This window comes from Pseudonocardia benzenivorans CB1190 (assembly GCF_000196675.2).
GTDB classification, from domain to species: Bacteria; Actinomycetota; Actinomycetes; order Mycobacteriales; family Pseudonocardiaceae; genus Pseudonocardia; species Pseudonocardia benzenivorans.
Genome location: NC_015312.1, coordinates 2108657 through 2222531, shown reverse-complemented (window position 1 = coordinate 2222531; position 113875 = coordinate 2108657). Strand labels below are relative to the sequence as shown.

Annotated in this window: 109 protein-coding genes, 4 tRNA genes, 1 pseudogene and 1 riboswitch (2 of these 115 cut by a window edge); of the genes and pseudogenes, 40 read left to right on the top strand and 74 right to left on the bottom strand. The window is 74.2% G+C overall.

Annotation, left to right across the window (positions count from 1 at the left end; genetic code table 11):
• The 5 genes in view from eutJ to PSED_RS10605 are tightly spaced (at most 17 nt apart) and all read left to right on the top strand, a layout consistent with a single transcriptional unit that may run on beyond the window.
• A protein-coding gene (eutJ, locus tag PSED_RS10625) for an ethanolamine utilization protein EutJ (protein WP_013674243.1) crosses the window boundary here: on the top strand, positions 1–747 show its 3' portion. The gene continues 120 nt to the left of window position 1, outside the view; 747 of the gene's 867 nt are visible here — the last part of the coding sequence; its start codon lies off the left edge, out of view; it ends in the stop codon at positions 745–747.
• Entirely contained in the window at positions 744–1385 is a 642-nt protein-coding gene (locus tag PSED_RS10620; RefSeq protein ID WP_013674242.1) for a BMC domain-containing protein, read from the top strand. Before eutJ ends, PSED_RS10620 begins: the two co-directional genes overlap by 4 nt.
• Positions 1382–2674 (top strand): malate dehydrogenase, encoded by a 1293-nt coding sequence (locus PSED_RS10615; RefSeq protein WP_013674241.1) that lies wholly within the window; start codon positions 1382–1384, stop codon positions 2672–2674. Before PSED_RS10620 ends, PSED_RS10615 begins: the two co-directional genes overlap by 4 nt.
• The gene (locus PSED_RS10610; RefSeq protein ID WP_013674240.1) at positions 2671–3705 is read left to right on the top strand and encodes an alcohol dehydrogenase catalytic domain-containing protein; all 1035 of its coding nucleotides are present in this window, start codon (positions 2671–2673) and stop codon (positions 3703–3705) included. Before PSED_RS10615 ends, PSED_RS10610 begins: the two co-directional genes overlap by 4 nt.
• 17 nt (positions 3706–3722) lie before the next feature.
• A complete protein-coding gene (locus PSED_RS10605; RefSeq protein ID WP_013674239.1) occupies positions 3723–5891 on the top strand; it encodes a helix-turn-helix domain-containing protein in 2169 nt (722 codons plus the stop codon).
• 7 nt (positions 5892–5898) lie between these two features.
• Here PSED_RS10605 and PSED_RS10600 read toward each other — a convergent pair whose 3' ends face one another.
• The gene (locus PSED_RS10600) at positions 5899–6192 is read right to left on the bottom strand and encodes a BMC domain-containing protein (RefSeq protein ID WP_013674238.1); all 294 of its coding nucleotides are present in this window, start codon (positions 6190–6192) and stop codon (positions 5899–5901) included.
• 184 nt (positions 6193–6376) lie between these two features.
• On the opposite strand from PSED_RS10600, the gene PSED_RS10595 reads away from it, so the two are divergent.
• Positions 6377–8245: a helix-turn-helix domain-containing protein gene (locus tag PSED_RS10595; protein WP_013674237.1), complete on the top strand. Its 1869-nt coding sequence runs from the start codon at positions 6377–6379 to the stop codon at positions 8243–8245.
• Between the two features lie 69 nt (positions 8246–8314).
• A complete protein-coding gene (locus PSED_RS10590) occupies positions 8315–8821 on the top strand; it encodes a GNAT family N-acetyltransferase (protein ID WP_041760926.1) in 507 nt (168 codons plus the stop codon).
• On the opposite strand, the gene PSED_RS10585 is transcribed toward PSED_RS10590, so the two are convergent.
• From PSED_RS10585 to PSED_RS10510, 16 genes are all read right to left on the bottom strand, one after another.
• Positions 8794–10770 (bottom strand): flavin-containing monooxygenase, encoded by a 1977-nt coding sequence (locus PSED_RS10585; RefSeq protein WP_013674235.1) that lies wholly within the window; start codon positions 10768–10770, stop codon positions 8794–8796. The genes PSED_RS10590 and PSED_RS10585 overlap by 28 nt on opposite strands.
• A 99-nt stretch (positions 10771–10869) precedes the next feature.
• Positions 10870–11460: a TetR/AcrR family transcriptional regulator gene (locus tag PSED_RS10580; protein ID WP_233899384.1), complete on the bottom strand. Its 591-nt coding sequence runs from the start codon at positions 11458–11460 to the stop codon at positions 10870–10872.
• A gap of 63 nt (positions 11461–11523) precedes the next feature.
• On the bottom strand, positions 11524–13074 hold the full coding sequence (locus tag PSED_RS10575; RefSeq protein ID WP_013674233.1) for an AMP-binding protein: 1551 nt from the start codon (positions 13072–13074) through the stop codon (positions 11524–11526).
• Positions 13075–13102: 28 nt separating this feature from the next.
• Positions 13103–13363 carry a lipoyl domain-containing protein gene (locus PSED_RS10570; RefSeq protein ID WP_013674232.1) on the bottom strand — a complete coding sequence of 87 codons (261 nt, stop codon included), beginning with the start codon at positions 13361–13363 and terminating at the stop codon, positions 13103–13105.
• The gene (locus tag PSED_RS10565) at positions 13360–14346 is read right to left on the bottom strand and encodes an alpha-ketoacid dehydrogenase subunit beta (protein ID WP_013674231.1); all 987 of its coding nucleotides are present in this window, start codon (positions 14344–14346) and stop codon (positions 13360–13362) included. The genes PSED_RS10570 and PSED_RS10565 overlap by 4 nt, the downstream gene beginning before the upstream one ends.
• Positions 14346–15311, bottom strand: coding sequence for a thiamine pyrophosphate-dependent dehydrogenase E1 component subunit alpha (locus PSED_RS10560; protein ID WP_013674230.1), 966 nt, complete (start codon positions 15309–15311; stop codon positions 14346–14348). Before PSED_RS10560 ends, PSED_RS10565 begins: the two co-directional genes overlap by 1 nt.
• Positions 15308–15757, bottom strand: a complete 450-nt coding sequence (locus PSED_RS10555; protein ID WP_013674229.1) for a MaoC/PaaZ C-terminal domain-containing protein — start codon at positions 15755–15757, stop codon at positions 15308–15310. Before PSED_RS10555 ends, PSED_RS10560 begins: the two co-directional genes overlap by 4 nt.
• The gene (locus PSED_RS10550; RefSeq protein WP_013674228.1) at positions 15754–16260 is read right to left on the bottom strand and encodes an FAS1-like dehydratase domain-containing protein; all 507 of its coding nucleotides are present in this window, start codon (positions 16258–16260) and stop codon (positions 15754–15756) included. Before PSED_RS10550 ends, PSED_RS10555 begins: the two co-directional genes overlap by 4 nt.
• A complete protein-coding gene (locus tag PSED_RS10545; RefSeq protein ID WP_013674227.1) occupies positions 16257–17594 on the bottom strand; it encodes an MmgE/PrpD family protein in 1338 nt (445 codons plus the stop codon). The genes PSED_RS10550 and PSED_RS10545 overlap by 4 nt, the downstream gene beginning before the upstream one ends.
• Positions 17595–17610: 16 nt before the next feature.
• Positions 17611–18663 carry a zinc-binding dehydrogenase gene (locus PSED_RS10540; protein WP_013674226.1) on the bottom strand — a complete coding sequence of 351 codons (1053 nt, stop codon included), beginning with the start codon at positions 18661–18663 and terminating at the stop codon, positions 17611–17613.
• Positions 18660–19475, bottom strand: a complete 816-nt coding sequence (locus PSED_RS10535; protein ID WP_013674225.1) for an enoyl-CoA hydratase/isomerase family protein — start codon at positions 19473–19475, stop codon at positions 18660–18662. The genes PSED_RS10540 and PSED_RS10535 overlap by 4 nt, the downstream gene beginning before the upstream one ends.
• Positions 19472–20338, bottom strand: a complete 867-nt coding sequence (locus PSED_RS10530; RefSeq protein ID WP_013674224.1) for a branched-chain amino acid ABC transporter permease — start codon at positions 20336–20338, stop codon at positions 19472–19474. The genes PSED_RS10535 and PSED_RS10530 overlap by 4 nt, the downstream gene beginning before the upstream one ends.
• A 3-nt stretch (positions 20339–20341) precedes the next feature.
• The gene (locus tag PSED_RS10525; protein WP_013674223.1) at positions 20342–21049 is read right to left on the bottom strand and encodes an ABC transporter ATP-binding protein; all 708 of its coding nucleotides are present in this window, start codon (positions 21047–21049) and stop codon (positions 20342–20344) included.
• Positions 21046–21816 carry an ABC transporter ATP-binding protein gene (locus tag PSED_RS10520; protein ID WP_013674222.1) on the bottom strand — a complete coding sequence of 257 codons (771 nt, stop codon included), beginning with the start codon at positions 21814–21816 and terminating at the stop codon, positions 21046–21048. The genes PSED_RS10525 and PSED_RS10520 overlap by 4 nt, the downstream gene beginning before the upstream one ends.
• Positions 21813–22868 carry a branched-chain amino acid ABC transporter permease gene (locus tag PSED_RS10515; RefSeq protein ID WP_013674221.1) on the bottom strand — a complete coding sequence of 352 codons (1056 nt, stop codon included), beginning with the start codon at positions 22866–22868 and terminating at the stop codon, positions 21813–21815. The genes PSED_RS10520 and PSED_RS10515 overlap by 4 nt, the downstream gene beginning before the upstream one ends.
• Positions 22869–22989: 121 nt before the next feature.
• Positions 22990–24150, bottom strand: a complete 1161-nt coding sequence (locus tag PSED_RS10510) for an ABC transporter substrate-binding protein (protein ID WP_013674220.1) — start codon at positions 24148–24150, stop codon at positions 22990–22992.
• A 221-nt stretch (positions 24151–24371) separates the two neighbouring features.
• Here PSED_RS10510 and PSED_RS10505 point away from each other — a divergent pair, with 221 nt between their 5' ends.
• Both PSED_RS10505 and PSED_RS10500 read left to right on the top strand, forming a co-directional pair.
• Entirely contained in the window at positions 24372–25115 is a 744-nt protein-coding gene (locus tag PSED_RS10505; RefSeq protein WP_013674219.1) for an enoyl-CoA hydratase/isomerase family protein, read from the top strand.
• Positions 25112–25789, top strand: coding sequence for an enoyl-CoA hydratase/isomerase family protein (locus PSED_RS10500; protein WP_013674218.1), 678 nt, complete (start codon positions 25112–25114; stop codon positions 25787–25789). The genes PSED_RS10505 and PSED_RS10500 overlap by 4 nt, the downstream gene beginning before the upstream one ends.
• A gap of 221 nt (positions 25790–26010) precedes the next feature.
• On the opposite strand, the gene PSED_RS10495 is transcribed toward PSED_RS10500, so the two are convergent.
• Positions 26011–27597 (bottom strand): AMP-binding protein, encoded by a 1587-nt coding sequence (locus PSED_RS10495; RefSeq protein ID WP_013674217.1) that lies wholly within the window; start codon positions 27595–27597, stop codon positions 26011–26013.
• Positions 27598–27847: 250 nt separating this feature from the next.
• The gene (locus PSED_RS10490; RefSeq protein ID WP_013674216.1) at positions 27848–28474 is read right to left on the bottom strand and encodes a TetR/AcrR family transcriptional regulator; all 627 of its coding nucleotides are present in this window, start codon (positions 28472–28474) and stop codon (positions 27848–27850) included.
• A gap of 151 nt (positions 28475–28625) precedes the next feature.
• Here PSED_RS10490 and PSED_RS10485 point away from each other — a divergent pair, with 151 nt between their 5' ends.
• From PSED_RS10485 to PSED_RS10470, 4 genes are read left to right on the top strand one after another with little or no spacing between them, the layout of a single operon-like run.
• On the top strand, positions 28626–29702 hold the full coding sequence (locus PSED_RS10485; RefSeq protein ID WP_013674215.1) for a LacI family DNA-binding transcriptional regulator: 1077 nt from the start codon (positions 28626–28628) through the stop codon (positions 29700–29702).
• A complete protein-coding gene (locus PSED_RS10480) occupies positions 29699–30907 on the top strand; it encodes a CaiB/BaiF CoA transferase family protein (RefSeq protein WP_013674214.1) in 1209 nt (402 codons plus the stop codon). The genes PSED_RS10485 and PSED_RS10480 overlap by 4 nt, the downstream gene beginning before the upstream one ends.
• Before the next feature lie 54 nt (positions 30908–30961).
• Positions 30962–31894 carry an HpcH/HpaI aldolase/citrate lyase family protein gene (locus PSED_RS10475; RefSeq protein WP_013674213.1) on the top strand — a complete coding sequence of 311 codons (933 nt, stop codon included), beginning with the start codon at positions 30962–30964 and terminating at the stop codon, positions 31892–31894.
• Complete coding sequence (locus PSED_RS10470) at positions 31891–33219, top strand: LLM class flavin-dependent oxidoreductase (RefSeq protein ID WP_013674212.1); 1329 nt, start codon at positions 31891–31893, stop codon at positions 33217–33219. The genes PSED_RS10475 and PSED_RS10470 overlap by 4 nt, the downstream gene beginning before the upstream one ends.
• Here PSED_RS10470 and PSED_RS35630 read toward each other — a convergent pair.
• Together PSED_RS35630 and PSED_RS10465 are read right to left on the bottom strand one after the other, a co-directional pair.
• A complete protein-coding gene (locus PSED_RS35630) occupies positions 33164–33376 on the bottom strand; it encodes a DUF2752 domain-containing protein (RefSeq protein ID WP_407692848.1) in 213 nt (70 codons plus the stop codon). The genes PSED_RS10470 and PSED_RS35630 overlap by 56 nt on opposite strands.
• 86 nt (positions 33377–33462) lie before the next feature.
• Entirely contained in the window at positions 33463–33846 is a 384-nt protein-coding gene (locus PSED_RS10465; RefSeq protein ID WP_143770424.1) for a hypothetical protein, read from the bottom strand.
• Positions 33847–33998: 152 nt separating this feature from the next.
• Between PSED_RS10465 and ku the strand changes: the two genes are divergently transcribed.
• Both ku and PSED_RS10455 read left to right on the top strand, forming a co-directional pair.
• Positions 33999–35009: a non-homologous end joining protein Ku gene (gene ku / locus PSED_RS10460; RefSeq protein WP_013674210.1), complete on the top strand. Its 1011-nt coding sequence runs from the start codon at positions 33999–34001 to the stop codon at positions 35007–35009.
• Positions 35010–35161: 152 nt separating this feature from the next.
• On the top strand, positions 35162–36178 hold the full coding sequence (locus PSED_RS10455; protein ID WP_013674209.1) for a Dyp-type peroxidase: 1017 nt from the start codon (positions 35162–35164) through the stop codon (positions 36176–36178).
• Between the two features lie 46 nt (positions 36179–36224).
• On the opposite strand, the gene PSED_RS10450 is transcribed toward PSED_RS10455, so the two are convergent.
• Both PSED_RS10450 and PSED_RS10445 read right to left on the bottom strand, forming a co-directional pair.
• Positions 36225–37895: a CocE/NonD family hydrolase gene (locus PSED_RS10450; RefSeq protein ID WP_013674208.1), complete on the bottom strand. Its 1671-nt coding sequence runs from the start codon at positions 37893–37895 to the stop codon at positions 36225–36227.
• 123 nt (positions 37896–38018) lie between these two features.
• A complete protein-coding gene (locus tag PSED_RS10445; RefSeq protein ID WP_013674207.1) occupies positions 38019–39428 on the bottom strand; it encodes an MFS transporter in 1410 nt (469 codons plus the stop codon).
• Positions 39429–39841: 413 nt separating this feature from the next.
• Here PSED_RS10445 and PSED_RS10440 point away from each other — a divergent pair, with 413 nt between their 5' ends.
• A complete protein-coding gene (locus PSED_RS10440; protein ID WP_041759486.1) occupies positions 39842–40648 on the top strand; it encodes a DUF1707 domain-containing protein in 807 nt (268 codons plus the stop codon).
• A gap of 6 nt (positions 40649–40654) precedes the next feature.
• Here the strand turns inward: PSED_RS10440 and PSED_RS10435 are convergent, their stop codons facing one another.
• Entirely contained in the window at positions 40655–40975 is a 321-nt protein-coding gene (locus tag PSED_RS10435; protein ID WP_013674205.1) for a cupin domain-containing protein, read from the bottom strand.
• A gap of 63 nt (positions 40976–41038) precedes the next feature.
• Here PSED_RS10435 and PSED_RS10430 point away from each other — a divergent pair, with 63 nt between their 5' ends.
• On the top strand, positions 41039–41659 hold the full coding sequence (locus tag PSED_RS10430) for a TetR family transcriptional regulator (protein WP_233899383.1): 621 nt from the start codon (positions 41039–41041) through the stop codon (positions 41657–41659).
• Positions 41660–41672: 13 nt separating this feature from the next.
• Here PSED_RS10430 and PSED_RS10425 read toward each other — a convergent pair whose 3' ends face one another.
• A complete protein-coding gene (locus tag PSED_RS10425; protein ID WP_202946363.1) occupies positions 41673–42626 on the bottom strand; it encodes a hypothetical protein in 954 nt (317 codons plus the stop codon).
• 225 nt (positions 42627–42851) lie between these two features.
• Here PSED_RS10425 and gad (PSED_RS10420) point away from each other — a divergent pair, with 225 nt between their 5' ends.
• Positions 42852–44252 (top strand): glutamate decarboxylase, encoded by a 1401-nt coding sequence (gene gad, locus PSED_RS10420; protein ID WP_013674202.1) that lies wholly within the window; start codon positions 42852–42854, stop codon positions 44250–44252.
• Between the two features lie 134 nt (positions 44253–44386).
• On the opposite strand, the gene PSED_RS10415 is transcribed toward gad (PSED_RS10420), so the two are convergent.
• On the bottom strand, positions 44387–45259 hold the full coding sequence (locus tag PSED_RS10415; protein ID WP_013674201.1) for an MIP/aquaporin family protein: 873 nt from the start codon (positions 45257–45259) through the stop codon (positions 44387–44389).
• Between the two features lie 303 nt (positions 45260–45562).
• Here PSED_RS10415 and PSED_RS10410 point away from each other — a divergent pair, with 303 nt between their 5' ends.
• From PSED_RS10410 to PSED_RS10400, 3 genes are all read left to right on the top strand, one after another.
• Positions 45563–45937: an ArsR/SmtB family transcription factor gene (locus tag PSED_RS10410; protein WP_143770422.1), complete on the top strand. Its 375-nt coding sequence runs from the start codon at positions 45563–45565 to the stop codon at positions 45935–45937.
• The gene (locus PSED_RS10405) at positions 45924–46475 is read left to right on the top strand and encodes an SRPBCC family protein (protein ID WP_013674199.1); all 552 of its coding nucleotides are present in this window, start codon (positions 45924–45926) and stop codon (positions 46473–46475) included. Before PSED_RS10410 ends, PSED_RS10405 begins: the two co-directional genes overlap by 14 nt.
• 83 nt (positions 46476–46558) lie before the next feature.
• Positions 46559–47290, top strand: a complete 732-nt coding sequence (locus PSED_RS10400; RefSeq protein ID WP_013674198.1) for an FprA family A-type flavoprotein — start codon at positions 46559–46561, stop codon at positions 47288–47290.
• Positions 47291–47519: 229 nt separating this feature from the next.
• On the opposite strand, the gene PSED_RS10395 is transcribed toward PSED_RS10400, so the two are convergent.
• The 4 genes from PSED_RS10395 to PSED_RS10380 all read right to left on the bottom strand — a co-directional run bounded on the left by PSED_RS10395 (position 47520) and on the right by PSED_RS10380 (position 49665).
• A tRNA-Val gene (locus PSED_RS10395) sits at positions 47520–47591 on the bottom strand.
• Between the two features lie 21 nt (positions 47592–47612).
• Positions 47613–47981, bottom strand: coding sequence for a TIGR02611 family protein (locus PSED_RS10390; RefSeq protein WP_086002800.1), 369 nt, complete (start codon positions 47979–47981; stop codon positions 47613–47615).
• A gap of 59 nt (positions 47982–48040) precedes the next feature.
• Positions 48041–48982: an anti-sigma factor domain-containing protein gene (locus tag PSED_RS10385; protein WP_143770421.1), complete on the bottom strand. Its 942-nt coding sequence runs from the start codon at positions 48980–48982 to the stop codon at positions 48041–48043.
• A gap of 26 nt (positions 48983–49008) precedes the next feature.
• Positions 49009–49665: an RNA polymerase sigma factor gene (locus tag PSED_RS10380; RefSeq protein WP_013674196.1), complete on the bottom strand. Its 657-nt coding sequence runs from the start codon at positions 49663–49665 to the stop codon at positions 49009–49011.
• Positions 49666–49907: 242 nt separating this feature from the next.
• Between PSED_RS10380 and PSED_RS10375 the strand changes: the two genes are divergently transcribed.
• From PSED_RS10375 to PSED_RS10360, 4 genes are all read left to right on the top strand, one after another.
• The gene (locus PSED_RS10375) at positions 49908–50327 is read left to right on the top strand and encodes an SsgA family sporulation/cell division regulator (RefSeq protein WP_013674195.1); all 420 of its coding nucleotides are present in this window, start codon (positions 49908–49910) and stop codon (positions 50325–50327) included.
• 102 nt (positions 50328–50429) lie between these two features.
• Positions 50430–50502: transfer RNA gene (locus PSED_RS10370), tRNA-Gly, on the top strand.
• A 66-nt stretch (positions 50503–50568) separates the two neighbouring features.
• Positions 50569–50640: transfer RNA gene (locus PSED_RS10365), tRNA-Cys, on the top strand.
• Position 50641: 1 nt separating this feature from the next.
• Positions 50642–50716, top strand: a tRNA-Val gene (locus tag PSED_RS10360).
• A gap of 110 nt (positions 50717–50826) precedes the next feature.
• Here the strand turns inward: PSED_RS10360 and PSED_RS10355 are convergent.
• The 3 genes from PSED_RS10355 to PSED_RS10350 form a co-directional block, all read right to left on the bottom strand.
• Complete coding sequence (locus PSED_RS10355) at positions 50827–51054, bottom strand: hypothetical protein (protein ID WP_049803363.1); 228 nt, start codon at positions 51052–51054, stop codon at positions 50827–50829.
• Positions 51055–51141: 87 nt separating this feature from the next.
• The gene (locus PSED_RS35280; RefSeq protein WP_267939119.1) at positions 51142–51273 is read right to left on the bottom strand and encodes a hypothetical protein; all 132 of its coding nucleotides are present in this window, start codon (positions 51271–51273) and stop codon (positions 51142–51144) included.
• A 20-nt stretch (positions 51274–51293) separates the two neighbouring features.
• Positions 51294–51902, bottom strand: coding sequence for a dihydrofolate reductase family protein (locus PSED_RS10350; protein ID WP_013674194.1), 609 nt, complete (start codon positions 51900–51902; stop codon positions 51294–51296).
• 279 nt (positions 51903–52181) lie between these two features.
• Between PSED_RS10350 and PSED_RS10345 the strand changes: the two genes are divergently transcribed.
• On the top strand, positions 52182–53402 hold the full coding sequence (locus tag PSED_RS10345; protein WP_041759484.1) for a serine hydrolase domain-containing protein: 1221 nt from the start codon (positions 52182–52184) through the stop codon (positions 53400–53402).
• A 149-nt stretch (positions 53403–53551) separates the two neighbouring features.
• On the opposite strand, the gene PSED_RS10340 is transcribed toward PSED_RS10345, so the two are convergent.
• Positions 53552–54937 carry a chloride channel protein gene (locus tag PSED_RS10340; protein ID WP_013674192.1) on the bottom strand — a complete coding sequence of 462 codons (1386 nt, stop codon included), beginning with the start codon at positions 54935–54937 and terminating at the stop codon, positions 53552–53554.
• 181 nt (positions 54938–55118) lie between these two features.
• Here PSED_RS10340 and PSED_RS10335 point away from each other — a divergent pair, with 181 nt between their 5' ends.
• Together PSED_RS10335 and PSED_RS10330 are read left to right on the top strand one after the other, a co-directional pair.
• On the top strand, positions 55119–56147 hold the full coding sequence (locus PSED_RS10335) for an ABC transporter substrate-binding protein (RefSeq protein ID WP_013674191.1): 1029 nt from the start codon (positions 55119–55121) through the stop codon (positions 56145–56147).
• 71 nt (positions 56148–56218) lie between these two features.
• A complete protein-coding gene (locus PSED_RS10330) occupies positions 56219–56470 on the top strand; it encodes a type B 50S ribosomal protein L31 (RefSeq protein WP_013674190.1) in 252 nt (83 codons plus the stop codon).
• 43 nt (positions 56471–56513) lie between these two features.
• Here PSED_RS10330 and PSED_RS10325 read toward each other — a convergent pair whose 3' ends face one another.
• Positions 56514–57407, bottom strand: a complete 894-nt coding sequence (locus PSED_RS10325; RefSeq protein WP_013674189.1) for a metallophosphoesterase family protein — start codon at positions 57405–57407, stop codon at positions 56514–56516.
• Positions 57408–57545: 138 nt separating this feature from the next.
• On the opposite strand from PSED_RS10325, the gene PSED_RS10320 reads away from it, so the two are divergent.
• From PSED_RS10320 to PSED_RS10310, 3 genes are read left to right on the top strand one after another with little or no spacing between them, the layout of a single operon-like run.
• Entirely contained in the window at positions 57546–58871 is a 1326-nt protein-coding gene (locus PSED_RS10320) for a cytochrome P450 (protein WP_013674188.1), read from the top strand.
• A gap of 45 nt (positions 58872–58916) precedes the next feature.
• Entirely contained in the window at positions 58917–59819 is a 903-nt protein-coding gene (locus PSED_RS10315) for a hypothetical protein (protein WP_013674187.1), read from the top strand.
• Between the two features lie 57 nt (positions 59820–59876).
• The gene (locus PSED_RS10310; RefSeq protein WP_202946362.1) at positions 59877–60671 is read left to right on the top strand and encodes a polysaccharide deacetylase family protein; all 795 of its coding nucleotides are present in this window, start codon (positions 59877–59879) and stop codon (positions 60669–60671) included.
• Here the strand turns inward: PSED_RS10310 and PSED_RS10305 are convergent.
• Positions 60658–61884 carry a DUF2332 domain-containing protein gene (locus PSED_RS10305; RefSeq protein WP_049803362.1) on the bottom strand — a complete coding sequence of 409 codons (1227 nt, stop codon included), beginning with the start codon at positions 61882–61884 and terminating at the stop codon, positions 60658–60660. The two genes, PSED_RS10310 and PSED_RS10305, sit on opposite strands and share 14 nt — an antisense overlap.
• A gap of 63 nt (positions 61885–61947) precedes the next feature.
• Here PSED_RS10305 and gad (PSED_RS10300) point away from each other — a divergent pair, with 63 nt between their 5' ends.
• Positions 61948–63369, top strand: coding sequence for a glutamate decarboxylase (gene gad, locus PSED_RS10300; protein ID WP_013674184.1), 1422 nt, complete (start codon positions 61948–61950; stop codon positions 63367–63369).
• An 80-nt stretch (positions 63370–63449) separates the two neighbouring features.
• On the opposite strand, the gene PSED_RS10295 is transcribed toward gad (PSED_RS10300), so the two are convergent.
• The 5 genes from PSED_RS10295 to PSED_RS10275 form a co-directional block, all read right to left on the bottom strand.
• Complete coding sequence (locus PSED_RS10295) at positions 63450–64064, bottom strand: DUF6069 family protein (protein WP_013674183.1); 615 nt, start codon at positions 64062–64064, stop codon at positions 63450–63452.
• A gap of 157 nt (positions 64065–64221) precedes the next feature.
• Positions 64222–65286: a phosphotransferase family protein gene (locus PSED_RS10290; RefSeq protein ID WP_013674182.1), complete on the bottom strand. Its 1065-nt coding sequence runs from the start codon at positions 65284–65286 to the stop codon at positions 64222–64224.
• A 46-nt stretch (positions 65287–65332) separates the two neighbouring features.
• Positions 65333–65755: a DUF3037 domain-containing protein gene (locus PSED_RS10285; protein WP_013674181.1), complete on the bottom strand. Its 423-nt coding sequence runs from the start codon at positions 65753–65755 to the stop codon at positions 65333–65335.
• A gap of 5 nt (positions 65756–65760) precedes the next feature.
• Entirely contained in the window at positions 65761–66600 is an 840-nt protein-coding gene (locus PSED_RS10280) for a HipA family kinase (protein ID WP_013674180.1), read from the bottom strand.
• A 111-nt stretch (positions 66601–66711) separates the two neighbouring features.
• Positions 66712–67530 (bottom strand): DoxX family protein, encoded by an 819-nt coding sequence (locus tag PSED_RS10275; protein WP_013674179.1) that lies wholly within the window; start codon positions 67528–67530, stop codon positions 66712–66714.
• 724 nt (positions 67531–68254) lie between these two features.
• Here PSED_RS10275 and pgi point away from each other — a divergent pair.
• Together pgi and PSED_RS10265 are read left to right on the top strand one after the other, a co-directional pair.
• The gene (pgi, locus tag PSED_RS10270; protein ID WP_013674177.1) at positions 68255–69919 is read left to right on the top strand and encodes a glucose-6-phosphate isomerase; all 1665 of its coding nucleotides are present in this window, start codon (positions 68255–68257) and stop codon (positions 69917–69919) included.
• 43 nt (positions 69920–69962) lie between these two features.
• Positions 69963–70784: a phosphatase PAP2 family protein gene (locus PSED_RS10265; RefSeq protein WP_013674176.1), complete on the top strand. Its 822-nt coding sequence runs from the start codon at positions 69963–69965 to the stop codon at positions 70782–70784.
• A gap of 121 nt (positions 70785–70905) precedes the next feature.
• Here the strand turns inward: PSED_RS10265 and PSED_RS10260 are convergent, their stop codons facing one another.
• Positions 70906–71712, bottom strand: a complete 807-nt coding sequence (locus tag PSED_RS10260) for an Fpg/Nei family DNA glycosylase (RefSeq protein ID WP_013674175.1) — start codon at positions 71710–71712, stop codon at positions 70906–70908.
• Positions 71713–71775: 63 nt separating this feature from the next.
• On the opposite strand from PSED_RS10260, the gene PSED_RS10255 reads away from it, so the two are divergent.
• Positions 71776–72594 (top strand): ABC transporter ATP-binding protein, encoded by an 819-nt coding sequence (locus tag PSED_RS10255; protein ID WP_013674174.1) that lies wholly within the window; start codon positions 71776–71778, stop codon positions 72592–72594.
• Between the two features lie 96 nt (positions 72595–72690).
• Positions 72691–74496, top strand: a complete 1806-nt coding sequence (locus PSED_RS10250; RefSeq protein ID WP_013674173.1) for an NHL domain-containing thioredoxin family protein — start codon at positions 72691–72693, stop codon at positions 74494–74496.
• Positions 74497–74518: 22 nt separating this feature from the next.
• Here the strand turns inward: PSED_RS10250 and PSED_RS10245 are convergent, their stop codons facing one another.
• A complete protein-coding gene (locus PSED_RS10245; protein ID WP_013674172.1) occupies positions 74519–75274 on the bottom strand; it encodes an alpha/beta fold hydrolase in 756 nt (251 codons plus the stop codon).
• A 205-nt stretch (positions 75275–75479) separates the two neighbouring features.
• Here PSED_RS10245 and rpsT point away from each other — a divergent pair, with 205 nt between their 5' ends.
• Positions 75480–75755: a 30S ribosomal protein S20 gene (rpsT, locus tag PSED_RS10240; protein ID WP_013674171.1), complete on the top strand. Its 276-nt coding sequence runs from the start codon at positions 75480–75482 to the stop codon at positions 75753–75755.
• Positions 75756–76603: 848 nt separating this feature from the next.
• On the opposite strand, the gene holA is transcribed toward rpsT, so the two are convergent.
• On the bottom strand, positions 76604–77590 hold the full coding sequence (gene holA, locus PSED_RS10235) for a DNA polymerase III subunit delta (RefSeq protein ID WP_041760892.1): 987 nt from the start codon (positions 77588–77590) through the stop codon (positions 76604–76606).
• Positions 77591–77719: 129 nt separating this feature from the next.
• Positions 77720–77840: riboswitch (SAM riboswitch) on the top strand.
• Between the two features lie 9 nt (positions 77841–77849).
• On the opposite strand from holA, the gene thrC reads away from it, so the two are divergent.
• Positions 77850–79115 carry a threonine synthase gene (thrC, locus tag PSED_RS10230; RefSeq protein WP_013674169.1) on the top strand — a complete coding sequence of 422 codons (1266 nt, stop codon included), beginning with the start codon at positions 77850–77852 and terminating at the stop codon, positions 79113–79115.
• 168 nt (positions 79116–79283) lie between these two features.
• Here the strand turns inward: thrC and PSED_RS10225 are convergent.
• From PSED_RS10225 to PSED_RS10180, 10 genes and pseudogenes are all read right to left on the bottom strand, one after another.
• Positions 79284–81206 (bottom strand): annotated as a pseudogene (locus PSED_RS10225) (DNA internalization-related competence protein ComEC/Rec2); the annotation flags it as partial.
• 344 nt (positions 81207–81550) lie between these two features.
• Entirely contained in the window at positions 81551–82465 is a 915-nt protein-coding gene (locus tag PSED_RS10220; RefSeq protein WP_233899377.1) for a ComEA family DNA-binding protein, read from the bottom strand.
• Positions 82466–82761: 296 nt separating this feature from the next.
• The gene (locus tag PSED_RS10215; RefSeq protein WP_013674167.1) at positions 82762–83685 is read right to left on the bottom strand and encodes a DegV family protein; all 924 of its coding nucleotides are present in this window, start codon (positions 83683–83685) and stop codon (positions 82762–82764) included.
• An 11-nt stretch (positions 83686–83696) separates the two neighbouring features.
• Positions 83697–84476 (bottom strand): diglucosylglycerate octanoyltransferase, encoded by a 780-nt coding sequence (octT, locus tag PSED_RS10210; RefSeq protein ID WP_013674166.1) that lies wholly within the window; start codon positions 84474–84476, stop codon positions 83697–83699.
• Positions 84473–85099 (bottom strand): histidine phosphatase family protein, encoded by a 627-nt coding sequence (locus PSED_RS10205; RefSeq protein ID WP_013674165.1) that lies wholly within the window; start codon positions 85097–85099, stop codon positions 84473–84475. The genes octT and PSED_RS10205 overlap by 4 nt, the downstream gene beginning before the upstream one ends.
• Entirely contained in the window at positions 85096–85518 is a 423-nt protein-coding gene (gene rsfS / locus PSED_RS10200; protein WP_013674164.1) for a ribosome silencing factor, read from the bottom strand. The genes PSED_RS10205 and rsfS overlap by 4 nt, the downstream gene beginning before the upstream one ends.
• Before the next feature lie 75 nt (positions 85519–85593).
• Complete coding sequence (gene nadD, locus PSED_RS10195) at positions 85594–86196, bottom strand: nicotinate-nucleotide adenylyltransferase (RefSeq protein ID WP_013674163.1); 603 nt, start codon at positions 86194–86196, stop codon at positions 85594–85596.
• Between the two features lie 29 nt (positions 86197–86225).
• Complete coding sequence (locus tag PSED_RS10190) at positions 86226–86843, bottom strand: alpha-ketoglutarate-dependent dioxygenase AlkB (protein WP_013674162.1); 618 nt, start codon at positions 86841–86843, stop codon at positions 86226–86228.
• Positions 86844–86871: 28 nt separating this feature from the next.
• Complete coding sequence (locus tag PSED_RS10185) at positions 86872–87435, bottom strand: TetR/AcrR family transcriptional regulator (RefSeq protein ID WP_013674161.1); 564 nt, start codon at positions 87433–87435, stop codon at positions 86872–86874.
• A gap of 97 nt (positions 87436–87532) precedes the next feature.
• A complete protein-coding gene (locus tag PSED_RS10180) occupies positions 87533–87898 on the bottom strand; it encodes an SPW repeat domain-containing protein (protein ID WP_041759476.1) in 366 nt (121 codons plus the stop codon).
• A 199-nt stretch (positions 87899–88097) separates the two neighbouring features.
• Here PSED_RS10180 and PSED_RS10175 point away from each other — a divergent pair, with 199 nt between their 5' ends.
• Complete coding sequence (locus PSED_RS10175; RefSeq protein WP_013674159.1) at positions 88098–88769, top strand: hemerythrin domain-containing protein; 672 nt, start codon at positions 88098–88100, stop codon at positions 88767–88769.
• A gap of 10 nt (positions 88770–88779) precedes the next feature.
• On the opposite strand, the gene PSED_RS10170 is transcribed toward PSED_RS10175, so the two are convergent.
• The 6 genes from PSED_RS10170 to PSED_RS10145 form a co-directional block, all read right to left on the bottom strand.
• Positions 88780–92103, bottom strand: coding sequence for an AfsR/SARP family transcriptional regulator (locus tag PSED_RS10170; protein ID WP_013674158.1), 3324 nt, complete (start codon positions 92101–92103; stop codon positions 88780–88782).
• Between the two features lie 63 nt (positions 92104–92166).
• A complete protein-coding gene (locus PSED_RS10165; RefSeq protein WP_013674157.1) occupies positions 92167–92520 on the bottom strand; it encodes a hypothetical protein in 354 nt (117 codons plus the stop codon).
• A gap of 106 nt (positions 92521–92626) precedes the next feature.
• On the bottom strand, positions 92627–92929 hold the full coding sequence (locus PSED_RS10160; protein ID WP_013674156.1) for an SRPBCC domain-containing protein: 303 nt from the start codon (positions 92927–92929) through the stop codon (positions 92627–92629).
• A complete protein-coding gene (locus tag PSED_RS10155) occupies positions 92922–93242 on the bottom strand; it encodes an ArsR/SmtB family transcription factor (protein ID WP_013674155.1) in 321 nt (106 codons plus the stop codon). The genes PSED_RS10160 and PSED_RS10155 overlap by 8 nt, the downstream gene beginning before the upstream one ends.
• A 168-nt stretch (positions 93243–93410) precedes the next feature.
• Positions 93411–94829 carry a vWA domain-containing protein gene (locus PSED_RS10150; protein WP_013674154.1) on the bottom strand — a complete coding sequence of 473 codons (1419 nt, stop codon included), beginning with the start codon at positions 94827–94829 and terminating at the stop codon, positions 93411–93413.
• Positions 94829–95713, bottom strand: coding sequence for an AAA family ATPase (locus PSED_RS10145; protein WP_013674153.1), 885 nt, complete (start codon positions 95711–95713; stop codon positions 94829–94831). Before PSED_RS10145 ends, PSED_RS10150 begins: the two co-directional genes overlap by 1 nt.
• Before the next feature lie 127 nt (positions 95714–95840).
• On the opposite strand from PSED_RS10145, the gene PSED_RS10140 reads away from it, so the two are divergent.
• Positions 95841–97946 carry a RecQ family ATP-dependent DNA helicase gene (locus PSED_RS10140; protein WP_013674152.1) on the top strand — a complete coding sequence of 702 codons (2106 nt, stop codon included), beginning with the start codon at positions 95841–95843 and terminating at the stop codon, positions 97944–97946.
• A 4-nt stretch (positions 97947–97950) separates the two neighbouring features.
• Here the strand turns inward: PSED_RS10140 and PSED_RS10135 are convergent, their stop codons facing one another.
• The 14 genes from PSED_RS10135 to PSED_RS10070 all read right to left on the bottom strand — a co-directional run.
• Positions 97951–99201 carry a methyltransferase domain-containing protein gene (locus PSED_RS10135; RefSeq protein ID WP_013674151.1) on the bottom strand — a complete coding sequence of 417 codons (1251 nt, stop codon included), beginning with the start codon at positions 99199–99201 and terminating at the stop codon, positions 97951–97953.
• 159 nt (positions 99202–99360) lie between these two features.
• Positions 99361–100509 carry a glutamate 5-kinase gene (gene proB, locus PSED_RS10130; protein ID WP_013674150.1) on the bottom strand — a complete coding sequence of 383 codons (1149 nt, stop codon included), beginning with the start codon at positions 100507–100509 and terminating at the stop codon, positions 99361–99363.
• Positions 100506–102080 carry a GTPase ObgE gene (obgE, locus tag PSED_RS10125; protein ID WP_083845425.1) on the bottom strand — a complete coding sequence of 525 codons (1575 nt, stop codon included), beginning with the start codon at positions 102078–102080 and terminating at the stop codon, positions 100506–100508. Before obgE ends, proB begins: the two co-directional genes overlap by 4 nt.
• A gap of 82 nt (positions 102081–102162) precedes the next feature.
• Positions 102163–102420 (bottom strand): 50S ribosomal protein L27, encoded by a 258-nt coding sequence (rpmA, locus tag PSED_RS10120; protein ID WP_013674148.1) that lies wholly within the window; start codon positions 102418–102420, stop codon positions 102163–102165.
• A 12-nt stretch (positions 102421–102432) separates the two neighbouring features.
• Positions 102433–102741 carry a 50S ribosomal protein L21 gene (gene rplU, locus PSED_RS10115; protein ID WP_013674147.1) on the bottom strand — a complete coding sequence of 103 codons (309 nt, stop codon included), beginning with the start codon at positions 102739–102741 and terminating at the stop codon, positions 102433–102435.
• A gap of 141 nt (positions 102742–102882) precedes the next feature.
• Positions 102883–106485, bottom strand: a complete 3603-nt coding sequence (locus PSED_RS10110) for a translation initiation factor IF-2 N-terminal domain-containing protein (RefSeq protein WP_013674146.1) — start codon at positions 106483–106485, stop codon at positions 102883–102885.
• 179 nt (positions 106486–106664) lie between these two features.
• Positions 106665–107435: a TIGR03936 family radical SAM-associated protein gene (locus PSED_RS10105; protein ID WP_013674145.1), complete on the bottom strand. Its 771-nt coding sequence runs from the start codon at positions 107433–107435 to the stop codon at positions 106665–106667.
• Between the two features lie 27 nt (positions 107436–107462).
• Positions 107463–108017, bottom strand: a complete 555-nt coding sequence (locus PSED_RS10100; RefSeq protein ID WP_013674144.1) for a GNAT family N-acetyltransferase — start codon at positions 108015–108017, stop codon at positions 107463–107465.
• A complete protein-coding gene (locus tag PSED_RS10095) occupies positions 108010–109965 on the bottom strand; it encodes a TIGR03960 family B12-binding radical SAM protein (protein WP_013674143.1) in 1956 nt (651 codons plus the stop codon). Before PSED_RS10095 ends, PSED_RS10100 begins: the two co-directional genes overlap by 8 nt.
• A gap of 168 nt (positions 109966–110133) precedes the next feature.
• Positions 110134–111012 (bottom strand): 4-hydroxy-tetrahydrodipicolinate synthase, encoded by an 879-nt coding sequence (dapA, locus tag PSED_RS10090; protein WP_013674142.1) that lies wholly within the window; start codon positions 111010–111012, stop codon positions 110134–110136.
• A gap of 85 nt (positions 111013–111097) precedes the next feature.
• Positions 111098–111889 (bottom strand): tryptophan-rich sensory protein, encoded by a 792-nt coding sequence (locus PSED_RS10085; protein WP_013674141.1) that lies wholly within the window; start codon positions 111887–111889, stop codon positions 111098–111100.
• A 126-nt stretch (positions 111890–112015) separates the two neighbouring features.
• A complete protein-coding gene (locus PSED_RS10080) occupies positions 112016–112366 on the bottom strand; it encodes a cupin domain-containing protein (RefSeq protein ID WP_013674140.1) in 351 nt (116 codons plus the stop codon).
• A 105-nt stretch (positions 112367–112471) separates the two neighbouring features.
• Complete coding sequence (locus PSED_RS10075; protein ID WP_013674139.1) at positions 112472–113305, bottom strand: ABC transporter permease; 834 nt, start codon at positions 113303–113305, stop codon at positions 112472–112474.
• A protein-coding gene (locus PSED_RS10070) for an ABC transporter permease (RefSeq protein ID WP_013674138.1) crosses the window boundary here: on the bottom strand, positions 113302–113875 show its 3' portion. It continues 263 nt past the right edge of the window; the window shows 574 of its 837 coding nt (coding positions 264–837); the start codon falls outside the window, past its right edge; the stop codon is at positions 113302–113304. The genes PSED_RS10075 and PSED_RS10070 overlap by 4 nt, the downstream gene beginning before the upstream one ends.

Genomic DNA, 113875 nt, shown 5'->3' with positions numbered 1-113875 from the left:
ACGGCGTTGCGGGTCGGCGTCGACCTCGGCACGGCGACCTGCGTGCTCGTCGTCCTCGCGACCGGCCCCGACGGCCGGGATCGGCCGGTGTGGGTCGACGGCAGGCCGTCGGGGGCGCTGGCCGACGGGGTCGTCGTCGACTTCGCCCGGGCCGTCGCCACGGTCCGCGACCTGCGCGATGCCGCTCGCGTCGCGCTGCGCACCGAGCTGCCGGCGGCCGCGACCGCCCATCCCCCGTGCGTCCCGGCCGCCGACGCCCGCGCCTGCACGTTCGTGTGCGAGGCGGCCGGGTTCGACGAGGTGGCGCTCGTCGACGAGGTCGGCGCCGCCCAGCGGACGCTGGGCCTGCGCGACGGGGTCGTCGTCGACGTGGGCGGCGGGTCGACCGGCGTCGGCGTCTACCGCGCCGGCGAGCTCGTGGCGCTCGACGACCGGCCGGGGGGCGGCCACCATCTCGACCTCGTGCTCGCCGGCGCGCTCGGCCTCGCGCTGGAGGACGCCGAGCCGTACAAGCGCGCCCATCCCGGCGAGGCGTTGCCCGTGCTCGTGCCGGGTTTGCAGCGGATCGCGGAGAACGTGCGCGCGCTGACCGCCGGGCACGAGGACCTCCCGCTGCACCTCGCGGGCGGCGCACTGATGATCCCCGGCGCGGGCGACGTGCTGGCCGGCTACCTGGAGCGAACCGTCGTGACGTACCCGCACGCGCTGCTGATCACCCCGGTCGGGATCGCGAGGTCGGCACCGTGACCCCGCAGAACCCGGCGCCGACGCTGCGCACCTACGCGTTCGTCGACCGCATGCAGCCGCAGTGCGCCGCACACATCGCCGCCACCAGCCCCGGCGACGTCCCGCTCGCGGGCATGGCCGAGCTGTACATCGAGATGGCCCCCGGCAACGAGGTGTTCCGGGCCGCCGACATCGCGCTCAAGGCGGCAGGCGTGCGGCCGGCGCTGCAGATCATCGAGCGCGAGTTCGGGCTGCTGGAGATCCACTCCGAGCAGCAGGCGGAGGTGCTCGCGTCGGGGCAGGCGGTGCTCGACGAGCTGGGGCTGACCGAGGCCGACCGGATCCGCCCGACGATCGCGTCGACGCAGTTCATCACGAACGTCCACCCCTACCAGGCGCAGCTGCTCAACAAGTGGCGCAAGGGATCCATGCTGATGCCCGGGCAGAGCCTGTTCGTCATGGAGGTCGCTCCGGCCGCCTACATCTCGGTCGCGGCGAACGAGGCGGAGAAGGCCGCGTCGATCACCGTGATCGAGCTGCGCGCGGTGGGCCGGTTCGGCCGGATGTTCCTGTCGGGCACCGAGAGCGAGGTGCAGACCGCGCGGGACGCGGCCGTCGCCGCGCTCGAGGGCATGCACGGCCGGGAGGACCGGCGATGACGGTGTGGGGTGCGGCGGCCGTCGACGAGGCGGTCGCGGGCGGGGCCGGGGTCGTGCACGTCGGGACCCGCGACGTCGTCACCCCGCTGGCCCGGGAACGGGCCCGGGAGCTGGGCGTGGAGATCGTGGTCGGCTCCCCTGCACCGCCGTCGGCCGCCGCACGAGGCGCGCGACCCGCGGCGCCCGCCCAGGTCCGTCCGCTCCCCGACCCAGCCGCGGTGTCGGCCCGGCTCGGTTCCGCGCCGCGGCCGGTGCGCCCGCCCTCCGGGGCGCTCTACCGCCGCGGCGCCCCGATCGGCCGGTCCTCCCGTCGCTCGTCGGCCCCTCCTGGCCGCGGTGCGCCGGGCGGGCGGGTCGGGCGGGTCGTCGTGGTGGGGGCCGGGAACGTCGGCATGATCGCCGCGATGCGGCTCGCCGACGCCGACGCGTTCGACGAGGTCGTGCTCGTCGACATCGACGAGGGCCGCGCGACCGGGATCGCGCTGGACCTCACCCACACCGCCGCACTGAGCGGGTTCACCACCCGCGTCCGCGGGGTCGGCACGGTCGAGGAGGCGGGCCGGGCCGACTACGTCGTCCTCACCGCCGGACGCCCCCGCACGCCGGGGATGAGCCGCTCGGACCTCATCGCGACGAACGCGGAGATCGTCGGCGACATCGCGTCCCGGCTCGCGCGGACCTCCCCCGACGCGGTGCTCGTCGTCGTGACCAACCCGCTGGACGAGATGACCCAGCACGCGTGGGTGTCGTCGGGGTTCCCGGCGCAGCGGGTCGTCGGCATGGCCGGGGTGCTCGACACCGCACGGTTCCAGGCGCTGGCGTCCCTGGCCGGGGCCGGACCCGCCGAGGTCGTCGGCGCGTGGGCGCTGGGCAGCCACGGCGAGGAGATGGTCGTCCCGTTGTCGCAGGCCACCGCGGATGGCCGGCCGATTCTGGAGCGGGTCGGCCCGGCCGACCTCGACGCGACCGTCGACCGGACGCGGGGTTCGGGCGCGGAGGTCGTCGGGCTGCTGCGGTCGGGCAGCGCGTTCATGGCCCCCGGCACGTCGGCGGCCCGGATGGTGCTGGCCATGGTCGCCGACCGCGGCGAGGTCATGCCCGCCGCGGTCCTGGCCGACGGCAGCTACGGCATCCGGGACGTCTACGTCGGCCTGCCCGCCCGCCTCGGCCGCGGCGGCGTGCAGGGCATCGTCGAGCTCGACCTGCGTCCCGCCGAGCTCGCCGCCCTGCGGGAGGCGGCCGAACGCATCCGGGAGCGGCTCGGCGCGTTGGCGGCGACCCCGACATGAAGGCCGTGCTCTTCGCCGGGGACGGGACGGTGCGCGTCGAGTCGGTCGCGGAGCCGATCGTCGTCGATCCCGGCGACGCGATCGTGCGGGTGCGCCGGGCCGCGGTGTGCGGCACCGACCTGCACGCCGTCGCGCACGGCGAGCACCTGCCCCGCGGCAGCGTGCTGGGCCACGAGTTCGTCGGAGAGGTCGTCGGGACGGGACCGGCGGTGCAGGGCCACACGGTCGGGGACCTCGTCGTCGGCGCGGACTTCACCGCGTGCGGGACGTGCTGGTGGTGCCGCCGCGGCGACCACTGGGAGTGCCCGCAGCGGCGGTTCTTCGGCACCGGCTCCGCCTACGGCCCGCCGCTGGCCGGGAGCCAGGCCGAGTTCGTCCGCGTCCCGTTCGCCGACACGGTGCTGCGCCCGGTGCCGGCCGGGATCGGGCTCGACGCGGCCGTGTTCCTCGGCGACACCCTCGCCACCGGCTACGCGGCGGTCCGCCGCGCGGGGCTCACCCCCGGCGACACGGTCGTCGTGCTCGGGGGCGGGCCGGTCGGCCAGCTGACCAGCCTGGCGGCGCAGGCGTGCGGCGCGGGGACGGTGGTCGTCGTCGAACCGGTCGACGCCCGCCGCGAGCTCGCCGCCCGCGAGGGCGCCGTCGTCGCAGACCCGGCCGGGGCTCGCGCGACCGTGGCCGGGCTGACCGACGGCCGCGGCGCCGACGCGGTGATCGACGCCGTCGGCGGCCCGCGCGGCCTCGACACGGCGTTCACGCTGGTCAGACGGCGCGGCACCATCGTGTCCGTCGGCGTGCACACCGAGCCCGAGTTCGCGCTGCCCGTCGCCAGGGCCTTCGCCGACGAGCTCACGCTGCGGTTCGCGATCGGCGACCTCATGCGCGACGGCGAGGCGCTCGTCGCGCTCGTGGCGTCCGGTGTGCTGGACCCGACGGTCGTCGCGACGCAGACGGTCCCGCTCGACGACGTCCCCGACGCGTACCGGGCGATGGCCGCGCGACGTACGCTCAAGTCCCTGATCGCGACCTGACGGGGCCGGGGGGTGAGATGACACCAGCCGAATCCCGGCGGCTCACCGTCGCCGGCCCGCCGGGCCTCGCCACCCTGCTGGAGTCGCTGCCCGCGGACCTCGCCGCCGCGGCGGGAGAGGTCGCCGCGCGCGCGTCGCTACTGGTCGGGACGGCGGTCAGCGTCGCCTGGTGGTCCGACACCGGCTGGACCGCGCTCGCCGGACCCGGGACGGGGATCGCGGGCCTGCCGCGGGGCGGTCCGTCGCCGTGCGCGCCCGTCGAGCGCCGCGGGCTGGTCATCCCGGCCGGGGCGGCCGTCGCGCTGTGCTGGGACCCGGGGACCGACGTCGAGCCCGGCGCGTGGCAGCTGCTGCGGCAGGCGTGCGTCTGGCTCTCCCTCGTGCTCGCGGACTCGTCGGCCACGGGCCGGGTGCAGGACGCCGACGCCGAGGCCGAGGCGGTGCGCGACGTCGTCGCCCAGCTGCTGTCGGCGCGCGACGTCGACCAGGCGCTGCACACCATCGCCGAGCGGACGCTGCGGCTGCTGGACTCCGACATCTGCGGGGTCATGCTGCGCGAGGACGACGTCGTGCGGATGCGGGCGTGCGTCGGCAACCGGGTCGCCGAGACGGCCCGGCTCCGGATGCACCGCGGCCAGGGCGTCGCCGGCCTGGTGTTCCTCACCGGCGAGCCCGCCAAGGTCGACTCCTACCTCGAGGACGAGACGATCAGCCAGGACTTCATGTCGCTGGCCGAGAAGGAGGCGACGCGGTCGGCGCTGGCCGTCCCGCTCCGTCTGCAGGGCGAGTTCGTCGGGGTGCTGGAGGTCTGGCGGCGCCGCCGGTCGATCTTCACCGAGCGCGACGTGCGCCGCATGGTGACCCTCGCCGACTTCGCGACCGTCGCCATCGACAACGCCCGGCTGCACGACGAGCAGGCCGCCGCCACCGCCGACGCCGAACGCGCCCGCGACGCGCTGCAGCACCAGGTGTCGGTGCTCGATCGCAGCTCACGGCTGCAGCACAGTTTGCTGACGACCGTCGTCGAGGGTGGCGGCCTGCCCGCGATCATGCGCGCGGTCGCGACCGAGCTGGACTGCGAGATCGGCGTGTACGGCCCCGACGGCACCCTGCTCGCCGCACACAGCGGCCGCAGGCTGGTGTCGTCGCTGCCCGCGACGGTCGGCCGGCCCGCGCGTCGCCGCCGCACCGGCGCCGGTCGCAGCTGGATCCGGCCCGTCTACGCCGACGGCGACGAGGTCGGCCAGGTCGTGCTGCTGCCGGGCGGCGGGTCCGACGAGATGCTGGAGGTCACCGCCGGACAGGTCGCGATGGCCTGCTCGCTGGCGCTGCTGCGCGAACGCGCCGCCAGCCGGGCCCGTGCGGAGGCGATCGAGCAGGTGCTGTGGGACCTGCTGCAGGGACCCGTCGAGCACCGGCTCGCCGCCCGCACCCGGGCCCAGCAGCTGGGTCTGGCCCTGACGGGCGCGCTGCGTGTCGTGCACGGGCGCATCGAGAACGTCGAGGACCTCGCCGCCGAGCACGGCTGGGACACCTCCGGCACCGAACGGCTGCGCCGGCACGTCCTGCGCACGGTCCGCACGCTCGACGACGGGCGCGGGCTGGCGCTGGCCGGCCTGCGCGGGGACCTGCTCGTCGCGATCGCGTCCGACGTCGGGCGGGCCGAGGCGAAGGACCTGGTCACCGCGTTCTCCGCGGCGGTGCGCGCCGACTGGCCGGACCTGCGGATGACCTGGGGAATCAGCCGGGAGCACCGCGACGTCGTCGCCCTGCCGGGGGCGTGGAACGAGGCCCGCACGGCACTGTCGGCGGCCCGGCGGCTGGGCGGGCAGAACGCGTTCCTCTACGAGGAGCTCGGCATCGTGCGGCTGCTGCTCGGCAGCGGCGACGACCCCGACCTCCAGACGTTCATCGAGGACGTGACGGGCCCGCTCGTCGCCTACGACCGTGACAACGACGGTGCCCTGATCCGCACGCTGCGCGCGTTCTTCGACGCCGACTGTTCGCAGCGGCTCGCGGCCGAGCGCCTGTTCGTGCACCACAAGACGTTGCGCTACCGGCTGGAGCGGATCCGCCAGCTCACCGGGCTCGACCTGAGCCGGCACGAGGACCGGATGCGCGCCGACTTCGCGCTGCGGCTGCTGCAGGTCAACCAGACCGCGGGCGACGACGGCGAGACCGGCTGACGGGCGCTCAGTCGAGCGGGACGACCGCCTGGCCGACCACGCCCTCGGTCTCCCCGTGCGGGCGCGGGATCACGTGCGAGGTGTAGAGCTCACCGACGCGGGCGGCCGCGGCGGCACCGGCGTCGACGGCCGCCTTCACCGCGCCGACGTCGCCGCGCACGAGCACCGACACCTGCCCGTTGCGCAGCGTGCGATAGCCCTCGACCTCGACGTTCGCGGCCTTCACCATCGCGTCCGCGGCCTCGATCGCGCCCACCAGCCCCCGCGTCTCGATCATCCCGAGCGCACCGCTGCCCGCCATCCCGGCTCCCTCCGCCGCTGCGCCCGACGGTAGCGGCGCCCTGCGACATCGGCGCTGTCCCGGACGGACAAGCCGGTGCGTGCCCGTTGTCCCGTGAGTGGCGTACTCCTGCCACGGCCGGGTCGGGCGTCGCAACCTGCGACAGTCGGCCGGTTCCGGGCCGGCGCGGTCCTAGCCTGGGCCGGTGGACCTCACCGGCATCGAGGCGGCGGCGCAGCGGTTCCGGCGGACGGGTCGCATCGACCCTGCCTGCGAGGCCGTCCGGCCGGAGGTGGTGGCGTCGTGGCTGCGGGCGGTCGACGCCGGTGTGCGGCTCGACGCCGTCGAGGTCAGCTACGTCGGGCACGAGCCCGGCCGGTCGGCCGTCCCGGAGGCCGACGAGGTCTTCGCGGCGTTCTTCTCCCTCACCCCGCGCCCCCGCTGCTCGGTCGCGCTGGTCGACCACGACGGTGTCGTGCGCGTGCGTCACGACGGCGATCCGGCGCTCGCGGCGCTGCTCGACGGCGTGCTGTTCACGCCGGGGTTCCGGTACGCGGAGGGCGACGTCGGGACGACGGCCGCCGCCCTGCTGCACCACGGGGGCGACGTCGCGAGCGTCGTCGGCGCCGAGCACCTGCACCCGGAGCTGACGTGGCTGGCCGAGTCGGCGGCGACGGTGCACCGCAGCGACGGTGCGGCGCCGGACGCGGTCGTCGTGCTGCGCCACGTCGCGGATGCCGACGACACCGGGACCGCGGTCGCCGGGCTGCTCGCCGGCCGGATCGCCGAGGCCGTCGCCGACCGTGCGCACCGGCACGGCCTGCTCGTCCACCGCCGCTTCACCGAGGCGCGCGACGCCGGGGCGGAGTGGGTGCTCGCCACCGACGGCGACGCGCTGCTCACGTGCCCGGGAGTGCGCAGGCTCGGGCACGACGACCAGCGCAGCCTGGCCGACCTCACGCTCGCCGCGGCCGTCATCGGCGAGGCCGACGGGGGCGACCGGCACGTCGACCTGCCGTCGGGACACTGCGCGGCGCTGGCCGTCGAGCCGGTGTCCGATGCCGGCGTCGTCGTCGGCTGCGTGGTGTCCGGCGGGCCGCTGGATCTCGCGGCGCGGTTCGCCGTGCCGGAGGCCGTGCGGCGCCAGGGCTCGCACGTCGCCCCGACGACGCGCCGCGACTACGCCGCCGACCTGCGCGGCGGCGACCACTCCGCGCGGCTGCACGCCGAGGCGCGGATGCGGGCCAACCGCGAGCTGCTGAGTCCCTATCTGCGGGCCTGCCACGAGGTCGCGGCCGCGGTCGGGCGCCGGCGCCACCAGCTCCTGATCGGGGAGGCGGGCGTCGGCAAGCAGACACTGGCCGTGCAGCAGTTCCGGCGCGCGCACCCGTCGGCGATGGTGCACGTCGTCGACTGTTCGCGGATCGGGGACTCGACGGGCGGACCCGACCCGCTCGACCGCGTCGCCCGCGAGCCCGGCGACCGGCCGCGGCTGCTCGTGCTGCGCCAGATGAACCTGCTCAGCCCGGTCGCCGCGCGCCGGCTCGACGAGTCGCTGCGCACCCTCGTCGCGATGCCCGACCCGCTCGTCGTCGCCGGCTGCATCGACAGCGCCTCCGCGGACGCCACCCGCCCGTACGGGCTGCTGCTGCGGCACTTCCACGAGACCGTCCGGGTGCCCGCGCTGCGCTACCGCGCCGACGAGCTGGGCGACATCGCGATGTCGATCCTGCACGGGCTCGCGGGTGGGCGGTCGTTGCGGCTGAGCATGCAGGTCGTGCGGGTGCTGGAGGGCTACGCGTGGCCGGGCAACGTGCGCGAGCTGGAGGACGTGCTGCGCTACGTCGTGGCCCGCAAGCCCGTCGGGGTCATCCAGGCGCCCGACCTGCCACCGTCGTGCTTCGCGCACCGGGCGCCACGGATGTCGATGCTCGAGGCCGCCCAGTGCGACGTCATCATCCAGGCGCTCTACGAGGCCCGCGGCAACCGCTACAAGGCGGCCGAGATGCTCGGGATCGCCCGCTCGTCGCTGTACCGCAAGATCGACGCCTTCGGGATCTCCTACATCGGCTGATCATCGCCGCGCACGGGGTTGCGGACAAACCGGTCGACGCCACGGCCGGTTCCGTCGACGATGTCCGCCGTGCGGATCCGCCCCGAGACCATCGCCGACCACGATGCCGTGCGCGCCGTCCATCGCGCCGCCTTCGCCCCGCCCGACGGGAGCGAGGCGGTCGAGGCCGGGCTCACCGACCGGCTCCGCGACGGTCCCTGGTTCCTGCCCGCTCTCTCCCTGGTCGCCGACGACGAGGACCGGGTGGTCGGCCACGTGATCTGCACCCGGGCTCACGTCGGCGAGGCCGACGCGCTGGGGCTCGGGCCGATCGGTGTGCTGCCCGAGGCGCAGCGCCACGGGATCGGGAGTGCGCTCGTCGACGCCGCGGTCGACGTCGCCCGGAGCCGCGGGGAGCGGCTCGTCGGGCTCCTCGGCGACCCGGACTTCTACGGGCGTTTCGGGTTCGTCGACTCCAGGACCGTCGGCGTCGACGCCCCGGACCCGACGTGGGGCGTCCACTTCCAGGTCCTGGCCCTCGACGACGACACCCCGCGGGGCACCTTCCGCTACGCGACGCCCTTCGACGAGCTCTGACGCGCCGGGGTCACGATGTGCTCGTCGAGCGACGGGCGGCGCGTCATCGTCCAGTAGTCCTGCAGCCGCCACGGGCTGTTGGTGACGACGCGACCCGCCGCGTTGCGGTACCACGTGCTCATCCCCGGGTGGGTCCAGATCATGTTCTCGTGCGCGGCGTCGACGCGGGCGACGTAGTCCTCGCACACGTCGCGGCGCACCTCGACGGCCGCGACGTCGGACGCCACCATCTCGCGCAGCAGGGCGACCATGTAGTGCACCTGGCACTCCGCGTGGAACATCGTCGAGCCGCCGTGGCCGAGGTTGGTGTTGGGCCCGTACATCAGGAACAGGTTCGGGAAGTCGGGGACCTCGATGCCCAGGTGCGCCCAGGCGTCGTCGTCGCCCCACCGCTCGCGCAGCGACGTGCCGGAACGGCCGCGGATGTCCAACGGGTGCAGCATCTTCCGGGCGGAGAAGCCCGTCGCGAAGACGAGGACGTCGACCTCGTGGCGGCCGCCGTCCTCGGTCACCACGGTCGAGCCGTCGATCGCGGCGACGCCGGACGTCACGAGCGAGACGTCGTCGCGACGCAGTGTGGAGAACCAGTTGCAGTCCAGCAGCATCCGCTTGCCGTACGGCGGGTAGTCGGGCAGCGACTTCGCGACCAGGTCCTCGCGGTCACCGAGCTGCTCGCGCAGGTAGCGGGTGAAGAACTCGCGGTGCTTGTCGTTGGTGCGGTTGATGGAACGGCCGTCGGCGGCCCGCTCCCACGCCTCGTCGCGCTGCAGCGTGGGGTGCAGCTTGTCCTGGAACATCCACATGAGCCGCAGCCGGTACCAGGGCCGGTAGTACGGGACCTGCTCGAACAGCAGCCGGGTGCGCGGGTCGACCTCGCGCAGGTAGTTCCCGTTGGGTGCGACCCACTGCGGGGAGCGCTGGAAGATCACCAGCGAGCCGGCCTGCTCCGCGATCGCCGGCACGACCTGCATCGCCGACGCGCCGGTCCCGACGACGCCGACGCGCAAGCCCGTCAGGTCGACCGAGTGGTCCCACTGCGCGGTGTGGAAGGCGGGGCCCGGGAAGGTGTCGAGCCCGGGCAGTGCCGGGACGACGGGCCGGTTGAGCTGGCCGACGGAGCTGACGAGCACGTCGGACGCGAGCTCGGAGACGACGCCGTCGCGGGCACGCACCTGCACCCGCCAGACGGAGGAGCCGGAGTCCCAGGTCGCGCCGAGCACCTCCGTCCCGAACCGGATCACCGACCGCAGCCCCTCCTGGTCGGCGACGCGCCGCAGGTAGTCGAGGATCTCGGGCTGCTTGGCGTAGTAGCGCGACCAGCTCGGCCACGGCGCGAAGGAGAACGCGTAGAGGTGGCTCGGGGTGTCGACGCCCGCGCCCGGGTAGTCGTTGTCGAGCCAGGTGCCGCCGACGTCGTCGTTGCGCTCCAGGATCGTGACGTCGACCCCGAGGCGACGCAGTGCCGTGCCCGCGCAGATCCCGGAGATGCCGGCGCCGATGATCACGACCGAGAGGTCCGCGCCGAGCGGCGGCCCGTCGAACGCGTCGGACGGGACGAAGCCCGCGTCCTCGGCCATCGACGGCGCGTACTCGGCCGGCACCTGCTCGCCCAGCGACTCGCCGAGGATCTCGATGAGCCCGGCTCCCAGCGGGGGCGGGGTCACGTCGCGGCCGCCGTCGCGCAGCTCGCGCAGCACGTCGAGCACGGCGTCGCGGATCTCCTGCTGGACCGGCTCGGGCAGCCCGCCGGAGTCGTTGTCGTTCATCGCGATCGTGCGCGAGGGCCGGTAGGGCTCGGCGAACCAGCGGGGATCACCGGTGAGTGTGCGCAGCACTAGCAGCAGCGTGGGGATGTTCCCTGCCGTGAGGGCGTCGCGCAGGGTCTCGTCGTCGGCGGTGACGGTGGGCAGCGCGACGGGGCCGGTGACCGGGCTGTTCGTCTCGAGCATCAGGTTCCCTCCAACAACTCGACCGACTGGTCGGTCGGGCTACGACGCCACGAAGATACCGCGCGGGGCGGACCGCGCCCACGGAGACGTTCGGCACAGCTACGGCGCAGGCCCCGTGCTGGTCGCGGCGATGCCGGACAGGAAACAGCGCCAGAAGCTCACGGCGATCGCCCGCGCCGCCATCGCACCCCCCGGCCGGTACCACTGGTACGACCAGTTGCACACGCCGAAGAACGCCAGCGTCGCCAACCGCGGGTCGGTCACGGCGAAGTCCCCGCGGGCCACGCCGTCCTCGACCACGGCCAGCACCGCGGCGAAGTACTCGTCGCGGCGCGCCCGCGAGTGGGCCTCGTCCTCGGGCGGCAGCTCCCGGCGGTGCTCGTAGTAGCAGCGCAGGTTGGCGGGCTCGCGGTCGAGCAGCTCGAGGTGGTCCTCGAGCACCCCGAGCAGCACCGCGGCGGGCGCCGCGCCGGTGTCGATGCGCTCGCGCAGCCGCCCCAGCAGCCGGTCGGCGAGGTCGTCGTGGATCCGGGCGAGGATGCGGCCCTTGCTCGGCACGTGGTGGTAGAGGGTCGGCTTCTTGATGCCCACCGCGGCGGCGATGTCGTCCATCGAGGTGTGGTGGTAGCCGCGCTCGTCGAACAGCCGGGCCGCCGCCCGCACGATCTCCCGGTGCCGCGACGAGGGCACCACCGGGTCCGCAGGGCCCCGCGGCGGTGCCCCGGTCCCCGGCCCCCCGTCCACGTCCCGGCCCTACCCCTGGCCGCGCAGGAGCTTCTTCTCGATCTTCCCGATCGAGGTCTTGGGCAGCTCGTCGCGGATCTCCACGATCGTCGGCACCTTGAACCTCGCCAGCCGGGTCGCGCAGTGCTCCTGGATCGCCTCGACGGTCAACGTGCTGCCCGCGGCGAGCGCGACGAACGCCTTCACCGCCTCGTCGCGGATCGGGTCGACCACGCCGATCACCGCGGCCTCGACGATCTCCGGGTGGTCGAGCAGCACCGACTCGACCTCGACCGTCGACACGTTCTCGCCGGCACGCTTGATCATGTCCTTGCCGCGGTCGAAGAAGTAGAAGTAGCCCTTCTCGTCGACGTAGGCGTTGTCGCCGGTGTGCAGCCACCCGTCGACCAGCGTGCGGGCCGTGGCCTCCGGGTCGTTGTGGTAGCCGAGCATGAGGGTGCGGCCCGGCCGGCCCTGCACGACGATCTCGCCGACCTCGCCGCGCGGCACCTCGTTGCCCTCGGCGTCGACGAGCTTGACGACGCGGTCGTGCAGCGGGACCCCGATCGAGGGCCAGCGCTTCGGCCCGAACACCGGCGCGACCGTCACCAGCGTCATCGCCTCCGACAGTCCGTAGCCGTTGACCAGCTCGACGCCGTAGCGCTTCTCGAAGCTGTCGCGCTCGTCGGTGGTGATGTTGAGCGCGTAGAAGACGCGGCGGACGTCGTGCTGGTCGTCGGTGTCCCGCGGGGGCTGCGCGAGCAGCGTCCGGGCCTGCATCGCGACGAGGCTGATCTGGGTGGCCTTGTGCGCGCGGACCTGGTCCCAGAACTTCGTCGCCCGGTACTCCTCCAGCACGATCGCGGTGCCGCCGACCGTCAGCGACGACAGCACCGTCAGCGACTGGGCGTTGACGTGGAACACCGGCAGCGAGGTCAGGCAGCGCTCGGAGGAGTCGAGCAGCAGCGCCCTCGACGAGCGCTCGCCGGAGTGCAGCGCGTTGGCGTGGGTGAGCAGCACACCCTTGGGGCGGGCGGTCGTCCCCGAGGTGAAGATCATCTCGACGACGTCGTCGGGGCCGACGCCGTTGTCCGGCGGGGTGGCACCGGCGAGGCGCTGGTCGTCGAGCAGCAGCGTGCCCTCGGGTGCGGTGTCGGTGCGCGCCATGAGGGTGTGGCGCACCGTCGGGCACTCGGCGACCGCGCGCGCGACGACGTCGGCGAACAGCGGCTGGGTGATCACCGCGACGGACCCGGAGTAGGAGACGACGTGCTGGATCTCCCCCGCGGTGTTCGCGACGTTGGACGGCACGAACACCGCGCCGAGGGTCGCGAGGGCGAACCAGGCCTCGAGCACCTCGGGGCTGTTGCGCAGGTGGATCGTCACCCGGTCGCCCTTGCCGACGCCGAGCGCCGCGAGCCCGGCGGCGAGCTCGTCGACACGGCGGGAGAAGTCCAGGTAGCTGAACTCGGTGATCGTGCCCTCGGCGTCCTCGTAGACCAGGTAGGTCTTCTCCGGCGTGCGGGCCGTGCGCTCGTCGAGCAGGTCTCGCAGCGTCCGGTCGCCGATCAGGTCGTGCACGGTCTCCTCCTCCAAGTGGGTCACAGCATCAGGTCGCGGGTGCGGCGGGACCGGCGGCGATGCGTCCGACGACCTGGCCGGGGACGACCTCGTCGCCCGCCGCCACGAGGGTCGCGGTGACGACACCCGCCGCGGGGCTGGGCAGGTCGGCGGTCGTCTTGTCGGTCTCGACCTCGGCCAGCGCCTCGCCCTCGCCGACGGTATCGCCCACCTGCACGAGCCACCCGACGAACGTGGCGTCGTCCATGGTCAGGCCCCATCTCGGGACGACGACGTCGATCTCGGTCACCGGACCCCCTGCAGCACGCTCGCGCGGATCGCGTCGGCGATGGTGCCGGGCTGGGGCAGGTAGGCGGCCTCCAGCTGCGGCGGGAACGGCGACGGCGCGAACGGCGCCGCGACGCGGGTGACCGGGGCGCGCAGGTCGCCGAAACAGTGCTCCGCGACCGTCGCGGCGATCTCCGCGCCCGCCCCGAAGGCGGCCACGGCGTCGTGCACCACGACGAGCCGCCCGGTGCGCCGCACCGACTCCAGCACCGTCGCGCGGTCCCAGGGGCTGATCGTCCGCAGGTCGATCACCTCGACGTCGACCTCGTCGGCCAGCGCCGCGGCGGCCGCGTCGACGCGGTGCACGGCTCCGCCCCAGGTCACGACGGTGACGTCGGTGCCCGGTCTGCGCACGGCCGCGACCCCGATCGGGACGAGCGCGTCGGGGTCGTCGGCGACCTCGCCACGGCGCGACCACTCGGCGAGGCTCTCGATCACGACGACGGGCCCGTCGTCGCGGATCGCCGACTTGAGCAGGCCCCGGGCGTCGGCCGGGTTCGAGCCCCACACCACGGTCAGCCCGGGGACGTGGGCGAGCCAGGCCTCCAGGTTCTGCGCGTGCTGGGGGCCGGTGTTGCGCCCGCTCGCGCAGATCGTGCGGACGACCATGGGCGCCCGGTAGTGGCCGCCGGACATGTAGCCGACCTTGGCGGCCTGGTTGACGACCTGGTCCATCGCCACGGTCATGAAGTCGAGGAACATCACCTCGACGACGGGCCGCAGCCCGGTCATCGACGCCCCGAGCGCGGCGCCGACGATCGTGGCCTCACTGATCGGGGTGTCGCGCACCCGGGCGGCACCGAACTCGTCGAGCAGGCCCTTGGTCGCGCCGAACGGGCCGCCCGGGGCACCGACGTCCTCGCCGAGGACGCAGACCGCCTCGTCGCGGGCCATCTCCTCGCGCAGCGCCTGGTTGATCGCCTGCCAGTACTTGAGCCGAGCCATCAGGACACCCCCGGCCGCACGTCGTCGAGCAGCGAGGACACGGGGGCAGGCGCCGCGGCGGCCGCCGCGGCCGCGGCGTCGCGCACCTCGGCCGCGACCTCGGTGTCGACCGCCTCGACCCGTGCGGACGGCACCCCGAGCTCGGCGAGCCGGGCCCGGAACAGGACGAGCGGGTCGCGCGCCGCCCAGGCCGCCGTCTCCTCCGCGCTGCGGTAGCGCAGCGGGTCGCCCTCGAAGTGCCCGCGGATGCGGTGGGTCTCGCACTCGAGCAACGTCGGTCCCTCCCCGGCACGGGCCCGCGCCACCGCGGTCGCGGCGGCATCGCGCACGACCAGCACGTCGTTGCCGTCGACGGTGGCCCCGGGGATGGCGTAGGGGCCCGCGAAGTCGGCGACGCGCGTCGTCGCCAGGTGCACCGACGACGGCGTCATCTCCGCGACGCGGTTGTTCTCGCACACCAGCACCAGCGGGAGCCGCCACAGCGCCGCGAGGTTGAGCGTCTCGTGGAACACCCCCTCGGCGACGGCACCGTCGCCGAAGAAGGCCACGGCGACGCGGTCCTCCCCGCGGACCTGCGCGCTCCACGCCGCGCCGAGCGCCATCGGCAGCCCGCCGCCGACGATCGCGTTGGCGCCCAGGATGCCCGCGGAGCTGTCCGCGATGTGCATCGAGCCCGAGCGGCCCTTGCCGTAGCCCGCGGCGCGGCCGTACAGCTCGGCGAGCATGCCGAACACCTTGCCGCCCTTGGCGATGCAGTGCCCGTGGCCGCGGTGGGTCGTGGTGAGGGCGTCGTCGCGGCGCAGCACCGAGCACACCCCGGCGGCGACGGCCTCCTGGCCCGACGACAGGTGGATGAACCCGGGCAGCTCGCCCGCGGCGAACAGCGACCCGGCCGTCGTCTCGAAGACCCGGATGGTGGCCATGACGCGGTAGAGGTCGAGCGCCTGGTCGGCGGAGACGGTCACGAGGGCAGCTCCACCGTCGCCCGGCCCGGCGCGCACGTCTCCCCGCGCTGGTTGGTCTCGGCCAGCTCGCAGTCGACGAGCCGTCCGTTCACCGCGGTGACCGTCCCGGTGATCCGCAGCTCGTCGCCGGGGATCGCGTACTGCCGGTTCTGCCAGCGGAAACGCCGCAGCCGTGCGCGCGGCCCCGCCCATTCGACGACGAGCCGGGCCAGGTAGGACCCGTGCAGGTGCGACTGCACGAGCGGGCCCGGGTAGCCCTCGGTGGCGGCGTACGGGTGGTCGTAGTGGATCCGGTGCGGGTTCCACGTCAACGCGCTGAACCGGAACAGGGTGATCTCGGTCGGGGTGACGACGAGCTCGCCGATCGGGTCGCCGACGTTCACGTCGGCGGCGGTGGGGTACCCGGCGGCGGCCGCGTCGATGATCCGCTCGCTGCGCTCGCTCATCGGGCCAGGAAGCTCTCGTGGCACTCGACGAGCAGCCGCCCGTCGCCGGCCTCGACGTAACGCCGATGGACCTCGATCACCAGCAACGGGCCCGAGCGACCCTCCTTGCGCGTCACCGCCGTCACCTCCGCGTGCATCACCACGTCGAGCCCGGCGACGACGGGCTCGTGGAACGTCAGGTCCTGGCCGCCGCCCATGAGCCGCAGCCCCGCGACGTCGACGTCGCCCAGCGGGGTGCGGGAGTTGCCGTCGGCGAGCAGGTCGGACTCGGCGGGCCCGGTGTCCCAGCCGAGCACCGCGGTCAGGTACAGCGGCGCCGCCAGCAGGCCCGCGTACCCGAGATCGGCGGCCGCGGCCGGGTCCTGATACGGCCCGTCGGTGTGCCCGACCACCAGCGCGAACCGTTGCAGCGCACGCTCGTCGAGGACGCCGATCCGGATCTCCTGGACCTTGCCGACGCCGGCGCTCGCCTTCTCGTACGCCTCGTCGACGAGGGCCGTCACGACGTCACCATCGCCGACACGACGTCGCGCACCGACCGGTTCTCGACGTCGAGCACCGTGTCGACGAGCCCGGCGACGACCTCGTCCGGCGGCATCTCCGCCGACATCGCCGCGATCTGCGCGAGCAGCCCCTCGCGGTCCCAGTTGAAGTCGGCCGCACCGTCCTCGCCGACGTGCTCGACCCGGCCGCCGTCACGGAGGTCGATCTCCAGCCTGAACGAGCGCGAGGCGAGCGCGGGGTCGGGCACGACCGCGATCCGCCGGGCGAGCTCGAGCAGCCCGGCGTCGTCGGTGCGCAGCAGGTCCGACGCGGTGACCGTGCCCTTCTCCAGCGCGACGGCGAGGCAGAACTGGGCGCTCATCAGGGCGTCGCCCGCGCCGCGGAACGGTCCGACGGAGTCGGTCCCGGGATAGGCGGCCTCCCCCGGGGACAGGCTGAGCCGGGCGGCGCCGACGAGCTCGGGTGTCAGCGTGTGCTCGGCGCGCAACGACAGGGCGTCGGTGACCGGGGACTGCAGGATCGCGCACACCGGCAGCGGCTTGTAGGTGACGTCGCGGACGCGCCACGTCTCGCCGAGGTCGGTGGCGACCGTCGAGAGGTCGGTCTCCTCGCCGAGCAGCGCACGGTAGAAGCCCTGCGCGCCCTCGAAGGCGTCGGGGGCTCCGGCGCCTCCCGCCGCGGCCAGCCTGGCGGCGAGCAGCCCGTTGCGGGCGCAGAAGCCGACCTGGAAGAGCCACTCCTGACTGCCCGCGACCCACGTCTGGTTGGTGCCGCCGGCGAGGCTCGTCGCGATGCCGAGTGCGTCGGCCGTGGTCGCGGTGTCGAGCCCCAGCAGCCGGGCCGCGCCCGCGGCGGCGCCGAGGACGCCGTAGACACCCGTCGCGCGGAAACCCCGCGGCGTGGTGCGCGGCGCGAAGCCCTGCGACAGTGCGCCCGCGGTCTCGTAGCCGGCGGCGAGCGCGGCGACCAGGTCGGCGCCGGACGCGTCGAGCTCCTCGCCCAGCGCCAGCACCGCCGGGACCAGCGTCGCGCCGACGTGGGTGAGCCCGGGGAAGTACACGTCGTCCTGGGCGCGGGCGTGGATCATCGTCGCGTTGACGAACGCGGCGGTGTCGGGCGCGGCGGCGGCCCCGGTCCGGAACAGCCGGGCCCCGCTGCCCGCACCCAGGGCCTCGGCGTAGCGGAACGACACCCCGGTGACGACGTCGTCGGCCAGGGCGACGGCCAGGTTGTGCAGCAGCGTCACCCGGATCTTCTCGAGGACGTCGGCCGGCAGGGCGTCGGCCTGCAGGCCGCTCGTGAACCCGGCGACCCGTTCGGCGATGGTGCTCATCTCGAATCCCCCCGATCTAGCGCGCCGGGTCCAGCAGGAGCTTGCCGAACACGCCGCGGTCCTCCAGAAGTCGTTGTGCCCCTTCGATCCCGTCGAGCCCGACGGTGTCCTGCACGACGGGGCGGAGCCGGCCGCGGGCGACCAGGTCCAGCACGTCGACGAGGTCCTGGCGCGAGCCGGCGAAGGAGCCGATGACGGTGTGCTCCTTGACGAACAGGTGCCACAGGTCCAGCGATACGGTGAAGCCCGAGTGCCCGCCCGAGGTGACCAGCCGGCCGCCGCGGGCCATGGCGTGCAGGCTGCCCTCCCAGGTGGCGGCACCGACGTGCTCGAACACCAGGTCGACGCCCCGCCCACCGGTCCACGCCCGCACCTGGTCGGCCCACTCGGGGTCGCGATGGTTGACGACGTGGTCGGCGCCGAGGTCGGCGGCGCGGGCCATCTTGTCCGGGCTGCCCGCGGTGGCGACGACGCGGGCGCCCGCGAGCCGCGCGATCTGCACCGCGAGCACCCCGATGCCCGCGCCCGCCGCGATGACCAGCACGTCCTCGCCGACCCGGACGTCGGCGCGGCGGCGCAGCATGTGCCAGGCCGTCGGACCGGTCACGGCGACGGCCGCGGCGGTGGCGTGGTCCATGTGGTCGGGGATCGGGAGCAGCTGCGCCGCCGGCGCGATCGCGTACTCGGCGTACCCGCCGTGGGTCTGGACGCCGTAGATCTTGCCGCGCAGGCACATGTTGTCCCGTCCGACGCGGCAGAACGCGCACTCCCCGCAGGAGAGGACGGGGTCGACGACGACGCGCTCGCCGCCGCGCCACTTCCTGACGCCCTCGCCGACGGCGGCGACGTCACCCGCGACCTCGGTGCCGGAAACGTGCGGGAGCGGGACCGCGGCGGGGGTCCTGCCGTCGCGGGTGAGCAGGTCGACCTGGTTGAGCCCGCACGCGCGCACCCGGACCAGCACCTCGCCCGGGCCGGGGGCCGGGACGTCCACCTCGTCGACGACGAGCCGGACCGTCCCCTCGATCTCGCGCAGCCGGGCCGCGCGCATGGTGGCCGGGACGGTCACTTCGCGCCCTTCTTCCGCAGGCCGTCCAGGTAGGCCGCCTTGCGCTCGGCGAACTCGGCGGACTGGAACGTCAGGCCGTTGGCGACGGCCTCCATCGCGAGCTGCTCGCGCAGCGGGCTCGTCGCGCCGTTGCGGATGACGAGCTTGAGCATCCGGATCGCGTCGGGGCCCATGGTGTTGAGCTGTGCGACGACCTCGTCGACCCTGGTGCGCAACGCTTCCGGGGAGTCGTGCACCTCGTTGACGAGGCCCCACCCCTCGCCCACCTCGGCGAGGACGGGCTTGCCCAGCAACGCCATCTGCAGCGTCCGCGACGGCCCGATCGCCTTCTGCGTCAGCCACGACAACCCGAAGTCCTGCACCACCGCGAGCGCCCCCGGCACCATCCAGAACCGGGCACCGCGGACCGCGAGCCGCAGGTCGCAGGCCATCGCGAGGCCGAACCCGCCCCCGCCGACGGCGTCGCCGTTGACCGCGGCGATCGTCGGGAACGGCAGCTCGTAGAGGCCCGCGATGATGCGGTGCTGCCGGTCGAGCAGGCGCTTGCCGCTGAACACCGTCGACGCCTGCTTCTCGTCGAGGTCCTCCATGAAGAACGGCGTCGACAGATCGACGCCCGCGGAGAACAGCCGGCCGCGGCCGGTGAGGACCAGGGCGGCGGCGTCCTCGTCGGCCGCGAGCCCGCCGACGGCGTCGAGCAGTTCCTCGAGCATCACGGGGTCGAGCGCGTTGAGCTTGTCGGGGCGGTCGAGGGTGATGCGGGCGACCGCCCCGTCGCGCTCGACGGAGATCGTCTCGTACTTCTGCGTCATACCTTCACCTTCGCCACCCGGCCGAGCAGGCCCGCCGGGCGGATCACGAGGACCAGGACGAACACCGCGTACACCAGCGCGGTGCGGAAGTCGGCCGACACGTAGCCGGCGAAGAACGCCTCCAGCAGCCCGAGCAGGATCGAGCCGGCGATCGCCGTCCCGATCCGGCCGAGGCCGCCGAGGATCGCGCCGACGAAGCCGATCAGCGCGAGGTTGAGGCCCATGTAGGGCGAGAGCGTCAGCAGGGGGGCGGCGAGGATGCCCGCGACCGCGGCGAACACGCCCGAGACCGCGAAGAGGATCGTCGTCAGCCGGGCGGTGCGGATGCCCAGCACCTCGGCGGTCTCGGCGTCGGCGAACATGGCCCGCACGGCCGCGCCGCGCTTGCTGCCGAGCATGACGACGAGCCCGGTGAACAGGACCGCGGACACGACGACCACCGCCAGCTGGTGGGCCGAGATCGTCACGGCACCGAGCTGGAACACGGTGCGGCCGAACGGCGAGGGGGCCGGCACGTTCAGCCCTCCCGCCGAGAGTCTGATGATCTCCTCGAAGACGATCGCCAGCGCGAACGACATGATCACCGCCGCCAGCATCGCCCGTCTCGCGGCCCACTTGTAGAGCAGGTTCCACGACACGACCGACACGACCGCCCCGACGACCAGCGAGATCACGATCCGCACCCACTGCGGCACAGCGGGGAAGTACACGTAGGCGAGGTACCCGCCGAGCATGGCCTGCGCGCCCAACGCGAAGTTGACGAACCCGGTCGCGGTGTAGAGCACCGCGTAGCCGGTGGCGATCAGGCCGTAGATCGACCCCGTGACGAGGCCGGCGACGACGAGCTGCAGGAGCTTGTCCATCTCTCACACCGCCCCGAAGTAGAGGTGGGCGACGGCATCCTCGTGCGCCATCTCCTCGACGGTGCCACCGAGCAGGATCCGCCCACCGGACATGAGATATCCCCTGCTGCACAACGACATCGCCAGTGCCGCGTTCTGCTCGACCATGAGCACCCCGAGCCCGTCGGAGACCAGCCCGCGCACGGCCTCACCCACCTGTTCGTACACCACCGGCGCGAGCCCGAGCGACATCTCGTCGATCACCAGCAGCCGCGGTTCCTGCACGAGCGCGCGGGCGATCGCGAGCATCTGCTGCTCTCCGCCGGACAGCAGCCCGGCCGGCTGGGCGCGGCGCTCGCGCAACCGCGGGAAGCGGTCCATCGCGGCGTCGATGCGCGCACCGACCCGCCGCCCGCCGACGGCACGCACCGCGACCTCGAGGTTCTCCACGACCGAGAGGGGCCCGAAGACGTGCCGGCCCTCGGGGACGAGCGCGATCCCGGCGTGCGCGCGCGACCACGCGGGCCTGCCTGCGTGGTCGGTGCCCTCCCAGCGGACGGCGCCCGCCGTCGGCCTCGAGAGGCCCATGATCCCGCGCAGCGTCGTCGTCTTGCCGGCCCCGTTGGGTCCGACGAGGCAGACCGCCTCGCCGACCGCGACCTCCAGGCTGACCTCGCGAACCACGGGGACGTCGCCGTAGCCCACCGACAGGTTCTCGACCTCGAGCGTCATGCGGCGCTCCTGCCCAGGTAGGCAGTGATCACCTCGGGCATGACGCGGACCTCCGCGGGTGGCCCCTGGGCCAGTACGGCGCCCTCGGCCAGCACGGTGACGCGGTCGCAGATGCCCATGACCAGCCCGATGTTGTGTTCGATGATCAGGATCGTGTAAGCGGCGGCGGACAGGTCCCGCAGCACGCCCTCCAGCAGGTCGACGTCGACGCCCGACAGCCCCGCGGCGGGCTCGTCGAGCACCAGCAGCCGTGGCTCGGTCGCCAGCGCGCGGGCGATCTCGACCAGCCGCCGCCTGCCGTAGGACAGCTCGCCGACGTGCCGGTGCGCGACGTCGTCGAGGCGCAGCATCGCCAGCAGCTCCGCGCACCGCACGAGGCTCGCCCGCTCCTCCCGCGCGGTCCGCGGGGTGTAGAGCACGTCGTGCGGGAAGCGGTAGCGCAGGTGCCGGTGCCGGCCGGCCATGACGTTGGCCAGCACGTCCTCGTCCTCGAACAGCTGCGAGGTCTGGAACGACCGTGCGATCCCGCGCGCGGCGAGCTTGTGCGAGGGCAGTCCCGTCGTCTCCTCGCCGGCGAAGTGCACGGTGCCGTCGTCGATGCGGTCGACGCCGGTGAGCATGTTGACCAGCGTCGTCTTGCCGGCACCGTTGGGTCCGATGAGGCCGTGGACCTCGCCCTCGGCGACGTCGACCGACACGGAGTCGACGGCGACGAGGCCGCCGAAGCGCCGGGTGAGGCCCCGCGCGCGCAGCAGTGGCTCGGTCACGAGCGCCCCTTCCGGTTCGCCAGTCGTCTGAACGACGTGGACATGGCGCCGCCGATGCCCTGCGGCAGGAACAGCAGGGTCAGGACGACGAGTGCCGCGTAGAACAGCAGCACGTACTCGGAGATCGCCTCACCGTCCACGGCACTGCGGAACCAGGTCAGCGCCACCGCCGCGACGAGCACGCCCGGCATGGAGCGCAGCCCGCCGACGATCGCGATCGTCAGCACCGTCGTCGTCAGGCCCAGGCCGAACACCGAGGGGTCGAGCACGTAGGCGTACGCGGTGTAGAGCGAGCCCGCGACCGCCGCGAAGGCTCCCGACAGCCCGAAGGCCAGGAACCGGTAGCGCCCGGTGTCGACGCCGATGCTGCGCGCCGCGATCGGCCCCTCCCGGCCCGCCATCAGGGCCCGGCCCAACCGGCTGCGGCGCATGCTCGTGATCATGACCATGAACACGATCAGGCAGCCCAGGCCGATCCAGTAGATCAGCAGCGGGTCGTCGAGCGTCAGCCCGAAGAAGTACAGGTCGAAGCCCGCTAGGCCCTGCGCCCCACCGAGATAGTCGATGTTGCGCACCACGTTCTCGCCGACGAAGCCGAACGCCAGCGTGGTCAGCGCCAGGTACAGGTCCGAGGCGCGCAGCGTGGCGACCGCCATGAGCAGCCCGACCAGCGCACCGGCCACCGCGACCAGCGGCAGCGCGATCGCGCCGTCCCACCCGAGCTTGTCCATGAGTACGACGCCGACGTAGGCGCCGACGCCGAAGAAGCCCGCCTGGCCCAGGCTGAACAGGCCGGCGATGCCCATGAGGAAGTGCAGCGAGATCGCGAGCAACGCGATGATCGCCATGTAGGCCAACAGGAACTGCTGCGCACTGTCGATGCCCACGAAGGGCAGCGCGACCGCGGCGACCGCGAGCACCACCGGCAGCCCCCACCGCGCCCACTTCGGGGCGAGGTGGCGCTCGGCGGTGAACGAGGGCGGCTGCGGGTCGTCGGTCGTCGCGTCGAGCCGGGTGTCCGGCGACGCCGGGGTCGTGCTGGGGGTGCTCACCGATCCGCCTCCCGGTCGGACGGCCGCGGGCGGTGCCCGCGGCCGTCCTGGTCGGTTCTCGTCGTGCTGCTCGGCCGGCGCCGGTCAGGTCGGCTCCTGCGGCCGGGCCGGGCCGATCAGGTCAGCCCTGCGGCCACGCGGTCTCGAAACCGGTGCCGTTCCACTGGCCGATCGTCGAGTCGGTGAGGCCGCGGCGGTTGTCCTTGGTGAACGTCCACGACTTCGCGGCCTTGCCCGGCATGTTCGTCAGCGACTCCATGCCGGCCGTGATGTCGGCGGCCGTGAGGCCCTTGGCCTTCGCGGACTCCGCGACGCCCTTGGTCGCGTCGTAGGCCATGGCCGCGATCCAGCCCGGGTCCTTGATGCCGGCCGCGACGAACCGCTGCGAGAGCTCGATCGAGTTCGGGTCGGACGCGTTGTTCGGGAACCACGGCGAGACGATCATGTAGCCCTTGGCGTCGTCGCCCGCGAGCTGGATGGCGCCGGAGGCGTCCGCGCCGACCCACTGCCCGGTCACACCGTTCTCGCGCGCCTGGCGCAGCAGCTTCGCGACGTCGGCCGGGTCGGAGTCCGACAGCAGGATGTACTTGGGCTTCTTCTGGTTCAGCTCGACCATCACCGGGGTGTAGTCCGCCTGCGACGGGTCGTGGCCGATGTTGGCGACGGGCGTGATGCCGGCCGCGGCCAGGCCGTCGGCCTGCTGCTTGGCACCGCCGTTGCCGAAGTCGGTGTTGGCGTGGACGATCGCGACGCCCTCGCCCGGCTGCAGCTTCGCCTTGACGAAGTCGACGACGGTCTTGTTGTTGACGTCGTTCTGCGCGCTCCAGCGGAACGTGTTCGTGTACTTGTCGGTGATGTCGGGCAGCACCGCGAACACCGCGTGCGGGGTGTCGGCCCGCTGGGTCACCTCGGCCGAGGGCAGGATGTCGAGACTGACGACCGGTCCCATCACCAGCGGCATCTTGTCGCTGGTCACTGCGTCGCGGGTCTTGCTGACGCAGATCGCCTGCTCGCTCTGGCAGTCGTAGAACTTGGGCTCGATCGTGAAGGGGTACTGCCCCGACGCGTTGAGGTCCTTGACCGCCTCGTTGACGCCCGCCTGCAGCTGCAGCCCGTACGGCGCGTACTTGCCGGTGAGCTCGGCGACGACCGCGAACTGCAGGGTCTGGTTGCCCGCGCCCGAGCCGCCGGAGTCGGACGACCCGCCTCCGCCACAGCCCGCCACCAGCAGCGCGGTCGCGGCGGCCAACGCCACGCCCAGTCGGTTTCTCCACCGCGTCATTACGGCTCCTCCGGGGTCTTCGGACAGGCACGACCGACTGGTCGGTCGGGTGCTGGCCCGAAACCCTAGGGGCCGCCACACAGGTCGTCAAGGAACTCTTCGGACACGCCCCGCACCTGGGTCGAAACGCGCTCTGACCGCGCTTGACACCGCACGGAAGGGCACGCCAGTCTCTCGACCGACCAGTCGGTCGCGTTACGGATCGCCTTGGAGGACAGCCCGTGCAGGCGTCGACGCCCGATCCCCGCGGTGTCGCGCCGCGGCCCGCCCGTGACCCCGTGGCCGTCGTGGAGCTCGCGGCCGGGTCGGCGACCGACGCGCTGACGGAACTGGTCGCGACGTTGGCCGCGCTGCCGCCAGGCACCCGCGCCGTCCTCCTGCGGCTCCCGTCCGACGCCGCCGTCGACCGGCCGGTCGACGAGGACTCCGTGACCGCGTGGCAGCAGGCGCTGTCCGCCGTCGAGGACCTGCCGCTGCCGACCGTCGCGCTGCTCGCCGACCGGTGCACCGGCGTCGCGTTCGACCTCGCGCTGTGCTGCGACGTCCGCGTCGCGCCGGGCACCGTCGTGGTCCGTGCGCCCACGCCGGCGGCCGGGGCGCTCCCGGTGGGCGGCACGGTCGCACGGCTCGTGCGTGCGGTGGGGCAGGGCGTCGCGCGCGACCTGCTGATCACCGGCCGGACCGTCGAGGCGCCAGAGGCGCTGGCGTGGGGCCTGGTCACGCGCCTGGTCCCGGACCCGGCGGCGGCGCTCGAACTCGCCGCGAGCCTCGCCGCGCTGTCCCCCGAGGCGCTCGCGGCGACCAAGCGACTCGCGCTGGGGGCCTCGCAGGACTCGTTCGCCGCCGGGCTCGCCGCCGAGCTGTCCTTGTGGCGCACCGTCCGCGCGGGCGCCAACGCACAGGAGGGCCTCTCGGCGTTCGCCGAGAAGCGGGACCCCCGGTTCACCGGGCCGGACGGCCGGTGAGCGGCGTCGCGTTCGGACGCCATCCCGGGGTCCACGTCGGACTGTACGACGCCGTGGCGGAGATCGTCATGGACTCGGCCCCGGTCAACGCCTTCGACCGGCCGTTCCTCGAGGCGGTCGGCGAGGCACTGGCGAGCGTCCCGGCGGGGACCCGCGCCGTCGTCGTGAGCAGTGCCGTGCCGCGCATCTTCGCCGCGGGCGGCGACATCCCCTACATGGCTCGCGCCGACCTCGCCGACCAAGTGTCCTACGTGGAGCTCTGCCAGCAGGTCTACGGCGCGTTCGAGCAGGTCGGGGTGCCGACGATCGCCGCGGTCGACGGCGCCTGCCTCGGCGGCGGCCTCGAGCTCGCGCTGTCCTGCGACATCCGCGTCGTCGCGCCGGGCGTCCGCCTCGGGCTGCCAGAGGCCACGCTCGGCATCCTCGCGGGCGGTGGCGCGATCCACCGGATCGTCCGGGCGGTCGGCCAGGCCCCGGCCCGCGACCTCCTGCTCAGCGGACGGCGGATCACCGGGGCCGAGGCCGTCGACATCGGACTGGCGAGCCGGCTGGCCGAGCCCGGCAGGGTGACGACCGCCGCGCTCGAGCTGGCCGCGGAGATCGCGGCGGCGGACCCGGCGGCCGTCGCAGCGGTGACGCGCGCGGCCCGCTCGGTCCTCCCCGTCGGCCCGTAGCCCCGCCCCGACCGCAAACCCGGCGCTGCGAACGCGCCCTGCGAGGACCGTCAGGTTGCGCGCCACGACCCGGCCGCAACCTCACTGCTGCAAAACAGCCGCACGAGGACCGTCAGGTTGCGCGCCACGGCCCGGCCGCAACCTCACCGTTGCGGAACGGCCGCGCGAGGACCGTCAGGTTGCGCTCGGGGGCCCGGCGCGCCGGAGGGAGGCCGGGCGCCTCACGAGCGTCTCGACGGGCCGCCGTCCCACATCCCAGGCCGCAGGCCCTCCGCGCGCAGCTCGGCCTTGCGCACCTTCTCTGTCGCGGTGCGCGGCAGGAACTCCCGCACGTCGAGGTAGCGCGGCACGGCGAAGTACGGCAGATCGGGGGTGACGAACGCGCGCAGCTGCGCGGGGTCGACCGTCCGCCCCGGCCGCGGGACCACGGCCGCCGCGACGGCGTCCTCGCCGAACTCTCCCGGCAGCCCGAACACCGCGGCCTCGGCGACGTCGGGATGGCGCAGCAGCGCGCGTTCGACCTCGACGCTCGAGACGTTCTCCCCCGACACCCGCAGCGCGTCCTTGCCGCGGTCGACGTAGTAGTACCAGCCCTCGTCGTCGCGTCGCAGCAGGTCACCGGTGTGGAACCACTGATTGCGCAGTACCTGCGCGGTGTGCTCGGGGTTGCGCCAGTAGCCGAGCGTGCCCGCGAACGCGGCCGTCGGACGGGTCACGAGCTCGCCCAGCTCGCCCGGTCCGACGGGCTCGTCGTCGGCGTCCACGAGATCGACGGCGAACCCAGGGGCGGGCTTCCCGCACGACCCGGGCCGGCGCTCACCGAAGGGGATGCCGATCGGCATCCCGGTGTCGGTGGAGCCGTAGACCTCGGTCGTCGGAACGCCGAACCGGCGCTCGAACTCGTGCCGGTCGGCGGGCAGCGGCAGCACCATCGCCAGCCGCAGCCGGTGCGCGGTCTCGGCGGGCGTGGGCTCCTGCCGCCACAACAGCGCGCCCATGGCGCCCATCATGTTCGTGACGGTCGCGCCGCAGTCGGCGAGGTCCGACCAGAACGTCCGCACCCCGAAACGCGGTGCCACGACGACCTTCGCGCCGGTCAGCAGGCCCGGGACCAGCGCCGTCAGCAGCGCGTTGATGTGGAAGAGCGGCAGGCAGGTGTGGATCACGTCGTCGGCGGTGTAGCCCATGACCCACGTCGAGGTGTCCGCGAAGGTGAGGGCGGTGGCGTGGCTCCACATGACGCCCTTCGACAGGCCCGTCGTCCCCGACGTCAGCAGGATCGTCGCGACGTCCCACGGCTGGATGTCCGGCGCCGGCATGACGGGCTCCGCGGCAGGCTCCAGCCGGTGCGCACCCGGCAGGGCATCCACCGACCAGAGCGCGGTCGGCGCCGCGTCACCGGTCAGCGCGGTGAGGTTCGGGGCGAGGGCCGCCTCGGTGACGAGCGGGCACGGCAGGAACTGGCGCAGCGTCTCGGCGAGCGCCCGGCCGCGCAACGCCGTGTTGAGCGGCACCGCGACGGCGCCGAGGGCCGAGCACGCGAGGAACGTCGTGAGGAACTCGGGGCGGTTGCCGACGAGCAGCGCCACCCGGTCACCGCGCCCGATCCCCCTCGCGCGCAACGTCGCAGCCATCCCGCCGACGGCCTCGTGCAGCTCGGCGGTGGTGAAACCGCGGGCACCGGTGAACTCGACGGCGGGCCGGTCCGGCTCGGCCGCGGCCGCCGCGGCGAGGATGCCGTGCAGCGTCCAGCCCGAGTCGCGGAGCCTGCGCGGGCGGGTCGGAACCGGTCGGGCGACGCGGGTCACGGGACCTCCTGGGCTGTTCCCCGGCTCCGGGGTACGACCGCGACCGGGCCCCGTCGCCCGACCGACCAGACGGTCGGGGTCACGCTACGACATCACGCCCGCCGCCCACCAGGACGAGACCGGACGTCCGCCCGGGGGCCGTCGGCCGGCCGCCGGCTGCGACGACGAGCGTGCGCGCGTGCGTGCGTGCGTGCCAGGATCCGGTCGGCTCGCGACGCCCCTCGCCATCCCTGACCGACGACAGCGCGGGTCAGACGTCGAGGCGGTCGGCGTGGCCCTCCAGGACCTCGGGGCCGGTGGCGATGCCCGACATGAAGATCTGCCAGAAGTAGCGGGCGATGACCTGGTGGGTGAGCGGACCGCCGGGGCGGTACCACTGGTAGGCCCAGTTGCACATGCCGAAGAAGGCGAACGTCGTCAGGCCGGGGTTCTCGACGCGGAACTCGCCCGCGGCGGCGCCCTCTTCGATCAGCTGCCGGACGGTCTCGGTGTAGCGGTCGCGCATCTCCCGGGCCACCCGCCCCTCCTCGCCCGGGATCTCGCGGTGGTGTTCGAAGTAGACACGCAGGTGCCCGGGGCGCGTCTCCAGCAGGCCGAGGATGTCGTCCATGACGCGCAGCAGAATCTCCGCGCGCGGGAGCTTGTCGGCCACACGCTGCTCGAGCCGGTCGGTGAGGTCGTGGACGAGCTCGTCGTGGATCCAGATGACGATCTGGGTCTTGCTCTGCACGTGGTGGTAGAGGGTGGGCTTCTTGATCCCCACGGCCGCGGCGATGTCGTCCATCGACGTGGCGTGATAGCCGCGCTCGTCGAACAGCCGGGCGGCCGCCGCGACGATCTCGGCCCGCCGGGCCGTACCCTGGGGCGCCGCCTTCATGGGTCCCCTCCTTCACTCGCTCGGACCAGCGAGAATAGCCGACGACACGACCGTCCGGTCGGTCGGTGTTGCCCTCACCGCGTGACGATGGTCTACTGCCGGGACCGCGGAATGTAAGCCTTTACACCGCACGGACGACGACGGGACGGTCATGACGGGACGGGGGCGACGGGGCGCCGTCGGGGTCGTCGACCTCGCACGCGAGCTCGGCGTCTCCACGGCGACGGTCTCGCGCGCGCTCAACGGCAGCGGCGCGGTCCGGCCCGAGCTCGCCGCCCGGATCCGCGCCCACGCCGAGGCGCGCGGCTACGTCCCCAACCGGCTCGCCCGCGCCCTCGCGTCGACGACGAGCGACGCGTTCGTCGGGTTCGTCGTCCCGTACGTCGACACGCTCGCCTACTCGGCGGTCGCCGCGGAGTGCGCCGGGGTCCTGGCCGACCGCGGCACGCAGATGATCCTCACGATCACCGGCGACGACCCGCGACGCGAGCTCGACCAGCTGCGCGAGCTCGCGGCCAGCCGGATCTCCGGGCTCGTCATCTCCGCCACGACCGGAATGCTCGACGCGAGCCGCGAGCTGCTGGCGACGATGCCCGTCGTCGAACTGCACCGAGCCGGGGGCCTGCAGGCGCCGGGGGTGTTCAGCGACGACGAGCAGGCGGTGGTCGACACCGTCGCACACCTGGCCGCCCTGGGGCACACCGACATCGCGTTCCTGGGAACACCGGTCGCGCTGTCCAACGGCGCGGCCCGGCTACGGGGCTGGCGCCGCGGTCTCGCCGCCGCCGGGCTCGAGCCGGCGCCGTCGCGCACGCTGCTGCTCGCACCCACCCGCGACAACGGCACCCTGGGCGTCGCGCGGCTGCTCGACGGCCCGGGACCGCCGCCGACGGCGTTGATCGTCGCGAGTGGCTCGCTCTCGGTCGCGGCGGCGACGGCGGTGCTGGCACGCGGGTGCCGGGTGCCCGACGACCTCTCGCTCGTCGTCTACGGCGACCCGGAGTGGTTCGCGCTGGCCGATCCCCCGCTCACCACGATCGCCGTCGACTACGGCGGGCTCGCCAGGCAGGTCGCGCGGCTGCTGCTCGACCTCCTGGACCCGCCCGCAGCGGGACCGCCCGGACCCGGGCCCGTGCTCGTCGCCCCCCGACTGCACCCCGGCGGCTCGACCGCTCCGCCGAGCGGGGTACCCGAACACCAGACCGATCGTCGACAGGAGCGCACGTGACCCCCTCCCCCGCCGCCGGACCGCTCGCCGGGCTGCGCGTCATCGACGCGGCGACGCTCGCCGCGGGCCCGCTCGTCGCGACCTGGCTGGGCGAGTTCGGCGCCGAGGTGATCAAGATCGAGCAGCCGGACGGCGGCGACCCGCTGCGGCAGTGGGGCGCCCAGCGCGACGGCGTCGGCTTGATGTGGAAGAGCCTGGGGCGCAACAAGAAGTCGGTGACGTTGAACCTGCGCGAGGAGGCCGGCCGCGACCTGCTGCGCCGGCTCGCCCGGTCGGCGGACGTCCTGGTGGTCAACCTGCGGCCGTCCACATTGGAACGGTGGGGACTGTCCTACGACGCGCTGGCCCCCGAGCACCCCGGGCTGGTGATGCTGCACGTCACCGGCTACGGCGCCGGCGGGCCGAAGAGCGACCGCCCCGGGTTCGGGACCCTCGGCGAGGCGATGAGCGGGTTCGCGCACATGACCGGCCACCCCGACGGCCCGCCCACGCTGCCCGCGTTCATGCTCGCCGACGGCGTCGCCGCGCTGACCGCGACCTACGCGGTCATGATGGCGCTCTACCACCGCGACGCCCGCGGCGGCGCCGGGCAGCTGATCGACGTCAACCTGATCGAGCCGCTGGCGCGGCTGCTGGAGCAGCCGGTGCTGACCTACGACCAGCTCGGCGAGGTCCCCACCCGGATGGGCAACCGCTGGGACATCTCCGCGCCGCGCAACACCTACCGCACCTCCGACGGCAAGTGGCTGGCCATGTCGGGCAGCGCCCCGTCGATCGCGATGCGGGCACTGCGCGCCGTCGGACGCCCGGACCTCACGTCGGAACCGCGGTTCGCCGAGGCGCAGCAACGACTCAAGCACGCCCCGGAGATCGACGCGGTGATGGCCGAGTGGATCGGCGCGCACACCCTCGACGAGGCGATGGCCGTCTTCGAGGAGGCCGAGGTCGCCGCCGCCCCGATCTACGACGCCCCGCAGCTGCTCGCCGACCCCCAGCTCACCGCCCGCGACGTCTACCCGACCCTGTCCGACGACGAGCTCGGCGCGATGCGCGTGCAGGCGCCGGTGCCACGGATGTCGGCCACCCCGGGCGGCATCGAGCACCTCGGCGCCCCGCTCGGCGCCCACAACGACGACGTGTACGGCGGCCTGCTGGGCCTGTCGTCGGCCGAGATCACGACGCTGCGCGACCGCGGCGTCATCTGAGGTCCGTCCCCCGATGAGCCGATGACCCCGACGACCCCGACGAGGAGGCGCTCCGTGCCGGAACGTCCCGTGCGACCCCGCAGGTCCGAGCTGGCCACGCCGGCCAGCAACGAGAAGATGTTCGCGAAGGCCGCGGCCTCCGGCGCGGACCTGGTGTTCCTCGACCTGGAGGACGCCTGCGCCCCCGCCGAGCGCGAGGCCGCCCGAGGCAAGGCCGGCGCCGCGCTGCGCGACCTCGACTGGGGCCGCACGACCCGGGCGATCCGGATGAACGGCGTCGACACCCGATGGGCCTACGGCGACGTCATCGAGGTGCTCACGATCGCCCGCGAGGCCCTCGACGTGATCATCGTCCCCAAGGTCCGCCGGGCCCGCGACGTCTGGTGGGTCGACGTGCTGCTCACCCAGCTGGAGGCGACGCTCGGGCTGGAGCACCGCGTCGGGCTGGAGGTGCTGATCGAGGAGACCGAGGGGCTGGAGAACGTCGGCGAGATCGCCAGGGCGTCGGACCGGCTGGAGGCGATCATCTTCGGCGTCGGCGACTTCTCGGCCTCGCAGGGCGCGCGCGTCGACGGCAACTTCGACCCGGTCGTCGACTACCCGGGCGACATGTGGCACTACGCCAGGGCCCGCGTGGTCGTCGCCGCCCGCTCGGCCGGGGTCGACGCGATCGACGCCCCGTTCCCCAACTACCGCGACCCCGACGCCTACCGGCTGGTCTGCGACCGGGCGGCCGCGATGGGGTACGTCGGGAAGTGGGCGATCCATCCCTCGCAGGTCGGGATCGCCAACGAGGCGTTCGCCCCGACGCCGGAGGACATCGAGCGCTCCCGGCGCATCGTCGAGGCCTACCGCGAGGCCGAACGCTCCGGGAAGGGCGCCACCGGGCTCGACGGGATGCTCGTCGACGCCGCGCACCTGCGCCACGCCGCCACGATCACCGCCACCGCCGAGCTGCTCGGCATGACCACGGGAGAGCCGCAATGACGTCGCAGCCGCGCAGGATGACGATGGTCGGCTTCATGCAGGCGGGCAACGTGACCGTCTACTCGGGATCGTGGCGCTACCCGTCGGCCGATCTGGGCTTCCTCGACCTCGACTACTACACCCACATCGCGCGCACGCTCGAGCACGGCCGCTTCGACATGGTCTTCTTCGACGACCGCCTCGCGATGCCCGGCGTCTACGGCGACTCGGTGGCCGACGCGGTCCGCTACGGTGCGCGGCCGGTCAAGCTCGACCTCACCGCCGTGCTCGGCGGGATCATCGGGGCCACCCGCGACATCGGCGTCGGCGCCACCTACTCGACGACCTACTTCGACCCGTTCCACGTGGCCCGCACGTTCGCGACCCTCGACCACCTGTCGAAGGGACGGGCGGCCTGGAACGTCGTGACCTCGATCAACGACTCGGAGGCCCAGAACTTCGGGCTGAAGTCGCACCTCGGCCACGACGAGCGCTACGACCGGGCGCACGAGTTCATGGAGGCCGTCGTCGCGCTGTGGGAGTCGTGGGAGGCCGACGCGCTGGTACTCGACCGCGAGTCCGGGATCTTCGCCGACCCCGACAAGGTCCACGAGATCCGGCACGAGGGGACGTGGTTCACCGTGCGCGGGCCGCTGACCGTGCCGCGGCCGCCGCAGGGCCGGCCGACGATCCTGCAGGCGGGGTCGTCCGGGCGGGGCCGTGAGTTCGCCGCGTCCTGGGCAGACGTCGTGTTCACCGGCGACCCGGGGCTGGAGGTCGCGCGTACCCACTACCGCGACCAGAAGGACCGCGTCGCCGCGGCGGGCCGCGACCCCGGCTCGGTGAAGATCCTCCCGATGGCCTACGCCGTCGTCGGCGAGACCCGCGACATCGCGCTGGAGAAGGAACGGCTGTTCCTGGAGCGCTACGTCCACCCGCTCGCCTCGCTCGCGCTGCTGTCGGAGCTGCTCAACTACGACTTCGCCAAGCACGACCTCGACGACCCGGTGACCGCCGAGATGATCGAGGCGAGCTCGGGCATCCGCGGGCTGGCCGAGGGTGTGCGCGCACACCTGGGCCGCGAGGTCACCGTCCGCGACCTGGCCGCGCACCGCGCGACGCTGCTGCAGGGGCCGCGGTTCGTCGGGACGCCCGTCGACGTGGCCGACCAGATGCAGGAGTGGTTCGAGACGGAGGCCTGCGACGGTTTCGTGCTCGCCGCGACGCACCTGCCCGGGGCGTTCGAGGAGTTCGTGCGGATGGTCGTGCCGGTGCTCCAGGAGCGCGGGCTCATGCAGCGCGACTACGCGGGCGCGACCCTGCGCGAGAACCTGGCACGGGCCTGACGAGCACTCGGGCGGCGACGGCGACGACGAGCGGCACGCCCAGCCGGTGCGCCGCGAACGACTCCCGCCACCGCCCTCGCCACGCCAGTGCCACCGACCGGGTCAGCCCGCACACCGGGCAGGCCCGGCCGGTGAGCCTGCGCCACGGGCACGCCACCGGCCACGACCGGGCGCCCGCCCACGCCGCGACGACCACGTAGCCCGCGACCGCGCGGCCCGGGGTGAGCGCCGCGGGCGCCGCCCTCACCGGCCGGTCATCGCGATCGAGCGGGCGTAGTTCACGCGGCCGTTGACGTCGTGGACCTGGTGCAGCGACCAGACCGGAATCTGCGTCGAGTACAGCAACCCCGGCGCCTGGGCGACGACCTGCACGCTGCCGACGGTCCGCTCCTCCTTGGCCAGCAGGAACAGCAGCCCGAGGAAGCAGAACAGGAAGAAGATCACCGCGCACACGATCGCCCACGTCGGGATCTCACGCGTGGTCACCGACATGTCCGTGACGTGCCACTGCACCGACGACACCGGGGCGCTGCCCCCCGGCGTGACCACCCAGGACGGGGTGACGGTGATGTCGCCGATCGTCACCAGCACCGGTTCGGGCGCTCCGGACGTCCAGGGGTCCGTCATCACCGATCGTGCTCCTCGCCTCGCCACCGTGCGTCGATGCCGTCGTCCGTGCCGTCCCGCACGTTACCCGTCGAGGGCGTACGACCGGGCCGGTGCGGGTAGGGAGATCCCGGGCGCCGACACGCCCGACCGACACCCGAGGAGGCCCCGGCATGGCGCGCGCGATCTGGACCGGCTCGATCACGTTCGGCCTGGTGTCGATCCCGGTCGGGCTGTTCCCGGCGACGTCGGACCACACGATCCACTTCCACCAGTTCGAGCGCGGGACGTCGGACCGCGTGCGCAACCAGCGGGTCAACGAGCGGACCGGCGACGAGGTCGACTTCGACGACATCGTCAAGGGGGCGGACGTCGGCGACGGCGAGCACGTCGTCGTGGAACCCGACGAGCTGGATGCGATCGCGCCCGGCCGCTCTCGCAACCTGGAGATCGCCGACTTCGTCGAGCTCGACGAGATCGACCCCATCTGGTTCCGACGCACCTACTGGCTCGCCCCGACCGAGGAGCAGTACGGCCGCCCGTACGCACTGCTGCTGCGGGCGATGCGGGAGTCCGGGCGCGCGGCCGTGGGCACGTTCGTCATGCGCGGCAAGGAGTACCTCGCGGCGGTCCGACCGGACGGCGACGTCCTCGCCCTGCAGACGCTGTACTTCGCCGACGAGGTGCGCGACCCCACCGACCTCGACCTGCCCGGAGGCGTCCGGGTGCAGGGCAAGGAGCTCGCGATGGCGACGAGCCTGATCGACTCGATGAGCACCTCGTGGGACCCGACGCGCTACCGCGACACCTACCGCGACCGGGTCGACGAGCTGATCGAGGACAAGCGCAAGGGCGACGAGACCGTCGTCGAGTCCGCCCCGCCGGACCCGACGGAGATGTCCGACCTGCTCGCGGCGCTCGAGCGCAGCGTGTCCGAGGCGAAGCAGTCGCGGGGCGGTGTCGGGACGAAGGCGACGGGGAAGAAGGCCACCGAGAAGAAGGCCACCGAGAAGGGCACGAAGAAGTCGGGGTCCCGGTCGTCGCGCACGAAGGCGGGGAAGGCACCGGACCTGCGCGACGCGACCAAGGCCGAGCTGACCGCGCTGGCCCGCGAGCTCGACGTCCCCGGCCGGTCGTCGATGACGCGCGACGAGCTCGCCGCGGCGGTGCGCAAGGCCTCCTGAGCTCCCGGAGTCGTCGCACGGGCCGGCCCGACCGCCGGGATGTGCGGTGTCTCAGAACTCGGCAATCCGTTGCGGGAAGGACGTGGGCGTCGGGAAGATCGGCGGCGGCTGCCGGGACGGGCCCGGCGGCCGGCCGACGATCGGAGACACGCGTGCCGGTGGACCCCCAGCCGCAGGCGGTGCTCTCGCCGCTCACCGAGAGCGCGGTGTTCCTCACCCTGACCGTGGCCGACGGCGGCGAGCAGACCGTCCGGGACCTGCTGCCCGAGCTGGCCGGGATCGTCCGGTCGGTCGGCTTCCGGCTCCCGGACGAGGGACTGACCTGCATCGTCGGGATCGGCTCCGACCTGTGGGACCGGACCTTCGACGGTCCGCGCCCCGCCGGCCTGCATCCCTTCCGTGAGGTCGTCGGCGGCCGCCACCACGCGCCGTCGACACCTGGCGACCTGTTCCTGCACGTCCGCGCCCTGCGCCTGTACCCGTGCTTCGAGCTGGCGCGGCTCGTCCGCGACCGCCTCGGCGCCGCCGTCGACGTGGTCGACGAGGTGCACGGGTTCCGCTACTTCGACCGTCGTGACCTGTTGGGGTTCGTCGACGGCACCGAGAACCCCACCGGCGACGACGCCGCCGCCGCGGTCCTGATCGGCGCCGAGGACCCCGACTTCGCGGGGGGCTCGTACGTCATGACCCAGAAGTACCTGCACGACCTCGGCGCCTGGCAGGCGCAGAGCGTCGAGGCGCGCGAACATGCCGTCGGGCGGCGGATGCTCGACGACGTCGAGCTCGACGAGCAGACCCAGCCCTCGGACTCCCACGTCGCGCTCACGCAGATCGTCGAGGAGGACGGGACCGAGCGGGAGATCCTGCGCGACAACATGCCGTTCGGGTCGATCGCCCGCGGCGAGTACGGCACGTACTTCATCGGGTACGCCGCCGACCCCGACGTCCCCGAACGCATGCTGACCAGGATGTTCGTCGGCGAACCGGTGGGCAACACGGATCGGCTGCTGGAGGTCTCGACGGCCGTCACCGGCAACCTGTTCTTCGTGCCGTCGACGGCGATGCTCGACGACCCGCCGCCCGCCCGGACCGCCGCCGCGGCCGCCGAGCCCGCGCCGGCCAGGTCGGCCGGGGACCTCGGGATCGGCGCCCTGCGCGGCGCCCGCTGAGGACACGACCGCTCGGTCGGCCGGTCGGGAGCGGGACGCCGTGCCGTCAGCCGACGACCGGCAGCAGCACCCGGGAGCGGCCGTCGACGGGGAGTGTGCGGGCCGAGGGGCGCAGCGTCGAGCCCGTGGCGGCGGGCTCTCCCGAACCGAGGTTGCGGGCCAGCCGCGGGTGCGCGCCCCCGGAGACCTGCAGCCGGATCCGGTGGCCGGGGCCGAACCGGTGCGCGGTCCCGGCCAGCTCGACGCGCACGACCTGCTCGCGGTCGGCGTCGGTGAGCCGGGCGAAGCCGTCGGTGACGTTGAACGAGCGGCCGCGCTCGTCGACGTCGCAGATGCGCACGAAGAGGTCGGCGTGCGGGTTGTCGCTGCGGTGCGCGAGCTCGACGACGATCGTCCCCGCGACCTCGACCGTCTCGGTCAACGCCTCGCCGGTGAACGTCACGACGTCCGCGCGCGCCTCCAGCGGGCCGTTGTCGACGACGCCGGAGGCCTTGGGGTCGAGGAGCGGCCCACCGAGCGCGGGGGTGGGGTCGGCGGGGTCGTAGGTGAACGTGACCGGCGCGGCGGGGCGTCCCGACGCGGCCGCCGCCAGCCCACGACCGGGCTCGACGTAGAGGCTGCGCGGCGTCGTCGGGGGCGGCCAGTCGGTCGAGCCGCGCCACCCGGGGTCGGCACCGGTCACGTAGACGCGCACCGGCGTCGGGCGGGTGGCGGGCCGCCCCGCGACACGGGACCCGAGGAAGTCCAACGCCTCCTTGACCACGCGCCCGCCACCGCGGGCCGCGGCGTCGGCGTGCGTCCAGGGACCGACGGTGAGCGCCACGTCCAGACCACGCCCGTGCAGGTGGGTCCACTGTTGGAGGGTCTGGCGGATGAAGAGGTCCTGCCAGCCGCCGACGAGCAGAACGGGGGTGCGGACGCGGTCGAGCGCGGCGGAGAGCTGCATCGGCCGCCAGAACGGGTCGGAGGGCTCGGGCCGCGAGGCCCAGTCGCGATACCAGGGCGCCTTCCCCGCGAGCAGCGCCTCCCCCGAGGCGACGAGCGGGATGCCGTCCATCGCCGACTGCTGGCGGCGCGCGGCCGAGCGCTCGCGCACGAGCCGCCGCAGCAGCGTGCCCTCCTCCTGGTGGGCGACCATGTCGCTCCAGCCCAGGAAGTCGGCCAGCGAGAACGAGCCGATGCCGTGCGCGGAGAGGTTGAAGTCGTGCGGGCCGACGACGACGACCGACGCGGCCAGCTCCGGCGGCGGGTCCATGAGCAGGGCCCACTGGGTGAAGCCCAGGTAGGACAGGCCGAGGGTGGCGAAGGTGCCGTCGAACCACGGCTGCCCGCGCATCCACGCGACCGTGTCCTGGCCGTCCTCGATCTCGCGCCGCATCGGGTCGAACGCCCCGCCCGACCCGAACGTCCCGCGCACGCTCTGCAGCAGGACCTGCCAGCCGCGCGCGGCGTAGACGCGGGCGAACGCGAGGCTGTTGAGGGTGGTGCGCCCGTACGGGCCGCGGACGAGGATCGTGCAGAGGGGCTCGACGTCGGCCGGGGTGTAGAGGTCGCCGATCAGTTCGACGCCGTCGCGCATCGGCGCGCGCAGGCCGCGGGTGACGGTGTACCGGCCGCCGGACGGCAGCCGCCACACACGGTCGAGCACCCGGTCTGCGAGCTGCATCCCCCGGCCGGGCCGTTCGGCCACCGGCTCCGTCGCGACCGTCGTGGTCATGCGCGCTCCCCCATGTCGCCCTGCCCGGGTCGTCCTGTCCCGGGTCCCGCCGACGCTAGCCGACCGTCGACCGTTCGAGCGGCGACGAAACGTCCCGGGGGCAGGGTCGGGGCATGGGTCGGGTCATTCCTGCGCGGCGGCAGCGCCGTCGTGCCGGCTCGGGCCGGTGTCAGCTGCCCGCCCCGACCGGGCGCCGCCGGGACCGGTCGAGGTCCCGAGCGCGAGCACCGCACCGAGCGCCGCACAGCCGGCGAGCAGCCAGAACACCGGCGGGTACCCACCGAACACGCCGGCGAGCGCGGCCCCGGCCCACGGCGCCAGCGCGGTCGCGACGGTCACCGGCGCCGAGAGGATCCCGTTGAGCCGGCCGTAGTGCGCGGTACCCCAGCGGTCGCTGACGGCGGTGGCCTGCAGCAGCGTCACGATCCCGCGGCTCACGCCCATCAGCAGCGACGCCCCGAACAGCAGCGCGGCGGGGCCGGGGACGAGGGCGAGCAGGGCGGCCGTCACCGCGGTGGCGGCGAGGATGACGACGGCACGCGTGGGCGCGCTCAGCCGTCCCGTCACATGCCGGTATCCCAGCCGCCCGACGAGCTGCGCGACCCCGGCGAGACCCAGCGCCCAGGCCGCGGCGTGCGTCGACAGGCCGCGCTCGATCAGCAGCGGCACCTGGTTGACCAGTACCGCGAACGACGTGAACGTGCCCAGCGCGACGGCGGCCACCACCAGCACGAACGCCCTGCTGCGCACGACGGCCCGGGGCGCGGGGCCGTCGTCGGAGGTGTCCGCGCGCGGGGCGGCGGGCCACGGCCCACGCAGCCCGACCAGGTGCGCAGGGACCGTCACCAGCGCGAGCACCACCGCCAGCACCAGGTAGGCGTGGCGCCAGCCGAGATGATCGAGCAACGTCGCCGACAGGGGCGCGAACACCGTCCCGGCCAGCCCGCCGAGCATCGTGACGGCGGTGAGCGCGGTGACCCGGCGCGGCCCCCACCAGCGGGTCAGCGCGGCGAACGCGGGCGGGTACAGCGTCGCCGACATCGCGACGCCCGCCACCAGCCACGCCGCCACGAACAGCGGGAACGACGGCGCGAACGCCACCCCGGCGATCGCCGGTGCCGCGAGGACCGAGCCCGCGGTCATGACCGGCCGCGGCCCGATCCGGTCGAGCGCCCGGCCCGTCCCGATCCCGACGACGGCCGACACCACGAGTCCTGCGGAGAACGCGGCGGTGACGGTCGCGACCGACCAGCCCGTGTCGTCGGCGATCGACGGTGCGAGCACCGGGAACGCGTAGTACAGGACGCCCCAGCCGACGACCTGGGTCAGGCACAGCACGACGAGGACGCGCCGCAGCCCACGCTCGTCGAGAGCGGCGGCCGGAGACGCGGTGGACTGCGGCGCAGGGAGTTGCGGACCCGTGGTGTGCGGCATCGCCCCCAGCGTCTCCCACGCCGGCAAGATCCGCCGGACGGCACGCGGCAGGCCGACGCCTGCGCAGGCTGGGCCGACGAGCTGTACGCGGCTGCTCACGATCGACCGTCCGCCGGGCCCGGACGAACCGCGCGCTCCCGCCGCCGGCCGCCTCAGCCGGCGCCCAGCCTCTCCGCGACGACGTCCACCCCCGGGCCGGCCGGCGCCCCGAGGCCCGCCGGGCGCCCCGACGCGACCACCAGCAGGACGACGTCAGCTCGGCGCCCTCGCCGTCGGTCCAGCCGGAGTCCTCCCGTTCCGCGGCCACCGCGGCGTCGACCACGGCCCGCGGCAACGCCGGAGAAGAAACGGGCGTCATGCCCGGATGGACCGATTCGACCGCCCCGACTCATCGGTCCCGGCCGCGCGTCTATTCTCAGCGCCTCACGAAAGGCAGAGATGTCACCTTCGCGCAGGTACGGGTCACCCCGGTCGTCGTCGGCGGGCACCCCGCCCCGATCACGGCGGGCGACGTGAGCAGTGGGGCGGCGCGGCGCGCCACCCGCGCCCGCGACGCCGACCGGTCGGCGACCTGCGCGGCGCTCGACAGCGCGCTGGTCGACGGGCAGCTCGACACCGTGGAACACCGCGAGCGCGTCGCGGCGGCGATGACGGCGACCACCCTGGCCGAGCTCGCTGTGCTCACCGCGGACCTCCAGGGCGCGCCGCCGCCACCGGCCCCGCGCCCGCGCCGCCGCTCCCGCGCCGGCGTGTGGTTCGTCGGCCTCGCGGGTGTGCTGGTCGTCGCGCTGGTGGTGACGCTGTGCAGCGTCGGGCGGTCGGTCGATCCCGTGGCGGGGCCTCCCGGGGCGGCCGCGGCGGACGGCGCACCGACGCAGGGACCGCTGTTCACCGCCGCGGGCTGGGACGCGATGCTCTCGTGGCTGCGGACCGAGCACCGCGGCACGACGGTCGTCGGGGCGACGGTCTATCCGACGTACGCACGGATCGAGGTCCTCGAGCCCGACGATCCGCGGCACACCCGCCGCGTCGACTACCCGCCGCGGAAGTCCGACGCGTCGATGGGCGGGAACCGCAAGCTCGACGACCCGCTCGTCGACCTCGCCACCGTCGACCAGGCGGCCCTGCGCAGGCTGCTCGCGGAGGCACCGGAGCGGGTCGGCGTCACCGATCCGACGTCGACCTACATGGTCTTCGGCTTCCCGACGCGTCCGGCCGACCAGCTCGGGATCTACGTCTCCAACGAGCACCGGCAGAGCGGCATGATCATCGTGACGGTCCGCGGCGAGATCGTGTCGGTCTCCCCCGTGAACGGCTGAGCGCCGCTACTTCAGCTCGACGAACAGCGCGTGCGTCGGCACGTCGCCGATGTTCTCGCCGATGTGGGTCTGCGCGTCGACCCACCCGGCCTCGTGCAGGGTCTTCTCGACCTCGACCGTGCGGCCGTCGACGGTGAGCCGGCGCCGGAACGTGGCCAACGGGATGATCACCATGTCGGGGTGGGTGTGCTCGCACGTCCGGTCGCCCGGCTCGTCGCGGTACTCCAGCACCCGCACGCGCTCGTTCTCGAACACCACCGAGTACAGGCCGGGGTCGGTGACGACCGGGTCGGTGCTCGACGCCGCGCTCGTCGTGTCCGTGCTCATACGACACCTCCACCTTCGCGGGACTTGAGTACCATGAAGGACACCATGGTACCGTGACCGTCAATGGCTTCGATGGCGTCAGAGGCACTTCCGTACGAGCTCACCGGCCGGCGCAACCAGAAGGCCCGCACCCGATCCGCGCTCGTCGCCGCCGCCCGCGAGCTGCTGTCCCACGGGACGACGCCGACCGTCGAGGAGGCTGCCGAGGCGGCCGCGGTCTCCCGGACCACGGCGTACCGGTACTTCCCGAACCAGCGGGCCCTCGTCGCCGCCGCCTACCCCGAGGTCGACCAGGACTCGCTGCTGCCCGACGACCCGCCCGACGACCCGGTGCAGCGCCTGGACCTGCTGCTGGCTGCGACGAACCGGATCGTCCGGGACTGGGAGATGCAGCTGCGGGCGGCGCTGCGGCTGTCGCTCGAACCCGGCGCCGAGCCGACCGGCCCGGTACTGCGCCGCGGGCGCGTCATCGGCTGGCTGGCCGACGCCTTGGAACCGCTCGCCGCCACCCACCCGGACGTCGACCGCGACCGGCTCGCCGTCGCGATCCGCGCGGCGACGGGTATCGAGGCGTTCGTCTGGCTGGTCGACGTCGCCCGCTACCCCCGTGAGGAGGCGCTGGAGCTGATGCGCTGGAACGGCCGCGCGATCCTGCGCGCCGCCCTCGACGACGGCGGGCCGTGAGCGGCGCGGTCGGTCAGCGCGGCCCCGACCGCTCCTCGGTCACGTCGTCGACCTGCTCGCCCGCAGGAGCCGCGTCCGGGTCCCGGCCGGCCGGAGGCGCGACCGCGGGCCGCTCGAACAACTGGGCCAGCCCCGCCGCGCTGAAGCAGGCCGCGCCCGCGGCGGTACCCCAGTTGACCACCCCGACGCTGATCGCCTCGCCGGTCACGGGCCGTACGAAGGCGGCGATCCCGGACAGCATGAACAGCCACGACCCGACCTGGTTCACGACGACGATCCACCAGCCCAGCGACGAGCCCAGCACGCGGAACCGGCCGTGGCAGACCTCCATGATCCCGACGTGCCCGGACACCAGGAACAGGATGCAGCCGACCACCTCCGGTGCCCAGACCAGCCGGTCGACCTGGCGCGCGCTCAGGTCCGACACGAACGCGTCGACGAGGCTGATCGCGAACGCCAGCGTGCCGCAGAACAGGACGAACGCGGCCACCCAGCCGGGGCGGTTCGGCTCGTACGCCCACCACCGCCAGGGGCGGGCGACGAGCGCTCCGTCGTCGCCGATCCGGCGCGGCGAGTTCAGCTCCTGGACCAGGGCCGCATAGGCGCCGAGGGAGAACCAGAACCCGCCGATCAGGAACGTCCGGTCGATGACGGGAAGCGGTGCCCCGTCGTACTGCGCCAGCAGCGCACCGACGGTGAACAGCGCGCCGCCGAGGAAGAACGACACCCCCGAGATGTCGTTGCACCGCCGCAGCCGGACGGCGACGGCCGGCCGCGCGAAGATCCGCGTGACGGTGCCCTCCCGGACCACCTCGACGAACCCGCGCTTGCGGGCCGGCCGGGACTCCCAGGTGGCGGTCGAGCCGTCGGCGTGCTCCCACTCCACCCTGCTGAGCAGGGACCCAGGCCCGGCCGTGTCCCGCACCCGGGCGTCCCGTGGCAACTCGAAGGCGTCCCCCAGGCTCACCAGTCGATCGTCGTCGGTACCGCACGCGGTCGGGACCACCCGGGCCGGGCGATTCGGCCCGGCGGGCCGCCCTGCCGCGGTCCACCCCCTCCGGGTGATGACGGTGCGCGCCGCGGGCGGTCACGGTCGGGGCCCACCGGGGTGCTCGAGGCAGGCGGCGCCCCGACCCGCGGTGACCACCGTGCAGCCCGACGCGGTCGGCGCCGAGCAGAGGGGATGCCGAGAATGCCGCTACACGACCGCGACACCGTCCGCGACGAGCTCGACGACTGCGTCTTCGTCGACCGCGACCTGACCAGGCCCGTCACCAAGTACCGGTTCCCGCAGGAGGAGAGCCTTCCGCGGGACGTCTCCCAGCTGGTGTCCGACGAGCTGATGCTCGACGGCAACGCGCGCCAGAACCTGGCCACCTTCTGCCAGACGTGGGTCGAGCCCGAGGTGATGGGCCTGATGGCGCTGTCGGTCAGCAAGAACATGATCGACAAGGACGAGTACCCGCAGACCGCCGAGATCGAGCGGCGGTGCGTGCACATGATGGCCGACCTGTGGAACGCGCCCGAGGCGGCCAACACCGTCGGCGCCTCGGCGATCGGCTCGTCGGAGGCGTGCATGCTGGCGGGGATGGCCGCCAAGTGGCGGTGGCGGGCGAAGCGGCGGGCGGCCGGCAAGCCGGTGGACAACCCGAACATGGTGTGCGGCCCGGTACAGGTGGTGTGGCACAAGTTCGCCCGGTACTGGGACATCGAGATGCGCGAGGTCCCGATGGCCCCCGGGAGCTACGCCATGGACGCGGCCTCGATGCTCGAACGGGTCGACGAGAACACGATCATGGTCGTGCCGACGCTCGGCGTCACCTACACCGGTGCGTACGAGCCGGTGGCCGACATGGCGCTCGCCCTCGATCAGCTGCAGGCCGACACCGGCCTCGACGTCGACATCCACGTGGACGCCGCCAGCGGCGGTTTCCTCGCCCCGTTCTGCGCGCCCGACCTGGCCTTCGACTTCCGGCTCCCGCGGGTGAAGTCGATCAGCGCCTCCGGACACAAGTTCGGGCTCGCACCGCTCGGTGTCGGCTGGGTCGTCTGGCGCGGCGCCGGCGAGCTGCCCGACGACCTGGTGTTCCACGTCAACTACCTGGGCGGCGACATGCCGGTGTTCCAGATCAACTTCTCCCGGCCGGCCGGGCAGATCGTCGCGAGCTACTACAACTTCCTCCGGCTCGGGCGCGAGGGCTATCGCCGCATCCACGACGCGTCGTACGACGTCGGCCAGTACCTCGCCGCCGAGATCGTGAAGCTCGGCCCGTTCGAGCTGCTGTGCGACAGCAGGCCCGACACCGGCATCCCGACGGTCACGTGGCGGATCCGCGAGGGCGAGGACCCCGGATACACCCTGTACGACCTGGCCGACCGGCTGCGCACCAAGGGGTGGCAGGTGCCCGCCTACACCCTCACCGGGACCGCCTCGGACATCGCGGTCCAGCGCATCCTGGTCCGCCTCGGCGTCAGCCGCGACATGGCCTCCCTGCTGCTCGACGACTTCCGGGACGCCGTCGCCCACTTCGGCAAGCACCCGGTCACGATTCCCATGACGAAGCAGGAGTCGGGCGGGTTCAGCCACCTCTGACCCACTCGAGCACTCCCGACGGGGCGCGCGTCGACCGGGGGCGGCGCGGCCCGGCGGGAGTCGAGAACGCGGTCGGCGCCCCGATCCGGAGCCTGCGGCAGCCCCTCGCTCTCGGCGCCGTCTCTCTCGCGCCGTCAGCGCCGGGGCCGGGAACCGGGCCGCCACGCCGAGCCCAGGGTGCCCTGGGCCGCCGCCGCGCCGCTCCGACCGCCACCCCGGCCCCGCAGGACATGGGCGAACCCGACGGCGATGATCGCGCCGACCAACGGCCCGACCAGGTAGGCCCACCACGCCGTCCAGTCGCCCAGGACGATGGCGGGCCCGAGCGAGCGGACGGGGTTCATCGACGCCCCGCTGACCGGTGAGCCCCACAGCCCGGCCAGCGCGATGTAGCTACCGACCCCGATCGCTGCCAACGGCCCGATCTGCTGCGCCCCCGAGGCGGTCCCCAGGATCACGCTGACCAGGCCCGTGGTCAGGACGATCTCCCAGAGCATCGCGGTGGTCGCCGAGATGCCGGGGCCGGGCAGGGTCAGGCCCGCGCTGCCCTGCTTCCCGAGCAGCGCCATCAGCAGCAGCGTCGCGAGGATGGCGCCGAGGAGCTGGGCGACCACGTAGGCCGGGACCCGCCGCCACGGAAAGTCACCGCGCGCTGCGAACGCGATGCTGACCGCCGGGTTGAGGTGCGCGCCGGAGACCGTGCCCATGAACAGGATGACGGCGGCGACCATCAGGGCCGGGGCCACCACCTTCGCCCCGTACGGGACCGCGTCGCCGCCGAAGCGAGCGCTGACCATGCCGCCGCCGACCGCCACCAGGACCAGCAGGAACGTCCCCAGCACCTCGGAGAACAGCCGTCGTCCCTCGTAGCCGTCGTCCCAGAAGTCGAACTCCCCGACCACCGAGTTCGGCTGCCCCATCGACCGCAGGGCCACGGCGGCGTGCGTCGCCGCGTCCGCCCCCGGCACCTCCGACGGCGCATCCGTCTCGTCCGACTCGCCTGCCATCGCCCACCCCCGATCCGAGCCACGACGACGTCCACCACCCGGCGCCCGCTCCACGACGTCTCGCAGCCCGTCCACCGTCTGCATGCGACGACGACGCCGCATCGTCCGGCGCGGGTGAGCGGGGCCCCGGACGCCGGACCGGAAGCGGACCGGTCGCTCCGTCGGCACCGGGGTGACGGCGCCGCCCTCTGCGCAGGACGGTCGAGCGGCCTTCCCCGAACCGGCGTCCGGAGGACACCAGCGAGGTGCACCTCAGACGTGTGCACTTGTCGGTTAAATACGCCTGCGGTTACATCTGTGGGCGTGGAGACGTTCACGGTCCTGGCCGACCCCCTGCGCCGGCAGGTCCTCGAACTCCTCGCCGAGGGGCCGGTCACGGCGGGCGACCTCGCCGCGCGGTTCCCGGTCACGCGGCCTGCGGTGAGCCGGCACCTGCGGGTCCTGCGGGAGTCCGGGCTCGTCGAGTCCACGGTGCAGGGCCAGCACCGCGTCTACACGCTCCGCCGCGCGGGACTCGCCGAGCTGGACGACTGGCTCGCCCGGTTCCGCCCGCTGACCGCCGACGCCGCGCCGGCCGGACCCGCCGCACGGCTCGACGCCCTCGACACCGAACTGCACCGCGGCCGTCGTGCCCGGCGCGCCGCCGACCCGACGGGAGCACACCGTGGCACGGCCTGACCCCGGCGACCGCCGCACCCTGACCCTGCGCCGCACCTACCCCGATCCGGTCGAGGAGGTCTGGGCGGCGTTCACCGACCCCGCCCGGCTGGCCCGCTGGTTCGGCTCCTACACCGGCACCGGCCGTCCCGGCGGCACCGTCGAGCTGACCATCACGGGCGAGGTCGACGCGGGCGGGGCCGTCGCCGATCCGGTCACCGTGACGATCCACGAGTGCGCGCCGCCGCACCGGCTCGTCGTCGAGGTCCCCGACCCCGACGGGCAGGCGTGGCACATCGAGGTCGACCTCGCCCCGGCCGGCGGGGGCACGAACCTGGTCTTCACCCAGCGGCTGACGCCGGGCCTCGGTGCGGCCGACGTCGAGGCGGGCTGGAACTGGTACCTCGACCGTCTGGAGGCCTCCCTCCACGGCACCGAGATGCCGGACTGGAGCGCCTACGCCCCCCGGCTGAACGTTCCCCGGCAGGCGGCGCCCGCCGGTCCGCGACCTCGGCACCCGGCCGACATCCGGTTGCGAACGAGCCCGAGACGATCATGATTCCGGCCCGTGGTGTCTACTCGACGTCCGGCCTACCCTTGTCCGTCTCGTGGGCTCCTGCCCATTTCGAGAGGGGGGCCGAGATGGCCACTGTCGACGAGATCGCGCCGGACATCTTCCGCATCGGTCTCGGTGCGATGCCGGGTGATCCGATCACCACGAGCTTCTTCCTGATCCGCGACGAACAGCCGACGTTGGTCGAGACCGGCTATCGGAAGACCTTCGACGACGCCTGGGACGCGGTGGGCCGCCTGCTCGACCCGACCACCGTGCGCTACGTGGTGGTGCCGCACCTCGAAGGTGATGAGTCGGGTGCCCTGAACCACTTCCTGGAGCGCGCGCCCAACGCACAGGCGGTCGGCAGCCCGATCGGGGCCGCGGTCAACCTGTCCGACTTCGCCGTCCGCGAGCCGCTGGCGGTCGACGAGAGCACCGCGTTCGACCTCGGATCGCACCGGCTGCGTTTCCTGATCACGCCCTACGTCCATCAATGGGACTCGATGCTCGCGTACGACGACACAACGCGAACGGTGTTCTGCTCCGACGTCTTCATCTCCCTCGGCGAGGGTCCGGCGGTGACCGATCGCGACGAGAGCGACGCGATGCTCGACGCGTACCGGATGATCGGAATCTTTCCGTCGAAGCGCCACCTCGACTCCGCGCTCGACAAGATCGAGGCGACGGATCCGATGACACTGGCGTGCCATCACGGCAGCGTGAAAGGTGGTCGCGGCGTTCACGGTTATCTGCGCGCCATGCGGGAGAACGACGTGACCGGGCTGACGGAGTGGAACCCGATGGCGGAGGTCCGCTAGCGAGCGGCCGAGCATCAGCCGGACCCCGCCGGCCGCCGCGCCACAGGGGGCGGGCCCGAGGCGATCTCGACAGGCACGGAACTGCCGGGCGCGCGACGATCCGGACGACGACGAGCCGGCCGACCCCGGTCCCGCTCCGGCGTGGCGCGAGCCTCCGCTCAGGATCCGGAAACGACGAACGGCCTGGTCCCAGGGCTCATGATGAGCCTCTGACCAGGCCGTTCGGCTGTGGGCGATACTGGGATCGAACCAGTGACCTCTTCGGTGTGAACGAAGCGCTCTCCCCCTGAGCTAATCGCCCGCTGCCGTCGGCAACCCTACATCACCCGAAGATCGGGCTCTCCAGCCAGGTCCAGTGTTGCAGCCCGACCCAGCCCGCGACGAGGTGGAAGGCGTTGAGCAGCCACAGCGTCGCGACGACGATCGCGGCCGTCGCCAGCAGGACCAGGATCTTGACGGCCCAGTGCTGCCGGCCGAGCCACTCGGTCCAGGCGTCGTACTTGCCGCGGGCATAGCTCAGGACGCGCTTGGCCCAGGTGAACTCCGAGGCCAGGATCGCGAGACCGGCGAAGACGATCAGCCAGCCGGGGCCCGGGTACGGGATCGCGACGATCCCCGCGACGAGCACGGCGGTGCCCAGCACGCCGACGCCGATGCGCCAGACGCGCCGCCACGTCGGATGCTCGTCGATCCGCGCCCGGAACGCGGCGATGCCGGACTTCTCGTCCTGCTCGTCCTCGGTCTTCTCGCTCAGATCTCCACCTGCCCGCTCGCCACGACCTTCGACGGTGAGGCAGGAGCGGTCCGGCCGGGCTCGATCGAGATCGCGTAGCCGGCATAGCTCGCGCCCGGGCCCGATCCTATGTCGTGGGGTCCGCTCTCCACCGATCCGACGTCGAACGTCCCCACCGCCTGGGGTGGACCCGCACCCATCCCCCACAGCACGTACGTGTCGGTCGCGGCGGAGTTCGCGGGCAACCCGACGGTGACGATCTGCCGGGTCGGCCCCGAGACCATGACCGCCGCGACGGGGGTCGCGCCGGGCGCCTCGGTGAGCCAGGCGTGCCGCGTGCCCGGGCTGTCGAACCGCGAGACCATATCGAAGATCGTCTGGGTCCGGGCGATCTGCTCGTCGCGCTGCTGCTGCAGCTGGACCGTGCGGGCGACGAGCCCGCCGAGCCCGACCGCGACGACGAGCACCAGCGCCGCCGCGACGAGTCGTCGCGTGCGCGCCCGGGGCGCGCGGCGCGGGCCGGACCGCCGGGGCGGGCCACCGTGCCCCGGAAGCGCGGGCGGCCGGGGCGGGCCACCGTGCCCCGGAAGCGCGGGCGGCCGGTCGTCGCCGGGGCGAGCCCCGGTCGCACCGGGCACCGTGGGCCGGGTGAACCCGGCGGGTCCGGCGGGTCGGGCGGGTCGGGCGGGCACGGTGGGCGCGGCGGGGGCGACCGACCCGGTGGGCCGCACCGGGGAGGCGGACGGCTGCTGCGGCGTGCGCACGGCGGCGTCGAGGATCGCCGCCCGCAGCCGAGCGGGTGGATCGGCCTGGTCCACCGACGCGCCGAGCACGCCGAGGGTCGCCCCCGCCTCACGGGCGGCGGCCCGGCAGTCGGGGCACGTCGGCAGGTGACCGAGGATCTCCATCTCCTCGTCAGGCTCCAGCACGTGCAGCACCAGGCCGACCGCCTGCTCCACCCGCGGACACCCGGGCCGGCGCGCCCTCATCGCGCACCCCCGGCCAGGTCGTCGGCCACGTCACCGAAGAGCGGCGCCAGCACCCCGCGCAGCTTCTGCACGCCGGTGAACATGCGCGACTTGACCGTCCCCAGCGGGACGCCGACCAGCGCGGCGACCTCGCGCTGGGTGTAGCCGCCGAAGTAGGCGAGCGTCAACGCCTGCCGCTGCTCGGCGGGCAGGGTGCCGAGCGCGTCGCGGACCTGCCCGGCGAGGACGGCGCCGAGCGCGGCCTGGTCGGCCCCGGGGCCGGCAGGCGCCGACCGCTCGTCGGCGTCGTCGGCCGCCGGTACCGTGCGACGACGCAGGGCGCTCTCGCGGCGGACGGCGTCGACCGACTTGTGGTGCACGAGCGTGAGCAGCCATGACCCGAAGGCGCCGCGTCCGGCGTCGAACCGGCCGGGGTCGCGCCACACCGCGAGGAACACCTCCTGCACGACGTCCTCGGCGATGCCCTCGTCGACGCAGAGCCTGCGCGCCAGCGAGTACGCCGGGCGGCCGTAGCGGTCGTAGAGGGCGGCCAGCGCCGTCGTGTCGCCCTGGGCCAGGCGGCTCACGAGCAGCTCGTCGGCCGGGTCCGCGGCCCCGGCCGTCGCCCGGCCACGCGGACCGGACGGGCCCGCTCCGTCCGCCTGGTCCGTCACCGGGGATGTCCTCACACTCGACGTTCGCACCGACCGGGCGCGCGGTTCGAGCGTAGGGCGGCGGCGGCCGACCCGCGCGGCGATCACCCAGGTCGTGGGCCCGGCGGGCGGGCGCGCGCACCCTCCCGGGTGAGATTCGCCGATCTTTCGGGCGGACTCGCCGTAGTCGACCCGTCACATCTTCGCGACACGCTCGTTTTTGTGCATGACGGACCAGGCGGGACCCGAGAAAGAGGAGCACGATGCGCGACGTAACCAACATCATCTGCAAGCAGACGGTGTTCGAGCTGATCGCTCCCGACTCGACGGTCACGGTGAACGTCGAGCTGACCTACTCCTTCCGGGACCCGTTCGCCGTCGAGGCGTCATTCCGGACGGGCAACTCGCAGCCGGTCGTCTGGGTGTTCGCGCGCGACCTGCTGGCCGACGGGCTGACCGAGGCCACCGGCGACGGCGACGTCACGGTCGCCCCGATCGGCCACGGTCAGGTCGAGCTCGTGCTCACCTCGCCGTCGGGCCACGCCCGCTTCCACGCCGACGCCGCGGAGCTCTCGTCGTTCCTCGAGCACACCTATGCGGCCGTCCCGGAGGGCGCCGAGTATTCGTGGCTCGACTTCGACGCGGCCCTCACAGAGCTTCTCGACGAGAAGGCCCGCGACTGATCTCGCAGGTCAGGGGCCGCGCGCAGGCCCGTGCGGGGGGTGCTTGAAACGACCCCCCGGGCCTGCGCTAATGTTTCCCCATCGCACCGACACGGTGCACATGCGGACGTAGCGCAGCTGGTAGCGCATCACCTTGCCAAGGTGAGGGTCGCGGGTTCGAATCCCGTCGTCCGCTCGGAGGAACCTCGAGTCAACTTCTGGACCTCCAGGTCTCGAACCACCGGAGCGATCCGGAGGATCGGGCGGAGTGGCCGAGTGGCTTAGGCAAGGGCCTGCAAAGCCCTGTACGCGGGTTCGATTCCCGCCTCCGCCTCGGGCGATTAGCTCAGTGGGAGAGCGCTTCCTTGACACGGAAGAGGTCACTGGTTCAATCCCAGTATCGCCCACCACCCGAGGAAGGCCCCTTGTCCGGTCCGGACAGGGGGCCTTTTTCGTATGCCCCCGGCCTCGTGAGTGGCAATAGTCGCTATCGCGACTATTGCCACTCACAGGGCACCACTCACGCGGGCAGGACGCGGTAACGCAGGTGCAGGACGTGCTGGCCGGGGTCGTCGACATCGCGGGTGCGCAGGAGGGCCTGCGTCGCCCCGGCGCCGTGCACCATCGCGACCCCGTCGCCGACCGCGGCCCGGGCCAGCGCCGCACACTCGGCCGGGTCGGTGACGTAGCGGACCGTGCCCGGCGGCGTCTCGTCGGGAACCTCGTGGGTCAGCACGAAGATCGGCACGCCGTCGTGGTGGTCGCCGCCCCAGCGGCCCGCCAGCTCGTACGTCCGACGGCCGGAGATCAGCGCCCGGGTGGACAGGGCCTGCGCCTACACCTCGCCGCTCGGCCCGGGGTCGGCCCGCTTGTCGAGCCAGTTGACGAGCCGGAACCCGCCGGTCCCCAGCGGCGCGTCCGGCCCGTCGTCGGGACCGGCGACGTAGCCGTCCGACGCTGACGTCATGTCCACGCGGATGCGACCCGTCACCGGTCACTCCCCACGACCCGGTAGCGCAGGTGCAGCACGCCCGCACCCTCGAGGGACCGCACCAGTTCGAGCTCCACCCGGCCCGGCGGCAGGCCGTCGAACAGCCGCCGCCCGCCCCCGAGCAGCACCGGTACGACGTGCAGCTCGATCTCGTCCAGCTGACCGGCCGCCAGACACGCCTGCGCAGCCGAGGCGCCGTGCATCATGACGTCCCGGTCGCCGGCGGCCGCCCTCGCCTGCGCCACACCGGACCGGACGTCGGTGACGTACCGCGCGTGCCCGGGCGCGGGCCCGTCGGGGACCGAGCGGGTCAGGACGAACACCGGAACGCCGTCGTGGTGATCGCCGGCCCATCCCCCGGCGTGCTCGAACGTGCGGCGCCCGGTGACGACCGCGCCGGTGGCCATCAGCTCGTCGAACACCTCGGCGTCCACATCTGCGGCCGGACGGTACGAGGCCGGGTCGACCCCACCGTCGCGCAGCCACGCGTGCAGTCGTTCCCCGTCCACTCCGAGCCCCTGACCAGGGCCGTCGTCCGGGCCGGTGATGAACCCGTCGACCGAGATCGACATGTAGAGGCGGACCTTGCCTGCGGTCTCGGTCATGGATGTACGGACCGTCGCGCGTCCCGGAAGTCATCGCCGCGAGCGGCCGCCGGCCCATGTCGCAGGGGCATGAGCGCGGTAGTCGCGCTGCGTCCGCGCGCGGCGACAGGCAGCGACCTGAGGGACGACCTGGCCGGATGCTCCGGACACAATGGACCAACTGGCACTTATGGACCGATCTCCGGCGCGGTAGACGGTACGTGGCGTCCCGCGTCGGGTCGCCTCGGGCGCCGAAGGAGCGGGTTCATGGGCCGATCGTGGGTTCGGTACATAGGCGCTGTGGGCCTCACGGTCGCACTGACGGCGGCGGTCGCGAGCCCGGCCGCGGCGGATGCCGCGCCGACGACAGGCGGAGGACACAGCGCCGACCGATCCCTCGACCCGCCGACGCTGGCCGAGGTCCAGCGCATCGTCGCCCGGTTCCAGGACACGAACCACACCCCCGGCGTCCTGGTCGGAATCTGGAGCCCCGAGGGGAACTTCGTCAGCGCGACGGGCGTCTCCGATCTCACGACCGGGGCGCCGATCGCCCCGGACATGCAGTTCAAGATCGCCAGCCAGACCAAGGCCTTCACGGGCAACCTCATCCTGCAGCTCGTCGGAGAGGGGCGCGTGGGGCTCGACGACCGCATCTCGCGGTGGGTGGCCGGGGTGCCCAACGGTGACCGGATCACGATCCGCCAGCTCCTGACCATGACCAGCGGTCTCAGCACCGGGTTCCTGCTCCAGGAGGAGAACGTCGCCAAGCTGGCCACCGGGTGCACCGAGGCGGACGTGCTCGCGGCCGGCGCGGCGGAGCCGCCCGTCGCGGCGCCGGGCGAGACGTGGTCCTACAGCAACTACGGCTACGACCTGCTCGGGCGCGTCGTGGAGCTGACCACGGGGCTGGACATCAGCACCGCCATCCGCACACGCATCACCGAACCCCTCGGGATGCACCGCACCTTCCTGCCCACCTCCGGGAACGGCCTGAGCACGCCCTTCACCCACGGATACGGGACCGGCGGGGTCCTGTCCTCCGTGGCGCCGGGAGTGGCGTCCGACGACGTCACCCCCCTGCACCAGTCCTGCGTCGGCGCGTCGGGCGGGATGGTGTCCACCCTCTCGGACCTGCGGGTCTGGTCCCGGGCCCTGGGGACCGGTGCCCTGCTGGAGCCGCAGGTGTGGCGGGAGGCCACGAGGAACCCGATCCCCTACGTCTTCCCCGACGGCTACAACGGCTCCGGGCGGTGGTTCCAGGGGCTCGGCTTCGTCGAGTCCGGTGGGTTCATCGGCAAGGAGGGCAGCTTCCCCGGCTACGAGTCGATCACCATGTACTCGCCTTCCCGGCACACGACGATCGAGGTCGTCGCCACCAAGCAGCCCAACGGCATCACGCCCACGCTCATGTTCCAGGCGCTCGCGATGGCGCTCTACGGCCCGAACCTCGGCTTCGGGCTGACGCCGGAGCAGGCCCTCACCCCCACCTACACCGGCCTGCCGCCGGCTCCCGGGAACTGACCCGCGCGGGCCCCGCCGAGAACGCCGGTCCGTGAGTGCGGGACGATCGGCCGCCCGGACCCGGCGCAGGCGCGGCATCGACGGCGCCAGGGCCCGCGTCGTTCCCCGCGAGCAGGCGCCGATGCGGCCCACCTCCCCCGGGACCGCGGTCAGCGCGGCTCCGGCACCTCCGAGAGCCGGGCCGAGTAGATCGAGTAGCCGTCGACCCAGCGGGCGACGGCCGTCGCCAGGAAGGTGATGATCGCCGCCGGCACCATGATCGCGAACCCGCTGTTGGTCAGCTCCAGCACGAGTGCGAGCGCGGCGAGCGGCGCCTGCATCCCGGCGCCGAGCATCGCGGCCGCGCCCAGCATCGCGTACGCGCCCACCGGCGCACCCGGCCACAGCAGCGCCCACAGCCCGCCGAGGCACGCGCCGAGCGCGGCACCGGTGGCCAGCGTCGGCGTCAGCAGCCCGCCCGCGGCGCCGCTGCCCAGGCACAGCGTCGTGACGAGCGGCTTGAGGACGCCGAGCACCGCGAACAGCCCGATCGTCCCGATGCCGAGGAACGCGTCGCGCACGATGGCCTGCCCGTTGCCGTAGAGCTGCGGCCACACCAGGCCGAGCGCCGCCAGCACCGCGAACGCCCCGAGCGGCGCGACGAGCGCCCAGCGTCCGGGTGGCCGTCGGTGCGAGACCCAGGCGATCAACCGGACGAACCCGACGGCCGTCAGCCCGACGAGCGGGCCCGCGAGGAGCGCGAAGCCGACCTCGGGGAGGGCGAACGAGTAGTCGGGGATGCCGGGGTAGGTCGCCTCGGTGGGCAGGTGGATCCAGCCGACGAGCGTGGCGATCGCCGACGTCGCGAGTGCCGGCAGGATGACCGGGAGGCGCACCGTCCCGCACAGCACCTCCGCGGTGAAAAGGGCGCCCGCGAGCGGGACGTTGTAGACCGCGGCGACGCCGGCGCCGGCCCCGCAGGCCACGAGCAGCCGGCGCTGGCCGACGTCGAGACCGGTCCATCCCGAGACGACGCTGCCGAACACCCCGCCCATCAGCTTCGGCGCCGCCTCCCGGCCGAGGGACGCGCCGAGCCCGACGACGATCTCCGACAGCAGCGAGGTCCCGGTACTGCGCGGGACGGACAGCTTCCCGTCGCCTGCCCAGATCGCGTCGTCGACCTCCGAGCGCTGGCCCGCGGTCCACTTCCGCAGCAGGTACCAGCCCACTCCCGCGATGACGCCGCCGACGAGCAGCGGGATCACCCGGCGCTGCCAGGAGGTGGCCGCGACGACGGCGTCGATGTCGACGGTCGGCGAGGCGGCGGCCGGGCCGTAGGCGAGGCCCTGCACGGTGTACAGCACCGTCATCAGGACGATGCCCGCGAGGCCGGCGCCGATCCCGGTCAGCACTACCGCGACCCAGAACCGGGCGGTCAGCCGGACGTCCTCGTCCCCGGTCGCGTTGGGCTGCTCCATGGCGCCGCGACCGGAGCCGATACGGGTGCGCAGTAGCGGCTTCGGCTCGCGCCGCCGTTCACTCGGTCGCTCGCTCACCGCTCTCCTCGGGCCACGTCGGGCACGTGCCGGCTTATTCTGGTCGACGGCGCCGCCCGGCGGGGTGGACCGGCGTCGCAACACCCGGTGACGTTCCCGCGGCGATCCGGGCCACCGACAGCTGGACGCCCTCGGCCACGCCCGCCTTCCCGGCGAAGTGAGGGATGGCTAACCTCATCCGGTGACCGATACGACGACGTCCCGTCCGCGTCGACGGCTGCGCCGGGCCGGCGCAGCCGCGGCCGCCCTGCTCGCCCTCGCCGTCGCCGCCTGCTCCGGCCCCTCCCAGGACACTCGCCCCGGCAACACCGACGTCGCGACGGGCGGGACGCTCTTCGCCACGGCCGACGAGGCGACGGCCGCGTTCAGCGCCGACGTCGCGCCGGGCGTCTTCCCGCGGACGATCACCCACGCGGCCGGCACCACGAGGCTGGAGAAGAAGCCGCAGCGCATCGCCGTGCTCGACAGCGGCGAGCTCGACGACGTCATCGCCCTCGGCCTCACGCCCGTCGTCATGGCGAACCCGAACAACACCCCGCCCAGCTACCTCGCGGAGAAGACGGCAGGCACCGCGACGGCGGGCGACACGAACAACCTCAACCTCGAGGCGATCGCCGCCGCCAGGCCGGACCTGATCCTCGGCAGCAAGCTGCGCGCCGACCAGCTCTACGACCGGCTCTCGGCCATCGCGCCGACGGTGTTCAGCATCCGCCCCGGTTTCCCGTGGAAGGAGAACTTCCTGCTCGTCGGGGCCGCCACGGGCGAGGAGGACGCCGCGGTGCGCATCCTCAACGACTACCAGCACCGGGCCGACGAGGTGCGCTCCGAGGTCGCGGCCGCGCCCCCGACCATCTCGATGGTGCGGTTCATGCCGGGCCGGATCAGGCTCTACGGCAACCTCTCGTTCATCGGCGTCATCCTGTCCGACGTCGGGCTGCCGCGGCCGAAGACCCAGAACTTCGACGAGCTCGCCGCCGAGATCTCGGCCGAGCGCATCGACCAGGCCGACGGCGACCGGATCTTCTACTCCAGCTACGGGCCGCCCGAGCAGACAGCGCAGCCGGCGGTCCTGGACAGCGCGCTGTGGAAGGGGCTGTCCGCGGTGCGGGCCGACCACGTCCGGCCCGTCGACGACGAGGTCTGGTTCCTCGGGCTGGGTCCCGTCGGCGCCGGGAAGGTGCTCGACGACCTCCAGCGGCTGCTGGGCTGAGCCGCGCGTCCCGGAATGAAAACCGTTGTCGGATGCGTTGCCGGGTGCAGGAACGAACGAGAGGACGCGACATGCGCACCGGCATCCACCCCGAGTACCGCCCCGTCGTCTACCAGGACCGGTCCACCGGCGACGCCTTCCTGACGCGGTCGACCGCGACGTCCGACCGGACGATCGAATGGTCCGACGGGAACACCTATCCCCTGGTCAACGTCGACGTCACGAGCTACTCGCACCCGTTCTGGACGGGCACGACGCGCGTGCTCGACGAGGCGGGGGCCGTCGAGAAGTTCCGCCGCCGCTACGGCGACCGCCGGCGCTGACCGCTCGTGCGTGGCGATGGTCGCCAGCGCGACCATTCGCCACTCACAGGGGCTTGTCGTAGCGCTCCAGGGGATCGGGTTCCTGGGGCGGCAGCGGCAGGATTCGGCGCGGCAGCGGTTCCGTGCGGATGCCCCGCTCCTCCCGGAACCGCTGCTCGCGCGGGTAGCCGAGCGACGTCTCGACGAAGCGCACGCCGTCCTGCCAGCTCACCCGGGGCACGTGCAGGTGGCCGTAGACGACGGTCCGCGCCCGGAACCGGACGTGCCAGTCGGCGGTCCGGGTCGAGCCGCACCACAGCGAGAACTCCGGGTAGCGCAGGATCGCCGTCGGCCGCCGGGTGAGCGGCCAGTGGTTGACCAGCACTGTCGGCAGCCCGGGATCGAGCGCCGCGAGCCGCTCCTCCGTTGCGCGGATCCGTGCGTCGCACCAGGCCTGGCGGGTCGGGTAGGGGTCCGGGTGCAGCAGGAACTCGTCGGTGCAGACGACTCCCGCCTCCCGGGCCGCCGCGAGGCCCTCCTCGGGGGTGGTGGTCCCGGGGGGCAGGAACGTGTAGTCGTAGAGCAGGAACAGCGGCGCGACGACGATCGGCCCGTCCGCGCCGGTCCACACCGGGTACGGGTCCTCCGGGGTGTCGACCCCGGCGGCACGGGCCCGCTCCACCAGCCGTCGGTACCGCTCCTCCCCGCGCAGCGCGTCGGCCTCCTTGGGTCGCGTCCACAGCTCGTGGTTACCCGGCACCCAGAGCACCCGGGCGAAGCGCTCGCGCAGGTCGGCCAGTGTCGCGACGACCTCGTCGACCTGCTCCCCCACGTCGCCGGCGACGATCAGCCAGTCGTCGGGATGCCCCGGCGCCAGCCGCGCGGCGATCTCGCGGTTCTCGCGGTGGCGGACGTGCAGGTCGCTGACGGCGAGCAGACTCGGCGCGGGGGCGGACACCTCACGTTCCTACCCGAGCGCCGCTGTCCGTTGTGGGCGGCGTGCGCCGCACCACCCGTGCTGAGAGCCCGCTGAAGCCGCTTTACGCCATAAGTTACCGCCGGTAAGTTGAGGTCCGACCCGATCGAGGAGGCGGACATGGCGGCTTCGGGTGGACCGCGACGCGTGATCAGGTGGGGGCTGCGGCACGGCGTCGTGCGCCGGGCCGTCGGGAAGCGGGCGCGGGCCGGGGAGCTCGGCGCGCGGCTGATGCTCGATCCCGAGGTGCTCGCCGAGCCGTACCCCTTCTACGAGGAGCTGCGTGCCCGCGGCCGGTTCGTCGACACGGGGCTCGCACTCACCTCCGCCCACCACGACGTCGCGACAGAAGTGCTGCGCAGCAAGGACTTCGGCGTCGGAATGCGGATGCCGGAGAACCTGCCCGGCCCGGTCCGGCTGGCCGTCAGGGCCGGCGGGCGCTGGGCGCTGGGGCCGGTGCAGCCGCCGTCGATGCTCGCGGCCGACCCGCCCGACCACACCCGCTACCGCAAGCTCGTCACCCGCGCGTTCAGTGCCCGCGCCGTCGCCGCGCTGCGCCGGCGCACCGAGGAGATCGCCGCCGGCCTGCTCGACGACCTGGCCGCCCGTCCCGGCGGAACCGCCGACCTCGTGGCCGACTACGCCGCGCTGCTGCCCGCGACGGTGATCGCCGAGATGCTCGGCGCCCCGCTGGACATGCGCGACCAGTTCCTGCGCTGGGGCGAGGGCGGGGCGCTGTCGTTGGACATGGGGCTGACCCTCGCCGAGTTCCGCCGCACCGAGCGCGACATCGACGCCCTGCACGCCTGGATGCTGGGCCACTTCGACCGGATCCGCGCGAACCCCGGTGAGGACATCCTCTCGGCGCTGGTCGGCGTGCACGACGAGGAGGGCGGCCTCACCGAGGACGAGCTGAGCAGCATCGCGATGCTGCTGCTCGCCGCGGGCTTCGAGACGACGGTCAACCTCATCGGCAGCGGGTCCGCACTGCTCATGCAGCACCCCGACCAGCTCGCCCTGCTGCGCGACGACCCGTCGCTGTGGCCCAACGCCGTCGACGAGATGCTGCGCATCGACTCGCCCGTCCAACGCACCGGCCGGATGGCGCACGCCACCACCGAGGTGCTCGGCACGACGATCCGCGCGGGCACGGTCGTCGTCGTCCAGCTGGGCGGGGCGAACCGCGATCCCGCGGTGTTCGACGACCCCACCCGCTTCGACGTCACCCGCGCCAACGCGGGCGACCACATCGCGTTCTCCAGCGGCATCCACTACTGCCTGGGCGCGGGGCTGGCCCGGATGGAGGGCGAGGTGGCGCTGCGGGCGCTGTTCGAGCGCTTCCCCGACCTGGCGCCGGCCGGTCCGGGACGGCGGCGCCCGACCCGGACGTTGCGCGGCTGGGCGTCGCTGCCGGTCGCGCTGGCACGCACGAGCGTCCCCGCCTGACCGATCTGCTTTCTCCCGGGCCGCCCGGGTGGGAGGCTTTCGGCCGTGCAGATCAATATCGAGCTGCAGCCGATCGGTGAGGGCCGCGAGCTCGTCGCGTGGCTGCTCGCGTCGTTCGTGGTGACGTTCGTCGTGACCCGGGTGATCACGCGGATGATCGCCAGCGGCCGGGGACCGTTCCGGGACACCACGATCGGCGGGGTGCACATCCACCACCAGGTCTACGGCATCTTCATGATGATCGGGGCCGGGACCGCCGAGCTGACCTACCAGCCCGAGGCACCGTGGGTGCAGGTCGTCGCCGTCGTGTTCGGGGCGGGCGCCGCGCTCACGCTCGACGAGTTCGCCCTCTGGCTGCGCCTCGACGACGTCTACTGGGCCGAGGAGGGCCGCCGGTCGGTCGACGCCGTGATGATCGCCGTCGTCATCGGCATCCTGCTGCTCGTCGGGTCGAACCCGTTCAACGACAGCGACCCCGGCGTCGGAGCGCCGTTGGTGGCGGTGAACATCGTCGTCAACCTGGTGTTCGCCGCGATGGCGATCCTCAAGGGCCGGAACATCATGGGGATCATCGGGGTGTTCGTGCCGGTCGTCGCGCTGGTCGGGGCCTGCCGGCTGGCGCGGCCGCGGTCGTACTGGGCACGGCGCTGGTACAAGCCCGGTTCACGCAAGCGCGAGCGTGCCGAACGTCGCTTCCCGCCCGGGCGCCGCGACCGGTGGGACCGGATCGTCGACTGGCTCGCGCGCCCGCCGGAGCGCCGGCACACGAGTGCCCACATCGAGATCGGGCCGCCCGGCCTGCTCCACGACACGCACCGGCCCGTCCAGGACGACACCCACCGGCACGACGGCCACCTGCACGACGGCCCCTGCGACGTCGGGCGCGACGGCGGCGCCGAGCGGCCCGCCCCGAGCGACGACCCCGCTCGCGCATCCGGGGAGGGGTGACCCCGGCCACGGCGTGTCGGTCGGACTTGATGCCCTGATCGGGTCAAACTCGGCCGAGTGCAGGACGTGACGACGCACGCGCAGATCCGGCCGGTGACGCCGGCGGCTCCCGGCCGACCCCGGCTGAACGCCGCGTCGGCCGTGCTCACCGCACTGGTGTTCGGCCTCGTCACGTTCCTCACCGCGCCCGACTCACCGTTCCGCGCGGTCACGCCCCCGCCCCCGCCGCCGCCGGCGCCCGTCGTCGTCCAGGCGGTGCCGAAGGTCCTCACCGAGGTGCGCGGGCAGCCGGGGGCCCGGACGGTCGCCCTGACGTTCGACGACGGCCCCGACCCGACCTGGACACCCCGCATCCTCGACGTGCTGCGCAGCCACGGCGCCGTCGCCACGTTCTGTCAGATCGGCAACGTGATGGCGGCGCATCCCGAGACCGTCGCCATGGTCGCGGCGGCGGGTATGCGGATGTGCTCGCACTCGCGGACGCACGACGAGTCGCTGTCCACGCGCGCGGAGTCGACGGTGGTGGCCGAGATCGTGGACGTCCGCGACCGCGCCGAGCACGTGCCCGGTGCCGACGTCGAGTACTTCCGCGCGCCCGGCGGCTACTGGTCGCCGACCATGCTCACCGACGCCGCCACCCGCAACCTGCAGCCGCTCGGCTGGTCGGTCGATCCCCGAGACTGGAAGCGTCCCGGTGTCGACGCCATCGTCGCCGCCGTGCAGAAGCAGGTGCACCCGGGCGCGATCGTGCTCCTGCACGACGGCGGCGGCAACCGCTCGCAGACCGTCGCCGCGCTCGAGCGGCTGCTGCCCTGGCTGTCCGCGCAGGGCTACACGTTCACGTTCCCCTGATCCGGCCTCCGGGCCTGGTGCGCTCCGCGGGCCGGTCCAGCCACTCCAGCCACGCCGCGCTCGGATGCGAGCGGCCCAGCACCTGTCCCGTGCGCACGCCGTCGCGCACCGACACGTGCCCGACGACGCCGAAGACCCCGCCTGCCCGGTTGTCCTCCAGCCAGCCGGCGGGCACGTCCAGGCCCTGCACGGTCGTCGTCGCGTCCGGCCCCAACGGCACCAGCGGGTCGACGGAGATCCACTCGATCTGCCTGCGGCGGCTCAGGTGGTCGAGCAGGGCGTCGAAGCGGGCGAGGCGGTCGGGCGGCAGGAAGACGTGGACGTAGGTGTCGAGCAGGCAGACCGTCGCCTCCTCGGGCATCCCGGCGACGGCGTCGAGCAGCACGTCCAGGACGTCACCGCGGACCGCCCTGGCACCCTCCGACCGGGTGATCGCCGCCGCGGCCGCGAACCGGGTCACCGCCGTCGCCTCCGGCGGGACGCACGCCGCGAGCCAGCCGTAGGTCTGCGGGTCGGCCAGGTCGTGCGGTTCGACGTCGATGCCCACGCGGCCCAGGATCGGCGGGACCCGGTCGGGCACGACGGGCGCGACACCGCGCACCGCGCACTCCAGCCGGACCGTCGCGCCGGGGTCACCGCACGTCAGCGAGGTGCCGTCGGCGAGCCGGTAGCGGTAGGCGTAGCGGTCCAGGTGCAGCGCCAGGCCCGCGCCGGTACCGAGGTCGACCAGCGCGAGCGGCCGGCCGTCGCGCGCGGCGATCCGGCCCAGCACCGGGACGACGTCGAGGCACCGCGCGACCTCGTTCATCTGGTAGCGGTGCCCGGCGCACAGCCGGGCCAGCTCGTCGCGCTCGGCGCGGGCGAACGCCGCCACCGCCGCCGGGAAACCGCCGTCGTCGGGCGGCTGCTCCCCGCCGGGACGCGGGAGGTAGCGCGCGACCGGGTCGTCGGGACGCTGCCCGGCCAGCCGGACGAGCGCCGCCGACAGCAGCAGTGCCGGGACGCGGTCGGCGGGGATCCCGGCGGCGACCGCGCGCAGCACGTCGTCGCGGGCGATCGCGGTGAGGATCGCGGCGGTGAGCCACCAGCTGGGCGGGGCGTCGGGCGGGGACCAGGCCGCGGCGACGGCCAGCGCCTGGTCGGCGACGGCACGTTCGCGCTCCTCGGCGCCGGACGCGCCGGCGACGGTCGTCGCGGCCGGGTCGGCGTCCATCACGGCAGTCTTCACCCGACCGGGCCGACGCGCCAACATCCATTTCTCCCCTACCGTTCCGACATGCCCATCGCGCAGCCACCGTCGGAGACCGGTGGTCACCGGTCGGACGTCCCCGTCAACCCGATCTTCGCCCGCGAGCCGATCTCGATCCCGCGGTTCGCGCTGCCCGACCAGGGGCTCGACCCCGAGATCGCCTACCAGGTCGTGCACGACGAGCTGATGCTCGACGGCAACGCGCGGCTCAACCTCGCGACGTTCGTGACGACATGGGCCGAGCCGCACGCCGAGCGGCTGATGACGGAGTCGTTCGACAAGAACGTCATCGACAAGGACGAGTACCCGCGCACGGCCGACCTCGAGGCACGCTGCGTGCGGATGCTCGCGACGCTGTGGAACGCTCCCGACCCGGAGCACGCCGTCGGCTGCTCGACGACCGGTTCCTCCGAGGCGTGCATGCTGGGCGGGCTCGCGCTCAAGCGGCGCTGGCAGATCGCCCGCCGGGCGGCCGGCAGGCCGACGGACCGGCCCAACATCGTCATGGGCGTCAACGTCCAGATCTGCTGGGACAAGTTCGCGAACTTCTTCGAGGTCGAGCCGCGGCTGGTGCCGATGGACGGCGACCGGCTGCACCTGGGCGCGGCGGAGGCAGTCGCGCAGTGCGACGAGAACACCATCGGCGTCGCGGTCATCCTCGGGTCCACGTTCGACGGCAGCTACGAGCCCGTCGCCGAGGTCTGCGCGGCGCTCGACGACCTGCAGGAGCGCACCGGGATCGACATCCCGGTGCACGTCGACGGCGCGTCGGGGGCGATGGTCGCGCCCTTCTGCGACCCCGACCTGGAGTGGGACTTCCGGCTCGACCGGGTCGCCTCGATCAACACCTCCGGGCACAAGTACGGGCTGGTCTACCCCGGCGTCGGCTGGGCGCTGTGGCGCGACGCCGCCGCACTGCCCGAGGAGCTGGTCTTCCGGGTCAACTACCTCGGCGGGGACATGCCGACCTTCGCGCTGAACTTCTCCCGCCCCGGCGGCCAGGTCATTGCGCAGTACTACAACTTCCTGCGGCTGGGCATGGACGGCTACCGCCGCGTCCAGCAGACCTGTCGCGACGTCGCGAGGTCGCTGTCCTCTCGGATCGCGGAGTTCGACCGGCTGTCGCTGCTCACCGACGGCTCCGAGCTCCCGGTCTTCGCGTTCACCGTCGACGCCGAGGCGCCGTTCTCGGCGTTCGACCTGTCCGCGGCACTGCGCGAGGCGGGCTGGCTCGTCCCCGCCTACACGTTCCCCGCGAACCGGGAGGACCTGGCCGCGTTGCGGATCGTCGTGCGCAACGGGTTCTCCCACGACCTCGCCGGGCTGCTGCTCGACGACCTGGGTCGCGCGCTCGCACGGCTGGAGAAGCAGCCGTCGCCGCAGCGGGGCGCGGAGTCGTCGTCGTTCGCGCACGGGGCGGGGGCCCCGGCGGGTTCGCACCAGCGCTGACCGGCACTCGTGCGCGCGTCGGGCGGGATCCGTGAGTGGCGATGGTCGCTCCGGCGACTGTCGCCACTCACTGGGGCTCGTCAGCGGGAGGCTGCGCGACCGCCCGTCGCCGAGATGGCCGCGCCGGTCACGAGCGAGCCGATCGCGATGCCGATGACCAGGTAGATGACCGCCGACGCGATCTTCACCCCGAGCGAACCGGTGCCGAGGAACGCCAGCAGGATCGCGACGACCGTGCACAGCGCGACGATCCAGCCGAAGTAGGCCATCGGCCGCGGGGTGCTCACCAGCAGCAGGTGCGCAAGCCCCGTCGCGGCGAGCGCGGCGACCGCCGCCCCCAGGCACAGGACCACGGTCTTCCCGCTGCCCAGCGGCCCCGACGCCAGGGGCCCGAGGAACTCGACCTTGGGCAATGCCCTCGCGATCAGCACACCGACCAGCGCGATCAGGGCCGCGACGATCGCCGTCGCGACCCCGCCCGCCCAGAGCCGCGCGGCGTTGACGACCGGGGCCCGGGTGCCGGGCGGCGTCGGGCGCCCACCGGAGAACTGCTGCTGCGGCGGGTACTGGCCGTACTGCGGGTCGTAGCGCTGGTCCTCGTAGGGGTCGGCGGGCAGTTCGCGGGTGCGATCCTCGTACTGCGACGGGTTGCGCGGGTTCCCGTACTCGTCCCCGGTCCCGTATCCCCGTGTCATCGTCGTCCGTCTCCCCAGCCGAGTGGTGCCGTCAGGTGCGGGCGCCGCCCCCGGCGACGCATCGCGCGATTGTCGCGCACATCGGCTCGGATGCAGTGCCGGAAACGTCCACCGGACAGGTCCCGATCCGGTGACGACGCGCCGCCCGACGGTCCGGTCAGCCGCCCAGCATCCGACGGGCCTCGTCGACCTGGGCCTGCAGCACCTCGAGCCGGGTCGCGGAAGCCGCGCCCTGCTCGGCACCGGGTCCCATGTGCCCGGCGACGTAGCGCGAGTACACCCCGGCCCCGATGCACGCCGAGCGCCAGCGCGCGAAGGCCACGTAGTAGGCGACGACGTCGTCGCCGAGCGGGGTCCCGGTCCGCTCCACGTAGCGGTCGACGAGCTCGGCGCGGTCCGGGAAGCCGGGCTGGGCCGACGGGCTGTTGGTGCCGGCCGGGACGGCGTCGCCCGGACGCGTCCAGGACATCAGCAGCCAGCCGAGGTCGGCGAGGGGGTCGCCGAGCGTCGCGAGCTCCCAGTCGAGGACCGCCCGGACCTCACCCCGCGGCGAGTACATCAGGTTGCCCGCGCGGAAGTCGCCGTGCGCGATGCGGGTCGCAGTGGCCTCGGGGGCGGCGGCGACCAGCATGTCGTGGACGGCGTCGATGCCCGTCAGGTCCTCGACGGCGGAGGCGTGGGCCTGCTTGTGCCAGCGCTTGAGCTGCCGCTGCAGGTAGCTGCCCGGTCGGTGCAGGTCGCCGAGCCCGGCCTCGTCGGGGTCGACGGAGTGCAGGTCGGCCAGTACGTCGACGGTGGCGAGGCCGGCGGCGTGCCGGGACTCCTGCGGGTAGGCCGCGCCCGCCGCGTCGTCGCCGAGGACGGTCCCCTCGACGAACGCCATCACGTAGAACTCGGCGCCGATGACGTCGGGGTCCGCGCAGTACGCGACGGGCCGGGCGACCGGCACCGGCGTCGGGTGCAGCGCGCTGATGAACCGCCACTCGCGGCTCATGTCGTGTGCGGTGGCGAGGACGCCACCCATCGGCGGCCTGCGCAGCGCCCAGGCCACCCCGGCGTCGTCGACGATGCGGTAGGTGAGGTTGGAGTGCCCGCCCGCGATCCGGGTCGCCTGCAGCGCACCGGATCCGGCCGACACCTCGGGCACCTCGGCGTGCAGCCAGCGCGCCAGCGGCCCGGTGGGGACCGGGTCGTCGGTCGCGATCTCCGTCGATCGGCTCATCCGCTCATTCAAGGGTGCCGACGGCCGCAGGGCCAGCGCCCGGGGCCTACGTCACGGGCAGGACGAGTCGGGCGAGCAGCCGGGCCGGTTCGGAGGCCGGATCCGCGGCGAGTCCGGTGTGGACGGGACCCGGGCGCACGACCGTCGAACGCGGGGCGGTCAGCCGCCGGAACCGGCGGCCCAGGTCCTCCCCGTCGCCGGGCCCCGCGGCGGCGAGCGCGGCGTCGGTGAGCCGGTCGGACCGTGCGGGGGCGGTCAGCGCGCAGATCCCCGCGACGGAGTCGAGCGCCAGTGCGATCGCCTCGAGGTCGGCGTGCGGGTCGAGGGCCCGGACGCGGGCGGCGTCGAGGCGCACGGCCGCACCGAGGAAGTCGACGGCGCGGCTGTAGACGATCACCCCGGCGTTGACGGCCTCACCGCGCTCGGGCCGCGGCACGACCTGCAGCACCGCGTACTCGTAGAGGTGCATCCGCCTCACCCGCCCAGCCACGACGGCCGGGCCGACGGCCGGACCACCCGCCGGGCCCCGGCCGCGACGGCCTCGCGCAGCGGGGGCAGCCACGCGTGCCGGGCGTCGAGCCGGGCCGTGAGCGCCGCGGTGTAGGCGGCCCGCACCGCGTCGGCCGAGCCGAAGCCCGGCTCGTCGGCGAGCCATTCGTCGGGCACCGCCGCGGCGGCCGCGGTGAGCAGCCCGGGGGTGACGAGCGGTGCCAGCGCGCCGTCGGCGGCGTCGACGTCGGGGGCTGCACCGAGCAGGACGTGGTCGGCGGCGTCGTACGGCCGGGCGGCCCGCTCGGCGAGGGCCTCGGCCGTCGGCGGGCCCGACCAGCCGTGGTGGAAGGTCAACGTCGCACCGTGGTCGATCAGGTACGGCCGCCGGTGCCAGAGCAGCATGTTCGAGTTCCGCCACGAGCGGTCGACGTTGCCGACCAGCGCGTCGAACCACAGGACGCGGCCCGCGAACTGCGGGCCGGGGTCGAACACCAGCGGATCGAGGTCGAGCGCGCCCGGCAGGAAGTCGACGCCGAGGTTGCGGCCCGGCGAGTTCCGCAGCAGCTCCTGGACCTCCTGGTCGGGCTCGGCCGGCCCCAGCCGGGGGTCGACGTCGATCGTCACGAGCCGCGGGACCGGCAGACCCAGCCCCCTGGCGAGCTCGCCCGCGACGACCTCGGCCACCAGCACCTTGCGGCCCTGGCCCGCCCCGTGGAACTTGACCACGTAGGTACCGAGGTCGTCGGCCTCCATCAGACCCGGCAGCGATCCGCCCTCACGCAACGGCGTGACGTAGCGGATCGCCCTGACCGCTCGCAGCACGACACCCCGTCCTCTCGCTCGCGACCATCCTTGCCGACGGTCCGAGCACCGAGGATCGGGGTGTGCGTGCGCCGCGGGGGGCGGGCGACGCCGGTGGCTACCGTGCCGTGATCAGCGGGTGGAGAACAGGTGCGGCTCGGGCTCGGTCCAGGTCGGGACGTAGCGCGGACCCGAGCCGTCGGCCGCATTCGCGCCCTCACCGAACTCGCCGGCCGTCCAGGCCGGGGCGCCGTCGGCCGGGGCGGACTCCTGCGGCTCGGCCGCGGTGGACCGGCCGGCACCCGACGCCGGCGTGCCCATCGGCACGAAGCGCTCGGAGAGCATCGGGAAGCCACGGACGTCGGTGACCGGCTCGGCCTGCGCGGACCGGGCCAGTTCCGCGGCGCGGGCGACCTGCTCGGGGCGCGGGCCGCCGGCCATCGCCGGAGCCGCGGGCCGGCCGCTGTCGGCCACGCTGACCACGACGGCGCGACGCTGGGCGCGCGTCTCGGCGGCCCGGGCCCGCCATCCGGCGATCACGTGCGACAGGCTCAGCCGCCCGGGACCGAACGCCGCGATGCCCAGCACCGTCGCGATGATCATGCCGACGAGCTCCCACCCGCCGTTGGTCACGAACACACCGTGCTTGGCGTGCACGAACACGATCGCGCCGCCCATGACGAACGTGAACCCGGCGGCCGCCGTGCGGACGAGCACGCCCAGCGCCAGCAGGATCGACCCCGTCAGCTCCACGACCAGGGTGAACGCCGTGGCCACGATGGCGAGCGGGATGCCGAACTTGGTGAACACGACCGTCGTGCTGGCGAACCCGGTCTGCACGAACGTCTGCCACACGTGCGCGAGCATCACGAACGAGACGATCAGGCGCGCGGCGAGGATCAGCGCGTCGCGCGACCAGTCGCGCATCCAGTCGGGGAGCGTGCGGGGCATTACAGCCTCCCTGGAGAACTTGTCGGGTCGGGGCGGTTCGGGGGTTTCGGTGCCGCCGGGGTCCCGCGGCGAGGACCGCCCGGGCCGTTCGATGTCCGATGAGGACGCCCCACCGACGCTAGACCGGATGCCACACGATGAAGCGCTGAACGGCCGATCGTGCGACGACCGTTCGGTCGTACGCGGTGAGCTGTCGCACATCGACCACTCATCCGTGTAACGCGCGACGACCGGAAAGGTCACGCTCCGGATTGCAACCTTCACGGACGGGTAGCCCGCGGCTTCCCGATCCGGGGACTTGCGTCCGGTCGGGGGTGGGGCTAGCACCACCCCCGATGGCGGGCCAGCACGGTCGTGTCGGCCGCGGGGATCCGGCAGAGTTCCTCCTGCCGGGCGGGAGGGCAGCACCTGGGGGGCTCGCCCGGCACGGGGTCGACCATCACGTCGCCGCCGCTGGGGAGCGGGCGCGGACGGATGGTTCCGGGGCAGTCGGCGGGGGGCCGGCACACCCCGCACGGCCGGGCGGCTCTGGGGAGCGCCGCCCGGCCGCTTCGTCCGTCCAGCTCCGCCCCTGCGGTTCTCCCAGCTCCGCCCCTGCGGTTCTCCCAGCTCCGCCCCTGCGGTTCTCCCAGCTCCGTCCCGGCGGTGCCCGCCGCGGTCCCGGCTCCGTCGGCCACGGGTCTCGACCCTCCCCCGCCGTTGCGTGGGTGGGCATGATGAGCCGGTGAGCGCATCGAGCCGTCCCGCCGACATCACGTCGACTCCCGAGTGGGCCGCACTGGCCGCCCACCAGCGCGAGGTCGAGCCACTCCACCTGCGCGAGCTCTTCGACTCCGACCCCGACCGTGTCGAGGCCTTCACCGCCACGGCGGCCGACCTCGTCCTCGACCACTCCAAGCACCGCATCACCCGCGACACGCTGCCGCTGCTGTTCGCGCTGGCCGAGCGGGCGGGGATCCCCGACCGGATCGCGGCCATGTTCCGCGGCGACCACATCAACACCAGCGAGGACCGTGCCGTCCTGCACACCGCGCTCCGGCAACCCCGCGACGCGTCGCTGACCGTCGACGGCCAGGACGTCGTCAGCGACGTGCACGAGGTCCTCGACCGGATGGGCACGTTCGCCGACTCGGTACGGTCCGGGAAGTGGACCGGCCACACCGGCGAGCGCATCCGCGCCGTCGTCAACATCGGCATCGGCGGCTCGGACCTCGGCCCGGTCATGGCCTACGAGGCGCTGAAGGCCTGGTCCGACCGCGACCTCACCGTCCGGTTCGTGTCCAACATCGACCCGACCGACCTCGCCGAGACCGTCCGCGACCTCGACCCGGCGACGACGCTGTTCATCGTCTCCTCCAAGACCTTCACCACACTCGAGACGCTGACCAACGCGCGCAACGCCCGTGACTGGCTGCTCGCAGCACTGGGCGACGACTCCGCCGTCGCCAAGCACTTCGCCGCCGTGTCGACGAACGCCGAGAAGGTGCGGGAGTTCGGCATCGACGAGGCCAACATGTTCGGTTTCTGGGACTGGGTCGGCGGCCGCTACTCCGTCGACTCCGCGATCGGGCTCTCCCTCATGGTCGCCGTCGGGCCCGACCGGTTCGGCGAGTTCCTGGCCGGCATGCACGCCATCGACGAGCACTTCCGCACCGCGCCGGCCGCGGAGAACGTGCCGCTGATCGCCGGGTTGCTCAACGTCTGGTACGCGAACTTCTTCGGCGTCCAGACACACGCCGTGCTGCCCTACAGCCAGTACCTGCACCGGCTGCCCGCCTACCTGCAGCAGCTGACGATGGAGAGCAACGGCAAGTCGGTGCAGCAGACCGGCGTCGCGGTCACGACGACCACCGGCGAGATCTGGTGGGGCGAGCCGGGGACCAACGGCCAGCACGCGTTCTACCAGCTGCTGCACCAGGGCACCCGGCTCGTGCCCGCGGACTTCATCGGCTTCGCCCGGCCCGCGCACGACCTGCCCGGCGAGGGCGCGGCCGACATGCACGACCTGTTCTCCGCCAACCTGTTCGCCCAGACCGCGGCGCTCGCGTTCGGCAGGACCGCCGAGGAGATCGCGGCCGAGGGCACCCCCGCCGACGTGGTGCCGCACAAGGTCATGCCCGGCAACCGGCCGACCTCGACGATCCTCGCGCCCGAGCTCAGCCCGTCGGTGCTCGGCCAGCTCATCGCCTTCTACGAGCACGTGACGTTCGTCGAGGGCTCGATCTGGGGCATCGACTCGTTCGACCAGTGGGGCGTCGAGCTGGGCAAGGTCATGGCCAAGCAGCTGGTGCCGGTGCTCTCCGACGCCGCCCCGTCGTACGCCGGGCTCGACGCGTCGTCCACGGCGCTGGTCAAGCGGTACCGGGAGCTGCGCGGCCGCTCGTCGTAGCCGCCCGGACGCGGACCGGCGGACGTCGCGGCACACTGGCGACATGCCCTCCGGTCCGCGTGCGCGGCTCGCGGTGGCGGTCGGGCTCGTCGGGGTGCTCGGCCTGGCCGCCGGGTGGCTGCTGCACGCGGGCCTGACCGGGTCCGGGCCCGCCGCGGCCGACCCGACCGTGCTCGCCGACTTCCTCGACGTCCGCACGCCCGACCTCACGACCGCGGCCGTCGTCGTCACCACCGTCGGGAGCACCGCGGCGATGGCGGGGCTCGCCGCCGCCGCGTGCGTGCTGCTGTGGCTGCGCGGCCACCGTCGCGACGTGCTCTTCCTCGCCGCCGCGACGATCGGCGCGAGCGCGCTGTTCCGGCTGCTCAAGGCGCTCTTCGACCGGGCCCGCCCGCCCGCGGCGACGCGGCTGGTGACCGAGACCAACGAGTCGTTGCCCTCGGGCCACGCGACGATGTCGCTGGTCGTGGTCGGGGCGCTGGTCGTCGTCGGCTGGCACGCGTGGGGGGTGCGGACCCGCGTCGCCGTGCTCACCGGTGCCACGCTGTGGGTCCTCGCCGTCGGCGCGACGCGGCTCTACCTGGGCGTGCACTGGTTCAGCGACGTGCTGGCCGGCTGGCTCGTCGGCGCCACCTGGCTGACGGTGTGCGTGCTCGTGCGCCGGACCTGGCCCGCCCGTGCGACGAGCCGGGCCGGACCCGCCGGCGGGGGCCCGGCCGGCCGGACCCCCGCCCGCTCGGTCGACGGCGGTCCCGCGGATCTCCTCCGGCGCGATGCCGTGGATCTGCGGGCCGACGCACCTGACGCCGACGGCGAACATCCCGACCGCGCCGACGACGTCGACGATCGTGGCACGGGCCGGTGACCTCGAGGCGTCGATGACGCGGGCGGCGCGGGTGGCGCGGGTGACGCCGAACGGAATGCGGTCGAGGGCTCCGGCGAGCGCCCGGCGGGTCGGCCCGCGTCACCCTCCCCGGCAGGCCGGCTCACCTCGCCTGTTCCGCCGAGCACCACCAGGTGGAGCGGCCGCCGACCGTGCCGTGCACCATCGGGGCCCCGCAGCGTGGGCAGGCCCCGTCGGCACGGCGGTGCGCGATCACCCGGCCCGTGTGCACCCCGCCCTTCTCGATCGCGGACCGCAGCGCCCGCTCGAGGTTGCGGTGCAGGCGGTTCACCTCGGTGCGGTCGAGCTCGTCCGCAGGCCGCGACGGCGCGATCCGCGCCTGCCAGAGCGTCTCGTCGGCAAGCAGGTTGCCGATGCCCGCGACGACCTTCTGGTCGAGCAGCCGTGCCTTGACCGGAGCGTGGCTGCGGCGCAGCCGCTCACGCAGTCCGGCGGCGGTGATCTCCTCGGCGTCCGGGCCGAGCGCGTCGATGTCGGGGTCCAGGCGCACCCGCCCGAGCCGACGCTTGTCGAACAGCCGCAGCTCGCCACCGTCGTCGAAGGTGACCGTGAAGCGGTTCCACTCGGGCCTGCCCTGCGAGCCGTCCGGCCGGGGATCGCCGCCGGCGCGCACGTCATCCGCGTCGGTGACGACGAGGTGCCCGCCCATGCCCAGGTGCAGCCCGAGGTGTGGCCCGTCGTCGCCGTGCTCGTCGCGGGTCTCGCACCACATTGCCTTGCCGCGCCGGTGCGCCGCCGTCAACGTGCCGCCGACCAGCACCGACGCGATCTCCCCCGGTGGGTGCGGGCGGCAGACCCACTCGTCGGTGTCGTCGACCGCGACGATGCGGCGGTCCAGGGCGTGTTCCAGGACCCGGCGGGCGGACTCGACCTCGGGGAGCTCCGGCACGTGATCAGTGTCGCGCCGCGGGTGCGGGACCGCGCGGCGGAGCCGTGGCTAGCGTGAGATCCCGTGATCGCCTCGACGCCCGCCGACGCGGGTCCCGTACTGCTCGCCCGCGACGTCGATCTCGTCCGCGGCACGGCGCGGCTGCTGGACTCGGTGTCGTTGCGCGTCGAGCGCGGTGAGCACTGGGCCCTGCTCGGCCCCAACGGCGCCGGCAAGTCGACCCTGCTGGGCATCCTCGGCGCGCAGACCCATCCCACCCGCGGCGAGGTGCACGTGCTGGGCCGCCGGCTGGGCCGGGTCGACGTCCGCGAGCTGCGCTCGTACCTCGGGCACGTCAACCCGCGCCACCCGCTGCAGTCCCCGCTCACGCTGCGCCAGGTCGTGCTGACCGGCCTGACCAACACGACCGAACCCGTCCCCCGCTGGGCCCCGTACGCGGCCCAGCAGGCGGAGGCCGACCGCCTGATCGCGCTGCTCGGCGTCGGCCACCGGGCCTCGGACCGCTGGCCGACCCTGTCGCAGGGTGAGCGCGGCCGTGCCCTGATCGCCCGCGCGCTCATGCCCGCGCCGCGCCTGCTCCTGCTCGACGAGCCCGCGACCGGCCTGGACCTCGCTGCCCGCGAGCAGCTCCTGACCGCTCTCGACGTGCTGCGCCACGAGCACCCCGCCCTCGCGACGGTGCTGGTCACCCACCACCTCGAGGAGCTCCCGCCCAGCACGACACACGCCTACCTGCTGCGCGACGGCCGCTGCCTCGCCGCGGGCCCGGCGTCCTCCGTACTGACGACGGACCTCGTCTCGGAGTGCTTCGGACACCCGGTACAGATCGTCCAGGAGGACGGCCGATGGGCGGCGCGGGCCCGCCGGCTGGCACCCCTGTGAGCGGCGATTGTCGTATGGCGACCATCGCCGCTCACGACGGCCCTCGGCCGGAACACGGGTGGGGCGGCGGGAGTTGATCCCTGCGTGACGACCCGGATGCGTGTGCGCGCCCCCGAGCTGCGCGGCCGCCGTTGGCTGGGTACCGGCGGCCGGGACCTGTCGCTGGCCGACCTGCGCGGCAAGATCGTCCTGCTCGACTTCTGGACCTTCTGCTGCGTCAACTGCCTCCACGTCCTCGACGAGCTGCGGCCGCTGGAGGAGCGCTGGTCCGACGTGCTCGTGACCGTCGGGGTGCACTCGCCGAAGTTCGTCCACGAGGGCGACCCCGATGCCGTCGAGGCCGCGGTCGAGCGCTACGGCGTCGGCCACCCGGTGCTCGACGACCCCACCCTGCAGACCTGGGACGCCTACGCCGCACGCGCCTGGCCGACGCTGGTGGTGATCGACCCGACGGGTTACGTCGTCGCACAGCTGTCGGGGGAGGGCCACGCGCACGGGCTCGACGTGCTGATCGGTGAGCTCGTCGCCGAGCACGAGGCCGCGGGCACGCTGCACCGCGGCGACGGCCCCTACATCGCGCCGGCGGAGCCGGAGACGGCGCTGCGCTTCCCCGGCAAGGTGATCGCGCTGCCCGGCGGCTCCTACCTCGTCTCGGACACCGCCCACCACCAGCTCGTCGAGCTCGACGAGGACCTGGTCACCGAGCGCCGCCGGATCGGCGACGGGCGGCGTGGCCTGCGCGACGGCGCCGACCCCGAGTTCTCCGAACCGCAGGGCCTCGTCGCGCTGCCGGCCGACGTGGCCGCGGACGTGGGGTACGACGTCGTCGTCGCGGACAGCGTCAACCATGCCCTGCGGGGGCTGCGACTGTCCTCCGGGGAGGTCCGCACGCTCGCCGGGACGGGCGCCCAGCTGCGCGAGCGGATCGCGGTCGGCGCGACCGCCGAGGAGCTCTCGACCCCGTGGGACGTCGCGTGGTGGGACGGCCGGGTCGTCGTCGCGATGGCGGGCTCGCACCAGCTGTGGTCGTTCGATCCGCGGACCGGGACCACGACCGTCCTCGCCGGCACGACGAACGAGGGTCTGCGCGACGGACCGCTCACCGACGCGTTCTTCGCCCAGCCGTCCGGCCTCGCCGTCGGCACCAACGCCACCCTGTGGGTCGCCGACTCCGAGACCTCGGCGGTGCGCTCGGTCGTCGCGTCCCCCGCGGCGGGCGCGGCGGTCACGACCGCCGTCGGGCTCGGGCTGTTCGACTTCGGGTTCCGCGACGGGTCCGCGCCCGACGAGGCGCTGCTGCAGCACCCGCTCGGCGTCGCCGTGCTGCCCGACGGCTCGGTCGCGATCGCCGACACCTACAACGGCGCGCTGCGCCGCTACGACCCCGCGACCCGCACCGTGTCGACGCTGGCCCGGGACCTCCGCGAGCCCTCCGACGTCCTGGTCGACGGCGACACGCTCGTCGTCGTCGAGTCGGCCGCGCACCGGCTCGTGCGGCTGCCCGTCCCGGCGGGCGCCCGGGTCGACGCCGGAGCACACCGCGTCCACCGGTCCCGCACGGATCTCGCCCCCGGCCCGCTGCGGCTCACGGTCGCCTTCACCCCGCCCACCGGCCAGCACCTCGACGACCGCTTCGGCGATCCGACGTCGCTGACCGTCGGCGCCTCCCCGCCGTCGCTGCTCGTGAGCGGTGCCGGCACCGCACCCGGCCTGGTGCGCTCGGTGGAGCTCGCCGCCGACGTCGCCGAAGGGGTGCTGTCGGTCAGCGTCGCCGCCGCGGCGTGCGACGAGGGCGACGGCGTCTTCGCGGCCTGCCACCGCTACCAGCAGGACTGGGGGATCCCGGTCCGGCTCGTCGAGGGGGCGCCCGCGGAGCTCACGCTGGACCTGCGCGCGGTGTGACCCTCGCCCGCCGGGGAGCGCGTCAGAGACCGGACCAGAACCGGGTCAGCGCCGCCGCACCACGGGCCGGGTCCTGCGTCATCCACCAGTGCCCGAGGCCGTCGAGGGTCTCGACCTGCGCGCCCGCCCGCTCCGCCGCCCGCAGCCGCTGTTCCTCGGTGCCGACGAACGTGTCCTCGGACGGCATGATCGCCAGGCCCGGGCGCTGTGCGGCGGCTGCCAGCCCCGCCCCGAGGTCGGCCATGACCGGCTGCGCGGCCGAGCGGTAGAGCCGCAGGATGCACTCGCCCATCGTGTCGTCGAACCCGGCGGCCACCCGGTCGGCCACCGCCGCGTCCATCCCGCGGGCCGCCAGGCGCCGCGCGCGCTCCGCGACCGGGCTGGCCGCCATCGTCTCGACCGCGCGCTCACCCTCGCCCGGCGTCTGCCAGCACTGCGCGAGCTCGTGCCACACGTACTCCGGGTCGAAGACGCCGACGACGTCGCTCGCCCAGCTGCGCACCAGGTCCGGGCGCGCCATCACGGCGTTGAGCACGTGGCCGCCACCCCAGTCGTGGCCGACCAGGTCGATCTCGGCGCCGCCCGCGGTCAGCTCCTCCAGCTCCCCGACCAGCCAGTCGCGGTACGCCTCGACCGTCGCCGGGAACCCGTCGGGGAGCGGCGCCCCGAACCCCGGTGGGGACAGCCTGACGACCGGCCGCTCGGCACCGAGGTGCGCGACCAGCGGGCCCCAGACGGCTGCGATCTCCGGGTTCCCGTGCACGAGTACTACGGTCATGGGGAAACCGTAGCCAGCGGGAACGACGATCCCGCGGTCGAGACGGTCACCCGACGGGGGCTTTGTCGGGGGTCGACGGGGCCGCTGTTAGCATGGATGACCGAGCGCACGGCGTGCTCGCTCGATCCGGGTCGCACGATCCGCGGTACGGGTCGCAACGCCGGCCCCCGTACACGTTCCAGGCAGGAAGACTCGAGGCAAACGCGTGGCCAACATCAAGTCCCAGATCAAGCGGGTCAAGACCAACGAGAAGCGCCGCCAGCGCAACAAGGCGGTCAAGTCGTCGGTGCGGACCGCCATCCGTCGGTTCCGTGAGGCGGCCGAGGCGGGCGAGACCGAGAAGGCCGTCGAGCTGCAGCGCGCCGCCGCCAAGGCCCTCGACAAGGCCGCCAGCAAGGGTGTGATCCACCGCAACCAGGCCGCCAACCGCAAGTCGGCGATCGCCCGGCGCGCCCACGCCCTCTCCTCCTCGGAGAGCTGAGCGGCTCCGGCGCCCACGCCGGACCCACACCTCGACGGCGCCGTCCGCACTGCGGACGGCGCCGTTGGTGTGTTCGCAGGACGCCCCCGCTCGCACTCCGGCCGCTGGCCGGGCCGAGTCGACCCGGCGAGGCCGTCAGGCGCCGTGGGTCGGGGCTGAGCGGGTCGGGGCTGAGCGGGTCGGGGCTGAGCGGGTCGGGGCTGAGCGGGTCGGGGCTGAGCGGGTCGGGGCTGAGCGCCGGAGCTGGGGGCGGGCCGAGTCCGTGCGAGTCGTGGCCCTGCTGCGAGTCGAGGCCGCGCTCCTGGGCACGGGGACAGCCTTGCGGTTGCGCGCGAGAACCCGAGCGCAACCTCACCGTCGTCCCTGGCCGATCGGCAGCTCAGGTTCGCGCGAGAACCCGAGCGCAACCCCACTGTCGCCCTCGGCCCGATCGCCAGCACTCAGGTTGCGCGCGACGGCCCGCACGCAACCCCACCGTCCTCCCCCAGGCCCGATCGCCAGCACTCACGTTGCACCGACTCGCCCGCACGTAACCCCACCGCCGCCCCCGGCCCGACGGCAGCACTCAGGTTGCGCCCGACCGTCCGCGCGGAACCTCGCCGTCCTTCCCGGCCCGATCAACAGCACTCAGGTTGCGCACGACGGCCCGCGGGCAACCTCGGCGTCGTCCCCGGCGCAGTGGACAGCGCAGCGGTCGCGCTCGGGGACGGGGCCACGCCTCGGGCGCACGCGGCATTCGTCGGGAGGCTCTGGGATCACGACCGGGCTCCGCACTGTAGCCGGCGGCAGTGCCCGGCGAGGTCCACGACGAGGGACGGGGCGACACCCGACCCGCGAGCAGGTGCGGGTCAGCGGATGTCGCGGGCGTCGATGATGCGACGCACTGCGCGCTCCAGGGCGAACTCCGGGTCGGCGGCCGCGCCCTTGACGTCGGCATTGGCCTCGGCGGCGGCCGCGAACGCGACGGTGAGCCCCTCCGGCCGCCACGACCGCACCTGCCCTTGCGCCTTGCGGATCTTCCACGGTGGCATCCCGAGGGTCCCGGCGAGCCGGTTGGGGTCGCCGCGTCCGGCCGCACCGACCTTCGCCAGGGTGCGGACGGCGTCGGCGAGAGCGTCGGCGACGAGCACCGGCGCGACGCCGAGCACCAGCGCCCACCGCAGCGCCTCCAGCGCGCCCTCGCGGTCGCCGGCCACGACCTTGTCCGCGACGGTGAACCCCGTCGCCTCGGCCCGGCCGCGGTGGTAGCGCCGGACGGCCTTCTCGTCGACGACCCCGCCGGTGTCCGCAACCAGCTGGCCGGCCGCCGATGCCAGCTCCCGCAGCTCCGAACCGACTGCCTCGAGCAGCACGTCGACCGCGTCGCCGGTGATCTTCCCGCCGAGCCGGCGGACCTCGGCCCTGACGAAGTCGGCCCGCTCGGCCGGGCGGGTCAGCCGCTCGCAGCGGGTGACGGCCGCTCCGGCCTTGCGCAGGTCGTCGGCGAAGGACTTGCCACGGGCACCACCCTGGTGCTGCAGGACCAGCACGATCCCGTCGGCGGGCTCGGCGGCGTAGCGAAGTACGGCGGCGACCATGTCCTTGCCCGCCTCCTGCGCCGCGGAGAGGACGACCACGCGCCCCTCGGCGAACAGCGACGGGCTGAGGTGCTCGGCCAGCTCCTGGGCGTCGACCTCGCTGGTGCGCAGCCGCCGGACCTCGGTCTCGGGGTCGGCCGCGCGCGCCCGGACGACGACCTCCTGCACGGCCCGCTCGGCGAGCAGCTCCTCCTCGCCGATGACGAGGTTGACGGGCTCGGGGCGGCCGTCCGAGGCGGCTGGGGTCACGTCCACCATCGTCGCCCACGACGGGCCGCAGCCGTGACCCGCCTCCCACATCACGGACCATGCCTTCGCGAGGACGACGCCGGTGTCGTACGGTAATGGGTGAACGTGACCGCGGTCTGCCGCGGGACAACCGAATATGGCTCATCCAGAGGGGCAGAGGGAACGGCCCGTTGAAGCCCCGGCAACCGGCGTCGCACGACCATCGCGCGTGACGATCACGGTGCCAATTCCGACCCGCACGTCGCGGGGAAGATGAGGAGATCTTCCGATGACCCTTACTGCCGCTGCGCAGACCACCTCCCTCGATCTGGGCCCCGCCCGAGCCCTGTCTTGTCGTGAGTGCGGCCACGAGACCCCGCTGGCCGCGGAGTTCGCCTGTCCCGAGTGTTTCGGGCCCCTCGAGGTGGCCTACGACTTCCCGGCGGTGACCAGGGAGTCGATCCAGGCCGGCCCGCAGTCGATCTGGCGCTATCGCGACCTGCTCCCCGTGCCGTCCGACGTGCAGTCGCACCCGAACACCGAGCCCGGGATGACCCGGCTGATCAAGGCCGACCGGCTGGCCGCCGCGCTGGGTGTGCGGTCGCTCTGGGTCAAGGACGACACCGGCAACCCGACGCACTCGTTCAAGGACCGCGTCGTCGCCGTCGCGCTCGCCGCCGCCCGCGAGCTGGGCTTCACCGTGCTGTGCTGCCCGTCGACCGGGAACCTGGCCAACGCCGTCGCCGCCGCGGCCGCCCGCGCGGGCTGGGACTCCGTCGTGCTGATCCCCTCGTCGCTGGAGAAGGCCAAGGTCCTCACCACCGCGGTCTACGGCGGCACGCTGCTGGCCGTCGACGGCAACTACGACGACGTCAACCGGCTCGCCACCGAGCTCGCCGCCGAGCACGAGGAATGGGCGTTCGTCAACGTCAACGTCCGTCCGTACTACGCGGAGGGCTCGAAGACGCTGGGCTACGAGGTCGCCGAGCAGCTCGGCTGGCGGCTGCCCGAGCAGATCGTCGTCCCGATCGCGTCGGGGTCGCAGCTGACCAAGGTCGACAAGGGGTTCGCCGAGTTCGGCAAGCTCGGCCTGGTGGATGCGACGCCGTACAAGGTGTTCGGCGCCCAGGCCACCGGCTGCTCGCCCGTCGCGAAGGCGTTCGAGGACGGGCACGACGTCGTCCAGCCCGTGCGGCCGGACACGATCGCCCGCTCGCTCGCGATCGGCAACCCCGCCGACGGCCCCTACGTCCTCGACGCGGTCCGCCGCACCGGTGGCGCGATCGGGCACGTGTCCGACGACGAGGTGCGCGACGGCATCCAGCTGCTCGCCCGGACCGAGGGCGTGTTCGCCGAGACCGCGGGCGGTGTCACCGTCGCGACCGCGAAGAAGCTCATCGAGGCCGGCAAGATCGACCCCGACGCCGAGACCGTCCTGCTCATCACCGGTGACGGCCTGAAGACCCTCGACGCCGTCGCCGACCGGGTCGGCCCGACCGCCACGGTCGCGTCGAGCAGCAAGGCCGTCAAGGAGGCCCTCGCCGGGCGCGGCTGATCCCGCCCGCACCGCCCGTCGAGATCGTCGGCGGCGGGCGGGCAACGGGTCGCCACGGGAGACGACGGCCGGGCGCTCCGGCTCGTCCCCCGCGACGACGGCCGTGTCGCCGTCGTGATCGGTGCGGCGGACGACGACGCCCGCGCCACTGAGCACGGCGAGCAGCGGTTCGTTGGGGTGGTGGTAGGTGTTGCCGGCCCCGACCGACACCAGCGCGACGCGCGGCGCGACGGCAGCGAGGAACTCCCGCGACGAGTAGCGCGAGCCGTGGTGCGGCACCTTGAGGACGTCGGCCTGCAGCGGCACGTGCGAGGCGAGCAGATCGGCCTGGGCCGCGAGCTCGACGTCGCCGGTGAGCAGCACCGATCCGGCACGGGTCTGTGCCCGCATCACCAGCGACCCGTCGTTGACGGCGGTACCGTCGTCGGGATCGACGTCGGGCGCCGGGTGCAGCGGTCCGAGCACGTCGATCACCAGCGAGGGCCAGCTCAGCCGCCTGCCGGGGTCGAGAGTGACGACGGTCGTCCCCGCCCGCGGAGCCTGCGCCTGAATCCTGCGCAGCGCTGCCAGAGGCTGCCGTGACGGTCCGACGGCGATGCCCCCGACCGTTCGCCCGCGCAGCGCGCCCGCCATCCCGCCGACGTGGTCGGCGTGCAGGTGGCTGACGATCACGAGATCGAGGACGCGCACCCCGAGGCGGGCGAGGCAGTCGTCGGTCGGGCCGTCGTCGGGACCCGCGTCGACGAGTACCGCGTGCCCCGGTGAGCCGGTCGCCAGCACGAGCGAGTCGCCCTGCCCGACGTCGCACACCACGACGGCCCAGCCGCCCGGCGGCCAGCCGACCGGGACGACCCTCGTCGGCACCAGGACGAGCAGCAGCCCGACGAGAACCGCGAGCAGCAGCGCGCGGACCCGCCGGGAGCGGGTGAGCACGCCGACCACGACGATCACCGCGACGAGCAGCAGCGCGCCCGGCCAGCCCGCCGGCCACGGCACGACACCTCCGGGGATCGCCGCGGCGTGGTCGGCGACGAGCACCAGCCAGCCCACCTCTGGGCTCGCGAGCCAGGCACACACGACCGCCGGCCCGCTGCCGACGACCGAGACGAGCGCGGCGAGCACCCCGAGCACGGTCGCGGGTGCGACGACGGGCGCGGCCAGCAGGTTCGCCACGAGCGAGACGAGGCTGACCGTCCCGCTCAGCCCGGCGACCAGCGGCGCCGTCGCCAGCCCGGCCGCGGCCGGAACCACGATCGACTCGGCGACCCCCGGCGGGACGCCACGGGCCCGCAGCCGCCGGACCCAGCCGGGCGCGACGAGCACGAGCGCCGCGGTCGCCGCGGCCGACAGCGCGAACCCCGGATCGACCGCCAGCCGTGGCGAACCGAGCAGCAGGACCACGACGGTCCCGGCGAGTGCGGGCACGGCCGACCTGCGGCGGCACAGCGCCAACGCCAGCAGGACGATCCCACCCATCACCGCCGCCCGCAGCACGCTCGGTGACGGCCGCGCGAGGACGACGAACCCGAGCAGCGCGAGTACCGCGCCCACCGCGCACGTCCTGGGCCCGGCACGCAGCAGCCGCAGGAGGAACAGCACCGCCCCCGCGACGACGGCGAGGTTCGCTCCGCTGACGGCGGTCAGGTGGGTGAGCCCCGCGGCGCGGAAGTCGTCGGCCACCTCGGGTGACTGGTCACGGGTGTCGCCCACCGCGAGGCCCGGCCAGAGCCCGGCGGACCGCTCGGGCAGCGTCCGGGACGCGGCGCGCAGACCGTCGCGCAGCCCGCCTGCGGCGGTCTGCCACCACGGCGCGGGGCCGACCTCGGCGGGCGACCCGCGGACGCGCAGCACGGCGATCGTCAGGTCGTGGCGGGCGGCCGGTGCGAGCAGCCCCTCGGCGCGGACCGACTGCCCGGGGAGCAGCACCTCCCAGCCCTCGGCCGGCGCCAGCAGCAGGACCCGGCCCCCGGAGGTCCACACCCCGGCGCCGGCCCGCGCCTGGTCGAGCGAAGCGGTGATCGTGACCTGCGCCGGACCGAACCCACCGCTCACCCGGACCGGGCGTGGATCGTCGGTCAGCGTGACGCGCATGGTGGCGGAGGCGCCGCGCGCGGCGGCGTCGGCGAGCGGATGCGTGGCGACGAGCGCCACGTTCGCGCCGACGACCCCCGCGGCGGCGACCGCGCACCCCAGTGCTGCGACGACGCCGGCGAACCAGCCGCGGTCGCGCCGGCACCGGACCACCCACGCGAGGCCGAGGAGGCCGAGCATCCCGGCGACACACGCCACCCACGGACCGCCGAGGAGGCCCGCGAGCACGACCGCCCATGCCGCCGACGCGGCCGGCACCAGTCGCAGGTCGGGACGGGGACGCTCCTGTTCGGGACTGTCAAGGTCCCCAGGGGCGCCGCAGGCGCCGTCGCGGGCCGGGCGCGTCATCCGACGACGACCAGTTCGCGGAGCCTGCCGAACTTCCGCTCGCCGATGCCGTCGATCTCACGGAGCTGGTCGACCCGGCTGAAGCGGCCGTTGCGGGTACGCCAGTCGACGATGTGCTGCGCGGTCACCGGCCCGACGCCGGGCAGCTCGTCGAGCTGGGCCACGGTCGCGCTGTTGAGGTCGATCCGCGCGCCGGCGCCCGGAACACCGCCCGCGCCGCCGTCGGACCCGGCGGCAGCACCCCCGGACGCGAGTGCGTCGGCCGTGGCGGCGGGCGCACCGACGACGAGCTGCTCGCCGTCGGTGAGCCGACGGGCGAGGTTGAGCGCCGCGACATCGGTCCCGGGCAGGGTGCCCCCCGCGGCCTCGAGCGCGTCGGCCAGCCGGGCACCGGCAGCCACCCGGACGAGGCCGGGACGCGCGACCTTGCCGACGACGCTCACCACGATCGGACCGGCGTCCGGACCCTCGGTCGGCGCGGTCGTCGCCACGAGCGGGGACAGCCCCGCCGCCGGAGCCGCCGGGAGGGCCTCGGCCCGCGGCCGCTCTCCCCACACCCCGATCGCCGCGGCCAGCGCCGCGACCGCCGTGACCAGCGCGAGCGCGATCGCACCCGGTCTGCCGGGGTCGAGCCGGGCGCCGCGCAGGCCCTCGGGGACCCAGCGACGCACCGCAGACCCCCGGCGGCGCCGGAGCCGATCGGCCAGCGCGGCGACGGGACCGCGGCGTCCGATGCCCGCGTCCGGCACGAGCGGCAGCTCCACCGTGGCGGGCTCGGCCATCCACTCCGGACGGTCGGTCCAGAACGCATCAGGACCGCGGTCGTCGGCCGCCGCACGTGGGAGGGCACTCGGACCGCGACCGCGGAACGCCGCGGCCAGCCGCCCTCGCGAGTCCACCGCACCTGCCACGTCGGCGACGCTATGACCGCGGTGGGACCGATGGGCCGCGCCGCAGGATCACTGTGGACAGCCGCCTGCCATGGGGACAACTCGCCGCGGGCGGTCGTTCACATCGGAGAGAAGTCGGTGGGGTGTGGAACGCTGGGCGGGGGCGCAGCCGCCGGCGCGGCACTCGGACGCGCGCGGCACACCGCCACACGAGCAACACCGCGCGGCACACCGCCAACCGAGCAGCGGCGCGCCGCCCCGCCTCCGCCCCGATAGGGCGGCGTGCGGATCGGCCCCGGACGCTCTGCCGAGAGAGATCAGCCCGCGCCCGCGCCCGCGCCCGCGCCCGCGCCCGTGTCCGTGTCCGTGTCCGAGCCCGCGTCCGAGCCCGCGTCCGACCGGCGGGGCACGACGACGATCCCCAGCAGCCCGGGCCCGGCGTGCGCCCCGATCACCGCCCCCACCTCCGAGACCAGCAGCCGGGCGGCGTCGGGCAGCCGCTCGCGCAGCGCGGCAGCCAGCTCCTCGGCGCGCGCGGCGGCACCGAGGTGGTGCACGGCGAGGTCGGCACCCTCGCCGGCGGCGGCGACGGCGAGATCGAGAAGTCGTTGCGCCGCACGGGCCGTCGTCCGGACCTTCTCCAGCGGCATGATGCGGCCCTCGGCCAGGTGCAGCAGCGGTTTCACCGCGAGGGCGGTCCCGAACAGCTTGGCCGCGGCCCCGATCCGGCCCCCGCGGCGGAGCCGGTCGAGGCTGTCGACGGAGAAGAAGACCCGGCAGCGCGCGGCGACGTCGGCCGCGGCCTGCTCGACCTCCGCTCCGCCCGCGCCGGCGTCGGCCGCGTCGCAGGCGGCGAGTACGGCGTACCCGAGCCCCATGGCGACGGCCCGGGAGTCGACGATGCGCACCCGGCCCGGCCCGACCTCCTCCGCGGCGAGGCGAGCCGCGTCCCAGGTCCCGGAGAGCTCACGGGACAGGTGCACGGAGACGACGCCCGTCGCACCGCCCTCGAGTGCATCCCGGTAGGTCGCGGCGAACGCGGCCGGGGTGGGTCGGGAGGTGTGGACGTCGAGGCTGCGGTCGGCCAGGGCGGCGACGAGCTCGTCCGGCGTGACGTCCTCGCCGTCGCGGCCCGTGCGGTCCCCGAGCCGCACCTCGAGCGGGACGATCCGGATGCCGCGCTCCGCAGCGACGCCGGCCGGCAGATAGGAGGTCGAGTCGGTCACGACGGCGACGGGCACGACGACGGACCCTAGCGCCTCGGCGCCGTCGGCGGTGCCATCCCCGGCTCGCGTCGCCGACCCGTCCCGTCGGCGACGACGGCGGCCACCGCGGCGCCGACGGTGGCGTGTGCCGACCAGCCCCAGTGCATGCCGTCGGGGTTGCCGTGGCCCGCGCGGACGTGGTCGCCGACCAGCGCGACGACGTCCACGACCGCGGCTCCGGAACCGGCCGCCCAGCGTCGGGTCGCGCGCTCGGCACGCTCCCGGCCGGGGTGCGCGCCGCCGTAGACGGCGGCCCGGTGCGGGGCGGGGGTCAGCACGGCGACGACGACCTCCGGGCGCAGCGCGGCCACGCCGGCGCGGCAGCGTTCGAGGTGCTCGACGGTCAGCCGCGGCGGCAGCGCGACGGGCCCACCGCCGGGCAGCCGCGCGAACGCCCGAGCGAGCCGGGGCTGGGCGCGCAGGTACCCGTCGCGGACGACGCGGCGCAGCGGAGCGGGCCGCAGCACCGGGATCAGCTCGCGGACCGCGGTGGGCAGCGGCGAGGGCAGCGCGTCCATCCCGCCGACCCCGAGGACCAGCGCCTCGACGCATGGCAGCACGGCCCAGACCCGCGGGTCATGGGTGAGCGCGTGCCACGCGTGCCGGGCGGTCCACCCGGCCCCGGCGACGACCTCGGCGCGCAGGCCGAGCGCGGCGGCGGCCACGTTGGGCCACAGCCGGGGGTCGTCGGCGGGTTCGGCGCGTTCGGGGCCGTGGAAGGCGAGCGAGTCGGCGAGCACGAGCAGCACCGACGCGCTCCGGCTCATCGGTCGAGACCCACGTTGTAGCCGGTGAGGCGCCACATCGACTTGCCGGGTCTGCGGCCGAGCACGGCCCAGTGCGCGTTGCCCATGCCGCCCACGGCGGGCCACACGGTCTGCGGCAGGTCGAGCAGGCCGGACACCATCCCGGCGATGACCCCGCTGTGCGCGACGAGCAGCACGGTGACGTCGGCCTCCGTGTCGGCGTACTCCGCGTCGAGCTCCTCGACCAGCGGCACCGACCGCGCGACGACCTCGACGCGGGTCTCGCCGCCGGGCGGCCGCCAGGTCGGGTCGGAGCGCCAGGCGTCGATCGCGCCTGGCGTCGTCCGCTCGATGTCGACGATCGACATGCCGCCCCAGTCGCCGAGGTCGGTCTCGCGGAGCCGCACGTCGTACTCGACGGGCAGCCCGGTCACGGCCGCGACCTCGGCCGCCGTGCGGGCCGCGCGGCTGAGGTCGGAGCTGATCAGGCGGGCCGGCGCGAAGCGCGCCAGCTCGGGCGCCACCGCACGGGCCTGACCGAGGCCGCGGGCGGTGAGCGTCGAGTCGACGTGTCCCTGCATGCGGCCGTCGACGTTGTGGTCGGTCTGCCCGTGCCGCAGCAGGACGACCCTGCGCAGGCTCACCCGGCCGCGCCGGCGGCGGGGTCCTCGTCGGTGCCGTCCTCGTCGGGAGCGACCTCGACGCGGGCCTCCGGGAAGTCGAGCACCGGGCAGTCCTTCCACAACCGGTCGAGACCGTAGAAGCCCCGCTCCTCGGTGTGCTGGACGTGCACGACGATGTCGGTGAAGTCGAGCAGCACCCACCGGCCCTCACGGGTGCCCTCGCGCCGGGTCGGCTTGACGCCGTGCTCGCGCAGCTTCTCCTCGATGCCGTCGACGATCGCCGAGACCTGCCGCTCGTTCGGCGCCGACGCCAGCACGAAGCAGTCGGTGATGACGAGCTGCTCGGAGACGTCGAGCACGAGGATGTCCACGGCCTTCTTGTCCGCGGCCGCGGCCACGGCCACCCTGGCCATCTCGATCGCCTGATCGGTCGCCGTCACGGTTCCCCTTCCCGCACGCCCCGGGGATCGGGAGCGCGCGACGACGACGATTGTCCCAGGCCGGGTGCGACGCGCTCAGCTGGCCCGGTCGGCGTCGCCGCGGTAGAGCCTGCGCTTGGAGATGTACTGGACGACGCCGTCGGGCACGAGGTACCAGACGGGTCTGCCCGCGGCGACGCGTTCCCGGCAGTCGGTCGACGAGATCGCCATGGCCGGGACCTCGACCAGCGACACCGCCCCCTTGGGCAGGTGGGCTCCGTCGAGCTCGTACCCGGGCCGGGTGACGCCGATGAAGTGCGCGTTCTCGAACAGCTCGTCGAGCTTGCGCCACGACAGGATCTGTTCGAGAGCGTCGGCGCCGGTGATGAAGAAGAGCTGCGCGTCGAGCAGCGTCTTGCGCAGGTCGGCGAGGGTGTCGGCGGTGTAGGTCGGACCGCCGCGGTCGATGTCGACGCGGCTAACCGAGAACCGCGGGTTCGACGCCGTCGCGATGACCGTCATGAGGTAGCGGTCCTCCGCCGGGCTGACCTCGTTGCCGGCCTTCTGCCACGGCTGGCCCGTCGGCACGAAGACGACCTCGTCGAGGCCGAACCGGTCGGCGACCTCGCTGGCCGCGACGAGGTGACCGTGGTGGATCGGGTCGAACGTCCCGCCCATCACACCGACCCTGCGCTGCATCGCAGCAGCCTAGACGGCGGTGCGCCGGATCAACGCGGGTAGGCGTGCCGGAACTGCACGCTGATCCGGGGTGCCGCGGACCGGATCTTGGGGACGCTGTGCTGGCGGGTGCGCTGACACGTGCCGCCCATGACCAGCAGGTCGCCCGGGCCGGGCAGGAACGACACACTCGGGCCGCCGCCGGTCGGCCGCAGCCGGAACGGTCGCACGGCCCCCAGTGAGAGCAGCGCGACGACGGCCGTGTCGAGCTCGCGGGCCACCCGGTCGCCGTGCCAGGCGACGCTGTCGGCGCCGTCGCGGTAGAGGTTCGCCCCGACCTGGGTGAACTCGACGCCGTAGCGGGTGCTCAGCAGCCGCGCGAGCCGGCCGAGCGGAGCGGGCGCGTCGGCGAGGGTCCAGCGGTGGGTGAGCCGCGGCTCGGGCAGCACGCGCTCGTACATCCGGATGTCGCGCTGCGCCCACGGGGTGCGGGCCAGCAACGTCGCGAACAGTGCATCGGCGCCGCGCATCCATCCGGGGCCGTGGTCGACCCACGCCCCGTCGCCGAGATCGTGCCGGCGGACCGCGGCGAACCCGACGTCGACCTCCGGGGCCGGGGGGCCGGCGTCGTCGAGCAGCGAGGGCTGCCACGCGAGGTCGATCGCCATGCCCCGGAGCCTACACGAGAGTCGAACATCAGTTCGACCGTTCGAGCGCGGTGGCGAGGAACCGCAGCTCACGGTGCATGGCGACAGCGCCGTCGTCGACGTGCCGGGCGACGGAGTGCCGGTAGCTCACCGCGCTGGCCAGTAGCTGGGCGGCACTGTCGACGTCGGCGCCGCAGGCGGGCAGCGACGCCCTGATGACGTCCCGGATCTGCTCGACGAGCAGGTCGAAGCGGGTGTGCAGCGCGGCGAGGACGGCAGGATGGGTGTCGGCCTCCCGCCAGAGCAGGTGCGAGAGCACCGCCGAGGAGCCCAGCGACGCGTCGAGCGCGGCGACCAGCCGGTGCAGGCTCTCGACGACGTCGCCCGCGACGACGACCGCCGCCGGATCGACGCGCTCGTCGGGGAGCCGCTCGACGAGCGCCTCGAGCAGGTCGGGCTTGCGCGCGAAGTAGTAGTGCACGAGGCCCTTCGGGACACCGGCCCGGTCCGCGATCCGTGAGGTCGGGGTGGCGTCGAAGCCGTCCTCGGCGAAGAGGGTCTCGGCGGCGTCGAGGATGCGCTCGCGGGCCGGCCGCTCGTCGTCGCTCACCACGGCATTCTCCCCCCGCGCAGTCCCGCCGACGCGCCTTCCCCCGGGCGCGCGTCGGCCGCGACCATGACGGTCGCGGCCTGCGCGCTTCCGGAGTGGATCAGTGCTGGGCGGTGAGACCGCCCTGGTGGTTGTGCTGTGCGGCCGGGATCGCCGTCAGACCCACGACCACCGCGAGGACACCTGCGACCCACGACGTCCACGAGGCGCCGAGGAGGTCGCTGTACCCGAGGACCCACGGCGAGATGAACAGCAGCACGCCCAGTACCGCGTGGACGTACTCGCTCGCGACGGATCCCGGTGCGGCCAGCGACCACAACCCGCTCGCCGCGAGGAGCACCCCGAGGACGACGAGCGCCCACACGGCCGCGGCGTCGACGGTGAACACCAGCGGCGAGAGAGCCGCCAGCACGCCGATCACCACTGCTGCCCAATCCTGCCAGCGTTGCCATGACCTGGTGGCCATAGCGATCACCTTCTTTCCCGGAGACACTCCGACTTTCCTGGAGACACTCCGAGTCTGCGCTTTGACTGACCGGCCGGTCAACATTGGTTCCTGTCCTCTGGATCACCCGCAAGTCGGGAACAAGTCGGCCACAAGCGCGCGGTCGCACGCTGGGTCCCGTCAGCACCGAACCGCGAACCCACGAGGACCGGAGAGACCGATGACCGCCGCCACCGCGACCACCCCCGACCTGCTCGGACTGCGCCTGCTGCACCGCGCGATGCGCGCCGAGCTGCACCGCACCACGGCGCTGGCCGAGCGGCTCGCCGACGTCCGCACCGGGTGCTCGCCCCGGCGTGCCAGGGCCGTCGACAAGTGGGTCCGCGACCTCTGCGCCGAGATCCACCACCACCACACCGCGGAGGACCTCGACGCGTGGCCGGTCATCGCCGCCCGGGCGGGCGCGGCCGTCGACCTCACGGAGCTCTCCGACGACCACGCCGCCCTCGACCCGTTGCTCGACCGGGTGCGCGCGGCCGCGGCGGCACTCGCGACGGGCCGACCCGAGGAGCAGCCCGCGCTCGCGGCCGAGCTGGCCGCCGCCCTGAGCGTCGTCCGCGACGAGCTCGACGAGCACATCGACGCCGAGGAGCGCGACGTCTTCCCCGTGATCGAGCAGTACGTGCCGGCGGCGGAGTGGGCGGGTGTCGAGCGGGCGGTCCGCGCGCGCAAGGGCGGGCCCGGGATCGCGTTCCAGCTGCCCCGGATCGTCGCGGCGGCGACCCCCGCGGAGAGCGCGGCGATGCGCAAGGTCGCGGGCCCGGTCCTCATCGCCCTGTTGACGGTGGTCGGCCCGGCGCACCGCCGGCGGGTCCGGCTGGTCTTCGGCTGACCGGGACCGGTCAGCGGGCCGCGAGGGCGGCCTCGGCCCGCGCGGCCCAGTGGTGTGCGCCGAGCCCGCGTGCCAGGGCCGCCGCGGCGCGGAAATGCTCGTCGGCGGGCAGCCCGAGCAGCCGCGCGAGCCTGCCGAGACTCTCGTCGACGGGTCCCAGAGTGACGGTGCCGCTGGAGAGCCCGGCGAACGTCCCGGCCCAGGGCTGCAGCGCGTCGTAGCACTCGCCGGCCACCTCGCGGTCGCCGAGCGCGACGGCGGTCTCCGCCCGCATCGCCATCCCGAGCTGCCAGTAGTACGTCCGGCGCTGGGGCACGTCGGGCCGCCATACCTGGCGCGCCCGCCCGAGGTCGCCCGCCAGCACCAGGGCGAGCGCGTACGCCTCGGCGGCCTCGACGGGAGCCCGCTCGTGCACCATCCCCAGCACCGCGACGAGCTGGTCGTCGATCCGGCCGCGGGCGTGCGCGACGGCGAGCCCACCCAGGAGGGCGATCAGCCCGGCGTTGGTCACCCCACCCGCCTCGAGCCGCGCGCCGATCTCGGCGTAGCCGGCCGCGGCCGCGTCGAACTCCCCGGCGACGAGCGCGCGCAGCGCGGAGAAGATGGCCGACCACCCGAGGGTGAAGCCGAGCTGGCCGCCAGGAGCGGCGGCGACGGCGTCGTCGACGTGGCGTTGCGCCGCGTCGAGATCCCGTTCCGACGCCGCGTCCATGAACAGCAGGTGCAGACCCTGTGCGCGGTAGCCGGGCAGGCCCGCGCGGGTGGCCACCTCGACCAGCTCCGTGCCGACGCCCTTCATCTCGTGCCACAGGTCCGGCCCGAAGATCGCGTAGAAGCGCGCGTTGAGGGCGAGGCAGCGCAGTGCGGGGCCGGCGCCGGTGTCGGTGTCGGTGGCCGCACCCTCGGTCAGCGCGAGGGCCTGCGCCGTCAGCTCGCGGACCCGTTCCTCCTGCTCCCCCTCGATCTCGAACACCAGCGACGTCAGCAACCGGACCCGCGCCGCGACCCGATCGGCCGGCACCCGCGCGAGCAGCCCGTCGAGCACCTCCACGAGCCGGGTGTCGACGGTGTTGTCCGCCCGCAGGGTCCAGGACACCGGAGCGTCGTAGCAGTTCACGACGCGGACGAGGACGTCGTCGGGGACCGCGGGCGCGGCCAGCGCGAGGTCGAGTGCCTCCGCGCGGCGCCGCACGGCGGGACCCGTCGCACCCGAGTGCGCCAGTGCCGAGACGTGCGCGCACAGGACGTCGAGGCGGGCCTCGCGATCCAGGCCGGCGGCGTCGGCGCGGTCGGCGACGGCCGCCCACAGCTCCGCGGCCTGCCGGTGCGCTCCCGCGGCCGCCGCGGCCCTGGCGGCGTCCGAGGCGAGGACGACCGCACGCGCCGGGTCGACGGCCGCACCCGCGGCGAGCGCGTGGTGGGCCAACGCGCTGCGGTCGCCGGGCCGCACCGTCGAGACGGCGGCGAGCGCGGCCGCGTGGGCGCGGGTCCGGCGCAGCCGGGGCATGTCCTCGTAGAGCGTGTCGCGCACCAGGACGTGGGCGAACCGGACGCGTCCCGCGTCGGGCTCGGTGAGCAGCCCGGACAGCACGCCCAGCTCCAGCGCGTCGAGCGCCTCGTCCTCCCCCGCCGCGCCGACGAGCGCGAGCAGGGTGTCGACGTCGACGTCGCGTCCCAGGATCGCGGCCTGCCGCAGCACCGTCCGGGCCTGCGCGGGCAGCCGCGCGAGCCTGCGCCGCAGGACGTCGCGCACCCCGGCAGGGACGGCCGTCGCGGCGGTTCCCCAGCCCTCGGCCGCGGCGAGCCGCGCGGTCTCCCGCACGAACAGCGGGTTGCCATCGGTGCGGTCGACGACCCGGGCGACCTGCTCGGCGGTCAGAGCCCCGGACCCGTTGCGCCGCAGCAGCTCGGCCACCGAGTCCGGGTCGAGCCCGGCCAGCTCGATCCGGTCGCCGATCGGCCCCGCCAGCGCGGCGAAGGTGGCGGTGAGGTCGTCGCCCGCCTCCGTGGGCCGTAGTGTCGCGACGACGAGAAGGCGCTGTCCCGCAAGGCCTCCCGCCACCGTGCGGAGCAGCTGGAGGGATTCGCCGTCGGCGCGGTGCAGGTCCTCGAGCACGACCAGCACCGGCGCCGTCGCGGTGCGCGAGGCGAGCAGGTCGGCGACCGCCGTCGCGAGCCAGAAGGTGCGGTCCCGGGTGACGGGGCCGGCGTCGAGCAGCGGGGCGAGGCGGTCGGCCAGCTCGGGCGCGGGCGGGTGCGCCGCGGTCAGCGACGTGACGATCTCCCGCCACGGCCAGCCCGGCGGGGCGCCCTCGGCCTCCGGGCAGCGCCCGACGACGGTCACCCAGCCGCCCGCGGCGAGCTCGGCGCGGAAGGCCTCGACGAGCGTCGTCTTCCCCACGCCCGCGTCCGCGGAGACGAGCACGACCTGCGGCCCGGGCGTGCCGGCCCGGGTCGCCGCGGCGCGCAGCCGGTCGAGCTCGGCGGCCCGGCCGAGCAGGGCCGTCCGGTCGACGACGGGCACCGGCGCGGGCGGCGGGGGCGCGGGCCGCATCGGCGCGGGTGCGGGGGCCGACCGCACGACCAGGTGGGGCGCCTGGGCCAGGACGTCGCGTTCCAGGTCCTGCAACGGCGGGCCGGGATCGACGCCCAGCTCGTCGGCCAGCCTCCGCCGGACCCGAGCCAGCACCGCCAGCGCGTCGGCCTGCCGGCCCGCCCGGTAGAGGGCGAGCGCGAGCAGCCGGACCGCCGGTTCGCGCAGCGGGTGGTCGTGCACGTGCCGGTCCAGGTCGGGGACGACGGCGGCGTCCTCACCGGTCGCCAGCCGGGCCTCGGCCAGCCGCTCCACGGCCTGCAGGCGCAGCTCCTCCAGCCGGGCCGCCTCCGGTGCGGCCCACGGCTCGTCGGCGAACTCGCCGTACGCGGGGCCCGCCCAGCACGCGAGCGCCGCCCGCAGCGTCCCCTGCGCCGCCTCGGGGGGCCGGCCCGCGGCGTCGTCGAGCAGGCGGGTGAACCGACGGGCGTCGAGCGCGTCGTCGTCGAGCCGCAGGGCGTAGCCGGGCGCAACGCTGACCAGGACCGTCGCCGGGGCCCGCGGCGGGCGGGCGGGTTCGAGAATCCGCCGCAGGTGCGAGATGTGGACCTGGAGGGCCGCGAGGGCCCGCGGCGGCGGTTCGCCCGACCAGATGTCCTCGACGAGCAGGTCGGCCGAGACGGGCGACCCGGCGGCGACGGCGAGCCGGGCCAGCACGGCCCGCTGCCGGCGGCCGCCCAGATCGGCGGCGCGGTCGTCGACGGCCGCGCGCAGCGGACCGAGGACGGACACCGTGACCACGACGTCACGATACGGATCTCCCGAACACGGACGGCCGCGGCGCCCGCAGGCTCGGCACCCGGATCAGCGGTCGAGCTGCGCGCGCACCTTCCGCGCCGGGGTGAAGACGAACAGGTCGAGCAGGTCCGGCGGATCGGCGACGCCGGGCCCGCCCGCCCGCACCCAGGTCACGACGTCCTCGGTGACGTCGGCGTCGAGCACGTCGCGCAGCCAGACGGGCCGGGCGCCCGCGGCGCGGCCGGCCGTCGACGGCGCGACCACGACCACGTTGGACTGCGCACAGGCGTCGAGGCAGTCGCTGACGCGCACCCGCCCGGCCGTGCCGATCCCGTCGGTGATGCGGGACAGCTGCGCGGCGTGGTCGACGCCGGGGTGCTTGCGGTCGGTCCCGCAGCAGCAGCCGCGGCAGACGGTCACGGTGCACGGCGCGGCAGCGGGGGTGCCGGCGCGGCGACCGGATCGGCGCAGGCTCACCGCGTACCGGCGGCGCGGTCGATCTCCACGCGGCGAGGGTACCCGGCGCTCAGGCATGCGAGTGCGCCCAGGCCGCGGCCCGGGCGGCGACGTGCGCGACCGCCCCGCTCCCCCACTGGTCGACGGCGGCGTCGCGCTCGGCGGCCTCACCGGTCACGACCATCTCGTCGCCGAACCCGAACCGCATCGCCCCGCCGACCCGCAGGTCGACCTCCACCGTGGACGGGAACCACTGCGCGAGGTGCGCCGGTTCGGTCACGGCGCCCCAGACCTTCTCGACGGGGTGGGGGTAGCGGCGTTCGAGGCGCAGCGCCCAGCGGTCGGCGGCGGGGCCGACCTGATCCTCAGGCATCGGGGTCGTCCTCCATCGTGTCGAGGTGGCGGCCGAGCGTGTCGAGGCGGTCGGCCCACATCCAGCGGTAGGGCGCGAGCCAGTCGTCGATCGCGGCGAGCGGCTCGGGGCGCAGCTCGTACCAGCGGCGTTGCGCCTCGGCGCGGACCGTCACGACACCCGCCTCGCGCAGCACCCGCAGGTGCTTGGAGACGGTCGGCTGGCTGACGCCCAGTGCGTCGACCAGCTCGGTGACGGTCCGCGGGCGGGTGCGCAGCAGGTCGAGGACGCGACGGCGCGTGGGGTCGGCGACGACGGCGAACGGCTCGGACACGCCCCGAACATACCGCTTCCCGCATATACATAAAGCGGCATGTTCACTGGCTGCAGGGTCGACCGAGGCAGGCCTGCAGTGCCGCGAGCGCGAGGAGGCGCCGAGCCGCACCGGCAGCGGGCTGCCGGAGCCGCAGCCGGCGCGGCGCAGCAGCGTCACTCACGGGGGCTAGATCGGGAGGAGGGACTCCACGACGTCGGCGAGCTGGGCGGCGGTGCGGCACTCGTGCATCGGCACGACGTCGGCGTAGCGCAGGGCGGCCGAGTCGCCGGTGCCCCACTGCCGGCGCGGCTCCGGGTTGAGCCAGTGCGCGTGCCGGGCCTGGCCCGCGAGCCGGCGCAGCACCGTCAGGTTGGGGTCGCGGTAGTTGGTCCGGGCGTCGCCGAGGATCAGCAGCGAGCTACGCGGGGTGAGCGCGTCGGACCAGTACTCGGCGAACGACCCGAACGAGCCGCCGTAGTCGCTGTGCCCGTCGAACGCGACGAGCGACGCCTCCCGCAGCACCCGGTTCATCACGCCGGAGAGCTCCGCACCGGGCTCGAAGAGGTGCGTCACCTCGTCGGCACGTTCGACGAACGCGAACACCCGCACCTTGCTGAACTGCTCGCGCAGTGCCTGGACCAGCAGCAGCGTGAAGTGGCTGAACCCCGCGACCGAGCCGGAGACGTCGCAGAGCACGACGAGGTCGGGCCGCCCCGGACGGCGGGTCCGGTAGGCGGGCCTGATCGGGACCCCGCCGGTGGACATCGACCGGCGCAGCGTCCGGCGCATGTCGAGCTCGCCGCGCTTGGCGTGCTTGCGGCGCACCGCGAGCCGGGCCGCGAGGCGCCGGGCCAGCGGGTGCACCGTGCGCCGCAGCTCGGCGAGCTGCCCCGCGTAGGCCGACAGGAACTCGACCTGCTCCGCCTGCTTGGGGACGGCCGTGCGCGCCACCTGCTCGCGGCCGCGGGTCTCGGCGGTGCGCCGCCGGACCTCGTCGGTGATCATGTCGCGGAACCGGGCGATGCGGTCGCGGATCTCGCGGCGCAGCACCTCGTCGGCGAACGAGCCGGGTTCGACGTCGGGGTCGCGCAGCGCGTCGAGGATGCGCGCGAGCAGCGTCTCCGGGGAGAGCATCCGCAGCGCCTGGTAGGCCGACCAGCTCGGCTGCGCCCCGGGCCGCCCGCCCTGCCCGGAGCTCCCGGTGCGGGCCAGCGCCTCGACGACGGCACGTGCCAGCTCGGCGAGCGCCGCGTCGTCGCCGTCGCGCAGCAGATCGGCGAGCACGTCGCGCAGGGCCTCGACGTCGACGGCGCCGTCCTCGTCGTCGCCGACGCGCGGGACGTCGACCTCGGCGGTGCCGGCGCCGATCGCCGCCGGGAAGTACAGGTCGAAGAGCGTGTCGAAGACCTTGCGCTGCCCGGAGCGGCGCAGCACCGCGGCGGCGAGCCCCTCGCGGAGCTGGTCGCGGTGCAGCAGGTCGACCGCGGTGAGCACCGTCGCGGCGTCGATCGTCTCCCCCGGCCCGACGGCGACCCCGTGGCTGCGCAGCGCCGCGACGAAGTCGACGAGGTGCCCGGGGAGCCCGTGCGGGGCGGCGACGACCATCAGTTCAACCGTAGCTCGGCGGCGGCCTTGACCTGGTCGGACTGGTGCTTGAGGACGACGCCGAGGGTCGCGCGGACGGCGTCGTCGTCGAGGGTGTCCATGCCCAGCGCGAGCAGCGTGCGGCCCCAGTCGATCGTCTCGGCGACCGACGGCGCCTTGCGCAGCTCCAGCCCGCGCAGCACCCGGACGGTGCGGACCAGCGCATCCGTGAGGGCCTCGGTGAGCTCCGGCACCCGGCTCGCGACGATCCGCCGCTCCAGATCGGCATCGGGGAAGTCCAGGTGCAGGAACAGGCAGCGGCGCTTGAGCGCCTCGGACAGCTCACGCGTGGAGTTGGACGTGAGCAGCGCGAACGGCTTGCGGGTCGCGGTGATCGTGCCCATCTCAGGGACCGTCACCTGGTAGTCCGACAGGACCTCCAGCAACAGCCCCTCGACCTCGACGTCGGCCTTGTCGATCTCGTCGACGAGCAGCACCGTCGGGTCGGGGCGGCGGATCGCGGTGAGCAGCGGCCGCGGCAGCAGGAACTCCTCGGAGAACACGTCGTCGCGGGTGCGGTCCCAGTCCTCGTTGCCCTGGCCCGCGGTGATGCGCAGCAGCTGCTTGGCGTGGTTCCACTCGTAGAGCGCGCGCGCCTCGTCGATGCCCTCGTAGCACTGCAGCCGGACGAGCTCCGCCTTGGTCGACTCGGCGACGGCCTTGGCCAGCTCTGTCTTCCCGACGCCGGCCGGGCCCTCGACCAGCAGCGGCTTGCCGAGGCGGTCGGCCAGGAACACGGTGGTGGCGACCGCGGTCGACGCGAGGTACCCGACAGCGGCCAGACGTTCGGTGACGTCGGCGACCGAGCCGAACGCCGGCGACTGGAGAGGGCTCACGTCAGGCATCCTGCCTTCCTGGACCCGGATTCGCCCAGGCCCGTCTCATTGGGTGCCGCGAGTCACAACCCGGGCGCCGTGGTGTCTCACCGGAGACCGGTGTGGAAACGTCGGTGGCGGCGGGCACCATGTCCGTATGGCTCCCCTCACCGCACCCGCCCTGCGCGACCGCGCCGAGGAGCTCCTCGCGGGTCTGGCCGGCCCCGGGGCGCGGCTCCGCGAGGACCAGTGGACGGCGATCCACGCGCTGGTCGCCGAACGCAGGCGCGCGCTCGTCGTGCAGCGCACGGGATGGGGCAAGTCGGCGGTCTACTTCGTGGCGACGGGTCTGCTGCGCGAGCAGGGCGCCGGCCCCACCGTGATCGTCTCCCCCCTGCTGGCCCTGATGCGCAACCAGATCGACGCCGCGGCGCGCGCCGGCATCCACGCGGCGACGGTCAACTCCGCCAACATCGACGACTGGGACGCCACGTACGCCGCGATCGACGCGGGTGAGGTCGACGTGCTGCTCGTCAGCCCCGAGCGGCTCAACAACCCCGACTTCCGCGACCGGGTGCTCCCCCGGCTCACCGCGAGCGCCGGGATGCTCGTCGTCGACGAGGCGCACTGCGTGTCGGACTGGGGGCACGACTTCCGGCCCGACTACCGGCGCCTGCGCAACCTGATCGCCGACCTGCCCGACGGCATCCCCGTGCTGGCCACCACCGCCACGGCGAACGACCGCGTCGTCGTCGACGTCACCGAACAGCTCGGGCTGTCCTCGGGCGAGCCCCTGGTGCTGCGCGGCACGCTCGACCGCGACAGCCTGTGCCTGTCGGTGGTGCAGCTGGCCACGCCCGCGCAGCGGATGGGTTGGCTCGCCTCCCGGCTCGACGAGCTGCCGGGCGCAGGCATCGTCTACACGCTGACGATCCAGGCGGCCGAGGAGGTCGCCGAGTTCCTGCGCGAGCGCGGGTACGCCGTCGCCTCCTACACCGGCAAGACCGACCCCGAGGCCCGGCTCGCCGCCGAGGCCGACCTCCTCGGCAACCGCGTCAAGGCGCTGGTGGCGACGTCCGCGCTCGGCATGGGGTTCGACAAGCCCGACCTGGGGTTCGTCGTCCACCTCGGCGCCCCGGCGTCGCCGGTGGCCTACTACCAGCAGATCGGCCGCGCCGGCCGCGCGCTCGACCACGCCGAGGTCGTCCTGCTGCCGGGCCGCGAGGACCGCGACATCTGGAACTACTTCGCCTCCCTCGCCTTCCCGCCCGAGCCGCTGGTCCGCCAGACCCTCGACGTGCTGTCCGGCTCACCGCTGTCGACGGCGTCGATCGAGACCCGCGTCGACCTCTCGCGTACCCGGCTGGAGATGCTGCTCAAGGTCCTCGACAGCGACGGCGCGGCCAAGCGGGTCAAGGGCGGCTGGGTCGCCACCGGTGAGCCCTGGTTCTACGACGCCGAGCGCCACCAGCGGATCGCCGCCGCCCGCAAGGTCGAGCAGCAGGCGATGCTCGACTACATCGCCACCGACCGTTGCCGCCTCGCGTTCCTGCGCGCGCAGCTCGACGACCCGGGCGCCGCGACCGATCCACCGTGCGGGCGCTGCGACGTCTGCACCGGGCAGGTGTTCTCCCCCGAGGTCGACGCCGCGGCCGCGGCCGCCGCCGCCGAGCGGATCGCCCGGCCCGGGGTGCCGCTCGCGCCGCGCAAGCAGTGGCCCAGCGGGATGAAGGAGATCGGCGTCGCGCTGTCCGGACGGATCGCCGCGGGCGAGGTCGCCGACGAGGGACGGGTCATCGGACGGCTCTCCGACATCGGGTGGGGCACCCGGCTGCGGGAGCTGCTCGCCGACGAGGACCGGCCCGTCCCCGCCGACGTGCTCGACGCCGTCGTCGCCGTGCTCAACGGGTGGGACTGGGCGCAGCGGCCGGTCGGGGTCGTCGGCATCGGGTCGCGTACACGGCCGCACCAGCTCGCGCAGCTGGCCCGGCGGATCGCCGAGATCGGCCGGTTGCCGCTGCTGGGGACGCTCGCGCCGCGCGGGGAGCGGCCGCCCGCCCGGGACAACTCCGCGCAGCGGCTGGCCGCGGTCGCCGACGCGTTCGACACGGCGTCGCTGCCGTCGCTCGACGGGCTCGACGGCCCGGTCCTGCTGGTCGACGACCTCGTCGACAGCGGCTGGACGATGACGGTCGCCGCCCGGGCGGTACGCCTGGCGGGCGCCCCGTCGGTCCTGCCGTTCGCGCTGGCGCAGGCGGGCTGACCGCTCAGGCCACCGGACCGAGGTACTCGACGAGCAACGTCGCCGACCCGAGCTCCACGAGGCAGTCGCCCGCGGCCGGGGTGGCCGCGCAGCCCTGTGGGAACGCCGTGAGCTGCAGGTCCGCGGCGTGCGGGCGGCCGGCGGCCACCCAGACGTCGACGAGAGCGCCCAGCCTGGCGACGGCGTCGCACCCCGGGTCGCCGTGGCAGCGCATCCGCGCAGGCCCACCGGCGTCGTCCTGCACGAGCGCGACGAACCCGCCCGTGCCGGGCAGCGCGATCGTCGCGCGCGCACCCGCGACCGCGACCAGGCCCGCGGCGGCGGGCGACTCCGCCGCGGTGCCGCGGGCGACTAGGCGCAGCGTCCTCGGCTCGCCGAGCGCGAGCCAGAGCCCCAGGCCGTCCCAGACGTCGGCCGCGGAGAGCCGCACGCCCAGCGGCTCCTCGGTCCCGGGCCGGTCCACGGCCGCGCGCAGCGCGTCGGGGTCGGGTACCGGGGTGCCGGGGTCGGCGGGTTCGGCCGACCAGCCGTCGGTCCCGAGTGCGGCGACCGGCTCGGCGCCCGCACCCGCCCCCCGCAGCCGGATGAACGCGCACGACCGCACCGAGGTGCTGCGCAACAGGCCGTCCGCGCCGAGGTCGAACGCCACCGACAGCTGGCTGCCCCTGACCCGCAGCGGCAGCAGCAGCCTGCCGTCCGGCGCGAGCTGGGCGATCCATTCGGGCCGCAGGTCGGCGCTGCCGACCGTGAGCACGACCCGGTCGTACGGGGCACCCGGCGGATGGCCGAGCGCGCCGTCGCCGGTGACCAGCACGACGTCGGGATACCCGGCCGCGACCAGGTGCCCGGCGGCGGCGACGACGATGTCCTCGTCGATGTCGACCGTCGTGACCGCGCCTGAGGCCCCGACGAGCCGGGCGATCAGCGCCGCGTTGTACCCGGTGCCGGCGCCGATCTCCAGCACCCGCTGGCCGGGGTGCAGGTCGAGCTGCTCGAGCATGATCGCGACCATCGACGGCTGCGACGCCGAGCTCAGTGCCACCCCGGCGACGACCTTGGTCACGACCGCGCTGTCCGCGTAGGCGGTCTCGACGGTGGCGTCCGGCAGGAACAGGTGCCGCGGGACCGCGCTCATCGCCCACGCGACGGTGTCGGACCGCACGCGTCCGTCGCGACGCAGCGCGTCGACCATCCGCGCTCGTGCCTCCTGCGCCGGGTCCGTCCGCGGCGGTGCCGCGGGCTGCGCGGGGTCCATCCGCGGGAGTGTGCCATCCCGCCGGGCGGCGAGCACCCCGGACGATCACCCGCACCACCCGGGCGCAACCTGGGCGCTGCGTGACGCCGCTCCGACGACACCCTGGTTGCGCGCGACCCTGCCGTCGCGCCCGCCCGCCGTGCCGTGGCGGGGCGCAGGTCAGGGGGCGGGGTCGGAGAGCGGGACGAGGTCGTCGGCGTGCACGACCTCGCGGCGCTGCTCGGGCGGCAGCTCCGACGTGCGCCGGCCGATGATCGCGGGCAGCTCGCCGGCGTCGTACCCGACGACGCCGCGCGCGACGACCGTCCCGCCCGGGCCGACGAGGTCGACGACGTCGCCGGAGACGAAGTCGCCGGAGATGCCGTGGATGCCCGCGGCGAGCAGCGAGCGCCGCCGTCCGATGACCGCGGCCACGGCGCCGGCGTCGAGGTCGAGACGGCCCTGCACGTCGGCGGCGTGCCGCAGCCAGAACCGGCGTGCCGACATCCGCCGCCCCGAGGGCCGGAACGCGGTGCCGACCTTGGGCCCGTCGGGCGCGACGTCGAGCGCAGCGCCGACCTCGTCGGCCGACGTCAGCAGCACCGGCACGCCCGCGGCCGACGCCATCGCCGCGGCGGTGATCTTCGTGGCCATCCCGCCGCGGCCGAGGGTGCCCTGGCCGGGCTTCGCGATCTCCACGGCCTGCAGGTCGGCGGGGTGCTCCACCTCGGCGACGAGCGACGACCCCGGCCGGCGGGGGTCGCCGTCGTAGAGGCCGTCGACGTCGGAGAGCAGGACGAGCCCGTCCGCGCCGACGATGTGCGCCACCAGCGCGGCGAGCCGGTCGTTGTCGCCCACGCGGATCTCGTCGGTGGCGACGGTGTCGTTCTCGTTGACGACCGGCAGCACGTCGAGGCCCAGCAGCCGTTCGAGGGTGCGCTGGGCGTTGCGGTAGTGCGAGCGCCGGATCATGTCGTCGGCGGTGAGCAGGACCTGCCCGATGTCGAGGTCGAACCGCGCGAACGACGCGGAGTACGCGTGGGCGAGCAGCAGCTGCCCGACGGCCGCCGCCGCCTGCTGGGTGGCCAGGTCGCGGGGGCGGCGGGTCAGCCGCAGCGGCGCCAGCCCGGCCGCGATCGCACCCGAGGACACGAGCACGACCTGCGACCCCGCGGCCCGCCGGGCCGCAAGGGCGTCGACGAGCCGGTCGAGACGCCCGGGGTCGATGCCGCCGTCGAGGCTGGTCAGCGACGACGACCCGACCTTCACGACGAGCCGGCGCGCCGCCGCGAGCTGGGCCCGGGGCCCGGGGACGCTGCGGGGTGTCATCGCCTGCCGGTCCCGGGCGTGTCGTCGAGCTCCTCCTCGGCGGGGTACCGGGAGTCCTCGTCCCACACGTCGCCGTCGGCGTCGTCGAGCCCCGGTTCGTCGCCCACCTCGCCGTCCGCGTCCGCGGCGAGCTCCTCGTCGGTGCGGTGCCGGCGGCGGTCGGCCCGGGCGGCCTTGCGCGCGGCCGCGCTGACCCGGCTGTTCTGCTCCAACCGCCGGTCGGTGCCACGGCCGGACATCATCGTCGCGACGCCGGCGGGGGTGCTCGGCTCCCAGTCGAAGGTGACGTCGCCGATCGTCACCGGGCACCCGGGAACGGCACCGGCGGCGGCCAGCGCCTCCTCGACGCCCAGTCGGGCGAGCCGGTCGGCCAGGTAGCCGACGGCCTCGTCGTTGGCGAAGTTCGTCTGCCGGATCCAGCGTTCGGGCCGCGGCCCGCGCACGACGAACCCGCCCTCGAGCTCCGGGTCGTCCTCGACGGTGAAGCCGGTGTCGTCGACGGCCTGCGGGCGCAGCACGACGCGCGTCGGCTCCGCCACCGGCAGCGCCGCCCGGTACCCGTCGACCTGCTCGGCCATCGCGAAGGTCAGCTCGCGCAGCCCGGCGCGGCTCGCGGTGGAGATCGGGAAGATCGGCCAGCCGAACTCGGCCCGCAGGTCCTCGGTGACGATGTCGACGAGGTCGGCCGCGTCCGGGACGTCGATCTTGTTGAGCGCGACGATCCGCGGCCGGGACGCGAGGTCGCCGCCGAGCGCCGGGGTGTAGCGCGCGAGCTCCTGCTCCAGCGCCCGGACGTCGGCGACGGGGTCACGGCCGGGCTCGAACGTCGCGCAGTCGACGACGTGCACCAGCACCGAGCAGCGCTCGATGTGGCGCAGGAAGTCGAGCCCCAGGCCGCGACCCTCGGACGCGCCGGGGATGAGGCCCGGGACGTCGGCGACGGTGAACACCGACTCCCCCGCGCTGACGACGCCCAGCTGCGGGACGAGCGTGGTGAACGGATAGTCCGCGATCTTGGGACGGGCCTGTGACAGGGCCGCGACCAGCGACGACTTGCCCGCCGACGGGAACCCGACCAGCCCGACGTCGGCCATCGAGCGCAGCTCGAGCACGAGGTCGCGGGCCTCGCCCTCCTCTCCCAGCAGGGCGAACCCCGGGGCCTTGCGCGCGGCCGAGGCCAGCGCCGCGTTGCCCAGCCCGCCGCGGCCGCCCTGCGCCGCGACGAAGCGGGTGCCCGCGCCGACGAGATCGGCGATGATCTCGCCCTGCTCGTCGAAGACGACCGTGCCGTCGGGGACGGCGAGCTCCAGGTCCTCGGCGTTCGCGCCGGCCCGGAAGCTGCCCTGCCCCTCCTTGCCGTTGCGCGCCTTGGCGTGCGGCCGGTGGTGGAAGTCGAGCAGCGTGTGCACGCCGGGGTCGACGACGAGCACGATCGATCCGCCGCGCCCCCCGTTGCCCCCGTCGGGACCGCCGAGCGGCTTGAACTTCTCCCGGTGGACCGACGCGCAGCCGTTGCCACCCGCTCCCGCGATGGCGTGCAGCACGACCCGGTCGACGAACCGAGACATCAGGCTTCTCCTATACACACGAGAACGGCGGGCCACCCGTCAGGGGCGGCCCGCCGTTCTCGAAACGCTTGGGGTGGTGCAGGCCTCAGACCTGGACCGGAACCACGTTGACGGTCTTGCGACCACGCTTGGTGCCGAACTCCACCGCGCCCTCGACGAGCGCGAACAGCGTGTCGTCGCCGCCACGGCCGACCCCGACGCCGGGGTGGAACTTGGTGCCGCGCTGACGGACGAGGATCTCGCCCGCGTTGACGACCTGACCGCCGAACCGCTTCACGCCGAGCCGCTGGGCGTTCGAGTCACGCCCGTTGCGCGAGCTGGACGCACCCTTCTTGTGAGCCATGCCCAGGTCTCCTTACTTGCTGATCGCGGTGACCTGGACCCTGGTCAGCGGCTGACGGTGGCCCTGACGCTTGTGGTACCCGGTCTTGTTCTTGAACTTGTGGATGCGGATCTTCGGGCCCTTGGTGTGCTCGACGACCGTGGCGGTCACCGAGGCCTTGGCCAGCGCGTCCGCATCGGTGGTGAGCTGGTCGCCGTCGACGAGCAGCACGGCGGGCAGGCTGATCTCGGCACCGGGATCACCGTCGATCTTCTCGACGGTCACCACGTCGTCCACGGCCACCTTGTACTGCTTGCCGCCGGTCTTGACGATCGCGTACATCGTTGACGCACGACTCCTGAATATCGGGGGACACGAGGCGCGCACTCGACGCGCCGCCACATCCCGTCGACTGGCGCGGGCGCGGCTCCGATGTCCCAGGGTACGGAACGGATTTCTCCAGGGTCAAACCGGGTCCCCGGTCTACTCCTCGGCACCGGCGGGCGGGCCCGCCGGACGTGACGCGGTACGCCGCTGCCTGCGCGGACGTGCCTCCGTGACGGGTTCGGGCTGGGGCGGGACGGTCGCCGCGGCGACCGCGGGAACCGCCTCCGGCGCCGCCGTCTCGGCCGCCGGGACGGGCGCGGTGATGACCGCGGCCGTGGCCCCGCTGGGCGAGCCCGCGGTGCGGGTGACGCGGCCCCGGCGCCGCCGGGGACGACCCGCGTCACCGTCGTCGCCGATCGCGTCCTCGGGCCCGCTCCCCTCGGGAACGCTCCCGTCGGGCACGCCAGGATCGGGGACGCCGGCCGGGGGCACGCTGCCGTTGAGCGGGCCGCCGTTGAGCGGACCACCCGGGGCCGCCGCCGCGGCGGCCTCGTGCGCCTCGTGGCCGTTGCGTGCCGAGGTGTCGGCGACCGCGGCAGCCGGGACACCGTTGCGCACGGGTTCGGGGGTGCCGTTGCGCTCGGCGCTCCCGGAGACCGTGGCAGGGGTGTCGTCGGTCGTGGCCGGGGCCGACTCCGAGACCGCCGCCTCGGCGGCGCCCGCACCGGCGAGCGCGGGGTCCACGGACGGGGCGTCGGACCGGGGCTCCGGCGGCGCGGCGGCGCGCCGGGCGCGGGTCCGTCGCGTCCGGGTCCGGCCCGGGGACGCCTCGGCTTCGGCGGACGCGGCGGGCTCCGCGGCAGCGCCAGGCTCGGCAGCGGCGGGCTCGGCCGCGGCGGACTCGACAGCGGCGGACTCGGCCGCGGCGGACTCGGCAGCGGCAGGCTCGGCAGCGGCAGGCTCGGCAGCGGCAGGCTCGGCGCCCGGATCCGCGGACGCTGCGGGAGCGGCCGGGACCGGTGCGCCGTCGGGGTCGTCGGACCCGGCGAGCCGCAGCACGGGCGGCTCGGCCTTCTCCTTCTCCTTGCCCGGCTGGTCGGCCGCCATCTGCGCGGCGACGACCGCGATCCCGGCGTCGGGCGGCAGCTGCGGCTTGTCGTCGTGCTCGGTGTGGCGGCCGTTGTCGTCGCGGCGGTTGCGGTTGCGGCCGCGCTTGCCGTCGCGCTCGTGCTGGCGGTCGCCACCCTGCTTGTGCTCGCCCTTGGCCTCGACGCCCTCGGTCGAGACGATGACGCCGCGCCCGCGGCAGTGCTCGCACTGCGTCGAGAAGTGCTCCAGCAGGCCGCCGCCGACACGCTTGCGCGTCATCTGCACCAGGCCCAGCGAGGTCACCTCGGCGACCTGGTGGCGGGTGCGGTCGCGGGCCAGGCACTCGGTGAGCCGGCGCAGCACGAGATCGCGGTTGGCCTCGAGCACCATGTCGATGAAGTCGATGACGATGATGCCGCCGATGTCGCGCAGCCGCAGCTGGCGGACGATCTCCTCGGCCGCCTCCAGGTTGTTGCGGGTGACGGTCTCCTCGAGGTTGCCGCCGGACCCGGTGAACTTCCCGGTGTTCACGTCGATGACGGTCATCGCCTCGGTGCGGTCGATGACCAGCGTGCCGCCCGAGGGCAGCCAGACCTTGCGGTCGAGCGCCTTGAGCAGCTGCTCGTCGATGCGGTACTCGGTGAAGACGTCGGTCGGTCCGACGTGGCGGTGCAGCCGGTCGGACAGCTCCGGCGCGACGTGGCCGATGTAGTTGGAGACGGTGTCCCAGGCGTCGTCACCGGAGACGACGAGCCGGGAGAAGTCCTCGTTGAACTGGTCGCGCACGACCTTGACGAGCAGGTCGGGCTCCTCGTAGAGCAGCGCGGGCGCCTTGACCTTGTTCGGGCCCGTGGCGTCGGCCTTGCTCCGCACGACCTCCCACTGCGCCTGCAGCCGCCGCACGTCGCGCTCGAGCGCCTCCTGCGTGACACCCTCGGACGCCGTCCGGATGATCACACCCGCCTCGGCCGGGACGATCTCCTTGAGCATGTCCTTGAGCCGCTTGCGCTCGGTGTCGGGCAGCTTGCGGCTGATCCCCGCCGTCCCGCCGGAGGGCACGTAGACCAGGAACCGGCCGGCGAGGCTGATCTGCGTCGTCAGCCGGGCGCCCTTGTGCCCGATCGGGTCCTTCGTGACCTGGACGAGCACGCTGTCGCCGGTCGAGAGGGCCTGCTCGATGCGGCGGGCCTTGCCGTTGAGGCCCGCGGCGTCCCAGTCGACCTCGCCGGCGTAGAGCACCGCGTTGCGGCCACGACCGATGTCGACGAACGCCGCCTCCATGCTGGGCAGCACGTTCTGCACGCGGCCGAGGTGGATGTTGCCGACCATGGACGACGCCGCGGAGCCCGAACTCGCCGGGCCGTCCGCGACGAAGTGCTCGACGAGCACGCCGTCCTCGAGGACCGCGATCTCGACGCGGTCGCCGTGCTCGCGCACGACCATCGAGCGGTCGACGGACTCCCGGCGGGCGAGGAACTCCGCCTCGGTGAGGATCGGGACCCGGCGACGACCGGCGTCCCGCCCGTCGCGGCGGCGCTGGCGCTTGGCCTCGAGCCGGGTGGAGCCGCGGACGCTCTGGACGCCGTCGGAGGCGTCGTCGTCGCCGCTGCGCTCGCGGGGCGTACGGACCCGGGTGACGGTGCCGGGCGGGTCCTCGGAGGAGTCCGCGTCGTCGGAGCCACCGCGGCGACGGCGCCTGCGGCGACGGCGCCGCGACGAGCCGGACTCGTCGGACTCGGAGTCGTCGCCGTCGTCGGAGCCCTCGGCGTCGTCGTCGGTCGCCGCGTCCTCGTCGGCGCCGGCGGCCCGGCCGGAGTCCGCGCCGTCGTCGGACGCGGAGTCGGACGTGGAGTCGCCCTCGGTGTCGTCCTGGTCGTCGGCGTCGTCCGCGCCGTCGGCGCCTCGGCCTCGGCCGCGGCCACGACGGCCGCGCCGGCGGCGACGACGGGCACCGGCCTCGTCGGAGTCGTCACCGGCGTCGTCGTCCGCGACCGCCGCGTCGTCGGCGGTGGTGTCGGTCTCGGCCTCGTCGATGTCGGCCCGGACATCGGCACCGCCGTCGGCACCGCCGTCGGCACCGCCGTCGGCACCGGCGTCGGGGCCGGTGGCCGGGGCCTTGTCGACGACCTTGAACGGGTCGGCCGCCTCGGGGGCGGCCGCCGCGGCCCGGGTCCGCCGGCTGGGCCGGCGCTCGGGCGCGGGAGGCTGGAAGACGGGCGCGGCGAACAGCGGGGCACGCCCGGCGTCAGCGGCCGTCCCGGTCCTGGTCCCGGTCTCGGCGCCGTCGCCGTCGGTGTCCGCCGGGGCCTCGGCGACGGCCGGCTCACCGGAGACCGCCGCGGACCCGGCGACCCCGGGAGCGTCGGCCGAGGCGGGCGCGGGGACCGCCTCCGGAGTCGCGGCGTCGGTGTAGGCCTCGTCGGCGACGGCCGTCTCGTCGGCGACGTCGGGGTCGGGCAGCAGGGCGGTGACGACCCGCTCGGCGAGCGCCCGGTCGACGCTCGACTGCGCGCTGCGGATCTCCACGCCCAGGTCGGCCAGGGTGGCCAGGACCTCCTTGCTGGTGCGCCCGATCAGCTTGGCGAGCGCGTGCACGCGCAGCTTCTCGGGCAGATCGGCCAGCGCGGACGGCCCGCCGGTGGTCCCGGCGGGCGCATCGGTGTTCGACATTCAGCTCCTTCGCCCCCGGGCGCCTCCTGGTGAAGGGGGCGGCCGCGCAGGGGCCTTACGTCACTCGTTCTCTCCCCGCGCGGTGCGCAGGAAGCAATCCTCAGCTGCGGTGCATCTCGACGGCGGCCGGGCGCCGGCGGGGGCGCCGGCGTCGCGCCGAGCCGCTCGGTTCCGGGCGGTCACCCGGCAGAGCCGAGCGGATCGGCGAGGTGTCCCGAGTCGTCGAGCAGTCCCTGCGCCAACCGAGTCGCCCTCGCGGGGACCGGCGGCGTGAGGCCTGCGACAACGTCGAGCGCACCCAACACATCGTCGGGTCGGACGGCGGGTGTCGTCTGCCGCACGACCGCGGTCAGTATCGCACAGCCCGCAACCGCTGCGGGGCCCGTCACGGCCACCGGGCCGTTGCTCGCGGTCGCGGTCGTCGCGCTCACCAGTGCTTTTCTGACGTCGATCTGTTTGCGACCCGACGGTGTGACGCGCTCGACCACGACGGACTCCTCGGCGAGCAGGGCGTCGACCGCGGCCCGCACGTCCGCCTCCGGCAGCCCGGGCAGCTCGATGGCCCAGCGGACACCGTCGATCCGGTCGGCCAGCGCGGGCGGCTCGGCGACGGCGGCCGCCAGCACGTCCAGGCCCGACGGCAGGGCCGCGTCCAGCGCGTCGACCAGCTCGGCGGGGTCGACCGGCCGGGTCAGCCCGATCTCGACGTACTCGGCCTCGCTGGCCGCACCGGTGGGCGCGGCGCCGATCCAGGACAGCCGCGGGTGCGGGCTGAACCCGTGCGAGTGCGCGACCGGCACCCCCGCCCGCCGCACCGCGCGCTCGAACGCGCGCGCGATGTCGCGGTGCGACAGGAACCGGAGGCGGCCCCGCTTGGCGAAGCGCACGCGGATCCGCTGCACCGTCGGAGGTGCCGGGTTCGCCGCCTCACCGGGCCGCACGCGCGCCATGGGAAAAGGGTACGGACCACCGCCGGGTCAGCCGGGATCCGGGGCCGCGTGCGGGTCCAGGACCAGCAGCGTGTCACCGGCCGGGGTGAAACCGGCCCGGCGGTAGAACGCCGCGCTGCCCGCCGTCGGGGCGAGCATCAGCCGCCGGTAGCGCCGCTCCCCGGCATGCTCGACGACCGCCTGCAGCAACGCCCGGGGAACGCCGCGGTCGGCGAAGTTGGCCAGGACGAACGCGTTGCCCACATGGCCGACGCGGCCGCCGCGCGAGCCGGGCCGCGGCATCGCGACGATCTCGACGACGTTGATGGACCCGATCGCCGTCCAGCCCGCGCGGTCGGACCCCACCTCGGCCAGCCAGAACGTGCGCCGCGGCTGCTCGGTGCGCCACCACTGGGCGAAGGCAGCCTCGAAGCCGGGGTCGGCGACGGGTGCGCCTGCCCGTTCCTCCAGCCAGGCGCGGCGCAGCCCGGCGAGTGCCTCGACGTCGCGCTCGTCGGCGACGCGGACGACGAACTCCGGGCGTGCCGCCGACCCCGGTCCCTGGGAGCCGGGCACGGGGACGCCGGACGCGGGCTCAGGCACTCCCGAACCGGTTCCCGCCGACGGGGTCGGCGACCGTCAGCGGCAGCAGTTGCGTCCCGCTCGGGCCGACCTGGATGTCCTGGCCCGTCGACGGGCAGACACCGCAGTCGAAGCACGGCGTCCAGCGGCAGTCGTCCTGCTCGCCGCCGGCGAGCGCCTCCTGCCAGTCGTCCCAGAGCCAGTCCCGGTCGAGCCCGGAGTCGAGGTGGTCCCACGGGAGGATCTCGTCGCGTCCGCGCTCACGGGTGGTGAACCAGTCGAGCGACACCCCGAGCGGGCCGAGCTCGGCCTCCGCCGCGGCGGTCCAGCGCTCGAAGGAGAAGTGCTCGCTCCAGCCGTCGAACCGGCCGCCCTCGCGCCACACCCGCTCGATGACCCGGCCGACCCGGCGGTCGCCGCGGGCGAGCAGCCCTTCGATCAGCGACGGCTTGCCGTCGTGGTAGCGCATGCCGACGTTGCGGCCCAGCCGCCGGTCGGCGTTCACGGCCTCGCGGAGCTTGCGCAGCCGCTCGTCGACGACGTCCGGGTGGGCCTGCGCCGCCCACTGGAACGACGTGTGCGGCTTGGGGACGAACCCTCCGATGGAGATGGTGCAGCGCACGTCGTTGCGCCCGGAAGCCTCCCGACCCGCCCTGATGACGCGGTGCGCCATCCCGGCGATCTCCAGGACGTCGGCGTCCTCCTCGGTGGGCAGCCCGCACATGAAGTAGAGCTTCACCTGGCGCCAGCCCTGCGCGAAGGCCTCCGAGACGGTCCGGATGAGGTCGTCCTCGGACACCATCTTGTTGATGACGCGCCGGATCCGCTCCGACCCGCCCTCGGGGGCGAACGTCAGCCCGGACCGGCGGCCGTTGCGCGAGATCTCGTTGGCCAGGTCGATGTTGAACGCGTCGACCCGGGTGGACGGCAGCGACAGCGACGTGTTGGCGCCCTCGTAGCGGTCGGCCAGCCCCTTGGTGATCTCGGCGATCTCGGAGTGGTCGGCACTCGACAGCGACAGCAGCCCGACCTCGTCGAACCCGCTGGCGCGGACAGCGGCGTCGACCATCTCGCCGATGCCCCGCAGGGACCGTTCGCGGACCGGGCGGGTGATCATCCCGGCCTGGCAGAACCGGCAGCCGCGGGTGCAGCCCCGGAAGATCTCGACGCTCGCGCGCTCGTGCACCGTCTCGGCCAGCGGCACCAGCGGCGCCCTGGGGTAGGGCCAGTCGTCGAGGTCGCGGGTGGTGCGCTTCTGGACGCTGCGCGGGGCGCGCTCGACGGGCGTCACCGCGGCGATGGCACCGTCGTCGCCGTAGGAGACGGTGTAGCGGGACGGGACGTAGCAGCCGTCGGTCGCGGCGAGCCGGTCGAGCAGGCCTTCCCGCCCGCCCGGACGGCCGTCGGCCTTCCAGTCGCGGACGACGCCGGTGATGTCGCCGACGACCTCCTCGCCGTCCCCGAGCGCGGCCGCGTCGATGAAGTCGGCGATCGGCTCGGGGTTGAACGCGGCGTGCCCGCCCATCAGGACGATCGGGTGGGTCTCGTCGCGGTCGGCCGCGTGCAAGGGGATCCCGGCGAGGTCGAGCGTCGTCAGCATGTTGGTGTAGCCCAGCTCGGTGGCGAAGCTGACGCCGAGGACGTCGAAGTCGCCGACCGGGCGGTGCCCGTCGACGGTGAACGCCGGGACGCCCCGTTCACGCATGAGCGCCTCGAGGTCGGGCCAGACGGCGTAGCAGCGCTCGGCGAGGGCGTCGGGCCGCTCGTTGAGCACCTCGTAGAGGATCATGACGCCCTGGTTGGGCAGTCCGACCTCGTACGCGTCGGGATACATCAGCGCCCAGCGGACCGGCGTCGCGTCCCACTCGTCCTCGTCGGCCACCTGGGCGTTGAGCTCGCCGCCGACGTACTGCACCGGCTTGGAGACACGGGGCAACAACGGTTCGAGGTCGGGGAACACGGAGGTCACGCAGCGTCAGGGTAGTCGCGTCGTCGCGCGGGTGGCCGTGGCGCCCCCGGAGCCCGCTGCAGCGGCGAATCCGGGGTGGCGCCACCTGACATGCGGGAACGGCACTTTCCCGCAACCGGGTTGCGGGAAAGTGCCGTTCCTGCAGATCGGGGCCCGGCGCGGGCGCGCCTACTCGAGCAGTCCCGCCGTACGCAGGGCCGCGCGGACGTCCTCGTGGTGCATCTCGTCGAGCGGGACGAGCGGCAGCCGGATGCCGGACTCGATGAGCCCGAGCTCGGCGAGCGCCCACTTCACGGGGATCGGGTTGGGCTCGGAGAACAGGGCCCGGTGCAGGCCGGCGAGCGTCGCGTCGACCTCGGCGGCGGTCTCGGCGTCGCCCGCGACGGCGGCCGCGCACATCGTCGCCATCGCCTCGGGGGCGACGTTGGCCGTCACCGAGATGTCGCCGTGGAAGCCCGCGAGCATGCTCGCGCGGGCCGTGCCGTCGTCGCCGGAGTAGAGGGCGAAGTCGGGCAGCTCGAGCGCGACGAGGTCGCGCACCCGGTCCAGGTCGCCCTTCGCCTCCTTGATCCCGATGATGTTCGGGACCGCGGCGAGGCGCTCGACCGTCGAGGGGAGCATGTCGCAGGCCGTGCGGCCTGGGACGTTGTAGAGGATCTGCGGGATGTCGACGGCCTCGGCGACGGCCTTGAAGTGCCGGTACAGGCCCTCCTGCGGGGGCTTGTTGTAGTACGGCGTGACGAGCAGCGCGGCGTCGGCGCCCGCCGCCTTCGCCGCCTCGGTGAGGTGGATGGCCTCCGTGGTGCTGTTGGCGCCCGTTCCGGCGATGACCGGGACCCGGCCCGCGGACACGTCGATCGTGTGCCGGATGACCTCGGTGTGCTCGTCCACCGACAGCGTGGCCGACTCGCCCGTGGTGCCGACGGACACGACGGCGGAGGTGCCCGCCTCGATCGTCCGGTCGACCAGCTTGGCGAGGGCGGCGAGGTCGACGCTGCCGTCCTCCCGCATCGGTGTGACCATCGCGACGATGCTGCCGGTGATCATGGTGGGTGCCCTCCGCGCGACGCCGTGTGCCAGGTGCCGACGCTACCTGTTCGGGTGGCGGTCCTCCGACCCGCCGCGTGGGTGGTCAGCCGAGTGCGACCCGCCGGGACTCGACCGAACGCAGCACCCGGCGCGTCGTGACGATCGCGATCAGCGCCGCGGCGAGCAGCGCCGTGACCCCGACGGCCGGCGGCCGGTCGTTCGTGGCGATGCCGATCAGCCCCCACACCGTCGCCGCCGCGTAGCCGACGACCGCCGTCGCGGATGAGACGACCCAGCAGACGATGGCAGCCGTCGCGAGCAGGGCGGTGACCGCCGCCGCCAGGGCGAGCACGCCGTCGCCGGGCAGGCCCTCGGCGACGCCCGTCGCGGCCGTGCCGAGCACCGTCGCGAGCGACACCCAGCCGGCGTAGAGCGCGATCGGCAGCCGGAACGCGAGCTGCTCGGTCGTTCCGCGCGCGGGCTCGTGGCTGAGCCGGCCGTACACCGCCGCGAGCACGACGAGCAGCAGCAGGATGACGACCTCCGCCGCGATCATGTGCCGGTTGCCGAACGCGAGGATCCACAGCGGGTTGAGTACCGCCGAGACCGCGAGCCACCACCCGGTGCGCCGGTGCGCGGGCCGCGAGCGCTGCGACGGCAGCACCGCGTACACCGCGTAGGCGAGGAACCCCAGGTAGATGACCGACCAGATGGAGAACGCCCACCCCGCCGCGAGCAGTGGCGTCGGGTTGTCGGCCGCGACGACACCGACGCCGTCGCCGATCCTCCCCGACCCGCCCAGACCCGCGACGACGATCTGCAGGACGGCCAACACCAGGACGGCGGCGGCGCGGACGAGATCGGCGGCGGTGCTGCGGGGTGCCATCACGGTCATGGCGCCATCGTCCCGCCGCGCGGCCGACCCGGCCAGTCGACCGACGCGACGCGCCCCGCGACGAGCGGGCCGTGGACGCGCGGCGAGGGGCGGGGGTGACCCGGCGCGGCGCGGCGGCGACGTCCGTCAGCTCGGTGCCGGGCGGGTCTGCTTGGCGACCGTGAGCAGGATCGCGGAGTCCTCCAACGCCTCGAGCCGGTGCCGATCGTCGGGTACGACGATCAGGTCGCCGCGCCGCCCGTCCCACGACGAGCTGTCCGTCGAGAGCCGCACGCGGCCCTGCAGGACGTGGACCGTGGCCTCTCCGGGGTTCGCGTGCTCGCCGAGGCCCGCGCCTGCGACGAGCGCGATGAGGGTCTGGCGGAGGAGGTGCTCGTGTCCGCCGTAGACGGTCCGGGCGCTGCGGCCGCTGTCCTCCGTGCTCGCGCGCTGGAGCTGTTCCCGGGCGGCGGCCTCGAGGCTGAGCTTGTTCGACATCCGTACTCCCTCGGCTGTGCGGGCTCCCCCGGCTGTGGGGCGTGGACCCACACTGCACCGCCGGTGCGACGACCGGCAGGTCCGTGCGGCGGCGACCTCCACCGTTCAGCGCAGCAGCAGCGTCCCCAGCCGGCGCGCCGCCACGGCCACCCCGACGGCGATCATCACGACGAAGTAGGCCAGGTGCGGCAGCAGCCCGAGGCCGACCGCGCCGGTCGTGAGCCGCCGCATCAGCTCGACGGCGTGGTAGAGCGGCAGGCACTCGACGACGAGCTGCAGCCACCGCGGATAGACCGACAGCGGGTAGAACGTCGTCGCGAACAGGAACATCGGCAGGACCGCCAGCGTGACCAGGTCGAAGTCCTGCCACGACCGCATGAACGAGGTCGCCGCCATCCCGATCGCCGCGAACGCGAACGCGATCACCAGCGCGGCGGGCAGCGCCAGCAGCGCCCACGGCGAGTCGATCAGCCCGAACCCGGCCATCACCGACAGGAACGCCGCGGAGTAGAGGCCGCCGCGCAGCAGCGCCCAGCCGATCTCGCCCAGCGCGACGTCGACCGGGCCCAGCGGCGTCGCGAGCATCGAGTCGTAGAGCCGGGCGTAATGGAGCTTGAAGAAGACGTTGTACGTCGAGTCGAAGACGGCGCCGTTCATCGCCGACGCGGCCAGCAGGCCCGGCGCGATGAAGGCGGCGTAGCTGATCGGCTGCCCGTCGGGCCCCGGCAGGTCACCGACCAGCGAGCCCAGCCCCGTGCCCATCGCGAGCAGGTAGAAGACGGGCTCGAAGAAGCCGGAGACGAACGCGAGCCAGGTGTGCCGCGACGCCGTGAGCGAGCGCAGCATCATCATCCGGGCCCGGCCTGCGTAACTGCCGGCGGGGAGGAGCCGCCAGATCGTGGGCGCCGGGGGCGCCACGGCGCGCGTCGGAACGCTCACGCGGCCAACCTCCGGGTGAACAGGCGGGCGACCAGGGTCGCGCCGAGGACGAGCAGGGCGAGCAGCACCGCGAGGTGGCCGAGCGTGGGCAGCAGCCGCCACGTCCCCAGCGCGGCCCCACGTGCGATCTCGGTGCCGTGCCAAAGCGGAGAGACCCACGCGAGCGGCCGGATCACCGCGGGCAGCCGGTCGACCGGGAAGAACGTGCCGGAGAACAGCGTCATCGGGATGACGACGAACCGGAACAGCGCGCTGAACGCGGTGCCCTCGTTCTCCACGGTCGCCGAGAACGCCGCGACCAGCGACGACACCGCCAGCCCGGTGAGGACCGCGGCGAGCAGCGACACCACGATCCCCGGGCCGGTGATCCCGCCGAACGCCGCGATGACGAGCACGTACACCGCCCCGGCCCCCAGCATCTTCAGGCCGATCCAGCCGAGCACCCCGAGGCCGATCTGGGCGCCGGTGAGCGGGCCCGCGGCCATCGCGAGGTAGATCCGCTGCCATTTGAAACCGGACAGCACGGGGTAGGTCGACTCGAACGCCGCGCTCTGCGCCGCCGACATCGCG

What these genes read in the sequence shown, in the direction of transcription:
- PSED_RS10615 (WP_013674241.1), top strand. Translation starts at nt 1,382, where the DNA reads ATGACGGTGTGGGGTGCGGCGGCCGTCGACGAGGCGGTCGCGGGCGGG.
- PSED_RS10610 (WP_013674240.1), top strand. Translation starts at nt 2,671, where the DNA reads ATGAAGGCCGTGCTCTTCGCCGGGGACGGGACGGTGCGCGTCGAGTCG.
- PSED_RS10605 (WP_013674239.1), top strand. Translation starts at nt 3,723, where the DNA reads ATGACACCAGCCGAATCCCGGCGGCTCACCGTCGCCGGCCCGCCGGGC.
- PSED_RS10600 (WP_013674238.1), bottom strand. Translation starts at nt 6,192, where the DNA reads ATGGCGGGCAGCGGTGCGCTCGGGATGATCGAGACGCGGGGGCTGGTG.
- PSED_RS10585 (WP_013674235.1), bottom strand. Translation starts at nt 10,770, where the DNA reads ATGCTCGAGACGAACAGCCCGGTCACCGGCCCCGTCGCGCTGCCCACC.
- PSED_RS10565 (WP_013674231.1), bottom strand. Translation starts at nt 14,346, where the DNA reads ATGGCTCGGCTCAAGTACTGGCAGGCGATCAACCAGGCGCTGCGCGAG.
- PSED_RS10555 (WP_013674229.1), bottom strand. Translation starts at nt 15,757, where the DNA reads ATGAGCGAGCGCAGCGAGCGGATCATCGACGCGGCCGCCGCCGGGTAC.
- PSED_RS10545 (WP_013674227.1), bottom strand. Translation starts at nt 17,594, where the DNA reads ATGAGCACCATCGCCGAACGGGTCGCCGGGTTCACGAGCGGCCTGCAG.
- PSED_RS10535 (WP_013674225.1), bottom strand. Translation starts at nt 19,475, where the DNA reads ATGACGCAGAAGTACGAGACGATCTCCGTCGAGCGCGACGGGGCGGTC.
- PSED_RS10530 (WP_013674224.1), bottom strand. Translation starts at nt 20,338, where the DNA reads ATGGACAAGCTCCTGCAGCTCGTCGTCGCCGGCCTCGTCACGGGGTCG.
- PSED_RS10525 (WP_013674223.1), bottom strand. Translation starts at nt 21,049, where the DNA reads ATGACGCTCGAGGTCGAGAACCTGTCGGTGGGCTACGGCGACGTCCCC.
- PSED_RS10510 (WP_013674220.1), bottom strand. Translation starts at nt 24,150, where the DNA reads ATGACGCGGTGGAGAAACCGACTGGGCGTGGCGTTGGCCGCCGCGACC.
- PSED_RS10490 (WP_013674216.1), bottom strand. Translation starts at nt 28,474, where the DNA reads ATGAAGGCGGCGCCCCAGGGTACGGCCCGGCGGGCCGAGATCGTCGCG.
- PSED_RS10485 (WP_013674215.1), top strand. Translation starts at nt 28,626, where the DNA reads ATGACGGGACGGGGGCGACGGGGCGCCGTCGGGGTCGTCGACCTCGCA.
- PSED_RS10470 (WP_013674212.1), top strand. Translation starts at nt 31,891, where the DNA reads ATGACGTCGCAGCCGCGCAGGATGACGATGGTCGGCTTCATGCAGGCG.
- PSED_RS10465 (WP_143770424.1), bottom strand. Translation starts at nt 33,846, where the DNA reads ATGACGGACCCCTGGACGTCCGGAGCGCCCGAACCGGTGCTGGTGACG.
- ku (WP_013674210.1), top strand. Translation starts at nt 33,999, where the DNA reads ATGGCGCGCGCGATCTGGACCGGCTCGATCACGTTCGGCCTGGTGTCG.
- PSED_RS10450 (WP_013674208.1), bottom strand. Translation starts at nt 37,895, where the DNA reads ATGACCACGACGGTCGCGACGGAGCCGGTGGCCGAACGGCCCGGCCGG.
- PSED_RS10435 (WP_013674205.1), bottom strand. Translation starts at nt 40,975, where the DNA reads ATGAGCACGGACACGACGAGCGCGGCGTCGAGCACCGACCCGGTCGTC.
- PSED_RS10430 (WP_233899383.1), top strand. Translation starts at nt 41,039, where the DNA reads ATGGCTTCGATGGCGTCAGAGGCACTTCCGTACGAGCTCACCGGCCGG.
- gad (WP_013674202.1), top strand. Translation starts at nt 42,852, where the DNA reads ATGCCGCTACACGACCGCGACACCGTCCGCGACGAGCTCGACGACTGC.
- PSED_RS10415 (WP_013674201.1), bottom strand. Translation starts at nt 45,259, where the DNA reads ATGGCAGGCGAGTCGGACGAGACGGATGCGCCGTCGGAGGTGCCGGGG.
- PSED_RS10400 (WP_013674198.1), top strand. Translation starts at nt 46,559, where the DNA reads ATGGCCACTGTCGACGAGATCGCGCCGGACATCTTCCGCATCGGTCTC.
- PSED_RS10375 (WP_013674195.1), top strand. Translation starts at nt 49,908, where the DNA reads ATGCGCGACGTAACCAACATCATCTGCAAGCAGACGGTGTTCGAGCTG.
- PSED_RS35280 (WP_267939119.1), bottom strand. Translation starts at nt 51,273, where the DNA reads ATGACGTCAGCGTCGGACGGCTACGTCGCCGGTCCCGACGACGGGCCG.
- PSED_RS10350 (WP_013674194.1), bottom strand. Translation starts at nt 51,902, where the DNA reads ATGACCGAGACCGCAGGCAAGGTCCGCCTCTACATGTCGATCTCGGTC.
- PSED_RS10330 (WP_013674190.1), top strand. Translation starts at nt 56,219, where the DNA reads ATGCGCACCGGCATCCACCCCGAGTACCGCCCCGTCGTCTACCAGGAC.
- PSED_RS10320 (WP_013674188.1), top strand. Translation starts at nt 57,546, where the DNA reads ATGGCGGCTTCGGGTGGACCGCGACGCGTGATCAGGTGGGGGCTGCGG.
- PSED_RS10305 (WP_049803362.1), bottom strand. Translation starts at nt 61,884, where the DNA reads ATGGACGCCGACCCGGCCGCGACGACCGTCGCCGGCGCGTCCGGCGCC.
- gad (WP_013674184.1), top strand. Translation starts at nt 61,948, where the DNA reads ATGCCCATCGCGCAGCCACCGTCGGAGACCGGTGGTCACCGGTCGGAC.
- PSED_RS10295 (WP_013674183.1), bottom strand. Translation starts at nt 64,064, where the DNA reads ATGACACGGGGATACGGGACCGGGGACGAGTACGGGAACCCGCGCAAC.
- PSED_RS10290 (WP_013674182.1), bottom strand. Translation starts at nt 65,286, where the DNA reads ATGAGCCGATCGACGGAGATCGCGACCGACGACCCGGTCCCCACCGGG.
- PSED_RS10285 (WP_013674181.1), bottom strand. Translation starts at nt 65,755, where the DNA reads ATGCACCTCTACGAGTACGCGGTGCTGCAGGTCGTGCCGCGGCCCGAG.
- PSED_RS10275 (WP_013674179.1), bottom strand. Translation starts at nt 67,530, where the DNA reads ATGCCCCGCACGCTCCCCGACTGGATGCGCGACTGGTCGCGCGACGCG.
- PSED_RS10265 (WP_013674176.1), top strand. Translation starts at nt 69,963, where the DNA reads ATGCCCTCCGGTCCGCGTGCGCGGCTCGCGGTGGCGGTCGGGCTCGTC.
- PSED_RS10250 (WP_013674173.1), top strand. Translation starts at nt 72,691, where the DNA reads ATGCGTGTGCGCGCCCCCGAGCTGCGCGGCCGCCGTTGGCTGGGTACC.
- PSED_RS10245 (WP_013674172.1), bottom strand. Translation starts at nt 75,274, where the DNA reads ATGACCGTAGTACTCGTGCACGGGAACCCGGAGATCGCAGCCGTCTGG.
- holA (WP_041760892.1), bottom strand. Translation starts at nt 77,590, where the DNA reads ATGGTGGACGTGACCCCAGCCGCCTCGGACGGCCGCCCCGAGCCCGTC.
- thrC (WP_013674169.1), top strand. Translation starts at nt 77,850, where the DNA reads ATGACCCTTACTGCCGCTGCGCAGACCACCTCCCTCGATCTGGGCCCC.
- octT (WP_013674166.1), bottom strand. Translation starts at nt 84,476, where the DNA reads ATGAGCCGGAGCGCGTCGGTGCTGCTCGTGCTCGCCGACTCGCTCGCC.
- nadD (WP_013674163.1), bottom strand. Translation starts at nt 86,196, where the DNA reads ATGCAGCGCAGGGTCGGTGTGATGGGCGGGACGTTCGACCCGATCCAC.
- PSED_RS10190 (WP_013674162.1), bottom strand. Translation starts at nt 86,843, where the DNA reads ATGGCGATCGACCTCGCGTGGCAGCCCTCGCTGCTCGACGACGCCGGC.
- PSED_RS10180 (WP_041759476.1), bottom strand. Translation starts at nt 87,898, where the DNA reads ATGGCCACCAGGTCATGGCAACGCTGGCAGGATTGGGCAGCAGTGGTG.
- PSED_RS10175 (WP_013674159.1), top strand. Translation starts at nt 88,098, where the DNA reads ATGACCGCCGCCACCGCGACCACCCCCGACCTGCTCGGACTGCGCCTG.
- PSED_RS10160 (WP_013674156.1), bottom strand. Translation starts at nt 92,929, where the DNA reads ATGCCTGAGGATCAGGTCGGCCCCGCCGCCGACCGCTGGGCGCTGCGC.
- PSED_RS10150 (WP_013674154.1), bottom strand. Translation starts at nt 94,829, where the DNA reads ATGGTCGTCGCCGCCCCGCACGGGCTCCCCGGGCACCTCGTCGACTTC.
- PSED_RS10145 (WP_013674153.1), bottom strand. Translation starts at nt 95,713, where the DNA reads ATGCCTGACGTGAGCCCTCTCCAGTCGCCGGCGTTCGGCTCGGTCGCC.
- PSED_RS10140 (WP_013674152.1), top strand. Translation starts at nt 95,841, where the DNA reads ATGGCTCCCCTCACCGCACCCGCCCTGCGCGACCGCGCCGAGGAGCTC.
- PSED_RS10135 (WP_013674151.1), bottom strand. Translation starts at nt 99,201, where the DNA reads ATGGACCCCGCGCAGCCCGCGGCACCGCCGCGGACGGACCCGGCGCAG.
- proB (WP_013674150.1), bottom strand. Translation starts at nt 100,509, where the DNA reads ATGACACCCCGCAGCGTCCCCGGGCCCCGGGCCCAGCTCGCGGCGGCG.
- rpmA (WP_013674148.1), bottom strand. Translation starts at nt 102,420, where the DNA reads ATGGCTCACAAGAAGGGTGCGTCCAGCTCGCGCAACGGGCGTGACTCG.
- rplU (WP_013674147.1), bottom strand. Translation starts at nt 102,741, where the DNA reads ATGTACGCGATCGTCAAGACCGGCGGCAAGCAGTACAAGGTGGCCGTG.
- PSED_RS10110 (WP_013674146.1), bottom strand. Translation starts at nt 106,485, where the DNA reads ATGTCGAACACCGATGCGCCCGCCGGGACCACCGGCGGGCCGTCCGCG.
- PSED_RS10105 (WP_013674145.1), bottom strand. Translation starts at nt 107,435, where the DNA reads ATGGCGCGCGTGCGGCCCGGTGAGGCGGCGAACCCGGCACCTCCGACG.
- dapA (WP_013674142.1), bottom strand. Translation starts at nt 111,012, where the DNA reads ATGATCACCGGCAGCATCGTCGCGATGGTCACACCGATGCGGGAGGAC.
- PSED_RS10085 (WP_013674141.1), bottom strand. Translation starts at nt 111,889, where the DNA reads ATGACCGTGATGGCACCCCGCAGCACCGCCGCCGATCTCGTCCGCGCC.
- PSED_RS10080 (WP_013674140.1), bottom strand. Translation starts at nt 112,366, where the DNA reads ATGTCGAACAAGCTCAGCCTCGAGGCCGCCGCCCGGGAACAGCTCCAG.